99 protein-coding genes, 1 other RNA gene and 2 pseudogenes (1 of these 102 only partly in view) are annotated in these 110,986 nt (G+C 55.9%); 49 read left to right on the forward strand and 53 right to left on the reverse strand.

The features are described 5' to 3' along the window. Positions 1–1,345, forward strand: partial view of an acyl-CoA dehydrogenase gene (locus WD071_RS09090; protein WP_368048045.1) — the 3' portion only. The gene continues 866 nt to the left of window position 1, outside the view; only the last 1,345 of its 2,211 coding nucleotides appear in the window; its start codon lies off the left edge, out of view; its stop codon occupies positions 1,343–1,345. Positions 1,346–1,500: 155 nt separating this feature from the next. Then, positions 1,501–2,547 (forward strand): hypothetical protein, encoded by a 1,047-nt coding sequence (locus WD071_RS09095; protein ID WP_368048046.1) that lies wholly within the window; start codon positions 1,501–1,503, stop codon positions 2,545–2,547. Between the two features lie 40 nt (positions 2,548–2,587). Here WD071_RS09095 and WD071_RS09100 read toward each other — a convergent pair whose 3' ends face one another. Both WD071_RS09100 and WD071_RS09105 read right to left on the reverse strand, forming a co-directional pair. Then, a complete protein-coding gene (locus WD071_RS09100; RefSeq protein ID WP_368048047.1) occupies positions 2,588–3,730 on the reverse strand; it encodes an SO2930 family diheme c-type cytochrome in 1,143 nt (380 codons plus the stop codon). 22 nt (positions 3,731–3,752) lie between these two features. Then, positions 3,753–5,066 carry a parallel beta-helix domain-containing protein gene (locus WD071_RS09105; RefSeq protein ID WP_368048048.1) on the reverse strand — a complete coding sequence of 438 codons (1,314 nt, stop codon included), beginning with the start codon at positions 5,064–5,066 and terminating at the stop codon, positions 3,753–3,755. 149 nt (positions 5,067–5,215) lie between these two features. Here WD071_RS09105 and WD071_RS09110 point away from each other — a divergent pair, with 149 nt between their 5' ends. Then, on the forward strand, positions 5,216–6,571 hold the full coding sequence (locus tag WD071_RS09110; RefSeq protein ID WP_368048049.1) for an MFS transporter: 1,356 nt from the start codon (positions 5,216–5,218) through the stop codon (positions 6,569–6,571). On the opposite strand, the gene WD071_RS09115 is transcribed toward WD071_RS09110, so the two are convergent. Continuing rightward, complete coding sequence (locus WD071_RS09115; protein WP_368048050.1) at positions 6,563–7,084, reverse strand: CYTH domain-containing protein; 522 nt, start codon at positions 7,082–7,084, stop codon at positions 6,563–6,565. The genes WD071_RS09110 and WD071_RS09115 overlap by 9 nt on opposite strands. A gap of 42 nt (positions 7,085–7,126) precedes the next feature. Next, positions 7,127–7,555 carry a hypothetical protein gene (locus tag WD071_RS09120; protein WP_368048051.1) on the reverse strand — a complete coding sequence of 143 codons (429 nt, stop codon included), beginning with the start codon at positions 7,553–7,555 and terminating at the stop codon, positions 7,127–7,129. 180 nt (positions 7,556–7,735) lie between these two features. On the opposite strand from WD071_RS09120, the gene WD071_RS09125 reads away from it, so the two are divergent. Beyond that, the gene (locus WD071_RS09125; protein WP_368048052.1) at positions 7,736–9,670 is read left to right on the forward strand and encodes a hypothetical protein; all 1,935 of its coding nucleotides are present in this window, start codon (positions 7,736–7,738) and stop codon (positions 9,668–9,670) included. A gap of 17 nt (positions 9,671–9,687) precedes the next feature. On the opposite strand, the gene WD071_RS09130 is transcribed toward WD071_RS09125, so the two are convergent. Genes WD071_RS09130 through WD071_RS09145 form a run of 4 tightly spaced genes read right to left on the reverse strand, consistent with a single transcriptional unit; the run spans position 9,688 to position 15,513 of the window. Next, entirely contained in the window at positions 9,688–10,305 is a 618-nt protein-coding gene (locus WD071_RS09130; RefSeq protein WP_368048053.1) for a glutathione S-transferase family protein, read from the reverse strand. 55 nt (positions 10,306–10,360) lie between these two features. Further along, a complete protein-coding gene (locus WD071_RS09135) occupies positions 10,361–11,038 on the reverse strand; it encodes a DUF3047 domain-containing protein (protein ID WP_368048054.1) in 678 nt (225 codons plus the stop codon). Next, positions 11,039–13,192 (reverse strand): EAL domain-containing protein, encoded by a 2,154-nt coding sequence (locus WD071_RS09140; protein WP_368048055.1) that lies wholly within the window; start codon positions 13,190–13,192, stop codon positions 11,039–11,041. It lies immediately after the preceding gene. Continuing rightward, positions 13,189–15,513, reverse strand: coding sequence for a PAS domain-containing protein (locus WD071_RS09145; protein ID WP_368048056.1), 2,325 nt, complete (start codon positions 15,511–15,513; stop codon positions 13,189–13,191). The genes WD071_RS09140 and WD071_RS09145 overlap by 4 nt, the downstream gene beginning before the upstream one ends. Positions 15,514–15,761: 248 nt before the next feature. Between WD071_RS09145 and WD071_RS09150 the strand changes: the two genes are divergently transcribed. After that, complete coding sequence (locus WD071_RS09150; RefSeq protein ID WP_368048057.1) at positions 15,762–17,033, forward strand: Glu/Leu/Phe/Val dehydrogenase; 1,272 nt, start codon at positions 15,762–15,764, stop codon at positions 17,031–17,033. A 13-nt stretch (positions 17,034–17,046) separates the two neighbouring features. On the opposite strand, the gene WD071_RS09155 is transcribed toward WD071_RS09150, so the two are convergent. After that, on the reverse strand, positions 17,047–18,972 hold the full coding sequence (locus WD071_RS09155; protein ID WP_368048058.1) for an ATP-binding protein: 1,926 nt from the start codon (positions 18,970–18,972) through the stop codon (positions 17,047–17,049). Positions 18,973–19,097: 125 nt separating this feature from the next. Here WD071_RS09155 and WD071_RS09160 point away from each other — a divergent pair, with 125 nt between their 5' ends. After that, positions 19,098–19,751 carry a response regulator gene (locus tag WD071_RS09160; protein ID WP_368048060.1) on the forward strand — a complete coding sequence of 218 codons (654 nt, stop codon included), beginning with the start codon at positions 19,098–19,100 and terminating at the stop codon, positions 19,749–19,751. A 16-nt stretch (positions 19,752–19,767) separates the two neighbouring features. Here WD071_RS09160 and WD071_RS09165 read toward each other — a convergent pair whose 3' ends face one another. Further along, entirely contained in the window at positions 19,768–21,267 is a 1,500-nt protein-coding gene (locus WD071_RS09165; protein WP_368048061.1) for a DEAD/DEAH box helicase, read from the reverse strand. 412 nt (positions 21,268–21,679) lie between these two features. Between WD071_RS09165 and WD071_RS09170 the strand changes: the two genes are divergently transcribed. Continuing rightward, positions 21,680–23,866 carry a TonB-dependent receptor gene (locus tag WD071_RS09170; protein ID WP_368048062.1) on the forward strand — a complete coding sequence of 729 codons (2,187 nt, stop codon included), beginning with the start codon at positions 21,680–21,682 and terminating at the stop codon, positions 23,864–23,866. 72 nt (positions 23,867–23,938) lie between these two features. On the opposite strand, the gene WD071_RS09175 is transcribed toward WD071_RS09170, so the two are convergent. From WD071_RS09175 to WD071_RS09225, 11 genes are all read right to left on the reverse strand, one after another. Next, positions 23,939–25,858: a 4Fe-4S binding protein gene (locus WD071_RS09175; RefSeq protein WP_368048063.1), complete on the reverse strand. Its 1,920-nt coding sequence runs from the start codon at positions 25,856–25,858 to the stop codon at positions 23,939–23,941. Positions 25,859–25,920: 62 nt separating this feature from the next. Next, positions 25,921–26,907: a calcium/sodium antiporter gene (locus WD071_RS09180; protein WP_368048064.1), complete on the reverse strand. Its 987-nt coding sequence runs from the start codon at positions 26,905–26,907 to the stop codon at positions 25,921–25,923. A 54-nt stretch (positions 26,908–26,961) separates the two neighbouring features. Continuing rightward, entirely contained in the window at positions 26,962–27,348 is a 387-nt protein-coding gene (locus WD071_RS09185; protein WP_368048065.1) for a GtrA family protein, read from the reverse strand. A gap of 18 nt (positions 27,349–27,366) precedes the next feature. After that, positions 27,367–28,707, reverse strand: coding sequence for an NAD(P)/FAD-dependent oxidoreductase (locus WD071_RS09190; protein WP_368048066.1), 1,341 nt, complete (start codon positions 28,705–28,707; stop codon positions 27,367–27,369). A gap of 3 nt (positions 28,708–28,710) precedes the next feature. After that, entirely contained in the window at positions 28,711–29,664 is a 954-nt protein-coding gene (locus tag WD071_RS09195; protein WP_368048067.1) for an NAD-dependent epimerase/dehydratase family protein, read from the reverse strand. Then, on the reverse strand, positions 29,661–31,373 hold the full coding sequence (locus WD071_RS09200; protein WP_368048068.1) for a hypothetical protein: 1,713 nt from the start codon (positions 31,371–31,373) through the stop codon (positions 29,661–29,663). The genes WD071_RS09195 and WD071_RS09200 overlap by 4 nt, the downstream gene beginning before the upstream one ends. Before the next feature lie 12 nt (positions 31,374–31,385). Beyond that, on the reverse strand, positions 31,386–32,171 hold the full coding sequence (locus WD071_RS09205; RefSeq protein WP_368048069.1) for an SDR family NAD(P)-dependent oxidoreductase: 786 nt from the start codon (positions 32,169–32,171) through the stop codon (positions 31,386–31,388). Positions 32,172–32,197: 26 nt separating this feature from the next. Next, on the reverse strand, positions 32,198–33,526 hold the full coding sequence (locus WD071_RS09210; RefSeq protein ID WP_368048070.1) for an FAD-binding protein: 1,329 nt from the start codon (positions 33,524–33,526) through the stop codon (positions 32,198–32,200). 22 nt (positions 33,527–33,548) lie between these two features. Then, complete coding sequence (locus WD071_RS09215) at positions 33,549–34,970, reverse strand: UbiA family prenyltransferase (protein ID WP_368048071.1); 1,422 nt, start codon at positions 34,968–34,970, stop codon at positions 33,549–33,551. A 95-nt stretch (positions 34,971–35,065) separates the two neighbouring features. Beyond that, the gene (locus WD071_RS09220; RefSeq protein WP_368048072.1) at positions 35,066–37,354 is read right to left on the reverse strand and encodes a PAS domain-containing protein; all 2,289 of its coding nucleotides are present in this window, start codon (positions 37,352–37,354) and stop codon (positions 35,066–35,068) included. Next, entirely contained in the window at positions 37,354–38,565 is a 1,212-nt protein-coding gene (locus WD071_RS09225) for an EAL domain-containing protein (protein ID WP_368048073.1), read from the reverse strand. Before WD071_RS09225 ends, WD071_RS09220 begins: the two co-directional genes overlap by 1 nt. A gap of 127 nt (positions 38,566–38,692) precedes the next feature. Between WD071_RS09225 and WD071_RS09230 the strand changes: the two genes are divergently transcribed. The 4 genes from WD071_RS09230 (at position 38,693) to WD071_RS09245 (ending at position 44,008) form a co-directional block, all read left to right on the forward strand. Then, a complete protein-coding gene (locus WD071_RS09230) occupies positions 38,693–41,047 on the forward strand; it encodes a TonB-dependent receptor (RefSeq protein ID WP_368048074.1) in 2,355 nt (784 codons plus the stop codon). 97 nt (positions 41,048–41,144) lie between these two features. Next, positions 41,145–42,263 carry a hypothetical protein gene (locus WD071_RS09235; RefSeq protein WP_368048075.1) on the forward strand — a complete coding sequence of 373 codons (1,119 nt, stop codon included), beginning with the start codon at positions 41,145–41,147 and terminating at the stop codon, positions 42,261–42,263. Continuing rightward, positions 42,260–43,327: an alkaline phosphatase D family protein gene (locus tag WD071_RS09240; protein WP_368048076.1), complete on the forward strand. Its 1,068-nt coding sequence runs from the start codon at positions 42,260–42,262 to the stop codon at positions 43,325–43,327. Before WD071_RS09235 ends, WD071_RS09240 begins: the two co-directional genes overlap by 4 nt. 93 nt (positions 43,328–43,420) lie before the next feature. After that, positions 43,421–44,008: a YhgN family NAAT transporter gene (locus WD071_RS09245; RefSeq protein WP_368048077.1), complete on the forward strand. Its 588-nt coding sequence runs from the start codon at positions 43,421–43,423 to the stop codon at positions 44,006–44,008. Here WD071_RS09245 and WD071_RS09250 read toward each other — a convergent pair. The 7 genes from WD071_RS09250 to WD071_RS09280 all read right to left on the reverse strand — a co-directional run bounded on the left by WD071_RS09250 (position 43,996) and on the right by WD071_RS09280 (position 50,016). After that, positions 43,996–45,528 (reverse strand): alanine/glycine:cation symporter family protein, encoded by a 1,533-nt coding sequence (locus WD071_RS09250; protein WP_368048078.1) that lies wholly within the window; start codon positions 45,526–45,528, stop codon positions 43,996–43,998. The two genes, WD071_RS09245 and WD071_RS09250, sit on opposite strands and share 13 nt — an antisense overlap. 41 nt (positions 45,529–45,569) lie before the next feature. Next, positions 45,570–47,279, reverse strand: coding sequence for an alpha/beta hydrolase family protein (locus tag WD071_RS09255; protein ID WP_368048079.1), 1,710 nt, complete (start codon positions 47,277–47,279; stop codon positions 45,570–45,572). 126 nt (positions 47,280–47,405) lie between these two features. Then, a complete protein-coding gene (locus tag WD071_RS09260; RefSeq protein ID WP_368048080.1) occupies positions 47,406–47,990 on the reverse strand; it encodes a TVP38/TMEM64 family protein in 585 nt (194 codons plus the stop codon). Next, positions 47,983–48,570, reverse strand: coding sequence for a class I SAM-dependent methyltransferase (locus tag WD071_RS09265; protein WP_368048081.1), 588 nt, complete (start codon positions 48,568–48,570; stop codon positions 47,983–47,985). Before WD071_RS09265 ends, WD071_RS09260 begins: the two co-directional genes overlap by 8 nt. Before the next feature lie 101 nt (positions 48,571–48,671). After that, on the reverse strand, positions 48,672–49,037 hold the full coding sequence (locus tag WD071_RS09270; RefSeq protein ID WP_368048082.1) for a hypothetical protein: 366 nt from the start codon (positions 49,035–49,037) through the stop codon (positions 48,672–48,674). Next, on the reverse strand, positions 49,034–49,651 hold the full coding sequence (locus WD071_RS09275) for an RNA polymerase sigma factor (RefSeq protein WP_368048083.1): 618 nt from the start codon (positions 49,649–49,651) through the stop codon (positions 49,034–49,036). Before WD071_RS09275 ends, WD071_RS09270 begins: the two co-directional genes overlap by 4 nt. Further along, complete coding sequence (locus tag WD071_RS09280; protein ID WP_368048084.1) at positions 49,648–50,016, reverse strand: DUF6249 domain-containing protein; 369 nt, start codon at positions 50,014–50,016, stop codon at positions 49,648–49,650. Before WD071_RS09280 ends, WD071_RS09275 begins: the two co-directional genes overlap by 4 nt. 209 nt (positions 50,017–50,225) lie before the next feature. Between WD071_RS09280 and WD071_RS09285 the strand changes: the two genes are divergently transcribed. Together WD071_RS09285 and WD071_RS09290 are read left to right on the forward strand one after the other, a co-directional pair. After that, the gene (locus WD071_RS09285; protein ID WP_368048085.1) at positions 50,226–50,714 is read left to right on the forward strand and encodes an AtaL-like protein; all 489 of its coding nucleotides are present in this window, start codon (positions 50,226–50,228) and stop codon (positions 50,712–50,714) included. Positions 50,715–50,726: 12 nt separating this feature from the next. Then, a complete protein-coding gene (locus WD071_RS09290; protein WP_368048086.1) occupies positions 50,727–51,533 on the forward strand; it encodes an acyl-CoA thioesterase in 807 nt (268 codons plus the stop codon). Between the two features lie 27 nt (positions 51,534–51,560). On the opposite strand, the gene WD071_RS09295 is transcribed toward WD071_RS09290, so the two are convergent. Together WD071_RS09295 and WD071_RS09300 are read right to left on the reverse strand one after the other, a co-directional pair. Continuing rightward, positions 51,561–51,992, reverse strand: coding sequence for a hotdog fold thioesterase (locus WD071_RS09295; RefSeq protein WP_368048087.1), 432 nt, complete (start codon positions 51,990–51,992; stop codon positions 51,561–51,563). Between the two features lie 38 nt (positions 51,993–52,030). Next, a complete protein-coding gene (locus tag WD071_RS09300; RefSeq protein WP_368048088.1) occupies positions 52,031–53,050 on the reverse strand; it encodes an aldo/keto reductase in 1,020 nt (339 codons plus the stop codon). Between the two features lie 186 nt (positions 53,051–53,236). Between WD071_RS09300 and WD071_RS09305 the strand changes: the two genes are divergently transcribed. Both WD071_RS09305 and WD071_RS09310 read left to right on the forward strand, forming a co-directional pair. Further along, positions 53,237–53,731, forward strand: a complete 495-nt coding sequence (locus tag WD071_RS09305) for a DUF6265 family protein (RefSeq protein ID WP_368048089.1) — start codon at positions 53,237–53,239, stop codon at positions 53,729–53,731. 66 nt (positions 53,732–53,797) lie between these two features. Beyond that, entirely contained in the window at positions 53,798–55,174 is a 1,377-nt protein-coding gene (locus WD071_RS09310; protein WP_368048090.1) for a PAS domain-containing sensor histidine kinase, read from the forward strand. Here the strand turns inward: WD071_RS09310 and WD071_RS09315 are convergent. The 3 genes from WD071_RS09315 to WD071_RS09325 form a co-directional block, all read right to left on the reverse strand. Next, positions 55,163–55,777 carry a methyltransferase domain-containing protein gene (locus WD071_RS09315; RefSeq protein WP_368048091.1) on the reverse strand — a complete coding sequence of 205 codons (615 nt, stop codon included), beginning with the start codon at positions 55,775–55,777 and terminating at the stop codon, positions 55,163–55,165. The two genes, WD071_RS09310 and WD071_RS09315, sit on opposite strands and share 12 nt — an antisense overlap. Before the next feature lie 45 nt (positions 55,778–55,822). Then, positions 55,823–56,467, reverse strand: coding sequence for a urate hydroxylase PuuD (locus WD071_RS09320; RefSeq protein WP_368048092.1), 645 nt, complete (start codon positions 56,465–56,467; stop codon positions 55,823–55,825). 143 nt (positions 56,468–56,610) lie between these two features. Then, entirely contained in the window at positions 56,611–59,103 is a 2,493-nt protein-coding gene (locus WD071_RS09325; RefSeq protein WP_368048093.1) for an amidase family protein, read from the reverse strand. Between the two features lie 408 nt (positions 59,104–59,511). Here WD071_RS09325 and WD071_RS09330 point away from each other — a divergent pair, with 408 nt between their 5' ends. Next, complete coding sequence (locus WD071_RS09330; protein ID WP_368048094.1) at positions 59,512–59,808, forward strand: hypothetical protein; 297 nt, start codon at positions 59,512–59,514, stop codon at positions 59,806–59,808. A 40-nt stretch (positions 59,809–59,848) separates the two neighbouring features. Here the strand turns inward: WD071_RS09330 and WD071_RS09335 are convergent, their stop codons facing one another. After that, entirely contained in the window at positions 59,849–60,166 is a 318-nt protein-coding gene (locus tag WD071_RS09335) for a BON domain-containing protein (RefSeq protein WP_368048095.1), read from the reverse strand. A 586-nt stretch (positions 60,167–60,752) separates the two neighbouring features. Here WD071_RS09335 and WD071_RS09340 point away from each other — a divergent pair. Next, positions 60,753–61,937, forward strand: coding sequence for a tetratricopeptide repeat protein (locus WD071_RS09340; RefSeq protein WP_368048096.1), 1,185 nt, complete (start codon positions 60,753–60,755; stop codon positions 61,935–61,937). 65 nt (positions 61,938–62,002) lie between these two features. Next, positions 62,003–63,715 carry an isovaleryl-CoA dehydrogenase gene (locus WD071_RS09345; RefSeq protein WP_368048097.1) on the forward strand — a complete coding sequence of 571 codons (1,713 nt, stop codon included), beginning with the start codon at positions 62,003–62,005 and terminating at the stop codon, positions 63,713–63,715. Here WD071_RS09345 and WD071_RS09350 read toward each other — a convergent pair whose 3' ends face one another. The 3 genes from WD071_RS09350 to WD071_RS09360 all read right to left on the reverse strand — a co-directional run bounded on the left by WD071_RS09350 (position 63,716) and on the right by WD071_RS09360 (position 65,537). Next, positions 63,716–64,384 carry a DUF2459 domain-containing protein gene (locus tag WD071_RS09350; protein ID WP_368048098.1) on the reverse strand — a complete coding sequence of 223 codons (669 nt, stop codon included), beginning with the start codon at positions 64,382–64,384 and terminating at the stop codon, positions 63,716–63,718. 24 nt (positions 64,385–64,408) lie between these two features. After that, a complete protein-coding gene (locus WD071_RS09355) occupies positions 64,409–64,906 on the reverse strand; it encodes a 2TM domain-containing protein (protein WP_368048099.1) in 498 nt (165 codons plus the stop codon). A gap of 100 nt (positions 64,907–65,006) precedes the next feature. Then, the gene (locus WD071_RS09360) at positions 65,007–65,537 is read right to left on the reverse strand and encodes a dihydrofolate reductase family protein (RefSeq protein ID WP_368048100.1); all 531 of its coding nucleotides are present in this window, start codon (positions 65,535–65,537) and stop codon (positions 65,007–65,009) included. Between the two features lie 107 nt (positions 65,538–65,644). Between WD071_RS09360 and WD071_RS09365 the strand changes: the two genes are divergently transcribed. From WD071_RS09365 to WD071_RS09390, 6 genes are all read left to right on the forward strand, one after another. Continuing rightward, positions 65,645–66,253: a TetR/AcrR family transcriptional regulator gene (locus tag WD071_RS09365; RefSeq protein WP_368048101.1), complete on the forward strand. Its 609-nt coding sequence runs from the start codon at positions 65,645–65,647 to the stop codon at positions 66,251–66,253. Between the two features lie 77 nt (positions 66,254–66,330). After that, on the forward strand, positions 66,331–67,473 hold the full coding sequence (locus WD071_RS09370) for a helix-turn-helix domain-containing protein (protein WP_368048102.1): 1,143 nt from the start codon (positions 66,331–66,333) through the stop codon (positions 67,471–67,473). Positions 67,474–67,834: 361 nt separating this feature from the next. Next, positions 67,835–68,659 (forward strand): efflux RND transporter periplasmic adaptor subunit, encoded by an 825-nt coding sequence (locus tag WD071_RS09375; protein ID WP_368048103.1) that lies wholly within the window; start codon positions 67,835–67,837, stop codon positions 68,657–68,659. 27 nt (positions 68,660–68,686) lie between these two features. Further along, positions 68,687–69,403, forward strand: a complete 717-nt coding sequence (locus tag WD071_RS09380) for an ABC transporter ATP-binding protein (RefSeq protein WP_368048104.1) — start codon at positions 68,687–68,689, stop codon at positions 69,401–69,403. After that, positions 69,400–70,557, forward strand: a complete 1,158-nt coding sequence (locus WD071_RS09385; RefSeq protein ID WP_368048105.1) for an ABC transporter permease — start codon at positions 69,400–69,402, stop codon at positions 70,555–70,557. The genes WD071_RS09380 and WD071_RS09385 overlap by 4 nt, the downstream gene beginning before the upstream one ends. Before the next feature lie 9 nt (positions 70,558–70,566). After that, a complete protein-coding gene (locus WD071_RS09390; protein ID WP_368048106.1) occupies positions 70,567–71,751 on the forward strand; it encodes an ABC transporter permease in 1,185 nt (394 codons plus the stop codon). 256 nt (positions 71,752–72,007) lie between these two features. Here WD071_RS09390 and WD071_RS09395 read toward each other — a convergent pair whose 3' ends face one another. Next, complete coding sequence (locus WD071_RS09395) at positions 72,008–72,289, reverse strand: hypothetical protein (RefSeq protein ID WP_368048107.1); 282 nt, start codon at positions 72,287–72,289, stop codon at positions 72,008–72,010. Positions 72,290–72,441: 152 nt separating this feature from the next. Between WD071_RS09395 and WD071_RS09400 the strand changes: the two genes are divergently transcribed. From WD071_RS09400 to WD071_RS09440, 9 genes are all read left to right on the forward strand, one after another. Then, entirely contained in the window at positions 72,442–72,972 is a 531-nt protein-coding gene (locus WD071_RS09400; RefSeq protein WP_368048108.1) for an RNA polymerase sigma factor, read from the forward strand. Continuing rightward, positions 72,969–73,529, forward strand: coding sequence for a hypothetical protein (locus WD071_RS09405; RefSeq protein ID WP_368048109.1), 561 nt, complete (start codon positions 72,969–72,971; stop codon positions 73,527–73,529). The genes WD071_RS09400 and WD071_RS09405 overlap by 4 nt, the downstream gene beginning before the upstream one ends. 71 nt (positions 73,530–73,600) lie before the next feature. Continuing rightward, positions 73,601–74,992, forward strand: coding sequence for an amidohydrolase family protein (locus tag WD071_RS09410; protein ID WP_368048110.1), 1,392 nt, complete (start codon positions 73,601–73,603; stop codon positions 74,990–74,992). A gap of 30 nt (positions 74,993–75,022) precedes the next feature. Next, positions 75,023–75,412, forward strand: coding sequence for a hypothetical protein (locus tag WD071_RS09415; RefSeq protein ID WP_368048111.1), 390 nt, complete (start codon positions 75,023–75,025; stop codon positions 75,410–75,412). A gap of 154 nt (positions 75,413–75,566) precedes the next feature. Then, entirely contained in the window at positions 75,567–77,624 is a 2,058-nt protein-coding gene (locus WD071_RS09420) for a 3'-5' exonuclease (RefSeq protein WP_368048112.1), read from the forward strand. A gap of 48 nt (positions 77,625–77,672) precedes the next feature. Beyond that, entirely contained in the window at positions 77,673–78,713 is a 1,041-nt protein-coding gene (locus tag WD071_RS09425; protein WP_368048113.1) for a nucleoside monophosphate kinase, read from the forward strand. An 88-nt stretch (positions 78,714–78,801) separates the two neighbouring features. After that, the gene (locus tag WD071_RS09430) at positions 78,802–80,064 is read left to right on the forward strand and encodes an O-antigen ligase family protein (protein WP_368048114.1); all 1,263 of its coding nucleotides are present in this window, start codon (positions 78,802–78,804) and stop codon (positions 80,062–80,064) included. Further along, positions 80,064–81,035 carry a DUF6492 family protein gene (locus tag WD071_RS09435; protein WP_368048115.1) on the forward strand — a complete coding sequence of 324 codons (972 nt, stop codon included), beginning with the start codon at positions 80,064–80,066 and terminating at the stop codon, positions 81,033–81,035. The genes WD071_RS09430 and WD071_RS09435 overlap by 1 nt, the downstream gene beginning before the upstream one ends. Positions 81,036–81,069: 34 nt before the next feature. Beyond that, positions 81,070–81,966, forward strand: coding sequence for a glycosyltransferase family 2 protein (locus WD071_RS09440; protein WP_368048116.1), 897 nt, complete (start codon positions 81,070–81,072; stop codon positions 81,964–81,966). On the opposite strand, the gene WD071_RS09445 is transcribed toward WD071_RS09440, so the two are convergent. Further along, positions 81,926–82,798 (reverse strand): glycosyltransferase family 2 protein, encoded by an 873-nt coding sequence (locus tag WD071_RS09445; protein ID WP_368048117.1) that lies wholly within the window; start codon positions 82,796–82,798, stop codon positions 81,926–81,928. The genes WD071_RS09440 and WD071_RS09445 overlap by 41 nt on opposite strands. Before the next feature lie 180 nt (positions 82,799–82,978). Here WD071_RS09445 and WD071_RS09450 point away from each other — a divergent pair, with 180 nt between their 5' ends. Further along, positions 82,979–83,506 carry an NUDIX hydrolase gene (locus WD071_RS09450; protein ID WP_368048118.1) on the forward strand — a complete coding sequence of 176 codons (528 nt, stop codon included), beginning with the start codon at positions 82,979–82,981 and terminating at the stop codon, positions 83,504–83,506. Positions 83,507–83,566: 60 nt separating this feature from the next. Here the strand turns inward: WD071_RS09450 and ssrA are convergent. The 3 genes from ssrA to smpB form a co-directional block, all read right to left on the reverse strand. Continuing rightward, positions 83,567–83,933: a transfer-messenger RNA gene (ssrA, locus tag WD071_RS09455) on the reverse strand. Positions 83,934–84,003: 70 nt separating this feature from the next. After that, on the reverse strand, positions 84,004–84,651 hold the full coding sequence (locus WD071_RS09460) for an HAD family hydrolase (RefSeq protein ID WP_368048119.1): 648 nt from the start codon (positions 84,649–84,651) through the stop codon (positions 84,004–84,006). Positions 84,652–84,658: 7 nt separating this feature from the next. Further along, positions 84,659–85,141 (reverse strand): SsrA-binding protein SmpB, encoded by a 483-nt coding sequence (smpB, locus tag WD071_RS09465; RefSeq protein ID WP_368048120.1) that lies wholly within the window; start codon positions 85,139–85,141, stop codon positions 84,659–84,661. A 287-nt stretch (positions 85,142–85,428) separates the two neighbouring features. Here smpB and WD071_RS09470 point away from each other — a divergent pair, with 287 nt between their 5' ends. The 6 genes and pseudogenes from WD071_RS09470 (at position 85,429) to WD071_RS09495 (ending at position 89,604) form a co-directional block, all read left to right on the forward strand. Continuing rightward, positions 85,429–86,859, forward strand: coding sequence for a sodium-dependent transporter (locus tag WD071_RS09470; protein WP_368048121.1), 1,431 nt, complete (start codon positions 85,429–85,431; stop codon positions 86,857–86,859). 8 nt (positions 86,860–86,867) lie between these two features. Continuing rightward, positions 86,868–87,311: a type II toxin-antitoxin system RatA family toxin gene (locus WD071_RS09475; protein WP_368048122.1), complete on the forward strand. Its 444-nt coding sequence runs from the start codon at positions 86,868–86,870 to the stop codon at positions 87,309–87,311. After that, positions 87,308–87,619: pseudogene (locus WD071_RS09480) on the forward strand (RnfH family protein); the annotation flags it as partial. The gene WD071_RS09475 and the pseudogene WD071_RS09480, both read left to right, overlap by 4 nt. A gap of 89 nt (positions 87,620–87,708) precedes the next feature. After that, entirely contained in the window at positions 87,709–87,990 is a 282-nt protein-coding gene (locus tag WD071_RS09485; RefSeq protein ID WP_368048123.1) for a cory-CC-star protein, read from the forward strand. Then, the gene (locus WD071_RS09490; RefSeq protein ID WP_368048124.1) at positions 87,981–88,961 is read left to right on the forward strand and encodes an ArsA family ATPase; all 981 of its coding nucleotides are present in this window, start codon (positions 87,981–87,983) and stop codon (positions 88,959–88,961) included. The genes WD071_RS09485 and WD071_RS09490 overlap by 10 nt, the downstream gene beginning before the upstream one ends. Before the next feature lie 121 nt (positions 88,962–89,082). Then, positions 89,083–89,604, forward strand: coding sequence for a hypothetical protein (locus WD071_RS09495; RefSeq protein WP_368048125.1), 522 nt, complete (start codon positions 89,083–89,085; stop codon positions 89,602–89,604). 20 nt (positions 89,605–89,624) lie between these two features. Here the strand turns inward: WD071_RS09495 and WD071_RS09500 are convergent, their stop codons facing one another. Together WD071_RS09500 and WD071_RS09505 are read right to left on the reverse strand one after the other, a co-directional pair. Further along, a complete protein-coding gene (locus WD071_RS09500) occupies positions 89,625–90,119 on the reverse strand; it encodes a Fur family transcriptional regulator (RefSeq protein WP_368048126.1) in 495 nt (164 codons plus the stop codon). Between the two features lie 91 nt (positions 90,120–90,210). After that, positions 90,211–90,543, reverse strand: a pseudogene (locus WD071_RS09505) (outer membrane protein assembly factor BamE); the annotation flags it as partial. A 114-nt stretch (positions 90,544–90,657) separates the two neighbouring features. Here WD071_RS09505 and fur point away from each other — a divergent pair. Continuing rightward, the gene (fur, locus tag WD071_RS09510; protein ID WP_368048127.1) at positions 90,658–91,077 is read left to right on the forward strand and encodes a ferric iron uptake transcriptional regulator; all 420 of its coding nucleotides are present in this window, start codon (positions 90,658–90,660) and stop codon (positions 91,075–91,077) included. A 43-nt stretch (positions 91,078–91,120) separates the two neighbouring features. Here the strand turns inward: fur and recN are convergent, their stop codons facing one another. Then, a complete protein-coding gene (gene recN, locus WD071_RS09515) occupies positions 91,121–92,806 on the reverse strand; it encodes a DNA repair protein RecN (RefSeq protein ID WP_368048128.1) in 1,686 nt (561 codons plus the stop codon). A gap of 218 nt (positions 92,807–93,024) precedes the next feature. On the opposite strand from recN, the gene grpE reads away from it, so the two are divergent. The 3 genes from grpE to dnaJ all read left to right on the forward strand — a co-directional run bounded on the left by grpE (position 93,025) and on the right by dnaJ (position 96,905). Further along, positions 93,025–93,660, forward strand: coding sequence for a nucleotide exchange factor GrpE (gene grpE / locus WD071_RS09520; RefSeq protein ID WP_368048129.1), 636 nt, complete (start codon positions 93,025–93,027; stop codon positions 93,658–93,660). Between the two features lie 180 nt (positions 93,661–93,840). Continuing rightward, positions 93,841–95,766 carry a molecular chaperone DnaK gene (dnaK, locus tag WD071_RS09525; protein ID WP_368048130.1) on the forward strand — a complete coding sequence of 642 codons (1,926 nt, stop codon included), beginning with the start codon at positions 93,841–93,843 and terminating at the stop codon, positions 95,764–95,766. Positions 95,767–95,789: 23 nt separating this feature from the next. Beyond that, a complete protein-coding gene (gene dnaJ, locus WD071_RS09530) occupies positions 95,790–96,905 on the forward strand; it encodes a molecular chaperone DnaJ (protein WP_368048131.1) in 1,116 nt (371 codons plus the stop codon). A 36-nt stretch (positions 96,906–96,941) separates the two neighbouring features. On the opposite strand, the gene WD071_RS09535 is transcribed toward dnaJ, so the two are convergent. The 5 genes from WD071_RS09535 to hemJ all read right to left on the reverse strand — a co-directional run bounded on the left by WD071_RS09535 (position 96,942) and on the right by hemJ (position 101,320). Beyond that, the gene (locus tag WD071_RS09535) at positions 96,942–97,943 is read right to left on the reverse strand and encodes an adenosine kinase (protein ID WP_368048132.1); all 1,002 of its coding nucleotides are present in this window, start codon (positions 97,941–97,943) and stop codon (positions 96,942–96,944) included. Positions 97,944–97,987: 44 nt separating this feature from the next. Then, a complete protein-coding gene (hemL, locus tag WD071_RS09540) occupies positions 97,988–99,301 on the reverse strand; it encodes a glutamate-1-semialdehyde 2,1-aminomutase (protein WP_368048133.1) in 1,314 nt (437 codons plus the stop codon). A gap of 27 nt (positions 99,302–99,328) precedes the next feature. Then, the gene (gene thiE, locus WD071_RS09545; RefSeq protein WP_368048134.1) at positions 99,329–99,955 is read right to left on the reverse strand and encodes a thiamine phosphate synthase; all 627 of its coding nucleotides are present in this window, start codon (positions 99,953–99,955) and stop codon (positions 99,329–99,331) included. 139 nt (positions 99,956–100,094) lie between these two features. Then, a complete protein-coding gene (locus WD071_RS09550; protein ID WP_368048135.1) occupies positions 100,095–100,895 on the reverse strand; it encodes a hydroxymethylpyrimidine/phosphomethylpyrimidine kinase in 801 nt (266 codons plus the stop codon). After that, a complete protein-coding gene (hemJ, locus tag WD071_RS09555; RefSeq protein WP_368048150.1) occupies positions 100,892–101,320 on the reverse strand; it encodes a protoporphyrinogen oxidase HemJ in 429 nt (142 codons plus the stop codon). Before hemJ ends, WD071_RS09550 begins: the two co-directional genes overlap by 4 nt. Before the next feature lie 214 nt (positions 101,321–101,534). On the opposite strand from hemJ, the gene argC reads away from it, so the two are divergent. Genes argC through WD071_RS09570 form a run of 3 tightly spaced genes read left to right on the forward strand, consistent with a single transcriptional unit; the run spans position 101,535 to position 103,801 of the window. Continuing rightward, the gene (gene argC, locus WD071_RS09560) at positions 101,535–102,572 is read left to right on the forward strand and encodes an N-acetyl-gamma-glutamyl-phosphate reductase (protein ID WP_368048136.1); all 1,038 of its coding nucleotides are present in this window, start codon (positions 101,535–101,537) and stop codon (positions 102,570–102,572) included. Positions 102,573–102,617: 45 nt separating this feature from the next. Further along, on the forward strand, positions 102,618–103,331 hold the full coding sequence (locus WD071_RS09565; protein WP_368048137.1) for a DUF6776 family protein: 714 nt from the start codon (positions 102,618–102,620) through the stop codon (positions 103,329–103,331). Next, positions 103,331–103,801, forward strand: coding sequence for a polymer-forming cytoskeletal protein (locus tag WD071_RS09570; RefSeq protein ID WP_368048138.1), 471 nt, complete (start codon positions 103,331–103,333; stop codon positions 103,799–103,801). The genes WD071_RS09565 and WD071_RS09570 overlap by 1 nt, the downstream gene beginning before the upstream one ends. On the opposite strand, the gene WD071_RS09575 is transcribed toward WD071_RS09570, so the two are convergent. Then, positions 103,798–106,179 carry a TonB-dependent receptor gene (locus tag WD071_RS09575; protein WP_368048139.1) on the reverse strand — a complete coding sequence of 794 codons (2,382 nt, stop codon included), beginning with the start codon at positions 106,177–106,179 and terminating at the stop codon, positions 103,798–103,800. The genes WD071_RS09570 and WD071_RS09575 overlap by 4 nt on opposite strands. Before the next feature lie 181 nt (positions 106,180–106,360). Between WD071_RS09575 and erpA the strand changes: the two genes are divergently transcribed. Then, entirely contained in the window at positions 106,361–106,714 is a 354-nt protein-coding gene (gene erpA / locus WD071_RS09580; RefSeq protein WP_368048140.1) for an iron-sulfur cluster insertion protein ErpA, read from the forward strand. A 41-nt stretch (positions 106,715–106,755) separates the two neighbouring features. Here the strand turns inward: erpA and WD071_RS09585 are convergent, their stop codons facing one another. Both WD071_RS09585 and WD071_RS09590 read right to left on the reverse strand, forming a co-directional pair. Beyond that, positions 106,756–107,868, reverse strand: coding sequence for an anhydro-N-acetylmuramic acid kinase (locus WD071_RS09585; RefSeq protein ID WP_368048141.1), 1,113 nt, complete (start codon positions 107,866–107,868; stop codon positions 106,756–106,758). Positions 107,869–107,874: 6 nt separating this feature from the next. After that, the gene (locus WD071_RS09590; protein ID WP_368048142.1) at positions 107,875–109,290 is read right to left on the reverse strand and encodes a peptidoglycan DD-metalloendopeptidase family protein; all 1,416 of its coding nucleotides are present in this window, start codon (positions 109,288–109,290) and stop codon (positions 107,875–107,877) included. A gap of 183 nt (positions 109,291–109,473) precedes the next feature. On the opposite strand from WD071_RS09590, the gene tyrS reads away from it, so the two are divergent. Beyond that, positions 109,474–110,757: a tyrosine--tRNA ligase gene (tyrS, locus tag WD071_RS09595; RefSeq protein ID WP_368048143.1), complete on the forward strand. Its 1,284-nt coding sequence runs from the start codon at positions 109,474–109,476 to the stop codon at positions 110,755–110,757. Positions 110,758–110,986 lie beyond the last annotated feature (229 nt).

Raw genomic sequence — 110,986 nt, forward strand, 5'->3', positions numbered from 1 at the left:
TGCCGGTCAGGGCTGGCGCATGCTGATGGAGCAACTGGCTGGCGGGCGCGCAGTATCGCTGCCAGCGGGCGCCATCGGTGGCATGAAGCTGGTGGCCGCCGCAACAGGTGCCTATTCCATGATTCGTCATCAATTTGGCATCCAGATCGGTTTGATGGAAGGTGTGCAGGAAAAAGTGGCTCGTATAGCCGCCTTTGCCTACATCTTCGAAGGCGCGCGGGTGTACTCCTGTTCGGCGCTGGACAATGGCCAGCAGCCACCAGTGATCTCCGCGTTGCTGAAATCCAGCAGCACGGATTATGGTCAGCGTTCGTTGATCGACGGCATGGATGTGTTCTCAGGCGCCGGCGTGATGCAGGGGCCAGGCAATATACTGGGTGGCGGCTACAGCAGCGCGCCGGTCAGCATCACGGTGGAAGGGGCCAACATCATGACCCGGACCCTGATAACCTTTGGTCAGGGTGCAACGCGCTGTCACCCGTACGCGCTGCCCCTGGTCAAGGCCGTCGAGGACAATGATGCCACAGCATTCCGGCAGCGATTGCTGGGCTGGCTGTGGCACACCGTCAGCAATTTCTTCCGCAGCAAGGTGCGGGGCCTGACCCGTGGTTTCAGCGCCGGCAGTCCGGAGCCCGGTGAGGTAGCAACTTATTACCGGCGTCTGGCCTGGGCTTCGTCTCGGTTCGCGCTGTTGGCTGACCTGGCGCTCTACCTGATTGGCAGTAAACTTAAAGCCAAGGGCAGTCTGGGTGGCCGTTTTGCCGACGCGCTGACCTGGCAGGTGCTGGCAATTTCCGCGCTGCGCCGCTTCAAGGCGGAAGGCAACAAGCCGGAAGATCTGCCCATCCTGAAATACAGCTGCGAGTTCGCGCTGGCACAGGTTCAGGATGCCTTTGAAGGCATTCATGCCAATTTTGACGCGCCGGTGGTGGGTTGGTGGCTGCGCGGGCCGTCGTCCTGGTTCCTGCGCCTCAATCCGCTGTCGCGCGGTCCTTCAGATGACCTTATACCGGAGACTGCGGGCGCGATTCAGGAATTGAATGATCAATACAGACGTCTTACCGATGGCATCGCTCCGTTCGATGAAAACAAGCCTGGTATGGGGCGCCTGATGAAAGCTTTCCGTCTGCATTCGGAAGCTTTGCCGGTGATGGCGAAGATCCAGCAGGCGCAAAAAGCACGCAAACTACCCAGGGGGCTGTCGTTTGAGGTAGTGGACGAGGCCCTCGCGGCCAATGTTATCAGTGCTGAAGAGGCGACGAAGATGCGTGCAACCAATGCGGCGGCAATGGCGGCAATCGAAGTCGACGTGTTCTCGGCGGAGGATTACTTTCAGGACGCATGACATCGTCTCCCGATGTCATTCCGGCGAAAACTGAATGAATTCATTTGACCTGTTCCGGTGCCCGTGTTACTTAAAAACGTGACGACTTAAACGTTACGCTTGGCAGCAACCCGGGTGCCAGACACCATCAACAATTCAAATAAAGATGTGGTCCTATGAAACGAATCGCCTGCAAGTCAATGCAACACATACCGTTGTCCGTCAGGACAATCACTCTCTCCATGCCGGTCATGATCGCTGTTCTGCTCAGTGGTGGCGCCAACGCTGCCGATGAGCAGGCTGGTGCCGGACAGGCAGCCATGACGCCGTGGGGCGTACCGGATCTGCAAGGTATCTGGGATTATTCGTCAAGAACTGCCGTTGAACGACATCCCCGCTTTGAAGGTAAGTTGACCATCAGTCAGGAAGAGGCAGAGCGGCTGGTGCCAACGTTGCAGCAATATACTGACGCTCTGGAGGCCACCGGGGCTGAGGCACCAGGCCCGGATAATGTGGGTGGGTACAATGCTTTCTGGATCAACCCTGGTGACTGGCTGGCAGTAATTGATGGTGAACTGCGCACTTCACTGATTATTGAGCCGGAAGATGGGCGTATTCCGTGGACAGAGAATGGACAGCAGATTCGGGCCGCGCAGCGCGCGGCAATGGCCTACCCGGACATGGACGAAAATGACGGTCCGGAAGGGCGATCACTGGCAGAGCGTTGCCTGCTCAGCTTTGCCTCCATCGTGCCGTTTACGCCGTCTCTGTATAACAACACCACGCAGATCGTGCAGAGTCCGACCCATGTGATGATCCTCGCCGAGATGGCGCATGATGCCCGCATCGTGAAAATCGATGGGGAGCATGATCCACACGCAGTGCCCCGCTGGCATGGTGATTCCATTGGTTATTATGAAGGCGATACCTTGGTCGTCGAGACCATCAACTTTCATCCGGAACAGGTGGCGCGTGGCAGTGGCTACACCTCAGCCAACGCCAAAGTTACGGAACGTTTCTCGCGTGTCAACGAACGGGAATTGCGCTACCAGTTCACTATCGAAGATCCGGAACTGTACGAAACCCCATGGACCGGCGAGCTACCAATGTTTGCGGCGCCGGACCTTTATGAATATGCCTGCCATGAGGGTAATCACTCCATGCCGGGTATTCTGATGGGCGCGCGGGTGCTGGAGCAAATAAGCGAAGACGGCAGCGACTAAGCGGGAATGAGCGGTGCACCGGCCGGCGCCTGGCATCACATCAGTTGCAGGCACCGGTCTGGTCAGCAATCCAGCTGTTGACCAGTGCCAGACCTTCCTCATGCACCAGGCTGCGCCCCAGTTCGGGCATCAACACACCGGTTTCACTGCTTTGTATCCGATAACTCAATATCGATTGCTCCGGATGCCCCGGCAGAATAGAGAAACGGTGACCACCGGCGCCTCGTCCTGCGGCAACCGGCGGTTTGCAAACCCCCAGGCGCATGGCCGACGTTTCCGCTGCATGCAGAAACAGGCCGGACGTGTCGCCGCTGCCGCCGGGCTGGTGGCAGTGGCCACAATTGATATCGAGGTAGGCACGGGCGCGTTGTTCCGTTGTGTTACCTGTATTATCCCAGCTCGAATTGACCGGGATTCGTTCTGTCGTCGGCAGGCCTGACAGCCAGCCGCGCTGTTGCCACACATCCAGCTGTGGAACCTGTTCGCCATCAGTGTGCGTGACCAATCTGTTGAGGTGTCTCGCAGCTGGGCCAATAGGTGACAGGTCACCTTTATTTTGATCCGTAACATGACAGCTCGCGCACTCATTGCGATTCGGGACCACATAGGCGAACGTCGAGTCTTCAAGTTGCAGGCGTTGAATATCACCGGTTATCTGCAGGGTGGCGTCTGTCTGGGTTTCGTTCCAGACATAGGGCAGTGCTTCCCAGCCGCCGGGCTGGTGGACCAGTAGTCGGGTTTCGATCAGTCGGGCAGCATCCAGTGCCAACGAGCCACTATTCATTAGCGAGGTGTTGGCGCTGGCCTTGAGCAGACGAGGTTCATCTGTCGTGGTGGTATCCATCGGATAATAAAAAGTTTTGCTGATAACGGTGCCAACGGGAAAATCAAAGGGTTCGTTGTCCCGGTAGCGGGCAGAGCCGCCATCTGGTAGCCAGACAGTTCTCAGCTTGAGCGCATAGTCACTGAACAGGGGCGTTGCCAGTTCATAAGGCAACACGGCATCACTGAGCTCAAGCTGACCGCTGCGTACCTGCAGCAGTTGCCATTCTGACAACTGCTCAGGGTAGTTGCTGCTGTCGAAAAAGCGCGGCCCCGAATCCTGACAGGAGCTCAGGATGCCCGATAAAACCAGTGTTGCGCCTGCCGTTAATCGTGCTGCTATTGCTGACCACCGGGGCATGACCTGGCCTCTTCTGCAAATGTTACTCAGTAATCAACCCTGCCGGCAGCTCGACAGCGGCCAGCCTGGGGTGTTCACAGTTGTGCATGCTCATATCGACACGAGGGGATGCGTTGTTGTTGGCGGCATCAATGTTGAGGACTTCAGCATCGCTGTTGTCAACACAAATGGCATAAGTCATGTCGGTGCGTTCGGGGTGGGTGACGCCGTCCCAGATGATGTCCGGAAAACTGCCGTCTTCACCAAACAGAGCCTGACGCAGCATGTCCAGTTCTGGCCGCCCCGGCGCATTGCCCCCATCGGTGAAGGTGTTGTCATAAATGAAAATGGTCTCCGGATACGGGTCAAACGCCTCGGCCATTTCCCGTTCCGAATATCCCGCGCTGAAGTAACTTGAGATCAGGATGTTGGCAGTCTGATTGTGGCCCAGGTCGTTATTAAAAATCTCCACCTTGTCATTGGAGTTGATGATAATGCCGGAGCCGGCCGGGACACTGGCGACCGCGGTGCCGGGAGGGGCGAAGTTTTCCGTGTTGTTCTGATGTACCCGGTTGTTATAGACGCGGGTGGTGTGGCCTTCGACCGGCAGGTTGGGCATATTGAAAATCAAGATGCCCCCGGTATTGTTGACCGCTACGTTGTCATAAACATCGGCGCCAATGGTGTTTTCAATCTCGATGCCTGCCACGTTGTATTCAGCGCGGTTGCCACGCACGATCACGTTCTGCGATTGCCCGACGTAGATACCGGCATCGGAGGCGGCAATCGCAACCGAGTCCTCAATCAGTGTGTGTTGTGTCTGCACCGGGTAAATACCGTAGGCGCCGTTGCTGGTATCCGGGCCATTGGTCCATTCTGTGCGGACCCGACGAATGACGATGTGATCACCACGGGCTATTTTGAGGGCATCACCGCGGGAATCCTCAATAGCAAGATCCTCAATGGTGAAATTGCTGGCGTTGACCAACAGACCTTCACCACCGGTAATCTGATCCTTGAATGACAGCACGGTTTTGTCCATGCCCGCACCGCGCAGGGTAATGTTATCGACATTCAGGGTCAGGCTGCGTTCAAAAGTAAAAACACCGGCGGGCAGGGTGATGACATCGCCCGGCGTGGCCTCCAGAAACCGCAGTTGCAGTTCCGCTGACGGATCATTGACCATGTCCGCGCTGGTGTCTGTGGTAGTGGGTGCTGTGGTCTCGGGTGAGCAGGCGGCAAGCGCCGTGCCCAGCACAACCGATAACATGAAAACATGACTTCGTGAAAGGTGCTGATAATGACGCGTGAACATTCGCATGAACTTACGCATGAAATCCCGCATGAACTTTCGCATGAACGTCGCCTCTTGCAGATGCCGATTGCGGACAACCGGGCATGATGAACAATCGTTATTGTTGTCGTCCTGCTGCTGCTCAGAAACTACCGCTTATTTCCTGTTTTTGCAACTTGTACACCATCAGGCCGCGCTGCTAAGCTTCTGTCATGACGCAGAACACACCGGCAAGCACCGCTGACCCACTCCCGCCTGACGCCCCGGACGACTGGAAGACCCTGCTTTATGAACGTCTCGCCGAAGATGATGAAGGCCGGGTGTGCAAGGATATAAGTGATGCCGCCTGCCGGGAAACGCCGGGCAACTTCATTGCAACCCTGGTCGCCAATGCCGCGAGCAATGTGGCTGATCGCCTGGCCAGTGCCAAGACCACGCTGCCATGGCTGTTGATGCAGGTGGGCGCCCCGTCATGGATCATGAGTCTGCTGGTGCCGATTCGCGAATCCGGCTCAATGTTGCCTCAGATGTTCATCGGTGCCTGGGTGCGGGGCCAGGCCATTCGCAAATGGGTCTGGGTGGGTGGTGGTGCGGTGCAGAGCCTGATGTTGTTGTTGATGGTCTGGTGCGCTTTTACATTGACGGGTATCAGCGCCGGGCTGGCAATTGTTGGCCTGCTGACGGTATTCAGTCTGGCGCGTGGCGCCTGCTCGGTGGCCTACAAAGATGTGCTGGGCAAGACCATCCCCAAGACCCGGCGTGGCCGATTGTCTGGCTGGATCAGCGCTATCGCCGGGTTGCTCGCATTTGCCGCCGGGGTCTGGCTAAGCATGGCAGGTGATGGGGCGTCGACAGATTTCTATGCGGTATTGCTGGCTGCCGGTGCCGGGTTGTGGTTGCTGGCGATCGTATCCTATGCGCGCATCAGGGAGTTCCCGGGCGCCACTGACGGCGGTGCCAACGGTTTTGCGGAGGCGTTTGCGCGCCTGTCGCTGCTGCGCGATGACAGGGCTTTTCGTCAGTTTGTCATCGCCCGTGCCCTGGCGATGGGGTCAGGGCTGGTTGCGCCTTTTTATATTGCGCTGGCGCGGGATGACCTGGGCAACGCAGCATCCTTGCTGGGTATTTTCATCGCCGCCGAAGGTCTTGCCGGATTGCTGAGTTCACCCCTCTGGGGGCGGTGGGCCGACCGTTCCAGTCGCCGGGTCTTTGCCATCGCCTGTGCGCTGGCGTCAGTCACGTCCTTGATGGTTGCGGCCTGGTCGGTGCTCAATGTTTCCGCGACGGCGTCGCAATGGTTCTATCCGTTTGCATTTTTTGTGCTGGGTGTGTCGCATGCCGGTGTGCGCCTGGGACGCAAGACCTATCTGGTCGATATGGCCGGTGGCAATAAGCGCACGGACTATGTGGCGGTGAGCAATACCGTGATCGGTCTGTTGTTGCTCGTGTCGGGGGTGCTGGGTGCACTGGCGGCCCTGGTGTCAGTGCCATTGGTGATTGTATTGCTGGGGCTGGCAGGTTTGCTTGGGGCAGGTTTGAGTCTGCGCTGGCATGAAGTGTCAGGTTGACGGTATCGGGTCGGGTTGCGGTGTGCGGGCCAGCGCCGAATTGAAGTAGCGCGGATCACCGGACACCTCACGGCCCAGCCATGGGGGCAGATCGAAGCGGGTGTCTTCACTTGGCAGCTCAATCTCGGCGAGGATCAGACCGCTGTTGGCACCCTGAAAGACATCCACCTCCCAGATGTGCCTGGCGTACCCGATCCGGTACCGGATTTTTTCAATCAACGGTTGCTGACATAAACTGCTCAGCATTTCCTCGGCGTCCTGCAGCGGCACGGGGTATTCGTACTCGGCTCGGGAATATCCATGGGTGGGGCCTTTGATGGTGACAAAAGCCTGCTCACCGGCGATTCTGACGCGCACGGTAATGCCGGTGCCGGGGCACAGATAACCCTGCCGGTAACGGACACCTTCAACCCCTGGTTGTTCTCTGGCGTTGTCCCACAAAGCCCTCTCCGACAGAGCCCTCTCCCACAGAACATGGTCAACCAGGAATTTTCGCTCTATTTCTATCGCCATAAACTCACCGTTCAGCCCTGGGCGTCCGGCCCACCCAGGCAATCATAATGTGTTTTGGTTCTGTTCGATAAAACGGCGCAGATCATCTGCACTGTCCGGACGGCCCATGGAGGCGAGCGCATCGCCATTGCCATCGAACAGCACCAGCGAGCCATCACTCAGGTTGTGGGTTTCGGCAAGCGCGATGCCGTCAGGGTGGCCAGTGTGGACCAGCAGAAATACGGTCTGCTCTTCAAAGTCGGGATAAATGGCCTCCATGTATGCCAGCGTGCGTTCGCCGCCCATGACATGAACCTCCCGCAACATCACCAGCGCGGGCCTGCCCTGACCGACCTGGCTCAGATCGCTGGAAAAAGACGCCCGGGGCAGCAGTTGCCAGAGCACCAGGCCAACAACACCCAGACAGGTGAGTACGACCAGGAATTTTACGATGCCGGAAGAGGCCGATCTGGACACAGTGCTGCTGCTCATGAAAATACATTCTCCTGTCAGGTGCCGGACGGCGCCGCCGATAATGCGTATTGAAGCGGGGGCATCGTCAATGATGGCCAAGAATATCACGGCTGGTGCCCGGTTCACGACTATTGGCGCCCAGTGTAGGGTACGGCCCGCGGTCTGCGTTATACTGCCGTCCACACCAGAAGGGGATTTATGTTTAGTTTGCCAGACTGGCTCAGGCAGCGCTCGCAGAAGAAAAATGGCATATCGCTGGACCGCGAGGACAGTGAGCGCCTGGATCAATTTACGCGCAGCGTGCGGCGGGTACGAATGTCACGCAGTCTGCTGGGTCTGGCCTGGACGGCAGGGCCGGTTACTGCGATCGGCCTCTATGGTGGTTATTACATCGGCTTCGGTCAGGCGCCATCAAATCAGCAGCTTGTCTATTTTGTCAGTTTTACTGTGCTGAGCGGACTGATCGCGCTGGGTGCCAAGATCGTCTACGACAGCACGCTGGGTTATGCCACCGAGCGAGCGCAGCTATACGTTGTCGAAGTGACCGATAAACTGGGCGACCTTGTGCTTTCGGTGCGGAATCTGATGATAAGTAGCCTGGAAGGGGATGTGAGACAGCGAGAAGCGGCGATTCAGCTTCTGCAACGGGTGGATCTCTCACCCGGTGGCGTGGCAATGGCCTGCGAGCAGCTTACCGGCAATGACCGGTTGGGTCGTTTGCTGGCCGGTATAGACAGTTTCAGACGCGCCGGTCTGTATTCGCGCGTTGCAGACATGCACGAAGAACATGGCGCGGCCTTTGAGCAGACCATAGCCGAGTTGTATCAGGTATCGCCACAGGCGGCTGATGTGCTCAGGCAACGTTATCTGGGTGAGATCGCCAGCCTGCGCCATGGCACACCGCGCACAGAGCATTTCATTTCCCGGGTGCTGGCTGCCATTGAGCAGGACAACCTGCTGCTGATTACCATGCAGGATGTGGAGTCCATGCTGGTGCTGTGTTTTGAATTGATCAACGGCCGTGAAATCCCGATGCTGACATTCGATTACCGCGGTCGCTGGCGACTTGCTGCTGCACTTGATCGAATGGAACGTCGCCGCAGCCGTTATCGTATCGCGCAGGCCGCCGGCAGCAACCGAATCAGGGGGCTGGCGTCGTGGCTGGTCGAGGTGGATATTATGGGATATGACGAGGTGCCTGAAGGCATCTCGTCAGCACTTCTGATCGAGCGCGTGGGCGAAGCGTTGGACAAGCTGGCGCTGCGGATGCGCAAAGATGTCGATGCGATCAGGAAAGGCAACGTCAGTTTGCGCCCGGAGCTGCGTCGTCACGCGGAGATCATGACCAGTGCACTGCGCCTGTATCGAATCGCCCATGAGTCATTCAGGCGCGTTGGCGAACTGCACGCGGAGTTCCTGGTCACCGCTGAAAGCTGGAACCGTGTCATGGATGCGGCACATCTGGATGCGGAAGAACTGCAGATCGGCCCGCGTGGCCGTGGTGTAAGAATTCGGGAAAGAGTTGTCCGCCTGGACGATGAGGAGCGTAAAGAAGTCTGTCGGATTCTCGCGCATTATCTGCGCGAACAGCATCTGGAAGCACATGAAACCAAAGGTCTGTTTGAGCGGCGAAGTGACAAGGACAACCCCCTGACTTTTGATAGTGCCCGGCAGCTGGCGATAGAGGTGGCACTGGCACTGGAACCGCATATTCATCTGTCGTATCCGGAAATTCAACGCGGCATCGGTGCGACACTGGCAACCTATCTGGGAGACCTGGAACCTGGCATGAGTGCCAATGAGAAAAAGGTGCTTGCCGAATCAATGGCGCAGGATGTTGTGGAAGACATGAGTCACGCGGCCGAGCATCTTGCCGTGGCGCTGGTGCGTCACTACCGGGTCAATCTGACTGACGAGGCCAGCCAGTTTCTCCATGAAACCTACGGTGCCCGCAAGTCGGTACTGGACATCCTGAGTCAATACCAGACCGGTGAGGGCGTGTCACAAAGCCTGCTGGCTGGCAGGCCTGCTGTGGTGCCCCCGGCCCAGCGCCGCTGGTATCGGGCGCTGGTGCATGCGAAGCGGCTGGTTGGCAGCGAACGCTTTACGCCGCCCTGGGCAGAGCGTCAATAGACGTAAAAGGTACTGGGTCAGGCTTTGGCTGACGGGCGTTGCGACACTCTGTCGTACCAGGCTTGCAAATGGGTCTGCTCCGGTTGAATGCGTTGGTGGATGACCCGATTGAAGTCTACTGTACACAGGGCATTGATATCGGCGGCGCTGAACTGGTCTCCGCAAATGAACTCGCGTTCTGCCAGTTGCTTATTGAGGAAATGCAGGAATTTTGAAGCCTGGATTTTACACTCCTCGCCCCATTCGGGATAAGGTTTCATGCGGTCTTTAAAATATCCGGTGGTGTGCTGGAATGCCATGCCGGTGGGGGTCATGAAATAGAAATCGATCCAGCGCAGCCACTGCTCAATCTGGGCTTTTTCCAGTGGCGTACGCCCCATTAGCGGAGTGGTGTCAGGGAAGGCTTCTTCAAAGTAGCGGCAGATGGCCATGGTCTCTGCGATACAGACGCCATTTTCCAGTTCCAGAACAGGTACTTTTTTCATGGGGTTGCGGGCGACAAATTCAGGGGTCAGATTTTCTCCTTTCTGCAAGTCCAGTTGAATGATCTCAACATCATCCAGTAATCCTTTCTCTGCCAGGAATACGCGAACACGACGTGGATTGGGGGCAGTGCGGGTTTCAAACAATTTCATGCGTTACTCTCTCTGCTGTGGATTGTTGTTTGTTATAGTATCAGTCAGTGATGTGTCAGTTGCCAGCGAGATGGCATGAACCATCGCTTGCTCTGGCGCTAAAATGCAGGTCTGAATAAGCGGCGCTGAGTCTGCTGTTGCTGTCATCGCCATCAGTCATGATAGCGATGCCGTCAAGGTGATCAATGTCTTCACTAAAAGCCTGCTGCCAATCCTGTTGTATATCCCGGCTGTGGCTGACCCATTCACCTGCGTTGGTATTGCCGCTGTTGAGCGCCCACATCCGGGCATTGTCGCCGGCGTAGGCATTGGGCCAGCGTTCGCCGATTGCCTGTGACGCTGACCATACGTAGTTGATGGTTTTGGTACGCCAGAATGCCAGGCCGCCACGTTTTACCACGTAAACTCTGGCGGCATAGTCATCGCCCGCTTTGCTGCGTTCATCGAGGCTATCTGGTGCACTGCCGTTGACACGCCATCGCCAGCTCAGACAAGGCGTGGCATCAAGATCAATGCGTGCCTGGCGATAAAATGCGCTGGCGTTGCCCCGGGCCTCAGCCTTCAGCACCGGCGCTGCATCGTCATCAGTGGTGATGGTATATTCAGTGTTGCCACTGAAACTGCGTTCCTGCCAGTTTTCGAAATCAGTGACATTGACTTCATCGACCGCACTGACGGTGCTGCAGAGCAGGGCAGCAGCAAGCGATGTCGCAATCGTTCCCGCACCTGTCATTCAGCGATCCTCACTATGCATGTGGTCGCTGGCACGCAGGACCAATTGCTGAATACTGTCATCGGGGTGCTCAAGCAGCGACCAGCCTGCGTTGTAACTGATGGGTTGTTCCTGATCGATAGCCTGGGCCACCGTCCGCAGGCGTTTCAGTGCAGTCTCCGGACCCAGGGGATTTATGTCGACCATCAGAATGACGAAATCATCATCGCCATAGCGTGCAATGAGATCCGAGCCGCGGAAAGTTTCGCGCAACATTTGGCTGAACTCTATCAGCGCCCGGTCTCCTGCCGCCGGCCCATGATGCTCGTTGAAGGCTTTAAAATGCACCAGATCAAACAGGTATAGACAGGCCTGAAGGTCGACATCGTGGCACATCGCAATCGCTTCCTGCGCCCGCGAATCAAAACCGCGCCGGTTGAGCATACCTGTAAGTGGGTCAACGTGGGCCAGAAAATCCGCTGTCAGTTCATTTTCAATCATCTGTGCGGCGTGACGCAAAACCGTCTCATCGTACTCAGAGAACTCGCGCGGCTCCGGGTCTATCAGGCATAGTGTGCCCAACCGGCTGCCGGTGTCAGCATGGACCGGACAGCCAGCGTAGAAACGGATATAGGGGTCCTGCATAACCAGCGGGTTATTGCTGAACACCGGGTTCAGTTTAGCGTCGGGTATGATCATGACGCCTTCCTGCTCAATGGCATGTGAGCAGAAAGAGACATCGCGAGAGGTCTCTTTGATATCGATACCGATGGATGACTTGAACCATTGTCGGTTGGCATCTACCAGGGTAAATAATGCGACCGGGACCCGGAACAGGCGTGCGGCCAGGCGCGTGATCCGGTCAAAACGTTCATCGGGAAGTGTGTCCAGTATGTTCAGTGAGTGCAGCACTCGTAGGCGCTTTGACTCATCTGTCAGTCGTCCGTCGCGCAGCCAGTCAAGGACGGACGCGGGTGTCATCGGCCGGGCAATGGCGTAGCCCTGCGCCAGGTCGCACCCTATGGTGCGCAGATACTCCAGTGTCTCCTCGCTTTCGATACCCTCGGCTGATGTGTACAGCCCCAGGCCATGGCCGAGATCGATAATGGTCTTGATGACGGTACGAGACTCTTTGGATTCGGCGGCGGTCATGACAAAGGACTTATCGATCTTTATTTCGGAAAACGGCAGTCGCGCCAACTGCAGCATGGAAGAGTAACCGGTGCCAAAGTCATCAATGGATAGATGAAAGCCTTTCATACGCAACCGGGTGAGTATATCAAGCGAACTGATCGGATCTTCCATGGCACAGGATTCGGTAAGTTCGAAAATAATGCGGTCCGGCCGGATGCCCATGCTCTGGCAGTACTCGTCCATGCGCTCGAACAGATCAACATCGTTCAATGAGCTGGCAGATATATTGATGGACAGTGTGATTTCACGCAGACGTCGGCGCAGATAGTCGAACTCAGGGGACTCATCCAGTTGCCTGGGCAGGTGCGACAGCCAGCGCAGGCTTTGCACCATCACTGAATCCGTCAACTGGTCGATCAGACCATAACGTTCTGCCAGCGGAATAAACCGGTCAGGCCCGACCGGGCCCAGGCCGGGATGGGTCCAGCGAGCCAATGCCTCAAACCCTGCCAGCAATCCGGTACGACAGTTTATTTTGGGCTGGTAGACCAGTGTGATCTCTTGGTTGTCCAGGGCATTCAACAGATCCTCCCGGCTGATGCTGTCAGGTTCAGTGGAGAGCATGGTATTGCCACTCGCAACCGGTGCAGGGGGCGGGTCCACACTGGCGTTGTGACTAAGCAGCGCTCGCAGCCGCGCGGGCGAAAATGGCTTGGCCAGAACGCCCGCGATGTTCAGTCCGTGCTCGGCGGCTGAGCGCGCGGCAGCATCGAGTACACGGCCACCGACACCGCTGGAAATGATGATCTCGGCGGTGCAATCCAGTCGGGCCAGTTCGACCATCACCTGCACGCCGTCCATTCCGGGCATAACCAGATCAAGGGCGATAAAATCCGGCTGCCAGTCTGACACCAGCCGGAAAAATTCCTGTGGCTCGTCGACATGCCGGGCGTCCACGCCGGCCATGATGGCAATATTGGCTATGGTCTGACCGGTCAGGGTGTCATCGTCAAGAATCAGCAAGCGAGTGATGGCTGTCATCTGTCTAGTCTCCCGGATCTGGGCTGGTCGATGCATTGCATCGCCATCAATTTTGCCCGCAGGTCTTCGCGGCGCCAGGGCTTGCCGAGCAAGTCCGTGTCTGCGTCCAGGCGTCCCTGGCGGAACATGGCGTTCGCGGTATAACCGGAGGTAAAAAGAACCTTGAGGTCTGGTTGCATTTTTCGGGCTGCGTCGGCAAGTTCCGGGCCGTCCATACCATCGCCCATCATGACGTCAGTGAACAGCAGGTCGATGTCGCCTGAGTCTCTCAGAATGTCCAGAGCCTCTTTGCCGCCACCGGCGCTGATGACCTCAAAGCCCAGCGCCTGGAACTGTTTCTCGGCATATTGCCTGACCAGCTGTTCATCTTCAACCAGCAGAACGACCCCGGGCGTCAGTGCCAGGTCGGTCGCTGCGAGATGCTTGCTGTTTCCCTGGTCCGGATCATGACTTGCAGGGTCAAGGCTGACAGGCAGGTACATGCGCACAGTGGTGCCGTGACCGGGCTCTGAGTAGATAGAAATGTGCCCCCCCGACTGTTTGATAAAACCATAAACCATACTCAGGCCCAGACCCGAACCCTGCCCGCTGGACTTGGTGGTAAAGAACGGGTCAAACGCCCGCGCCTTGGTGTCCTGACTCATTCCCGAGCCGGTATCGCTGACTGATACCAAAACGTAGCGCCCAGGTTCCACTTCCGGGTGCTGGCGGGTGTAGTCGGCATCCAGCTCACTGCTGCCAACTTCCAGTAACAGCGTGCCACGGTCCGGCATTGCATCGCGAGCATTCAGGCAGAGGTTGAGCACGGCGCTCTCCAGTTGCGGCGGATCAATGACGACGAGCGGCAGATCAGCTTCCGTTATCAGTTGTAGACTGATACGTTCAGGGACGGCCTGCCGGACCAGTGCCTGAATGTTGATGACGAGCGCGGAGATGTCGGTTGCCCGTGGCGACAGGGGTTGTTTGCGGGCAAATGCCAGCAGGCGCTGCACCAGGTCGGCGGCGCGCTGACTGGCATCGCTGATCATGCTGACCAGTGGTTTCTGCTGTGTGGTCAGGGTTGCATCTTCGGTCAGTAACTCGGCATTGCCCTGGATGACCGTCAGCAGGTTGTTGAAATCGTGAGCCACGCCACCAGTCAACTCGCCGACTGTTTGCAAACGCTGCGCATGGCTGAGTTGTTCCTCCAGTTGACGCTCCTGCGTGATGTCAGTCATGCCGCCAATCAGCCTGATGGCAATGCCATCCTTGTCACGAATGACAAATCCATGTTCTTCCACCACAGCGATGGAGTTGTCTTTGCGCATAAACCGGTACTCGCAGTGCAGGCGTTCGCGATCCGAGTTCAATGTGTCATAGATAGTGGCCAGCGCCTCTTCCTTGTCGTCGGGGTGCAGGCGCTCGGTCCAGCTGCCCGGTTTGGCCATCATCTCTGCGCGCGTGTACCCAAACAGATTCGTCACTCCGTGGTTCCACCAGATCTGATTGGTCTGGATATCCCAGTCGGAGACCGCATCCACAGTGGCTCTGGCAACATGTTCAAAACGTTCGGTATAAACGCGGATATCGTGGATGTCAACGGCCGAACCGCACCACTTGATCACGCTGCCATCGTCATCTCTGACCGGTGCGCCCTGCAGCAGGTGCCAACGCCAGCTGCCATCATGTCGGCGGAGCCTGCATTCCAGCTCGTAGGTAATTTTGTTTTCTACCGCCTGCGCCCAGTTTATCCGGAGTTGAATCAGGTCGTCCGGATGGATCACGCTGGGCCACTGCTTGCCTGTTGCGAGTACATCCCTGGGTTTGCCAGTGTAGCGACTCAATGCCAGATTGAAATAATCGATATTGCCGTCCGGGTCAGCGGTCCAGATAATCTGCGGAATTGCGTCCGCGAACAGCTGGAACTGTTGTGGATACTGGAACGGCGCCAGGGGGTTGTCAGGGGACGGAGTCAATTGCTGCAGAGCCTGATGTTCAGACTCAAGGTGTCTGGATTCACGTTGCAGGTGTTGGAACCGCTGCATGATGTAGTCACACAGGCCGGCAATGATGATGATCCCGGCGATGGAAATCGCCCGATTGCTGCCCCAGTATCGGAACTCAAGTCCCGGGGGCGAAATGACGGTACCAAGCACCGTCAGTAAAACGCTGGTCAGCGTGATGCCAATAAGAAAGCGACGACTCCCGGAAAGCGCGGCCAGAATAACACTCAGCAGGTACAGATCGCCGTGAGCGAAACCCAGCGGGGTCGTGGAGTCCAGGATCAGGATCAGCAGCGCGCTGAGGACGCTGCCGGTCTGTAACAGAAGTCTGTGCTGCATGGGGAGTGACTCGTTAACCCGGTGGCCAGCCTGTTATGCGAGGTGCTTTGTGCAATTTGTCCTGTGCCAGGAGTCCTGTGCAAGGCAGCTGCGCGTTGGCGTTATATTGTAACAATCTAACACAGCAAGGTCTGTTCTGTATCGGCAAAGATGCATACGCCCACCATGCGCGTTATGATAAATCGCAGTGACGACCCAACTCCTGTCTCTGCTGATCTGGCCGGGCGGGATCAACAACGGAGAGTTTTATGTCGGATATCCTGACTGGCGCGCTAGGTCAACTGAAGAAAGCCGCCCGCTACACTGATGTACCTGATGAAGTTCTGGAAGCCCTCAGTTTTCCGAAAGAAGTATTGACCGCGCGCATCAGTGTCCGCATGGACAATGGCGTGCGACGATCGTTTGAGGCCTGGCGTTGTCGCTATGACGATACCCGGGGGCCAACCAAGGGAGGCATTCGTTTTCACCCGGATGCCAATCTGGAAGAAGTGGTGACGCTGGCGTTCTGGATGACGTTCAAATGTGCTGTGGTTAACCTGCCCTATGGCGGCGGCAAAGGCGCCGTGCGCGTCGACCCGAGGGAATTGTCCCGGCGCGAACTGGAGCGTCTGTCGCGAGCCTATGTGCATGCGTTCGCCGCCATGATTGGGCCGGACCGGGACATACCTGCGCCCGACGTTTATACCAACGCCAGGATTATGGGCTGGATGGCAGATGAATATTCCAGCCTGGTCGGGTATCCGTGTCCGGCTGTGATTACCGGCAAGCCCATACCCCTGGGTGGTTCACTGGGGCGCGATGATGCGACCGCGAGAGGTGGTTTTTATGTTCTGAATAATCTGTTGGCAGAAATCGGCCTGGAAAACAGTGAGCGACGCGCTGTAGTCCAGGGTTTCGGTAATGCCGGAGCCGCCATCGCTACCATGTTGCACCAGGATGGCTGGAAGATCATTGCCGTGTCCGATACCGGCGGCTGCGTTCACGATGACAGCGGGCTGGATCCGCACAAGCTGGAAGAGGCCAAGAAGGCACACGGTTCGGTGATTGGCTATGCCAGCGACGCGCCCGGAAACCAGGTCAGAACCATGAAGCGTGACGAGATGTTTGCACTGAGCTGTGATTTGCTGGTGCCTGCGGCCATGGAGGACCAGATCACCCGTGACAATGCTGGCAACATCAAGGCCTCAGTGGTCATGGAGTTGGCCAACGGACCGGTGACCTCGGACGCTGACAGGATTCTGGAGAAAAACGACGTCACGGTGATCCCCGATATTCTGGCCAATGCCGGTGGTGTAACGGTGTCATATTTTGAATGGGTGCAGAACCGGCAGGGTTTCTACTGGACGGAAGAGGAGGTGCAACACAAACTGCGGCCTATTATGGAGCGCGAAAGCAGTGCTGTCTGGCGCCTGGCGCAGAAGAAAGGCATTACGTTGCGCACGGCAGCGTATGTGCTTGGCCTGGAGCGGATAGCAGAAGCCATTCAGGCGCATGGCACGCAGAACTACTTTTGTCCATGATTCGGATTTACTGCTAAAGACTCGCGAGCTTGCCAAGTGACAGGGTAAGGTGGGTTTCGGTTCCCTGGTGGTGGCTTTTCCACTGCACATGGGCAGAAATTTCAGCGGCCCGGCTTTTGATGTTCTTCAGGCCATTGCCGCCGACGTCATCACTGACAACGGTGTCGAAACCGACACCGTTGTCAGTGATGCGAATTGTTAATGTATCGTTATCAAGGGCGACATTGATTTCAATGTGACTGGCATCTGCATGACGGATTATATTGCTGACCAGTTCTTTCATAATCCGGTTGACATTGAATGCTGCCGCTGACGGGACCAATAAATCCGGCAGTTTGCCGTGCTGCTGCCAGTCGACGCTGTGGCCTGACCCCTGCAATCTGAGCTCGGTCTCCTCGCGAATATCATTAAGCAAAACGCTCAGCTTCTGATCAGGTGTATTTGCTTTGGATACCGACTGGCGTAGACTTTCCAGTGCCGATCGCGCCATATCACCCATTTTGTGATCTGGCTCGGCGTGTATAATCGACAGCAATCTGGAACCAACGTCGTCATGCAGATCACGGTATATCTTGAGTCGTTCGTGTTCTGCCGCCTGCTGTCGCTCCAGCACACGTCTTTCTTCGAAGCTGCGCGCAATAACCTGGCGGCTGAGTTCCACCTTTTGTTCGAGCTCCTGATTCAGGGTTTCAGCAACTGACAGCGCATCGGTGAAGCGTTTGAGCAGCACTGCGGAGAATACCAGCAGCAAGACAGGTATGCCGAAGTGCGCATAGGACAGGGCGCTATCCCAGCGCTCCGCGTTATCGAATAACATCTGGAATGCACTGTAAGCAAACAGGATCATCTGCGCCAACACAGCCAGGGTGACCACAATCGCCTCAGTCTGGCGCTGGCGAGCGGCGATAAGCGCGACCCGGAAAACGATGCTGCTCAGTATCACCAGACCTGTCAGATGCATGCCGTAGGCGCTGTACCAGAACCAGGGTGGTGGCACCAGAAAATGTGACACGCAGGCAAAAATGGTCCAGGCCAGGAACAGGCGTTCGCGCCCTGCTTTGCGTGCCCGGGTCACACGGCCGATAAAGCCGTAAAGAAAAAACGTGCAACTATCAATGGCGGTGTGCACCAGCGGCAGCCAGATGTTGTAAGGCACAGGGTTGTGGTAGATAACCGTGTGCAAGGTACCCAGTGTCCAGGCAAGACCGGCAGCACTGAACCACAGGTAGGCAGTATCCTGACGCCGGAGCAGCCAGAGTGCGAGCGTGAAGGCGCTGATGATGACGGAAAACGATAACAGTATCCGGTTGATATCAACCTGCCGGAACAGACGCGCATCGTGGATTCCTTGCAGGGCAGCTTCGGGGCCAAACAGCGGCGGCGCCAGATTGCCACCCCACGCGGTCGTGTGCAATCGTATCAATACCTCATTGTCTCCCGGCTGCCACTGACTATTCAGAATATTGGCCAGCAAGGGCCGGTTCCACGCCATCGTCAGTCGGCCCTCACGATCGCTGTTGGCGGCGATTTCATGACCATTAAAATACACTGCCGCTGACAGATTATAGCGCCAGAGCAGCAGGCTATAGTCCGTGTCGTCTGGCGGCGCCTGCAGATAGAAGCGAAACCAGACGTCATGGTCTTGCTGTAACGGACTGTGCTGCGGTGGCAGGTCCGCTGTCATGAATGGCAAGACTATTGGTTGCCAGCCAGGCGGGTTCAATTCAGGGGGTTGCCCGCCAGGCGTTGTTGTCGGGGGAGGGTAGCTGTCATAAACGGCATACTCGACCTCGACAATTTCGACCGGTGTGCCGGGGGGTACCGAAACGGGGTCATGTGCCAGGCTTTGCGGACCGCTGACAATCAGCAGGCAGACCAGAAGGATGCCCGTTACCACGAGGGCAGCGGGAAATCGTTGATCTGCCGTTTTTGGGGTCATGCGAAGTTCCTTTCGCAAATCTGTCGGCGCAGTGCGCGCGAGCCCCCCTTTTTGTGGGGGTGTACAAATATACTGTCATTGTCTACAGTCAGGCCGGAAAAGCAATCCCCTGGAAATGGCATACTATGTGGTCTTCTGAGCAAGGGCTGGCGCTGGTGGTCGAGGATAATCGGGAAACCCGGAGCTGGCTGGTTTCCTGCCTTTGCACGGCGTTTCCGCTGATGCAGGTGCATGAGGCAGCAGATCTTGCAACAGCGCGCGACTTGCTGCAGCGCCATGACTTTGATCTGGCACTGGTAGATCTGGGGTTGCCGGACGGCAGTGGCATGGAGGTGATACGGGGTTTGCAGGGGGGGGAGCATCCCTGTTATGTCGTGGTGGCGACAATCTATGATGATGACCGGAATCTGTTCGCCGCCCTCAAGCTCGGCGCCAAAGGGTATATCCTTAAAGACCAGGACAGGGAACGGATAGTCAGTTATCTGCAGGGTATTAAGAAGAATCAGCCGCCGATATCGGCAGCAGCGTCACAACGCCTGATAGACCATTTTAATCATAAAGGAGAGGCCAGGCAGGCGTCGCTGCTGACTCCGCGAGAAACCGATGTGCTGTGCCTGGTGGGCAAGGGTTACAGCGTGGAAGATGCAGCCGCAATGCTGGGCCTGTCCCCGGACACCGTCAAAGGCTACGTTAAAAGCATATATGCCAAACTGGGCGTGTCGAATCGCTCCGAGGTTACCCTGGAAGCGATTCGACTGGGTATCATTGACCCTGACTAGCCAGCCTGTGGGTTATTTACCAGGTTGACACCAGTTTGGTGCCTTCATTTCGGCGTGGTCTGGCGCTCTGGCTGTTGCCATTGCCTCGTGCCGGGCGTGGGTTTCTGGGCTTGGCAGCAACGGGCCGGTCACCATCATTCATGGTGTTGCCGTTACGCTGCTTGCGTTCTTCTTCACGGTAGGCGCTGGTGGCGCCCTGGTGAGCAGGTGCCTGCTGTGGTCGGCTGTTGGCAGCGCGAGCAGTATTGCCACGCGAGCTTGCAGGTGATCCTGACCCTGCTGAGCGACCGGCGCCCTGACGCCCAGCGCCCTGGCGAGGCGCACCCTGACCGCGACGTTGCTGTGGGCGCCGGGTTTCGGTGTCCTTGACATCTTCCAGGCGTTCTTTCAGCTCAAAGCCGGGCACGATTTCGCGTTTCATGGTGGTTTTTAATACGCGTTCAATCTGCTTGAGCTGTTTAAGCTGGTCACCGCTGAGCAGGGAAATGGCTGCGCCTTCGGCGCCGGCACGGGCGGTGCGACCGATACGGTGAACGTAGTCTTCGGGTACATCCGGCAGATCAAAATTGATGACGTGCGGCAATTGGTCAATATCAATTCCGCGCGCCGCGATGTCGGTTGCGACCAATACCTGAAGCTCGCCGTTTTTGAACTGATGCAAAACTTTTGTGCGTTGTGGCTGGCTCTTGTTGCCATGAATCGCGCCGGCATTGATGCCGTCGCGCTCCAGCATCTGCACCAGCTTGTTGGCCCCATGTTTGGTGCGACTGAAGACCAGTACCTGGTACCAGCTGTTGGTGCGGATCAGGTGGCTGAGCAATTCTGTCTTGCGTGACTTGTCGACCGGGTGCAGGGTCTGGGTGACGCGATCGGCCGTTGTGTTCAGCGGCGCAACATTGATCTGTACCGGGTTCTGCAACAGGCTTTTGGCCAGCTCACGAATTTCACCTGAAAACGTTGCCGAGAACATCAGGTTCTGACGTTTGGGTGGCAACAGCGCCAGGATTTTCTTGATGTCGCGGATAAAACCCATGTCCAGCATGCGGTCGGCTTCGTCCAGCACCAGTACTTCAAGCTTGTCAAAGCGCACAGCATTTTGCTGGTACAGGTCCATCAGGCGGCCGGGGGTGGCAACCAGTACATCAAGGCCACCGCGCAGAATCATCATCTGCGGGTTGATTTTTACGCCGCCGAAGATCACGGCGGAGCGAACTTTCTGGTACTTGCCATAGGTCTTCAGGCTTTCGTGAACCTGAGCTGCCAGTTCGCGGGTCGGTGTCAGGATCAGGGCGCGGATCTGTCCGCCGCCGGTACGTTCGCCGCCATCCAGCTTTTGCAGCAAAGGCAGGGTAAAGCCTGCGGTCTTGCCAGTGCCGGTCTGGGCGGACGCCATGACATCCGAGCCATTCAGTATGGCGGGAATGGCCTGGGCTTGAATGGGGGTAGGGGTGGTATATTGCTGGTCAGCCAAAGCTTTCAGCAGGCCATCTGACAGGCCTAAATTATCAAAACTCATTGAATTCCTATTAGTCTCTAATAAGGGTGGTGTTTGTTTCGCCAGCCCTTGGTACACCTGTAATGTGAACACTTGAAAAGCTATTGTGAACACGTTCCGGACCGTGCTTGAAACGTCAGTTTCAAGGGGGCCTGAGGTGAGCACGCCAGTGTGGATTGTTGTCCGGGGGCACCATCATGGCGTGCGGACCAGCCCACATAAGTGACAGGTACCCGACAGGGCGGGTACGTGTAATGCAGTATTGCAGGATCCGGATGATACCGTATTACTACGCAAATAGATACTTTGTCACAATTAGCGGCAATAAAGTCGTTGCCTGCCCCGCCCTTTTTGCTTACCGTACCGTCCCTTGGGAGTTTCTAAATAGCATCCGTCTGTACCAGAACCTAAAAAAAGAAAGAGCATTAGTCTAATGAAATCAAAAATATATATTGATCCGAAGCGCGTAGATCGGCTTTCTGCCAGTGTCCGCCGCACCCTGTCGGTGTCTGCCATCGGTATCGGCTTTGGCATGTTCATCTCCATGAGCCATGCGCAGGTCGAAGGTAGCGCCGACGATTCAACAGTCACATATCCGTCTGCCTATTTTGAACAATGGGCGCCTGTCACTGCGCAGGACATGATCAATCGTATTCCTGGCGTTGGCTCCGCCACTGGCAGCAACTTCGGTGGGTCCAATGATGGTCGCGGTCTGGGTGGCGGTGGCGGCAATCAGATTCTGATTGATGGCAAACGAGTGGCCGGCAAGAGCAATGAAGCCAGCAGTCAGCTTGCGCGTATACCGGCCGATAAAGTGCAGCATATAGAGCTTATTCGCGGCACCTCGGCGGATCTGGACGTGCGCGCTGACCAGATTGTCAATATTGTATTGACTGAAGCCCTTTCCAGCCGTTCCTTCTCCTACGAGATCAATACTGACCGATACATGGACTCGCATGTACAGCCAGGCGGCAAAATGTCACTGAATGGCCAGCAGGGTGATTTTAACTATGTGCTCAGCGCCGAAGCTGAGCCGCGTCACGACTACCGCCCCAGTGCTGAGAGCAGTGTGTTGGGTGACTTTTCTCCCAATGACACAATCGCCGAGGAGCGCACGCGCGACCAGTACACCTATAGCTACGCTGCCAATCTGGCCTACGATATCAATGCAGACAGCAGCGCGCGCCTGAACATGCTGTACTCGGACTACGATAATACGGTTGAGGTTGATCGTCGTATTACTGATCTCACTGCCAGTCCGGCACAAAGCGTTTTTGAACGGGAAGATATTCCCGGCGTCAACAACAACTGGGAGATTGGCGGGGACTACGAAATACGGTTCAGTAACAATCACCGCTTCAAGATATTGTTCATTGCCAATGAAGAGAATGAAGAGACTACCCGCGAACGCTTTGTCCGTGAAGGCAATGGTGGTGAAAGCAAGGATTTGTACCTGAACTCTGATGCCAAAACCGAGGAGCGTATCGTACGTACATCATATTCTCTGGGGCTGGCTGACGGTCAGGATCTGGAGCTGGGTGTGGAACGCGCTCAGACCACACTCGATTCCAGACTGCGCCTGGGTTTGCCCGGCACTGGTCCCGGCAGTGACAATCACGGCGGACTGACCCCGGTTGCAGTGAGCAATGCCAACTCGACTGTGGAAGAAATCCGCTATGAACCTTTCGTTGTGCACAACTGGCAGATCAACCCGCGCATGACACTGGAAAGTTCGTTGATTTACGAAGCGTCCGAGATTACCCAGACCGGTGATGTGTTCAACCAGCGTGACTTCGACTTTTTCAAACCCAAGCTCGATCTGCGTTATGACCTTGGCAATGGCAAGCAACTGCGCGCCACGGCCACCAAGTCTGTACGTCAATTGAGCTTCTCCGACTTTGTCGCCTCCAGTGATACGCGTGATGACGATGCCGAAACCATGGCGGGGAACACCAATTTACGCCAGGAACAGGTATGGAACTTTGATGTTGGCGGCGAGTATCGGCTGCCCAATGACCTGGGTGTTATCGACGGCAGTATCTTCTACATGCAGCATATAGATGTCATTGAGCGTATTGACGTGTCCGTGACGCCCGATAATCCGGTCTCGGCCAATGGCAATATCGGTGACGGCGACATGTACGGGTTGCGGCTTAGCGGCAGTGTGCGCATGAACGCGATCAATATGCCTGATTTGATGATAATTTCCACGTTTGAAGTGAAAGACTCCGAGATCAGGGACCCGTTTCTGGGAATTGATCGCAGGTTCGAGGATTTCGAGCGAGGTCGTTTTCAACTGGGCTTTCGTCATGACCTGCCGTCGCTCAGAATCAACTATGGCATGAACTGGAATAACCGGTTTGATGGCAACATCAAGCGTTATGACATTGATAATATCGAACGTACCTACGGCGATCCTAACGTTACCGCATTTCTGGAATACGTGACGCCCAGCAATATCCGGATCCGTTTTGATGCGCGTAATGCCACCAACAATATTCAGTGCCGGGAGCGTACGCGCTTTGATGGTGTCATCAGTGGCGGTGTGATATCGGAAATCGAGGATTACTGCTTTGACGCAGCGCGGGTGGTGTCTATCAAGATCAATGGCACTTTCTGATAGTACCGTGTTGATAGCACTGCACTGATAGCACCGCATTGATATGCGGCACAGACAATACTGGCGTGCCGGTCAGCCAAGCTGACTGACCGGCAACAGTTGTACACCTCGCGATGTCAATGATTCAACACTGTGCCGACACACGCCCGCCTGAGTGATAAGTTTGCTTTCGCAAATATCACAACGTACACATTCCTTGAAATCAATCTGCTCATTGCGAATAGCACCGGTGGGGCAGGCATGTTCACAGACTTTGCACACGCTGCACTGAGGCACGCGCTTTATCCGGCGCAGACTGATAAGGGACATTACCCCCAGCGCCGCGCCCAGCGGACACACATAACGGCAATAAAAGCGTTTGACAACAGCCGATGCCAACAGAATTAATACAAGAATTGTCCATAACACCATCGAGGTGCTGTAGAAAAACAGAGTCCCGAAGGGTTCAAAATACTGGAAGATGCTGATGTCGCTCCGGACCAGCGCCATGACAATTATTAACGCAAGGAGGGCGTACTTCAGGTAGAGGGCTTTATCATGAATATAAGCTGGCACCGTTTTTTGCCAGCGCCTGGGTACGATGCGGGTGATGATGTCCTGCAGCGCCCCGAACGGACACAGCGAAGAACAGAATACCCGACCCCAGATCAGGGTAGTGATCAGCGTGAAGACAACAATCATCCACAGCGGCAGGTCACTGAAAAGCATTGATGGGCCCAGGTTGATGGTGTTGGTAATATGCGATACCGACAGGAAACCGCCGTTGATGAACCCCAGGTAAACCAGTGTTAGGCCAAGCGTGATCCAGCGCAGACGGGCATCCTTGCGCAGGAAGGCGGCCATGACCAGTGTGAATATGATCAGCAGCGGCAACACCCGCGTCCAGTTGATGTCGGTGAGCAGACCGCCGACAGAAGACTGCATCATCTCGTCCAGGGCAGGGTCACCCGGTGCACGAATCTCACGGCCCAGCGCCAGGTCCAACGGAATGCCCTGTATCTGTATATCGACCGAATAAGGTGGCTGACTGTTTTGCGGGTCATACAACACGGTAAAGGGCTGGCTCAGGTCCAGCGTCGGGTCCAGGATCATGGCCACCGCAAAATTGGCCTGACCCGCGATTTTGCCTTGATCGGCGCTGCCGGCATATACCGTCCGACGCCGCGGCATGGGATAGACAGCATCCCCTTGTTGTATCGAAAAACGTTCCTGTCGGAACGGGTCAGAGGCATTGCCGCCAATCCCCACCAGCATCAATTTGCCCTCATCAAAGCGGCTGCTGGCATCACGTTCGGCGCGGGAATAATAGTCATTGCCGACCAGTAGTTCACCCAGTACTTCATTGCCCATATAGGCAAAAGACAGGGTTAAAGCCGTATCGTCGGGCAACCTGGCCGTCATCACCTGTACCAGCCCCTGCGCTGTCATGTCCTCCCAGCTCAAAGGGGCCAGGTGTGCGCGGGCATTGCCGGCAGCATCGGCGGCGGCGGAAAAGCCGCTGCCTGTGAGATAGGCCTGTGCCACGCGTCGGGCGGCATTGTAGACACCCCGGCTGGTTGCCCAGCTGGTGATGGTGGCGCGTGACACGCCATCGATATCGCGGCCGACCCGGAACGGATCGCTCAGGGGTTTGCGGCGAAACTGTTCCTGGAACGGTGGTATCGACAAAAAATCGCCACGACTGGAGAGAAAAGATTCGTTGTAGTCCAGCACCTTGATGGCGGTGACGGTGGCATCCACGGTCAGACCCACCAGTACGTCAATGGTTGAACTGAAACCCGTCTCTTCCGGAGGCAGATCGGAGGTCTGAAAGACATAGCCGATAATGACGTCGCTGCCGGACGCCGGGTCTGTCGCATAGGCGGTAAACACCGGTGGCGTGCCGGCTTTTGGGCTGAAGCGTTCTGCGGCAGGCATGACCTGTTTTAGCTGGCTTTCGTTAACCACGCGGCTGAATGGGGTGTCAGCGATCGCGACGGGGTTGCCCGCCAAGAGGCCCAGCAGCAGTCCCCAAAGCAGGCCCGAAAACACGAGACGGGCATGGCTTCGGCGCCTCATGCGGCAAGAAATACGCTACGGATCAACCAGCCGGTGTAGGCAACATAAGCCAGCACCAGCAACAGGCCTTCGGGGCGATTGATGCGGCCCTGACCCCGGAAGCCATAACCGATGACGAACAGTGACAGGGTAAGACCAACCATCATCGCCATATCGCGGGTCAGCACTTCGTGCCCGACGCCCATGGGGTGGATGACACCGGCGATGCCCACCACGGCAAGGGTATTGAACATATTGGAGCCCAGAATGTTGCCCAATGCCATGTCATGTTCGCCTTTGCGCGCAGCGATGACCGAGGACGCAAGTTCGGGCAGTGAGGTGCCGACAGCGATGACAGTCAGGCCAATGACCAGGTCACTGACACCCAGGCCCTGGGCAATGGTGACAGCGCCCCAGACCAGTATCCGGGAGCTGACGATCAACAGCAGCAGGCCGACCACTGTCCACATCACCGCTTTGCGCAAGGGCAAAGTCCTGGTGTCAAGTTCAGCGATGATCTCCTCGCCCAGGGAATCATGGCTGGCAGCCTGCTGGTCACGTTTGCCCTGGATCACTGTCCAGGTCATGATGCCGGCGAATACGCCAAGCAATACCAGTGCATCAATACGGCTGATGGTATCGTCCAGCAATTGCCAGGCTGCCAGCAGGGTGGCCGCGGTGAGTATGGGCAGGGTCCGGCGCAGCACCTGTGAGTCAACCAGTATCGGGCTGATCAATGCCGTGATGCCCAGAATCAGGGCAATATTGGTGATATTGGAGCCGTAGGCGTTGCCCAGCGCGATACCGGGATTGCCTTGCCATGATGCCAATGCAGACACCACCATTTCCGGTGCCGAGGTGCCAAAACCAATGATCACCATGCCGATGATCAGGGGCGGTATATTAAAATGCCGTGCCGTAACGGCAGCGCCTTCGACAAACCGGTCGGCGCTCCACACCAGAATGACAAGTCCTATCGCAATTGCCAGTAACGCAAACAGCATGTGATTTTCCAGAAACAAGGTGGTTGATGATGCAGCCGCCTAGTGTAGCGATTGTCAGCGGAAAGACCAGTACTTGTGACCTAAAAAACTGGTGAACACCGGGACTACAATACCAACCGCGTGGGCAATTTCAAGACTGAAGCGGGTCACGCCCAGAGCGGGCAGGACGGAGTATGCCATCAGCAGGCTCACTGCCCAGGTCTGAAAAATGGCCAACAGATTGACCAGCGCAAACAGGATCATCGAGCGCTGCAAGGTCTGTGTGCTGCCCTTGAAAACAAAAATGCGGGCCAGTATGTAAGCGGTCACCATCCCGGTTAAGTACGCCAAAACAACCGATGTCGAGAATCCCAGCCAATTGTTGTAGAAAATACGGGTAAAAAAGTTGACCAGGGCTGCGATGCCGCCGGTCACTAAAAAAGCCACAAATTGTCGGGACATAAAGGGCTTGATCATGCACTACTCGCTGGGTGGACAGGCACGTTGCGCCAATCGGCGACCAAATTCGATACTCTCCGATATGCCGCGGTCACTGGGATAATAGTGGGATGTGTCTGCCACCCACAAGCCCTGCACCGGCAGTTCAGCCGCCGGCAGCCGATCGGCAAAACCCGGCTCGCAGATTGGTTGTGCGTAGCGATAGCGACTGGCGTGGATATCAATAAAGTCATCGTCATGCAGGCGCGGGTTGATTTTTTTCAGGTAGCTGCGCACCTTGTTGATGAACGTTGCATCGCTGTCGCCAAACTTGGCGTGTTCTGCTGGCAGATAAAACGGTACATAAACCAGGTGATTTTCCATGGGGTACAGGTTGCTGTATTCGACCAGGCCGGGGATATCCATTTCCGGATCATTGATGTTAAGCCAGAACTTGTCCGACACCGGCTGGCGCAGTTTGACAATCACGCAGACCACAGCGATGTTGCGCAGGCTGGCGTAGGCGGCGCGTGTTGCGTCCGGCAGCCCCGGCATCAATTTGGGTACGTAAGGCAGGGGGATGGTGCTGATCACCCGGCCGAAATGCTGCAGTTCGGGAACAGTAGCCAGGCGCACACCCTGAAGTTGCTGGTCGTTGATGACCACTTCGGTCACCGGCGTGCTCAGGTGGATTTCACCGCCACCGGCTTTGATGGCTGCAGCCAGCGCTTGCAGCAGGGTTTCAGAACCGCCCTCCAGGTACCCCAGGCATTCCCGCATCAGACTGCTGCGGGATCGGCCCACGCGGTGTATCCGGCTCCATATCCAGGCGGCTGACAGGTTGTCCGAGTAGTGGTAAAACTTGTAGTCGAACAAGGTGCGCCACACCGCCTGCCAGGCCTCGTCGCCTACCCAGCGACGTATCCAGCGGCGGGCATCCTCCTTGTCAAGATCCTGCCAGCCGGTGCGTTTGGTAGATACAAATGCGTGCAGACCGTAGCGGATCTTGGCGCTCAGGCTCAGGCCTTTAAAGCGCAATAAGGCCAGGGGGTTGCCCCAGTCCTGTAGCTGGTTGCGATACCAGTAACCCATGCGGGTTTCCGTCCAGCGCATGCGGTCGGCAATGCCCAGATCATCCAGCGCCTGCAGCAGGCCGCGATCAGAGAGACAATGGAAATGGTAATAACGTTCGATTTGCAACCCGTTGAAGTCGAAACTGGCAGTCATGCCGCCGAGCCGGTCATCTGCCTCGAATACGATGGGTTTGTAACCTTGTTGCACTAATTGCCAGGCCACCGCCAGTCCCATGGGGCCGGCGCCCAGCACGGCAACGCGTTTATCTGATGATGTTGATTGTGACTGCGCTGGTTGCGACTGTTCCATGTCCTAAAACTCCAATGCAATATCGCTGTAGCGCGAATCGTTAAAGGTTTCGTGAATCGCTGTTTTGAAGGGCGTATAAGGCACAGCAAAAATGCCCGGCCAGTCAATCACCTCAAATTCGTCTTTGGCGGTCAGGGCGGCCAGTTGCTGCGTGGTGAAGGGTGGGTTTTTGTCGAACCGCGCCCAGGTCCATAACAACATATGAAACAGCGAATACGGAATGCGCAGTATCAGTGTGCGAGCGCCAACGGCCTGTTTGATATCGCGGATCATGTCGATGTAGTCTATTTTTTCGTGGCCCGAAATATTGTAGATGCCGTGCCCGCGACGTGACTCGATGCAGCTGATGATGATGTCGCAGAAATCGCCCGCATACAGCGGCTGGCGCATGTAACGTCCGTGTCCGGGTATGGGGAACACCGGGACTTTTTTCATGAAACGCGACAACCAGCCCAGGTGTTTGCGATCAAACCAGCCGAACATCAGGGTGGGGCGCAGTATCGGGCAGTCGATGCCGCTGGCCAGCACCATGGCTTCCTGTTCGCGTTTGCTGCGGGTGTAAAAATCATCGGCCACGGATTCCACCACCGAGGAACTGATGTGAACCAGGTAAGGCGGTGTCGGGCAGGACTTGATGGTATCCAGGATCAGGCGGGTTGCGTCGACGTTATTGTGCTGAAAATCGGCGTAGTCGATGCCGCCAATCTGTGCCTGCAGCATGACCACAACATCGGCGTCGCGAATGTGGCTCTGCCAGTCGCCGGCCTGAGCCAGGTTGCAGTATTCGCAGGTGATATCCGGTTGTACCTGTTGCAGGACACGAAGATTGGCGTGATGTTTGTCGAGCACAACGATATTGTGATAGCCACGGTCGCGCAGCCGGGCCACCAGATTCTGACCCACCAGGCCGGCGCCGCCGGGTAGCAGGATTCTTGCGTCTTTATTCAGTTCGTTCATGGTAATTCCGTGGTCAATTCACAAGGCGCCGTGTCTCCCACAAATATGGCAGTGTCACCGGTCATGTTGGCGCTGACATATCCCCTGAAACCGGCCAGTCCGGCATGTGACCCGACGGCATCAGCAACGTCAGGCCTGGGCACCCCGGTCAGTGCATAACCTGCGATTGTGCCGCTGGCGTCAGTGATGGTGATCAACCCGGGAATTACGCGATCTTCGTTGTTCAGTAACCAGCCTTCGACACGGATATAGCCCGGATCAGTTTCGATGTCTGTCACGGTATCCAGGTAGCCTATGCAGGCAGGCAAACTGGCGGGACGGGCTTGCCGACCCAGTGTCTGCTTCAGATCGCGCCATGGATAGATGCCAAAAATTGTCAGATTCTCTTGTGATGCGACTTCGACCGTGCGCAGAAGGCCATCCGTCATTTCATGTACATTGAGAATCTGGGTCTCGTCGTTTATACCAAGTTCCAGGGCCAGTCCGGCGATGTTTCTGTTGGCGACCAGTGCATGCTGAGCGCGGGCGGCTGCAAACTGTTGCACTGACATCAGGGCCAACAACAACAAAGCAACGCCGGTTCCGGAGCGCGGGAAGCGGCGAAGGGTTTGCCACAGCACGGGCAGCATCAGCATCAGGATGCAGGCCCAGGCCATCAATGCCGGGGTGGTGTAACGATAACTGATAGCCTGGTATACACCAAACATCAGGCGCCCGCCGGCGGTGCCAACGGCGGTGCCAACCAGATATATCACACAAAATACCAGTGCCAGCTTTAATGTATTTTCGCGCGGATTTCTCAGACTCTGGAACAAACAAAGGAATGCGATGATAGCCATCACGGCTGTAGCGATACCGGCGGCAATATCTCCACTGATTCCCTGGCCGAACAGATAAAAAAATGGGGTGCCGAGGTAAAGCGCTACGTAGTGCGCCAGTTGCAGAGGCTGCTGCAGAAGCGCGTCGGTGATGGAGCCGTGGTATTCCGGCGAATTGTAGTCGTGCAAATACAGACCCAGCGTGACCGCTGTGAACACCGCCAGGATCAGCGTCTGCCACAGTCGCATACGGGTAGCAAGAGCGTAAACTGTCATCAACGGCAGCGCCAGAATACCATTGGCCATGGTGCCCGCCGAGGCGGCACCTAGCAGGCAGGCTGCCGCAAACGTCAGGTGCGCCTTGTCATTCGATGCTGATTTATGCAAGACATAAAAAGCGCACAAGGGCAGCAGTTGTGCCAGGAAGAACTGGCTCTGAAAAGCCCAGGCCAGGTTCTCGTGCTGTATCCATTGATACAGCCAGGCTGTTATAAAACAGGTGGTAAAAAATACAATATGTCGGCGCGCCGGTTCATTTGCCATGCGCGCATGACCGATACGGTAGAACAGCAGAACACCCAGCGCCACGATGACATAGTTCATCACCAGCAAAAAGACACTCAGGCCACCAAAGACTTCGTAGTCCAGCCAGAACAGCAAGCGGGAGAGCACAATACGATGTTCATTGTGTTGTGCCCACCACAGCCAGCTGGCGCCATCATTAATGGCAATATAGAAACCGAGTGTGGCGCCCCACATGTCCCAGAACGGCACCGGTGTGTACATGCGCGCGGTGCCGACAACGGCGAGTACAACAAAAGCAGTGGCAAACAGGGAAGCGAGTGCTGCGGCCACCCGCGTCCGTCCGTGTGTCAATAGAAAATCTTTCATCCTTGTCAAACCTTATATGTCCATTTTGTTGAATACGAATCTGGGCAGGTGGCGAATGATCATCATGATCAACCACCATTTGCCCGGGGCATAAATGACCGCGCGGCCCTTTTGCACGCCGTCCACGATGTTGGCGGCAACCGCCTCGACACTGGCCAGTTTGGCCCCGTCCTGCTTCAGATGCGCCGTCATTGGGGTGTCGGTCGGACCGGGTTTGACCAGAACCACACGCACGCCGCTGCCTGCCAGCCGGTGCTGTAACCCCTGGGCATAACGGGTGACCAGACCCTTGGCGGCACCATACACGTAGTTGGACTTGCGGCCACGGTCACCCGCCACCGAACCGATAAGCACCAGCGTACCGGTGTTGGCGGCCTGCATGGCGCCGGCAAAGGCCTCGGCAAACAATACCGGGGACAGACCATTGATGTGCATCGCCTCAGCGGCCATGCCAATGTTCTGCTGGCAGGCCTGTTGATCGGGCAGGGTCCCGTGAGCGATGAGCACAATATCAGGCGTGCCGCCTGCCACAATTGACGCCACTGTTTCCCGGATGGCGTCGGCCGAGGTGAAGTCTGACTGCATGGTTTCGCAATGAGCAGCCGGATTGCGTACGGTGAGATCGGCGGCAATGGCGTCCAGCCTGTCCTGGTTTCTGCCCAACAGCACAAACTGCTGCGGGTGCCCTTGTGCCTGTTGATCCGATTGTCCGGGCCATTGTTCAGCCCATTGTCGGGCGCAGTGCTCAGCGATGGCTGAAGTGGCGCCAACAATCACAATACGTTCAGGTTGAGTCATATCACATACCTTTTGTTGGTCAGGTGTCAGGAACCCAGCAAGCGCCGCGACATGGCCGAACTGATGCCCGGGTCGCGGAATGCAGAAAACTGTGTCAGCGCCGGGTAGCCTGCGGCAAACATTGACGCCGACATGCGTGCGTCCTTGGCGGCGTACAGCCGTCCGCCGGCCTGTGACACCACTGCGTCCAGTCGGGCAAACAGGCGTTCAGTTGCTGCCCCTTTGTTGGGAAAGTCCAGCGCCAGCGTTGCCCCCGCCATGGGGAAGCTCAACAGCCCGGCAGCAGGCCTGTCAGCGAATGTCTTGAGCACAGCCAGGAAAGAGCCTTCCCCAGCCGCTGCGATTACCGCCAGCATATCCGCGATCACAGATTGTGCTGTCGCGCGCGGCACGACACACTGATACTGGTAAAAGCCACGGCGTCCATACATGCGATTCCAGTTCTGGATTTTGTCCAGCGGGTAGAAAAATTTTTCGTAGTGAGCAACACCAGCACCGGCCTTGCCTGCGTTCATCGCGTAATAGGTCGCATTGAAGGGGCGCAAACTGAGTCTGTTGACCAGTGATACCGGCGGTGTCAGCGGCATGTTGATGCCCGGGCGTCGGCGCACTTTATTGCTGTCTGGCAGGTAGTACGGCAGCGCGTCGATGTCCTGTTCGCTGGCGTGGTTGGCCCGCAGGAATATCCCCCGCGTTTGTGGTCCGGTCAGGCAGTCTATCCATGACACGGTGTGTTCCCAGTCTGTTTCCGAGGCATCAGCCAGTGCAAAAAAATCATCCAGGCTACTGAATGGCACTGTATCTGTCAGCAACCAGGGGCTGTTGACGCGGCGCAGTTGCAGTTGCACGCGGCTGATAACACCGGTCAGGCCAAGACCGCCAATGGTGGCACGGAACATGTCTGCGTTCTGTTCGCGGCTGCAATCCAGCGCTGTGCCATCGGTGCGCTCCAATGTGAATCCGGCGAGGTGTTCGCCAAATGTGCCCATGACGTGGTGATTCTTGCCGTGAATGTCATTGGCAATGGCGCCGCCCACGGTTATCAGTTGGGTGCCGGGTGTCACAGGCAGCATCCAGCCACGGGGCACAAAGCAATTCTGGATCTCCTTCAGCATGACACCGGCTTCGCAGGACAGCAGACCCGTGTGCTGATCGAAACTGATAAACCGGTTCATGTTTCGGGTCTGCCACAGCGGGCCGCCCGGGTTCAGGCACACGTCACCGTAGCTGCGACCCATGCCGTAGCTGATGCCAGGTGTATTGTGCTGAATTTGTGCTGACAGTGTGCGGTGATCGGTGAGCGCAATGGCTTGATGCTGTTCATGGCTGAGCCGGCCCCAGGACGTGATTTTCATGACGATGTGCTACCTCGCATAATCAGGCCACCGATCCGATCACGAGGACCATGGCAAATCCGAGCCCGGCCAGCAGGCTGGCTTTGTCCTTGACGGCAAACACCAGGGGATCGTCATGCATGTTGCCCCGGCTGGCCTGCATCCACATCCAGCTGATCCAGAACAGCATGAATGGAATGGCGGCCCATACCAGCGTCGGGTTGCGATATAGTTCCAGTACTTCGTTGCTGTTCAGATAAAGCGCCAGCACCACGACCGCGACATAACCTGAGGTGACTCCCAGGGTCTGGATGAGGGGGGCATCGCTGATGTAATAACCCCGGCCGTGAGCCTTGTCGGCGCCGCTTTGTGATTGCAGCGCCAATTCAGCGTAGCGTTTGACAAAGGCCAGGGACAGGAACAGGAACACCGATTCCGCCAGCAGCCAGAAAGACAGGTCGAGACTGGCAGCAGCAGTGCCCGCGATGATGCGCAGCGTGTAGAGCATGGCCAGCGTCAGACAGTCCACCAGCATCAGGCGCTTAAGACCAAATGAATAAGCGCAGGTCAGTGCCAGGTAAAGCAGCAACCACTGTACAAAGGCGACACTGACCAAAAATGCCATCGCCAGCCCGGCGGCTAACAGCACCGGCATCAGCAGCACGCCCTGCCAGGCCGGAAGCAGGCCCGATGCAAAGGGACGGAAGCGTTTGCGCGGATGCAGGCGGTCACTTTCCAGGTCCAGCAGGTCATTGGTAATGTAAACGGCAGAGGCGCACAGGCTGAAAGCAACAAATGCCAGGGTCAGCGACAGCCAGGTGTTCAGGTCGCTGACCTGATGGGCGGCGATCATCGGAATGAACAGCAGGAGGTTCTTCAGCCACTGATGGGCGCGGATAACGCGCAACCAGGTCAACGGGCCTCTGGGGCGCAGCGGAAACTCATGTTCTATGTCACACAGGGCACGCGTTTTGTCGCTGAGCCCATTGGCACCATTGACCACCACCGCACTGTGCGCCACCCGCCACACGGGCAGGTCCTTGTCGCAATTGCCGACATACACGAACCCGGTGTCGGCATAACGGGCCGTCAGCGCTTCGGCTTTATTAGAGCCAGACAGGTTGGTTATGCCATCGCTGGCCATGACGTCATCAAACAGTTGCAAATGATCTGCGATGGCCTGCGCAATTGACTGGTCGGAGGCGGTGCAAAGCACGAGCCTGCGTCCGGTCTCTTTCTGTTGTCGCAGCCAGACCAGCAACTCTTCGTTGTAGGGCAGGCTGCCCGGGTCGAATCGCGACTGGTCAGCCAGGCGCTGTTTGAGAACCGCTTTGCCCCGTGCCAGCCAGACGGGAATGCACAGCGTCGCCCACGGTCGCTCCCGCAGCACTTTCAGTGCTGACTCGTGAAGCATGTCCGTGTGGATCAGCGTGCCGTCCAGGTCGACTATAAGCGGTTGAGTCAAGAATTGGCCTCCCGTGAAAGACGTCAGGGTATCAGGTTTGACGCTCTGTGGGAATTTTTTACAGCTCCGGCCCCGTTAATTCCTGTGTCTGTGCTTCATTTGTTGTTGTCGACCTCGTCAAGCACTCTGCGCACCTTGGCTGCCAGCTCCTGGCGACGATAGGGTTTGTTCAACAAATGAACCCCACGATCCAGACGACCATGATGCACAATGGCGTTTTCGGTGTAACCCGATGTGAACAAAACCTTGATGCCGGGCCGCAACTGCTGCGCCAGATCCGCGAGCTGGCGACCATTCATGGTGCCGGGCATAACAATGTCGGTAAACAGCAGGTCGATATTGCTGAGCTGTTTCAGGATGTCGTGGGCCTCATCGGCGTTGCTGGTCTTGTGAACCCGATAGCCAAGTCCCTTGAGTTGTTCGCTGACGTGCTCGCGGACCAGTGGGTCATCCTCAACCACGAGAATGTTTTCCTTGCCGCCCTCGATCTGAGGCGCCAGGTGGCCGTCATAAATCCCACTGTCGTCCGACATCGCGCGCGGCAGATACAGTTTAACCGTGGTGCCTTCGCCGATTTCGGAATAGATTTTGACATGGCCAAGACTCTGTTTGGCAAAACCGAACACCATGCTTAAACCCAGACCGCTGCCCTTGCCAATCTGCTTGGTGGTGAAGAAAGGTTCAAAGGCCTTTTGAACGACTTCCGGCGCCATGCCCGAACCCGTATCGGACACGGAAATCATCACATACTGCCCTGCCTGAACCTCGTCGTGGTTGTCGGCGTAGTCCTGATCCAGCAACGTATTGCGGGTTTCGATAGTGAGTTTGCCCCCTGTCGGCATGGCATCGCGAGCGTTGATGGCAAGATTCAGCAGTGCGCCTTCCAACTGGCCCGGGTCGACTTCTGACAACCAGAGTCCGCCGGCATAAACGGTTTCGATATCGATGCTTTCCTGCAGGGTGCGGCGCAGCAGGCTATCCATGTTCCGGATCAATTTGTTGACATCAACGTTCCTGGGTTCCAGCGGCTGCCTGCGGGCGAATGCCAGCAGGCGATTGGTCAGCTCGGCGCCACGTTCTGCTGCTGTGGCCGTCATCTCGGCGAGAATACGCAGTTGTTGCTGATCGGTAAGTTGTTCGCTGAGCAGCTCGGCGTTGCCCAGAATGACCGTTAGAAGATTATTGAAATCGTGGGCGACACCGCCCGTGAGCTGGCCGACCGCCTCCAGCTTCTGCGCCTGCTGCAGACGTTCATTCATTTCCACGCTGTCAGAGATATCGGTCATGCTGCCAACCATGCGTATGGCCTGGCCGTGGGCATCGCGGATGACAAAACCCCGGTCGCTGACGGTGCGCGCCGCGCCACTGGCATGCATGAAGCGGTACTGATCCTGCCAGCTGGTGCCGGTCCCGTTGATGACCGCGCGTATGCCCTTGAGCACGCGCGCGCGGTCATCGACGTGAATGCGATGAGTCCAGGATTCGGACCCGGGTTCCACCTTGTCCGGATCATACCCAAAAACCGTCAGCAGGTTTTCATTCCACCAGATCGTGTTGTTGTTGAATTCCCAATCCCAGATAACGTCATTGGTGGCTTTGGCGATGAGGCTGAAACGTTCATTGCTGATGCGCAGCGATTCTTCCCGGGCAACCCGCTCGGTGACATCACGAAAGTAGACGGCCAGCCCGTCGTCCGTTGGGTAGGCGCTGACATCAAACCATGCATTCAAAGGCTCAGGATAATACTCGGTAAAGCGCACCGTGCGTTGCTCGCTGACAGCCAGTTCGTAATTTCGGCGGAAATCAGAGTCGCGTGCTGCGGGGAACTCGTCCCAGATATGTTTGCCCTGCAGATCGTCTCTGCGCCGTTGCAGGAGGATCTCGGCCTGTGTGTTCATGTAACCAAAACACCAGTTCTTATCGATCAGAAAAAATGCATCGCTGATACTTTCCAGGGTCTGCTGCAACTGGCGGGACAGTGCCTCTGATTTTTCACGTGCCGCGATCAGATCGGAAATATCCTGGAATGCGCCATTGATGGCGATAATGGTACCCTCTTCATCCCTGACCGCTTCGCCAATGGCACGGGCCCATAAGCGCCGACCTTTGCCGGTGATGAATTGCAGCACCTCGTCAAACGGTGCGCCCTGGGTGGCACATTTGTTGAAAACTGTCTGGATCTGCTCCCGATATTCGGGCGCGTAAAAATCCATGGCCTCGTCCAGCGTCGGCTGGTAGTCAGGGGCAACTTCGTGTATCGCCCGGGTTTGTGAGGACCAGTAGATCTGGCCCTTGATCAGGTCTACGCGCCAGCCGCCCAGCTTGGCGGCTGCCCCGCCAATCCTTAGCAGTTCACTCATGTCGTGAATATCAGTGTGGCTCATCAGGATGCCTTCAGTCCTTCTCTGTCGCGCAACCACACTAACGCAGATTCCGGTGGCATCGGACGCGCAATAAAGTAGCCCTGAGCATGCGTGCAGCCCAGGTCGCGCAGAAATTCCAGAGTCCATGCGTCTTCCACGCCCTCTGCGGTGACATTCAGGTTGAGCGCGTCGGCCAGCCCGATCACGGCGGCTGCGATCTTTTGGGATTCGATGGATGTTGCTGCCGACATGACAAACATTTTGTCGATCTTCATTTCCGAAAACGGCAATCGGGCCAGTTGTACCAGTGAAGAGTAACCCACACCAAAATCATCGATGGACAGGTTGAATCCCTTGATGCGGAACTGGGTCAGGTATTCGAGCATGGCAACCGGGTTTTCCATACTGCTGGTTTCGGTAATTTCCAGCGTGATCTGGGACGGCGCCACACCGTAACGGGTACAGGCCTGCTGGATCCATGCCGGGAACTGAGCGTCTGCCAGCACAATAGGCGACATGTTGATGGCAAGCTTCAGGTCCGAACTCAGGAAATTGGCCGCAAACCAGGCCAGGCTGATATCAAACACCTGTCTCGTCAATTCGGCAATATGTCCATGGCGCTCCGCCAGGGAAATGAACTGGTCCGGGAATATCATGCCGCGCTCCGGATGCTGCCAGCGGACCAGGCTTTCGAAACCCACAACTTTTTCGGTCGCGCAGGTAATCTTCGGCTGGTAGTGCACGCACAGTTGTTTCTGCGCCAGCGCTGCAGCCAGCATCTCGGCACTGACCGGCGCCGGTTCGTCGCTTCCTCCTGGTTTGCGTTTGCTGTTTTCCGGCTCATGATGCAGCAGGCTGCGAAGCCGGGCGGGCGTGAACGGTTTGGGCAGGACACCGGAGACCCGCAAACCGTTCTCTGCGGCGGCCCGGCTGGCGGCCTCCAACACACGACCACCCAGGCCGCTGGTCACAATGACGATACCCTGGTGGCCGGATAGCGCGAGACGATGCAGGGTCTCAACGCCATCAACATCCGGCATCACCAGGTCAACAATCAGATGGGACGGTTGCCAGTCGGCGACCAGTTGGAAAAACTCTTCTGCCCGGGTGGTTGATCTGGTTTCGAAGCCTGCCCTGTCGGCAATGGCGCAAATGGTTGCGCTAACACCGACGTCATCGTCCAGCACCAACAGCCGGCCAGGGAGGTTTGCACTGTATTCTGGCGACTCCATTGACTCTCCTTGTTGTCGCAGAGCGTTGCAGCATTTTTGTCACAAAAATGCCATCGAACTGTCGCTCGTTTGTTATATGCAGGTCTTAGAGTACCCGTTTCGACAACACTATCTGGGGTTTTACCTAATGACAACTAAAAAATTGTATCGTGGCGTGTGTCTCGCACTCGGCACGCTGGCGGCCGCGCCGTTGGCGCTGGCGCAGGGCACACCAGCCGTTGAGGAAATGGTGGTCACTTCGCAAATGCGCACCTTTGCCAGCAGTTCGGTCAGTGAAGAAATGTTGAACCAGGTGTCCGGTGCGTCCAGCGTATTGGGTGCCATTGACTATATCCCTGGCGTACTGGTGAACGAGGGTGATGCCTTCGGCGGTGATGACTGGTCCACAACCATCAGCATCCGCGGCTTCCAGGTCAGTCTGGACGAACAGCAACTGGGCATGACCATCGACGGCATTCCCAACGGCAATTCCAACTACGGCGGCGGCTCCAAGGCCAATCGTTTCCTGGACACCGAAAACCTGTTCGCTGTCGATGTTGTGCAGGGCACCTCCGATATCGCCTCCTGGTCCCACGAAGCCCTGGGCGGCAGCATGAACTTCCGCAGCGTAGATCCGACGCAGGAAGCTGGCCTGACGGCGTCGACCACCTTCGGTGACAACAACGCGCGAAAGGTGTTTGTGCGTTACAACACCGGCGAAATTATGGACAACACCTATGCCTGGATCAGCATGTCCGGGTCAGATATCGATTCATGGATTGATGGCTCTGGTGAGTCCAACCGGGATCATATCGCCGCCAAACTCAAAGGGTATTATGACCATGTCGAGTTGACGGGTTATATCTCTTATGATGATGCCCACGAAGACAACTACCAGCGTGTTACACCACAGGAATTCATGGAGGATCCGACCTGGGACCGCCTGACCGGCAACTGGACCGGCATACCTCACGTGGATCAGTTATATCGGCGCGCCTGGTCGACCTTGCGGGAAAACCTGCTGGCTTATGCCAAAGCGGATTTTGAGGTTTCAGGTGTAGACTTCAGCACCTCCGTTTATTACCACGACAACACTGGCCGTGGCGACTGGATACCGCCCTATATCGTTGATGTGCGCAATGATGGCGCGGGCAATCCGCATACCGAACTGAATACTGGCGCGCCGGTACTCGGTGGCGGACCGCTGGGCACCATTACTTTTGTTGATGCTGATGGTCGCGCGCTGCAGCCTACGCCGGGCTGTGAAAGCTCGCTGGTATTCCCTTACGGCGGGGCCGGCCCGGCTTACGATCCGGCCTGTTTCCCGGCGGGCGCAGTGCCGGTCAGTTCCTATCGGCACACAGTTTATGAGAAGCAGCGCACCGGCTTTGTTGCCGATTTTTCCTGGCAGCAGGATCTGAGTGGTTTCAGTAACGAACTGCGTGGTGGCTTCTGGTACGAAGACAACAAGCGCAATGAGTCGCGTGACTGGTTAAAAGTGATAGATTCCAGAACAAGCTATAACTTCAACCATGTGCCGTACTGGACACAATACGACCGGACCTTCCCGCAGGAAACCATGACCTGGTACCTGGAAGATACAGTGATCATGGGCCCCTTGACCGCGCGCCTGGGTGCCAAACAGTATCTGGTCGATATCGATCGCGAGGACGAGCACCAGGGTGGTCTGAGAACCGCGTCGGTCAACTCTGACTCTGATGTACTGCTGAGCGGCGGCCTTGTGTACGCGATGCCTGTCGATGGTCTGGAAGCATTTGTCGGCTACGCGGAAAGCTTTTCCTCCATCAAGGATGGTGTACTGGAAGCCAACCAGACGGCGCTGGACTCAGTGGAGCCGGAAACGGCCGACAGCATGGATATTGGTCTGCGCTACACAACGGGCATGTTCAACGCCAGCCTGACTTATTATGATATCGAGTTCGCCAACCGTATTACCTATATCCCGGAAGGTTCGACCGATGGTATTGACTACCTGGGTGAAAGCGATGGTGCCTACGTCAACGTCGGTGGTATCGAGTCCTCTGGCGTGGAAGCCGCGATTCAGGCCAGTGTGACGGAAACTCTGAGCCTGTATTTCTCGTACACCAAAAACGACTCCACATACATCGGTACACCAGACCCGGCGGCCAATACCCTGTTGGGCGTGTTCCCGGGTAACACCGTGTTCGGTTCGGCGGAAGACATGTTTGTCATCTCTGCTGACTGGCGTCGCGACAATTTCTCTGCCGGCCTGACCTACAAGGATGTCGGCGAGCGATGGCTGGATGCAGGCAATACCACGCGCCTTGACGGTTACGGGGTAGCTGACCTGTACGTGGGTGTGGACCTGGATCAATACCTGGAAGGCCTGAAAGGCGCCAGTCTGCAGGTCAACGTCACCAATCTGACCGACAAATCCTACCTGGGTGGTGTGGCAGGTGGCTGGGGTGGCTGGATCGCACCGCCGCGCACTGCTACAGCAACCCTGACTGTGGATTTCTGAACGCCGTCTGATGCTTGAAGCAAAGGCTCGCAGTGTTCACTGCGGGCCTTTTTTTTCGGCAGGTCTGCCTGACCTGTCATGATTGCTGGAGACAAATATGAGAGTGCATTTGTTTGTGTTGATAATTCTGCCATTGTTGAATGGCCCTGTCCGGGCCGCAGAAAATGTGGTGTTGATAACGATAGATGGTGTTCGTTGGCAGGAACTGTTTCGTGGTCTGGACCGGCCGCTGGCTGAACACACAGATTTTTCTGCGCGTGGTGAAGAACTGATGACTGAGTTCTGGCGCGAGTCTGCCGCTGAGCGCAGGGGATTGATCATGCCGTTTGTGTACACGGAATTAACCCGGCAGGGTGTCATGGTCGGTGATCGCGACCAGGGTTCGTGTGCGCGTATGAGCAACGACTGGAATTTCTCGTTCCCGGGCTACAATGAAATACTCAGTGGTGTGATCAATGACAGCCTCAATTCCAATGCAAAAGTGGCCAATCCGGAAAAAACCTTTCTTGAACTGTTGCAGGCTAATCCGGCGTGCGAGGGCAGGGCTGCGGCGTTTGGTTCCTGGGACGTTTTTCCCTATATTTATAACGTTGAGCGCAGCGGCCTGCCCGTCAACACGGGTATCGCCAGCGCGCCCGCCAATGACTTTGAACGCTTTCTGAATACCCTGCAGCAGGATATATCACCGCACTGGCCAACTGTGCGGCATGATGCCTTTACCCATCACTACGCGCTGTCATACCTGCGAGAGCAACAGCCACGGGTGCTGCACATTGCCTATGGCGAACCTGACGACTTTGCTCACGATGGCAAGTATGATGAGTATGTCTTTGCATCGCGCCGGGTAGACGGTTTTATCGAAGAAGTCTGGCAAACCTTGCAGTCTCTGGCTCAGTATCGTGACAACACGGTTCTGTTTATCACCGTTGATCATGGTCGCGGTGAAGAGCCGATTGAATCCTGGCAGCACCACGCCAGTCAGCGCGCTGTAGAGCAGTACATGACCGGCCTGGCGATGTATGACAAGGGCATTGAAGGTTCGGATGCCATCTGGATGGCCGCCATGGGGCCGGGGGTGCCGGCACGCGGCGCAGTTGTGCCTGACAGCTGTCTGAGCGCCGATCGTATCGCGGCAACCCTGATGCAGTGGCTGGGCGAAGACTACCAGACCTATAACCGTGCCATGGGCGCGCCAATGAAGGAGTTTATGCAATGAAGGTTATCGTGTTGATGCTTGGTTGTCTGACGATGGCAGTGTTCTCTTCACAGGCATTGACGCAGACAGGGGGGCAGACACTGGCAGATGCGCAGGACCAAATGACCATCGCATTCGGCTCTTGTGTGCATCAGGATCGACCGCAGCCGATCTGGACTGCCGTACTGGCTGATGAGCCGGACGTTTTTGTGTTCCTGGGTGACAACATCTATGGCGACAGTGAGGACCCGGCGGTCCTGCAATCGAAGTACGAACAACTGGGCGCAGTTGCCGGCTTCCAGCGCTTGCGTGAACAGGCAGACACGGTTGCGATCTGGGATGATCACGACTATGGCGTCAACGATGGCGGTGTGGAGTACCCCAGTAAGGAAGCATCCCGGCAAGTGATGCTGGATTTCTGGAACGAGCCCGAAGATTCCGAGCGGCGTACACGCCCGGATGGTATCTATACCGCCTACGAATATGGTGAAGCGGGCCAGAAAGTCCAGCTTATTTTGCTGGATTTGCGCTGGAACCGGACGCCGCTGGTTGAGATAACAGATACCGCCAAACGCGAAGCACGCCTGGCGCAGGACATGGGACCCTACGATGCTGATCTGTCAGCAGGGGCGACCATGCTGGGTGAAACGCAGTGGCAGTGGCTGCAACAACAACTGGCGGTGGAAGCCGATTTGCGCATCATCGGTTCCAGTATCCAGCTGTTGGCTGATTTTACCGGCTGGGAAAGCTGGGCCAACTTCCCGGCTGACCGGCAACGCTTTTTTGAGTTGTTGCAGGCTACACCAGTTGTACCCACGGTGATTATTTCCGGTGATACGCATTGGTCGGAGTTCAGCCGTATTGATGAGGCCGGGCTGCCGTTTGCGCTGGTGGAAATGACATCGTCCGGTCTCACCGAAGAATGGCATGCCATCAGCCCCAACCGTCATCGGGTGGGGGAGGCGCACGCGGTGGCCAATTATGGCCTGATGGAGGTGGACTGGTCGGGTGGTCAGCCCGTGCTGGACATGTCCATTCGGAATGAACAGGGGGAGACGCTGATCCAGCAAACCGTCAGCTTCTGACGATTTCTGCCAGCATGGCTGGGGTGAGATTGGCGCGCAAAGGGCGTATGATGCCCAGCAACAAGTTATCTGAAACGTTTGGGCCTGATAGTTATGGAAACCTTTGCCGCCGCTGTCACTTTGTTCCTGATTATGGACCCGCTGGGCAATATTCCGATATTCCTTAGCGTGCTGTCGGGTGTTGTGCCCGAGCGTCGCCGCCGCATTCTGATCCGGGAGTTGTTGATCGCACTTGGCATCATGTTGCTGTTTCTGTTCACCGGGCCGACGATTCTGACCGCCCTGGGACTGTCGCGCGAGGCAATATCCATTGGCGGTGGTCTGGTGTTGATGATCATCGCGATTCGTATGATTTTCCCCTCGCGCGGCGGGGTCATGGGGGATGATGGCAGCGAAGGTGAGCCCTTGATTGTGCCATTGGCGATGCCGCTGATTGCCGGACCATCGGTGTTGGCAACCCTGGTGCTGCTGGCAGAAACCGGACCGGACCGCAGCGGTGACTGGCTGATCGCGCTGATGGGGGCCTGGACCTTATCTGCGGCGATCCTGCTGCTATCCCAGAAGCTTTACAAACTGCTGGGCGCTCGTGGCCTGAAAGCCATCGAGCGCCTGATGGGCATGATTCTGGTGACCATTTCTGTGCAGATGCTGCTTGATGGATTTAAAAGTTATCTGGCCTGATCAGCGTCCTCGCCCTGGTTTTGACTATCACCTTGCGCTTTGTCGTGGCGCGCTTCCCAGAACGTCGCATTCTTGATGCCCAGTTTGCGTGGATCAAAGGTGATTGGTTTGCCGCTTTCTAATTGCGCCTCGTAATCTTTCAGACAGGTAATGGCCGGGCCGGCGACAAAATAGATTGCCAGTATGCCCACGATATTGATCCAGGCCATGAGACCCACTCCGATATCGCCGATGGTCCAGATAAAGCCCGCATTGTTGACCATGCCATAGGCAACCATGAACATGATGAGGAACTTGACGACCGCCAGTGGAATTCTGGCTTTGAAATAACGATTCAGATACGCGGTGTTGGTTTCGGCGATGTAGTAATAGGCCAGGATGGTGGTGAAGGCAAAAAAGAACAATGAAATACCGACAAATATCGGGCCGAAGTTACCAAAAACGCTGCCCAGGGCCAGCTGGGTGAAGGCGGCCGAATTGATTTCGGTAGCGGCATCAACGTTCTGCACGATAAATTGGCCTGTTTCCAGCGCGCCTTGCACATTGTACTGCTGAGTAATCAGGATCATGAAAGCGGTTGCGGAACAGACAAACAGGGTGTCAACGTAGACCGAGAATGCCTGCACCAGACCCTGCTGAGCCGGGTGATCGACTTCTGCCGCAGATGCCGCATGCGGACCGGTACCCTGACCGGCCTCGTTGGAATAGATGCCACGTCGCACACCCCAGCCAATGGCGGCACCGAAGCCGGCCTGAGCCGTGAAGGCATCGCTGAAAATCAGACTGATAACCCCGGGCAATTGACTCAGGTTCAGGAAAATGATGATCAGCGCCATAATGATGTAACCAATGGCCATGAACGGCACAACGATCTGGGTGAAGTGGGCGATACGCTTGATACCACCAAAAATGATGAAGGCCAGGATCATCAGAATGATGGCCAGTGCCACCAGTTTGTTGGAGCCGACTTCGCCGAACTGGGTGACGACCATGTTGCCTTCGCCGAACACCTGCGCAACGGCATTGCCCACGGCGTTGGCCTGCACGCCTGGCAGGAACATACCGCAGGCGACGATGGCAGCCAGCGCAAACATGACTGCCAGCCAGCGTTGCCCCAGACAGCGTTCAAAGTAGTAGGCCGGGCCACCCCGGTACTGTCCGTCTTCCTCGACCTTGTACAGCTGGCCCAGTGTCGACTCGGCGTAGGCGGTGCTGGCGCCCAGAAATGCGACTACCCACATCCAGAACACGGCGCCGGGCCCGCCAAAACCAATGGCGGCGGCGACCCCGGCAATATTGCCGACACCGACACGCCCCGACAGCGATACTGCCAGTGCCTGAAACGAAGAAATACCCTGTTCTGACTCGTTGCCTCTGAACAGTAGCCGGCACATTTCACGGAAATGACGCAACTGTGCAAACCGGGTGAGCACGGAGTAGAACAGGCCCGCACCCAGACATAACACAACCAGCGCGGTGCTCCAGATTATATTGTTAAGCGAGGTAACCAGACCTTCCATTTTTATATCCTTGGGTTGTCCGTGGGTTTCCCCCGGGTGGCTCAGCCAGCGTACTGGGTAGCTTGCCCGGCGACGATATACCAGCTGACAAACAGCGCATTAATAAACGCGCCGGGCAGATAACTGGCGGTACGGCGATACGTGTATGTGCTGACAATGGCAACAATCAGCAACATAGGCACAAACTGTATCATAACAATGGTATTCAGTGGTTCACCCGGCGTAATCAGAACGCCGCGGATGAACAGACTGCTGTACTGCGCGATCAGGAACACAAGGAAACCGCCCATCAGCGCCAGCGCATTACTGCTGTACTGAGCCAGCGGTCGATCACTGGCAACAGATAACCCGCTGTGCAGCGCCCGCAGTGCCAATACAAAAAATACGGCAAAAGGTACCAGGTAGACCAGCATTATCTGCAGTTGATCCAGGCTCATGGCCTTGACGCCGACAAACCAGAAACGGAAATCGACCTTGAACAGATAGTCTGCCACCAGCACTGACAAGTAGGCCAGGCCGACCGTCGCCAGGGCAATGCTAATGGATGGCAGCAATTGATGGGAATACGTCAATTTGCCCGTGCGCATGATGAAACCGAGTGCAGTGAAGATCACCCCGTTCACAATGGCCCACACGGCAATCTGGCTGGTGATGGTCTGGGGAAACCAGGCAGAGGCTGGCAGCAGCGCGGTGCCCCAGCCCATGGCCGGATAGAATGTGGCGACCGGGATAATGGCGCTGATCGCAGCAGCGACCCACCACTTGCCGGTACGTCGCACGTAGGCGGACGGGCTGTCGGGTGAGCTCAGTCTGCTGAAATACGGCGTCAACAGAAGCATGTTAAAACTGCCCAGGATCAGCATCACGAATCCGATCAGCGCGATCAGGGTGCCGATTTCCTTGTAGAACCAGATCTGGTCAGAGACCGCATCGGGATTGCCGCCCTCCAGTGTTTGCGAGAACCAGTCGATGGCATGACCAATGGACGCATGAGAAATATGATTTCCGGGATGAGTTACTGGCGGAGACTGCCAGATCCGTGCGCTTCCATCCGCGATATTGCCGTAGACTTGCCCGGCGACAACCGGGCCGGTGGTGCCGAACAGGGTCTGCAGCTTGGTGCTGCTGCCGGCGTCGGCGCCTTCGGCGACTTCCCACATCAGCGGCGCGAACTCATCATATTGCGCGAACACCACGGATACATTGCGTGGCCAGTCCGGTGTCCCCGGCAGTGCCATGCCGCTGCCGGTGCTCGATCCCTGCAGCACCATGGATCTGTAGTCATCGGGCGCAGCGGCTGCCGCGGCAAGAACTGTCCAGCCCCCCATGGAATGACCTTCCAGCCCGATATTATTGGTATCCACGATATCGAGGCTACGCAGATAACGCAGTGCAGCGGGGCCGCCAAAACCGTTGGCGAAGGCTGGTGCATCAGAATAGCCGTGACCGGCCTGATCAAGCGCCAACACCACATACCCGCGTCGGGCAAATTCGATGGCAAACCCGGACTGTACTTCGCGCGAATTGATGTAACCATGAACCGCCAGAATGCCGGGTGCGGGGGTGTCGGCAGTGGCATTGGCAGGGATATAAAGCAAGGCACTCAGGGTGTTGCCGTTGGCGCCGGTGAAGCGCACATCCTTGATTTCAATATCACCGACGGTCTGCACCTGGTTGGCGAGCAGTGAGCCCGCCAGAATGATAAGGCAGGCGACAATAAAGGTACGCCAGCTGGGTGGGTTAGGCATCATTGTTATTCTCTCTGTACGGGTCTGCTGACGTTAATTATTATTCAACAGCAAGAGTAACCGTTGCGAAAGCATTGCACAATCGTCAGTCAGGTCCCGGTCGTTGCAGAAGCAGTGCTCAAGGCAGTCTCAAAAATAGTCCAGCAGCACGCTCAGCCCGGCGGCACCGCCAAAGATGTAGATGGCGCAGATAATGCCTTCGCCGATGGAAGCGCCAAGCAGTGTCTTCCATAACTTGATGCGCAATACACTGCACACATAGACAATCATGTCGGTAGGCACAACAGGTATGAAGCCCCAGGCGCTGATTACCAGTAATTCGCGCTGCTTCAGCAGGGCCGTCAAACGCTCGACCTGATTCGGGTAGTGTTCGTGGAAGTAGTGGTCAAAGCGAAACTGGCGGGCCATGAAGTAAACAATGGCCGATGAGGTATAGACTGCCACCTGGTTCACCAGAAACAGGGGCCAGGGCGGGAAGACCAGTACTCCGGCCAGCACGATAGGGGTTGACGGGATCAGGGTAAAACCGCGCAGGGTGGAAATGACAAAGTAACCGAGTAAACCCCATGCCAGGTTGTCGGAGAAGAACTGCCGGATGCTCTCTGGCGCAAACAGTTGCGGGTAGAAAAAGTACAGGGACAGCGACGTGATAACGACGGCAAGCCAGGTGTAGAGTCCGAAAAAGTTGACGGTTTCGAGTTTTTCTTTATGCACGTTGACTACTGACGTCCTTGGTCATGCTGTACACAAAAGCTGGCAGTATGTTCAGGGGCACAAAATCAACGTCATCCATGGGCTTGCCGAATATGGATTCGATGTCTGCCTTGTTGCTTTTGAAATACTGGTATTGCAGGTAGATGCCGCCTTCCTTGAGCCCGTGCTTCAGGGCCTGGATAACGCGGTACAGAAAGGCATTGTTGTCTTTCATGCCTTCAAAATTCTTTAATGGCAGCGAGGACAGGATGACATCGTAGGTGTCTGCCTGCGTCAGTAGCTGGGTGACGCAGCAGTTGTGCAGCTGTGCCTGTTTGTCCGGGTGATTGGTCATGATCTGTTCGATCCACGGATTGTAGTCGGCCTTGATCTCGCACACATCCAACTGTGATTGCTGGCACATGCGCTGAATGATCTCCCGGGTGAACGCGCCGCGACCGCTGCCAATTTCCAGGATCCGCAGGGGCCGGGAAAAGTCTATTTTGCCGACCATGGATTTCACCAGGAAGCCGGAACTGCTGACTATCAGGCCATCTTCGGTGATATTGCGTCTGATGTTTCTGTAGATATTGACGAGCATTGTTCTCCCGGGCGTCAGCCCGCGTATCAGGCGTAGGGCCGTAAATTCGCTGGGAGAGATCATACCCTTAAAGAACGCGTTGTTGTAGTTAATTCAAAGGCCTAGTCCCAGGCTGACGCAAACACAGTGGTCAGTAACAGAGCGATCAGTCCGCTTATCAGCATTTCGCTGGTGGGTTGCCACAATGGTTGCAGCCAAAAAAGCAATGACACGTCGGACAATGCTTGCCCGGACTGGGCTGTCCACATGGTCGTCAGAGGTTGTAGTTGCGACATCCAGGTCTCGAACTGCACGGAGATAACGGCCAGAGCCGTGACGGTCGCCAGTGTCCATACGGAGAACAGCACTTGCTGTCGTCGCCGCTGATGCGCCGCTATGCGTCTCAGGACGGCCAGACTGAAACCGTTGTCGGCAATGGGCGGCCGCTGCCGTAGTTGCTTCTCCAGTGGCTCGGCGTCAAGGGTCATGCTGATTTCTCCTGGCTGGGATTCCGTGAACCCTGCTCTGGCGTGGCAGACAACTGGCACTTCAGTTTCTCCAGTCCGCGTTTGATATGTGATTTGACCGTACCCAAGGGCATTTGCATCATGGTGGCGACCTCCTGGTGAGAGTAGCCCAGAGTCATGTTCAAAGTAATCGCGGCAGACTCCGCTGGTGGCAGATTGAGCATCGCACGCTCAAGGTCGATCTGCCCGGGCCTGTCATCCGGTGACCCGGTCGCCAGCGTCAGCGTTTGCCATGCCCCGTACTGCGCATGAATGTCCCGCTCACGGGTCCGCTGGCGATAGGTCTGCAAGTACTTGTGATAGGCAATACTGCACAGCCATGCGCCAAACTTGCCACGACCCTGATAGTCAGGCAGCTTTTGCCAGGCGACAACAAACACATCCTGCGCCAGGTCGTCTGCCATTTGACTGTTGCCACAAAGGCGGCGCAACAGCGCCCGGACCCGACCTTGATGCATGACTACCAGGCGCCCGAAGGCCCGGTTATCGGCGCCGCTCAGTGCCCGCAGGATCAGGCGCGTCTCCAGCGCCTTGCAGTCTGTCAAATCGGCACCTGTCAATTTGCTATCAGTCAATCCAGTTCCTGCCGGCCACCCGCGTTGTTATTACCGTATTTCATTACCACCAGATATGCGAGTCCGGCGCATAGCAGTACACCGCCAACAAAAATCGTGGCTGTCCAGTTACCCTGCACAGCAAAACCCAGTATCACCGGCAGACTCACCGCTGACAGAATCAGCCCTTTACGCATGTCATTGATCGGTGAATTGTTGTCGCCCAGCAGTTGCAACATCTGCTCGGTGACCTCGCCGTCTCGCTCTGCCAGCTTCAACACGGTGTCCATCCTGCGTATCTGGCTGACATGGCGCAGGTACATAAACACGATGGCGCAAGCGGCAATGCTCAAAAACATGACAATAGCTATCCATTCTTCACTCATGATCTTTCTCCTTGCGATAATATAATAATAGCGTGTCATTGTTAGATGCACCTCCGACACGGTTTGGATGCAACTGGCATAAAAACCTGGCAGGCACCTGTGAAGATGGTTGAGTGTTGCCGGGTCCGCCGCAACATTTGGGTGTACAGCGGCAGTGTCCGGCAGCTAGACTTGCAGACTGCCAGACGTTGCTGTCAGGAGGGTGAAGGTTGTCCACATTGCTGGAGTTTGAACATATTATCGAGGTCAATAATCTGCGTAATGCCGGGTTGTTGGTGCTAAGCCGTGAAGTCCTTTGGCAGGGCCTGGTGTATCGCGCCCGGTACCCTGATCACTTCAATCCTGTGCTCAATTGTCGGCTGGGACCTGGCACTGACGAGCAGTTTGTGCGTTACATTGAGCTTGGTGGCCTGCAGTTGCGTGATGATGTTTTGTTGGTGCCGATGCAGGAAATTTCCACTTTGATAGACGGCCGGACACAAGCGATGCATGCCGAGAGTATCACCACGATTGAAGAACCAGCGCCGGGTCAGTTATTCGTCCGCTTCCGTTATCGGCGTGATGCCATTGCCGTGGAGGGAGGGTTCAATGCCAACGACTATCTCAAGGAAGCGTACCGGCAGCAGGATCGCGATGCCATTATTGCCATTCGTGAGATGGCGTCCAACAACCAGTTGACCGTCAACAGCGGACACTAAAAGGAGATTTGCATGCATCCGCTGGATACCGCGATTGCCCTGAAACCTTTGGCAAAGGGCAGCTACCTGGCACATACCAGTGCTGCCTATGCCAACATGATCGGCCCGTTTGGTGGCACCACCTCGGCGTTGCTGCTTAACGCGGTGATGCGCCATGAGGACAGGCTGGGTGAGCCGATTGCGCTGACCGTCAACTACGCTGCCCCCATTGCAGACGGTGAGATCCTGGTCGAGGCACAGGCCGTGCGCACCAACCGCTCCACCCAGCACTGGCTGATGCAGGCAACGCAGAATGACGAACTGGTGGCCTTTGCCACAGCGGTGACCGCGCTACGACGGGAAACCTGGTCAGCGCTGGAAGCAACGCCGCCGCAGAACGTGAAGGAGCCCCTGTCACTGTCACGCATGGATACCACCAATAAACCTGTGTGGACGCAGTGTTACGACATGCGCTACATGGACGGGGAAATGCCGGGCGAGGCGGGTGGCGCCGAACAGGACGACTCCTACTCCTGTTTGTGGGTGCGTGATGAACCGCCAAGAGCGCTGGATTTTCCGTCGCTGTCAGCCATCTGCGACAGCTATTTTCCGCGTATTTTCATCCGCCGTCAGCGGCGGCTGCCCATCGGCACGGTCAGCCTGACCACCTATTTTCATGCCGACAGTGCCATGCTGGCGGCGCAGGGTGAGCAGTTTTTGCTGGCCACCGCCAAGGCGCTGAACTTTCGCAACGGTTATTTCGATCAGACCGCTGAAGTATGGTCGGCTGACCGGCAGTTGCTGGCCAGCACGCATCAGATGGTCTATTTCAGGGATTGAACGGCTGCAGTGCCCGGGCTGTGCTGTTCAACTGGCCGGCCGGGCAATCACTGCCATGGTCAGGCGCGAGACACACACCGTTTTGCCTTCTTCCGTCTCGATTTTTATTTCCCACACCTGCGTGGTGCCGCCAATATGTACGGCTCGTGCAGTGCCGATCACCCAGCCGGCCGATACCGGGCGGATGTGGTTGGCATTGATATCCAGCCCCACAGCCACCTGGTCATCACGCCGCAGGCAACGGTTGGCGGCGACACTGCCCAGAGTTTCGGCAAACAGCACCGATGCGCCGCCATGCAGAATGCCAAAGGGTTGCACTGTGCGGTTATCCACCGGCATGCGTCCGCGCAGGAAGTCGTCGCCAACCTCAGTGAACTCAATACCCAGTGCAGTGACTGCGGAGTTTTTTGCGTGCTCGGTCATCTGCTGTAAGGTGGTGTCGCGGGTCCAGATAGCCATGGTCAGAATTCTCGTGTGGGTGGTCGGCAGGTATCAGTTCAGCCCATGGGGTAAGGGATGTCTTTGTGCACGGCATCACATTGTTTCATGATGTCGTCACTCAGGGTCACATCCAGTGCTGCCAGCGACTCGTCCAGTTGATCGGCCGTGCGTGCGCCGATGATGGTGGATGCAACAAAATCAAAGTTCATGCTCCAGGCGGTGGCCAGCGTGGTCGGTGACATGCCGGCCTCGCGCGCGATTTCCAGATAGCGCGCGGTTGACGCAAGCGTGCCCGGGTTTAAAAAGCGATCGGCCATGGCGCGCTGCCGCGGGTTGTCCATTTGCAGGTACTCACCAAAACGACTGTTGGGCGGCACTGCCTGCTCATTGTATTTACCGCTGAGCATGCCACCGCCAATAGGTGAGTAAGGCAGCAAGGACACTTTTTCGCGACGACAAACATTGGCCAGCTCGTCGAGGAAGCGGCGGTTGAGCAGCGAGAAGTTGTTCTGGATAGACTGGAAGCGCGCGTAACCCTCGTATTCGGCGACGGTATTGGCCTTGGTCAGGCCATAGGCGTTTTCGTTGGAAGTGCCCAGGTAGCGCACTTTGCCGGATTCCACCAGCCGGTCCAGCGCGTCCATGGATTCATCAATGGGCACCACGTTGTCGGGCCAGTGCACCTGGTACAGATCGATATAATCAATGCCCAGACGCTGCAGACTGCCTTCCACGGCGCGCTCGATATGGTGGCGGTCGATAGCCGTCAGGCCCTGGCGAATGGGCGGTACAAACCAGCCGGACGCGGCCCCGGCGACTTTGGTGGCGATGATCAGCGCGTCACGGTCGCGGGTTTTGATCCACTTGCCAAAAATGCTTTCGGTGATGCCCACGGTTTCCTTGCGTGGCGGCACCGGGTAGACCTCGGCAGTGTCGTAAAAATTGATGCCGCGCTCATAGGCTTTGTCCAGAATGCGGAAGGATTCCTTTTCGTCGCTCCAGCTGCCGAAGCTCATGGTGCCCATGCAGATGGGGCTGACACGCAGGCCGCTGGTGCCGATATATCGATAATTCATAAAGAGACTCTCTTTTGGCTGTCCGCTGATTGCTCGTTTAATCCCCGATTATGGCATTACTAGCTTGTGGGCTGTCAAACCACGTTAAGGTGGTGCTAAGCTTCGACCACGGATAATTGCCGGGCACGTGTCCGGATACACACTTGTTTCAACAACTGCATGACCAACCGCAATCAGGGAGTCAACATGAATAGAACCATAAAAACCATCTGCATCGCCGGGCTGCTCGGCCTGGGTTCCAGCTTCAGCTTTGCTCAGGGGCCCGCTGCCACGATTGATCAGTTGGCCTGGATGACCGGCAATTATGCTGGCGCTCTGGGCCCGAATACGCTGGAAGAGAACTGGATTGCCCCCGAAGGTGGCTCTATCGCTGCAATGGTGCGCATGACCGGCAACGGTGGTACCAGCATGTTTGAAATGATCACCATCGAAGAAGTCGACGGCTCCCTGGTATTGAACGTGCAGCAGTTTGATGCCGGTTTTGTGCCGCGCACGCCGGAACCCATCACCATGGAACTGGCCATGATCATGGACAATCACGTGCATTTCAACGCGGTGACCGAAGGCGGTATGCGCTCCCTGGGTTACACCCTGGACGGCGAAACCTTCACCATTCATGTTGAGCAGGCCAGTGGCCAGACCATGAATATCGAGCTGCAAAAGCGCAGCCTCTGGGACTGAACCGGCTGACAGGCCCGACTTCATGCTACAATTCTGGCCTGATTTGTATTCCAAGGGATTGATGCCATGAAACACCTTTTCGCCCTGAGCATCCTGATGGGCGTCAGCATGAATGCTTACGCAGATATGTTTGCGGTATTCCGCGACGAAGATGGCACCACCAACTGGCAATATATCGCCAATACCAGCGCCAGTCTGCTCATTCTGATTCTGCTGGTGGTGCTGTTTTTCCTGATCCGCGCTAACCTGCGCGCCGGGCGCTCCAACCGGGCGCTGAAAGAGATCAAGGCCACGCTGGAAGACAGGGTCGCGCGACGCACCCGGGTACTGGAAGAAACTGCCGAGCAGTTGCGCAATCGAGAGGCCTATATCACCAGCATTGTGAACTCCATGCCGGTGATGCTGATAGGCATCAATGACCAGTTGCAGGTCACCCAGTGGAATAAAACTGCGGAAGAGATCACCGGTCGGCCCTTCGCCGATGTCACCGGGAAAAATCTGTGGGCGGCGTATCCTGCCATCACCCTGACCGACGAGCATGTGGAAAGTGTCTTGACCACCGGACAGACTCTGCGTCTGAAACACACCCAGCGCGGGCAATACAGTTTTGATATCACCCTGTACCGGTTACGGGACTCGGATGATACCGGCATTGTGATTCTGATTTCCGATATCACCAAACAGGTGAATGCGGAGAGTAAAGTGGCGGAGCGCGACAAGTTGTCAGCGCTGGGGGAACTGGCCTCTGCCATGGCCTACGACATCAGTCTGCCCATCAATACCATTTTTCAGCATGTGTCCGATGCCCGGGAAAAGATCGAGGCAGCCGATGTTGGCCCGATGCAGCAGTTGTTGCTGCAAGAGGTGGAAACGGTGCGGCAGAGTGCGCAGCAGGCGACAGCAATTTCACAGAACCTACTCGAGCTTGCCCGCAGCCATAGCAACGCCAAGCAGGTTGCCGAAATCCCCGCCATCATGGACCAGAGCATTGCGCAGGCCACTGACCTGTTCACCGATGCCGATGGTCTGGCATTCAGGGATATTAAAATCCGGCGCAGTTACGCAGAGGAACTGCCGTCAATGTCGTGTTATCCCGCCGAGCTGGAGCAGGCCTTTACCCGCGTTTTGCGCAGCGCCTTCTACGCGCTCAAGGCCAGGGAGTGGAGTGAGGAAAATCCGGCGTTGATTCATATAGAGATTGGCCAGTTCTTTGATTCGCTATGGATAAAGGTGGCTCACAAAGGCCAGCCATTAACCGCCAGCGAACAACTGGATATTTTTGAGCCGTTTTTTGTGTCCACATCTGACAACGGTGCGTACCCGGTTGAACACCGACTGTCGTATCCATACTTCATCATCACCGAGCACCATCGCGGGCACATGTCGGTGACTTCCGATGAGCAATTTGGCACCTGTTTTAATATTCAGCTGTCACTGGTCTGATTCAAAACACACCATCTGGGTAGAGCTGCCCAGCGTCGGATGCAACTGGCCAATATCTGCGTAACGGGCGCGGTAGTGGTGGCGCCCGGCAACCCCCTCGCACCACGATCTGAACTGTGCCCGGGTCCATTCAAAATAATGACCCGGGTGACGGATTTCATGATCGGCCATGCCGTGGATGGGGTTGTATTCCTTGTTGGGTGTGGTGATGACAATCAAAGCCGGTTTCAGCACGCCAAAAAGAGTTTCCTCAACGCGTGACAAGCGACCCGGTTCTATGTGCTCGATGGTCTCCAGCATGATGGCAGCGTCGATTTCTCCGTCCACGCCTTTGGCATACCAGTCCGTATTTTCAAACGAGCCACGACACACTTTGAGCTGCGCCGGCGGATTGAGCAGGTCAATATTGAGCGCGTGACGGGCTTCGGTCAGCGCGGTGGCATCAATATCAATACCAATCAGCCGGGTGATCTGTTTCAGTTCGCGCAGCCACACCAGTAACTCGCCGTTGCCGCAGCCCAGATCAACGACGCGCCGGGCGCCACTTTGCCGGATTTCGTGCAGCACGGCGTCTATTCGTTGTTGGTGCAGGTCAGTTGGCATGGGCGCATTATACAGCCTTCCGCCTGCAACCGTGAGCTCAGGTTGTCACAGCGTCTGCAGGATGGCTGCCAGTACGACGGTCAACACGAGGCTTGAAATGATGACACCCTTTACGGTGGTCATCGGCCCCTGTTTGCCGAACAGGGCATTGGCCTCCAGCGCCAGCACGATCACCAGTGCCACGATCAGGCCAACGCCGAAGCCTTGAGATGCCAGCGGTGCCGCGCCGCTGCCAGCGCCGTGGAATGAGCCGAACATGCCCATCAGCATGGGCGCGGAAAACAGCGTATTTGTGCGCGAGGCCAGCAGTGCTTTGGCGCCTGCTGCTGCAGCGTCACCGCCGTTCGGATTGAGGCCCAAGGCGATTTTCTGGTTCGGCCAGATCACCAGCCACACGTTCAGAAACATCAATGTCCCCATTGTAGCGCCGAGCACGATGAATCCGTTGGTGCGGCTTCCCACCACGCCGAGCAGGATGACACCGGTGAGGAAGGTGAACATTGCGCCCCAGCGGAACCACCATAAAGCGCTGGGCGCCAGCTTGGTTTTGGCATCCGCCAGTGCTTCGGGCGAGGCCTGTTTGAAGTAGCCGCCCTGGATGAAGTTGAAGTAATACAGCAGCCCTATCCAAGTGATGCCGAACAGGGTATGAGCCCAGCGGGCGAGGAAATCCAGTGTTAAAAGTTCCATAATCGTTCTCCGCATGTTTTGGGGCGTTGCGCCCTTTTATTGTTCGATACTGCAGAAACGAACAGTCCACTACTGTCACAAGTATAATGGAGTGGGGGCGAAGGAGGAAGGGGGGCGAGCAGCGGCAAGACTGCCGCTGTGTGTTACGGAGTCGAGGCTGGCGCCTGGCGCTGCGGCCACGTCTGTTCGATGGCGTAGCCGATGGCCAGTAGCATAGTGTCACTCAGGTGGCGGCCCAGCAGCTCGATGCCCATGGGCAGGCCGGCCTCACTGACACCGATTGGCAGCGACAGGGCAGGGAAACCGGAATTGCCACTGAGGCTGCAATTGTTGCCGGGCTGGTTTTCGCCAACCAGCACGGGCAGTGCAGAAATGGGTGGATAGGCGATCAGATCCAGTTGCTGTGTATCCATGATGGCATTGATGGCCTGTTGCAGATCGCCTCGCGCCGCCATGGCAGCCTGATAACGGGCCGCATCCTGCTCGCCTGCTGCGCTGCGACTGAGCAGCATGTCAACTGCCTCGTGATGCAGGCCGCTGGCAACAATGTCTTCCAGGTTGCGGTACTCGTCGCTGCCAAAGGTTTGCAGGTAAGCATCCAGGTCAGCTTCAAATTCATGACCAATCAGTGCTGAATTGCCAATCAGCTGTGCCATATCGGGGATGGTGATATCAACTATTTCTGCGCCCAGCGTTTGCAACTGTGCAAATGCCTGCTGCATCAGTGCCTGCACCGCCGGTTCCGCATTTGTCAGGTAGGCATCCAGTCTGCCGATACGCAGGCCCTGCAGTGACGCGCTGCCCAGCGCGGCGGCAAACAGCACATCATCATGTTCGCGCATCAGTGCGGTATCAGGGTCCAGCGGGTCGTAACCCACGGTGAGGTCCAGCACGATGGCGAGGTCTTCCACGCTTCTGGCCAGCGGGCCAGCGACATCCTGGGTATGGGCCAGGGGCATGACACCGTAGATACTGCTCAGACCTTTGGTCGGGCGCAGGCCCACCAGATTGTTGAATGCGGCCGGGATACGAATGGAACCGCAGGTATCCGACCCCATGCCAACGGCGGCCATGCTGGCGGCAACGGCCGCAGCGGTGCCACCGCTGGAACCGCCGGGCACCCGGGTCGGATCATAGGGGTTACGGGTCTGGCCGCCCAGCGAGCTGATACTGGTGATGCCGTAGGCAAACTCGTGCAGATTAGTTTTGGCGAGGATTACCGCGCCGGCTTCGCGCAGCAGCCGCACCTGAGTGGCCTCGGCAGTGGGTATAAAATCGGCCAGTGCCCGCGAGGCACCGGTGGTCGGCATGTCGGTGGTGTTGTAGTTGTCCTTGATCACCACCGGGATGCCATGCAACAGACTGCGCGGGCCGCTGCGTTGGCGCTCCGCATCCAATGCCTGAGCCTGCGCGCGGGCATTCTCGTTGAAGCGCAGAATGGCATTGAGTTGCGGGCCCTGCTGATCGTAAGCCTCAATACGGGCCAGGTAACGCTCAAGCAACTGCTCGGCGCTCAGGGTGCCGTCGGCCATTTGTTGCTGCAAGGCAAGAATGCCGGTTTCTTTGACATTGCCTGGGTCAGTGACACGTGGCGCTTCCTTTTCTTGCGGTACGAGCATGCCCTGTGTCTGCATGACCTCGCGCAGGCGATCCGGGTAGTCGGTGATAATGCCGTCAACGCCGATGTCGATAAGATGCGCCATGGTGGCGGCATCGTTGATGGTCCAGGGAATCACCTGCATGCCCAGTGCATGAGCCTGCGTGACCATTTCAGTGGTGGTGAAGGGCTGGTAGTCAGCATCGCTGATCACCCCATTCTGTGGCAGACCGTGTACCGGCGAAATGGCATCGGCGTCGAACGAGGCCACAGCCGCCGGCAGATTGCAGTCAAAGTCGTCCATGTCGATGCCGCCGGTCCACGGCGATGCACCGGGCTCCCCGCACTGAAGAAAGGACTGGGCATTGGACAGAGCGACGATAGGCAAGTCCGGCGCGAGTTCCCTGACCCGCATAAGGGCTCCCCAGTCAAAACTCTGGATGCTCACCTGTTTGTGCATGCGGTGCTGATGAATCTGTTCAATGACAGCTGTTACAAATTCTTCTCTCGGTGCGGTTTCATGCGGGGCGCCGGCCTCCACCTTGGTCTCGATGTTCAGCATTACATCGTAGGCCCGGTAGCGCTTGACCAGGTCAAACACCTCACTGAGCAACACCATGCGCGCGCCGGGCACAGTCAGCTGGCCAGTATGGGGTTCGGCGCGCTGAGAACCGCAGTCCAGGGTGCGGATCTGATCCCAGTGCAGTTCCTTGATGTACTTGCCGACATAGGGAAATTCGGGATCACCGGCGGTGGCTGGCCCGGTATCCAGGCAACGATGGCCCAGTACCTGCCGATCGTGAGTGACCACCACGTAACCGTCCTCACTGACCTGTGTGTCCAGCTCCAGCGTGCTGACGCCCAGTTCCAGCGCATTGGCAAAGGCCTGCAGGGTGCTTTCGGTGACAAGGCCGATGCCGCCGCGGTGGGCCTGCAGGTCGAAGGATTGGGCGTGTTCCTGGGTCTGGGCCTGGGCCTGGCTGGGCAAGGCTGAACTGAGAAAGAACAGGGCCACCAGCTTGTTGTTGAGAGAGCGCATCGTTCGGGTCTTTTTTGATTATAGCCTTGGAGCCGACTATAAAGGGTTTTTGCGCATCGATGCCAGTCACTCTTAAAATTTTTGGGTGAAACCGTGCCCGTTGGTCTACAACAACTATGCAGGAAGCGCTATTGCAATAAGGAGCTGATTACTATGAGAGAACTGAATGCCAGTGAAATAGGAATGGTGGGTGGGGGTAACGACAGTCCGCCGCCGACCATGGGGATTGGGTGTTTTTCGTCGTTGGTATTGGTCGGTATTTCACCATTTTTCGGACCAGTGGCAGTGCTTACGTCTAGCGTGGGTGCCATAAGCGCTTGCGAGGGTGTTGATTTTACATCGTAATGAACAACCTGGTCGCGTTTTCGCAGTGGAGGTGCGACCAGGTTTTCCAGAGTAGAGGGCTGTATGGGCAATATCATGCGTCGGATCATGGGTGCTGAATTTAGGTCGGCGGCGACGAAGCACTACAAGTTGGATCTTTGGCTGACTTTCATTTTTGCCGTCATTTTCACCATATTCTCGTTTACGGCATACGACGCTGGTTGGGCTGGATTATTTTTTGCGGTAATTTTTTTCTGGCATCGCTATGTCGTCCTGAATATTTCCCGAAATTGCCCTGATGTTATGAGAGCAATTTCAGGTCAAATGATTAATTTAAAGCAGGTAGATGAGCTTGCTTCGGAGCGTTCAGAGGAATCCTGAAATTTCTTCACCCAACCCCCCGCAGGCCAATGCCAAAAAATCACGGTCGAAGTGCTATTTCGTTCCTGACTTCGGTGACACCGTTGACTCCGCGTGCGATGGACTCGGCAGTTGCTTTCTCGGTGCTGCTGGTGGCGAAACCAGAAAGTATCACTGTGCCGTTAAGCGTTTCGACGCTGATGCTGGTGCCAGAGACGTCCGAGTCATTGAGCATTCGAGCCTTGACCTGCGTTGTAATGGTGGCATCGTCTATATATTCGCCGACAGTCTGCTGGTCGCGTGCGACAGAACAACTGACGGTGCTTGAGAGGATAATCAGGCCCGTGATAATGGCGGCCAGTGTGGTGTGCAATCTCATAATGGGGTTCCTGTCATTCTGAAAGAATTTGGTTAGTCTCAAGTGCACAATAGTGATACGGCGAAAAAGTGTCTGTGCGTTACAGCACGCTTTGAATCGCATGGTGCATCGTCTCAAGATAGGCCGTGCTGAATGTAAGGCCGATCAAGTGCATAAGACGAATCAGTGGGCCAGAAAATGGTTGCTGAAACCTTGTCTCAAGGAAAACACCAACAGGCTGCGTTAAGGAGATCGATATTTCGCAAAGTAGCCTGCGTCGGTTTCAGCATTTCCCAGCCATTCAACGGAATCAGCAGGCGGATCGACTCTTTACGCTGGCATGACGAACCGAATCGGACAAGGCATCTCCCTCTCTTCTATATCTTGAACACAAAGTGAAAAATTGTTATAGATACGATTCCGCAGGAGTAATGTAGCGGAATGCGATAGGCCAGATTGGCGAGACAGCGGCGCTGTTTTTTCCGTTGTGGTTTATAGCCATTGGCGCGTTTCTGGTGTGGTTATCCCGGCATGTCCGGGTGCAGGGCTGGCAAGGAAACTGATAAGCGCAGCTGCGTAAACACAGGCTAAAGCGAAGGGAGACTTCATGAAGACGCTGCGAAACCACGTCCGCCATTACCCCTGTAGCTGCCTGCTGCTGTTGGTAGCGCTCTTGCCCGCTTGCCATACTCTTGAGTCTTCCCAGCCATCAGCAAGCCCTGAGCCTTTCATCAGCCAGATGGAAGGTTTGTATGGCCCGCGACCAGAAATCGTGACAAGCGAGCAGCTGCATCGGCTGACACCCGAGCAGGAGCGTGAATTTCTGGCCTACTTCAATGCTCCTATTCGCTCTTCCCAACCGCCGCAATGGCGGCTGATTCGTTATCTGGAAGCGCGGCTGTCCAGTTTCAGCTACCGGGGTGAGACGCTTACTGCAGAGCAATCGATCGCCAGCGGCGGCGGCAACTGCCTGTCACTGGCCATCATGACGACAGCCTTTGCGCAACTTGTGGGCGTCGATACCGCGTTTCAACTGATGGATGAAAGGCCGGTCTATGAGATACGCGAAGGGGTGGTGGAAAAGGGTGTACACATCCGTTCACTGCTGCTGGATCCGGGCTGGACACCAGCACAGGGTTTGCTGGGTCGAAGTCGCGGCATCACCGTCGATTATTTTCCCAGTGGCCGGGAACGTTTCGTACGTAACCTGCGCTATGCCGACTATCTGGCGATGTACTATCGCAATGTGGCCGTCGAAGCGCTCAACACGGGCGATCTGAACAAGGCGTTCTGGCTGAGCATGGAAGCCTTGCAGCACGCACCGGACAGCTCCGAAACGCTGAATTTGCTGGCGGTCGTCAATCGCAAGGCCGGGCATGTTGATCTGGCTGAACGCACATATTTGTATGCACTTGAGCATGCCAGCGAGAAACTGACGCTGCTGAAGAACTATCGCACGCTCCTGGCACTGGAGGGTCGTAATCGGGAAGCGACCCTCATCGATCAGCGGTTGCGGCGCATCGAAGATCCCAGTCCCCATAACTGGTACCTGCTGGCGCAATCCTCGTACGCCGAAGGCAACTATGCAGAGTCAGCACGCTACTACCAGCGGGCCATCGCAATTGCCCCCTACCTGGACGAGGCCCACCTGGGCCTGGCGCTGTCGCTCTATGGTATGGGAAAGAGGGAGACTGCTGTGGACGCTTTGCAGCTGGCCATCGATAACGCAGGCAGAAGTCGTGAGCGCCGACTGTACAAGGCCAAGCTGGAATCGCTGCAGCACACGCTTTGAGCCTTCGCTTTGGCGGGGCAGCCGCTCCAAATGAAGTGATCAGCACAATGAAATGAGTGACAAATATGAACAATAACACTCCCAGCGGCCCCGGCGGCAGCCAGACATTTTCACCCGACAGTCATCTGGCGCAGACCCACGACGTGTTCAACCAGCCACCGCCGCTGGAAAACTACAATCTGTATCTGCAGGACATCGCGCTGCAGGATGCCGTCAAGCGCGAGGGAGCTGCCTATGCCACGGACGCGCTGACCGAACTGGGCGCCCTGGCTGGTCGGCGCGACACCATCGCACTGGGCTTCCAGGCCAACGAAAACAAGCCGGTATTCCACAGCCACGATCGTTTCGGTCACCGCATCGACGAGGTGAGCTTCCACCCGGCTTATCATGAGTTGATGCGCATCGCTCATGAGCACGGTCTGCACAGCAGTCCCTGGGAGAACCCCGGTGTCGGTGCCCATGCCGCCCGGGCAGCCAAATATTATCTGCACTCGCAGGTGGAAGCCTCGCACGGTTGCCCCATCACCATGACGTTTGCGGCCATGCCTTCCATCATGAAGCAGGCGGATCTTGCCAAATACTGGGCTCCCAAGATTCTGTGTCGCGACTACGATCCGCGCAATGTGCCTGACAGCCAGAAAACATCCGTCACCATCGGCATGGCCATGACCGAGAAGCAGGGCGGCAGCGATGTCCGCGCCAACACCACAAAAGCCACGCCAACCGGCAGTGGTGGTCCGGGGCAGGGTTATGAACTGGTCGGCCACAAATGGTTTGTCTCCGCGCCCATGTGCGACGCATTTCTGGTGCTGGCGCAGGCGCCTGCAGGCCTGTCGTGTTTCCTTATGCCCCGCTGGCGACCCGATGGCACTCGCAATCCCTGGCAGATACAGCGCCTGAAAAACAAGATGGGCAATGTCGCCAATGCCTCCAGCGAAGCTGAATTGCGCGGCGCACTGGCCTGGATGATTGGCGAGGAAGGCCGCGGTGTGGCCACGATCATTGAGATGGTCGCGATGACCCGCTTTGATTGCATGATTGGCAGCGCTGCCGGCATGCGGCAGGCCACCGCGCAGGCGCTGCATCACTGTCATCACCGCAGTGCTTTTGGCGCACGGCTCAATGAGCAGCCGCTGATGCAGAACGTACTGGCCGACCTGGCGCTGGAAAGCGAGGCAGCTCTGCTCTATACCCTGCGCATGGCCCGCGCCCTGGATGCCCCCGATAACGAACAGGAAAAGCTCCTGCTGCGGCTGGCCACGCCGGTCGGAAAATACTGGATATGCAAGCGCAGCCCCAATCACGCCTATGAAGCAATGGAATGTATTGGCGGCAGCGGCGTCATGGAAGACTGCATCATGCCGCGGTTGTTTCGAGAGTCGCCGGTGAACGCGATCTGGGAGGGATCCGGCAACGTGCAATGTCTTGATACCCTGCGCGCCCTGGAGAAATCACCTGACAGCCTGGACGCGTTTTTTGCGGAGGTAAACACCGCCAAAGGCAGCGACCGGCTCTTTGACGCATTCGTGGAAAAACTGGAACAGTCATTCGGCATAATCGGAACCGATCATCACCGTATTGCCTTTCAGGCGCGGGATCTGGTCGACCGGCTGGCGGTGTCACTGCAGGCATCGTTGCTGATCAGATACTCAACGCCAGCGGTCGCCGACGCGTTTTGTGCCTCCCGTCTTGCGAGCACCGGCACTCACAATATCGGAGCGCTGCCCATTAACGTGGATGCCGCTGCCATAATCAAGCGGGCAACGCCCCGTGTCTGATCAAGGTTCCGCTGAAGCCGCTTCCGCCTGCCACATGAGATTAGACTGCGTCACTGCATAAATCGGTGTAATCGGCAGGCCTGCTGAACGCAGCGCCCGGGCGCTCCACATGTTGGACGTGTGTGGCAGCAGGTAAATCCCTCTAGCGGCAAAAAATGCACTTTCCCCATAAAGGCCCGGCTGCTCGTATATCGCCTGACCGTCATCGTCCGCCTGCATGTGGGTCGCGAGAAACTCGGCCAACGCCTGCATACCTTCGCTGGAGAGTTGCAGGGGAACAGTTTCGCTGTAGGGGAAGCGCTGCTGCACTGGCTGATCGAAACCGACGATATGCATTACTGTTGATGTGGGCAGTAAGGCTGCCTTGAGCAGCAAGCCTGCGCCGGGATCGGGGTTGGGGTAGTAGTCGGCGTCGCCCCAGCCGAATTCCAGCCAGCGCCCGTTAGGGTAGTGCGATGAATCGGGTAATTGGGGCAGAACCCGCTCGGCCTCGACCACGATACCCACGTGCCACCCGTGAGCAGTCAGGTAGACCGGCACGGGGCGCAGCGCTGGATCCGCCGGGTACAGCCCGGCTGCCGGTCCAAGACAGGCAGTGAGCGTCAGCAACAGTATGGTGGTTGTCAGGCGGAGCCAGACTGTGCTTTGTGTGTGGCGGAACGTCAGCATCGTGTCAGCTTACCGCACTTTGGCTCAGAGTTTGCGTCCCAGCCGTTTTTCGACCTGACGTTTTTCCCAGGCTGCCGAGAACACGCTGAGCTCCACGAAGACATTGAGTCCATGGGAGAGCAGGCCAACGCCCCAGCCCAGAGCCGGCCCTATTACCCAAAGATACTCAGATCGGAAAACAAGGTTGATGACCAGCAGCACGGGCATGATCAGCAGGTACAAACCCAGGTGTATGTAGAAGCCCTTGATGTCGCGCACCTGGCTGAGGGCTTTCTTCTCCTCTGCGGTGAGAGTTGTGTCGTTCAAGCCGGATTCGGTATTTACAGATTTGGTGTTCACAGGTGCCTCCGGTTTCAGTTCGTTGAAATCGATCTCGAAGACAGCTGCCAGGGATTTCAGCGTTTCCAGCTCGGCACTCTGGCCGCGCTCGACCCGCTGAATGGTGCGCACACTCAGCCCGCTCATCTCGGCCAGTTGCTCCTGCGACCAACCGCGTTTCAGTCGAAGTTTGCGTACGATCATCGTTTCATTCCCTTGCTGCTGTCAGAGGCACAGTATTGCAATCTATTGCCCGATTGTGGACGACAGCGACGCGACTGTCACCTGACAGGAACCCAGAACTTTAAACGAATCGATATCGACTCTGGACTATTTCACCCAGCAATACGTCCGTGTGGATGTGACTGAGTTGGAGTTTGTTGCTCAGTTTTCCGAAAAGAGTAGCCCCGCCCCCAAGTAGGACCGGCAGAGTTGAGATAATCAGATCGTCGACTAAGCCTGCCTGTAGAAAGCTCTGTATGGTCTTTCCGCCATCAATATATAAGTCCTTGAAGCCGCGCTTGTTCAGCTTGTCGGTCACCTCAAGTGGGGACCCACTGATGAGTTCGACGTTTTCATCCAGATTGGTTGGTACGGTATCCAGGGTGGAGGTTAGGACAAAGGTCGGCTTCGGATACGGCCAGTCTCCCCCGAAACCGCAGACAGTCTCAAAAGTAACTCTGCCCATCACTATTGCATCAATTCCGTCAATGAACTCAACAAACCCCAGGTCACTATTCTGGGGGTTTGGAACCGAATACAGCCAATCCAGCCCTCCATTGCTGTCAGCTATGTATCCATCCAGACTGGTAGCAATATATACATGATTACCCATAACTTTCCCCTTGGGTTTGCAGCGGGCTTGATTCATCCAGCTGACAAGATTTGTTTGTGTTATTATTTCTACAGCGTAGAATAAATACCATGGTAAGGAGAAAATATATGAGCGTCAAGCCAAAAAAGCAGGGTCGACCACCACGGTCCTCGGCCACTCTATCCAGGGAGCTGATCGTAAAGTCATCGCGGGACTTGCTGCGACAGGACGGTGCAATTCCCAGTATTAGAAAGGTTGCCGGGCTATTGGGGGTCGATGCGATGGCCATTTATCATTACTTTCCCAGTAAAACTGCTCTTCTTGAGGCAATCGCGCTCTCGCTTGTGGGAGATATCTACCAGCCAACTGCCAGCAAAGACTGGGCACAGGAGTTAACCAGACTTTGTCGAAGTTACCTGGAGTTACTAAATAACCATTCGAGCTTGATGGAAAACATGCTAAGCCTCTCTGTAGAGGGGCCGGCACAGATATTTGCCGATAGGCTGGAGATAGCATTATCTCCTTTGAGTTTGTCGCAAGAAACATTCGAGCAGGCAGTTTGTCTATTGGCCGATTACCTCCATGGATTTGCCCTGGCCATGCGTTGCTGCAAGGATGATTCCCAGATAACCCTCGACATGACCAACGGACCATTGCGATTGTTCATGAATGCGCTGATTGCCATATCCGGCGAAGCATCCGGGAGAGATGACAGACTGGTCACTACAGAAAGGTAGATTTAATTTTTTAGAATGGTTAAGTTGTCGCTGCCACAAAAACCTATTTCACGTTTGCACAGCTTCTAAATACTGACATGCTTACTGCACTATCCTATTTTGCTGCCCAGATGGTCGCGATTACAGCGCTGGCACTAATGGGCCTGACTTTTCTGATTTCTCACCCCAAAAATATCAACGCCCGACTCTTTGCCATCATTTGCCTGAGCTCTATCGCCTACATGGTGGCGACGATGCAGTATCATTCGAACCCCGAGTTCCGGATCAATTTAAGTGCCTATTGGCTGCCCTTGCAGATACTCATGAATATGGGGGCGGGCTGCATAATGATTCTGTGTTACTCGTTGTTCCAGGATATGAAACGGTTTCCGCGCTGGATTCTCGGCGTTTATGGCATTCAAGTTCTTCTGAGTGCGTTGAGGCCATTGTTTGTATCCAATAACCTTGCAGAAATTGATATCGAAAGCATAGGCGTCATCAATTACTTTATTTTTGGTACGCTGCCAATTCAGTTGCAGGCCCTGTTCGTCCTTGCTGCGGCTTTCTGGGTGGTGAAAGGCTGGAAGGCCGATGTGATTGAGTCCCGGCGTCTACTGCGGCGGGTATTTGTGATCGCTCTGATCCTGTTCAGTCTTGGCAGCCTTGTTTCAGAGCTGTATGTCATGAATGCGGATCCGTCTGATATGCTAGCCATCAGCGCCTATAAAACCTATGGTCGTGCCATGGTGATCTTCGTGACAGCGTTATATTGCCTGAAGTTCGAGCCCGTCCTGGAAAAAGTGGCTGAAGCGATGCATCCCGGACACGAATCGGACACTGAAGATGGGTATGAATTGGAGTTGGACAGATTTCACAGTGTGTTTCGTGATCAGAAAGCCTATCTAAAACCAGGGTTAAGTATTGCGGAGTTAGCGACTCAATTGGCAATGCCGCAATATAAGCTACGTCATTTAATCAACAAACAGCTGGGTTTTCGTAATTTCAATGCACTGCTTAACCTCTACCGGGTGAATGAGGCCTGCGAGTATCTCGCCGATCCCAAACAGAATCATTTACCGGTACTGACCATTGCACTGACCGTGGGTTATCAGTCGATTGCACCTTTTAACCAGGCTTTTCGTGAGCTCAAGGAAATGCCACCGACGGAGTTTCGTAAACAGTCTCAGCGTGAAAGCTATCTTGCCCAGCGCGCAACACCTTCCCCTCTTAATTCCTTCTAAAGTCTGCTTGAATCCTGTTAAAACGCCTGTCTTTTAACAATCAAGCAAACCTTGCAGTAATCAATCAGCATGTTTATGAAAGCGCCACTACACTTGCCTGAAATTCAGCAGGCATGCGGACATCTCAGTGGCACAACAGAATTCGGAAACAAGCAGCACACAATCAAACCTGCTCCAGGCGCTGTCCTTAGATGGCAGCGATCGCGAGCAGGCCTCCTCCCGTTCCCCTTTGAAGTGGACTATGGGTTTTCTTTGCGCTGCGATAGTCCTGATCGGGCTCTACTATAGAATCGCGGCAGAGCCAACGTCGGTCATGGTTCCAGAACTCCAATCAGCGTCGCAGCAGGACACACCTGCGCCTGTGTGGCCGCTCCCCGCCCAGTCCTCGCAAACCAGCAGCGTGCTTGATGCCACAGGCTATGTCACGGCGCGACGGCAAGCCACGGTGTCCTCGCAGATTACCGGCAGGGTGCTGGAGGTGTTTATCGAAGAGGGAGATGAGGTTGTTGAGGGACAGTTACTGGCGCTGTTGGACGATAGCTTGCTGCTGGCGCAATACCGGCTCGCTGAGTCACAACTTTCAGCCTCCCGGGCAGCGCTTCTGGACTTGCACGTGCAGCAGAAAGAGGCGCAGTTGGGGCTGCAACGTCTGCAAGCCTTAGCCGATCGCTCGTTGATCAGCCAGGCTGAACTGGATGAGGCCCTCCTGAAGCTGGAAAGTGTGGAAGCCCGCACGACGGTGGTAACTCGACAGATTGCGGTGGCGCAAAGCAGTGTTCACCTGCAATCACAACAGTTGGCGCAGACAGAGATCCGCGCCCCTTTTGCCGGCGTGGTCATCAGTAAGGCTGCACAGCCGGGCGAAATCATATCGCCCGTGTCTGCCGGTGGCTCCACGCGAACAGGAATCAGCGCCATCGTTGATATGACTTCGCTGGAAATTGAAGTCGATGTTAACGAATCGAACATCAACCGGGTGTCTTCCGGGCAACGCGTAATGGCCAGACTCAATTCATACCCGGACTGGGAGATACCCGCGGAAGTCATCACGGTTATTCCCGCCGCTGATCGCAGCCGGGCAACGGTAAGAGTACGTATCCGATTTTTGGAAAAAGACGCACGCGTTTTGCCTGATATGGGTGTGCGGGTGTCGTTTCTGGAAGATAAACCGAAAGTTGATGATTAAGACAATACTCAAAACGGGAGACAAACCATGGCCAATGCCACGATTAGAATAAGCGATGTCGGTAAACAGTATTACATGGGAAAGTTGCCCGTGCCGGTGCTACAGCATCTCAACCTCATCATTGAAGAAGGCGAATTTCTGGCCTTAATGGGCCCTTCGGGGTCTGGTAAAACAACGCTGCTGAATCTTGTTGGCGGGCTGGATGAACCGACATCAGGAAGTATCGAGGTCGGGGGGCAATGTATCAGTAAGATGTCCTCAGCGGAGCTGGCCAAATGGCGCTCGCAGCAAGTGGGTTTTATATTCCAGTTCTACAACTTGCTGCCTATCTTGACGGCACAGAAAAACGTCGAACTGCCGCTGCTATTAACCAATCTTTCCTCGTCCCAGCGAAAATTTCGCGCCAAAACCGCATTGGAGTTGGTCGGTCTAAGTGAGCGCGCGGGGCATCGCCCCAATGAGCTGTCCGGCGGTCAGCAGCAACGAGTAGCGATTGCACGGGCCATTGTCTCGGATCCCGCCATCCTTGTGTGTGACGAGCCCACCGGGGATCTTGATAGAGAGAGCGCTGATGAGATCCTCGAACTCTTGCAGTTACTCAACCGGGAGCACGGCAAGACCATCGTCATGGTGACGCATGACCCCAAGGCGGCGAAATACGCCAAACGCCGACTCTTCATGGACAAGGGCGTCCTGGTGCCGGAACGCGATACTGAGTCCAATTGTCAGGAGTCAGTGCTGTGAAATATTTTAAACTCATTACCGCCAGCCTGTGGCGGAAACCATTGCGAACCACGTTAACCGGCGCGTCTTTGCTGATTGCCTTCATGTTGTTCGGATTGCTGGAGCCGGTGGCGCAGTTGTTCAGTGGCGGCACACAGGCGTCTGGAGAAACCCGGTTGTGGGTCGCCCCACGCCACTCCATTAGTGACATGCTGCCGGTGCACTATCATCAGCAGGTTCAGCAAATAGAGGGAGTAGATACTGCTGCCCATCAAACCTGGTTTGGTGGCGTCTATATTGATGCGGTTGAATCCAGCACCTTTACTCGCTGGGCTATCACTCCGCGAGAGTTCATGCAGATAAATCCGCAGCTGACGCTACCGGAAGAGCAGCTGGAGGCGTTTATCAATACGCGCACCGGTGTCATTGTGGGGCGCAGCATCGCGCAACGCTACAACATGGAAATTGGTGACAGGATTCCCATAACCGCGGATATATGGCATAACCAGGACGGTTCGCAGTGGGAGTTCGATATTGTTGGTATCTACGACGCAGCCGAAGGCGAAACCGTTAATACCACCCGGCTATTCATCAACTACGACTTTTTTGATGAGTATCGAATAGTCGGTAAAGGCCTTGTCAGCAATATCTTGTTTACCGTTCACGATTCCCGGCAAACCGCTCCGATCGCCGCCAGTATAGATGCGCGATTCGCAAATTCTGAAATGGAAACCTACACCACCACCGAGCAGGAATACGTTCTCAATCAGATTTCACAGTTGGGTAATATCGGCCTGATCGTACGGGCCATAATGGGCGCGGTATTCTTTACCATGCTGCTGCTGACCGCCAACACGATGTCACAGGCAGTACGGGAGCGATCCGCCGAACTGGCGGTGCTAAAGACGCTGGGGTTTTCCGACAACAGTGTCCTGTTGATTGTTCTGGCCGAGGCACTTTTGCTGGCCCTGACCGCAGCAGCAACGGGTCTCGGGCTTGCCGCTTATCTGTTGCAGTTTGGCGAGTATGTCATTCCGCAGATAACCACATTAAACCTGAACACAGACACAATATTGCTTGGATTGTTGGTGGCGTTTGCGCTTGCGCTAGTCGTGGGCCTGCCCCCTGCAGTGAGAGCGATGCGTCTCAATATCGCCGATGCGCTGGTGCGCTAAAAGGACATTATGATGGGATTACTTTCACAACTTTTTGCCATTACTGTTATGAATCTGCGAAATATTCCGGCACGCCTCAGTTCCTCCATGGTCATCGTGGTTGGCATTGGTGGCGTGGTCGCTGTGCTGGTTGCGCTGCTTGCGATGGCGCAGGGTTTTAACACAACAATGCGTGGGGCGGGCCTCGATGATAGAGTGATTATTCTGCGTGCTGGTTCCAATTCGGAGATTAATGGATCCATTAGCTTCGAGCAGGCCAGTATAATCAGTAACAAGCCCGGCATTCTGAAAAATTCGGAAGAGCCATTGATCGCAGGCGAGACCTTTGTCAGCGTCAATATGGAAAAGCGCGACAGCGAAAGCTCCGCGAATGTTTCCTTTCGCGGGGTCAGTCAAAACTCGTTTCAGGTGCGCCCGGAAGTGACTATTGTTGATGGACGCAATATCGAGTTTGGCAAGTTTGAGATTATTGTGGGCGCCGGCGTTGCTACCCATTTCAAGGGTCTTGAGGTTGGCAGTACGGTCGACCTGAGAAATGCTCAGTGGACGGTCGTTGGCGTTTTTGACGCCGGAGGCAGTATCCAAGACTCGGAGATCTGGACGGATGCCCAAATGCTGAATTCCGTGTTTGGCCGTGGCAGTACCTATTCGTCGATGACCGCCCGATTGCCTTCAAGCGCAGATTTCGATCAACTCAGGCGCGCACTGGAAAGCGATCCGCGCCTGACAGTGAAGATTCAGCGAGAGACAGAATTTTACGCGGCACAATCTGCAACCACCCAGCAGATCATTGCCGGAGTAGGAGTGACGGTTATCAGTATTATGGCAATCGGTGCTATTTTTGCTGTACTGAATACGATGTATTCGGCCGTTTCGGTACGCTCTGTTGAAATTGCAACGCTCCGTTCGCTGGGCTTTGGTCGTTTCCCTATTGTCGTCTCGGTGATAGCGGAATCAATGCTTCTGGCCTTGCTGGGCGGAGTGGTGGCTGGGCTGTTGACGTACCTCTGCTTTAACGGGTTTGCCGCGTCTACGATGGGGGCCAATACTCAAGTGTCATTCGAAATCATGGTGACACCACAGTTGATTGCCACTGGCATAGCGCTTGCCTGCACGCTTGGGCTCGTGGGGGCCTTGTTCCCGTCTGTCAGAGCGTCGAGGCAATCATTGACTGGCGTTTTGCGAGGGGGTTAGTGGCTGGACCCGGTACGCGCCACACCTTTTGCAGGGTGTTCACATTGTCTCGATTGATTCGCGCCAGGGGACTGAAGCCATGACCGTCATAGGTGCGTCTCCAGTTCAGCCAATCACTTGCTGCGGGGTCTGCCAGCGGCAAGTTTTCTTGCCGCTGTCAGGGGCACAGTATTGCGATCTATTGTCCGATTTTGGACGACAGCGACGCGACTGTAACCTGACAGTCGGTGTGTCTGGTGGCTATAGGTCTACTGTCTCAGCTTGCGACCCGGCCTGCGACCCAGCCCTTTATCCTCTGCACAACTGCACGTCTAGCATCCACCATGGCGACGCCAAGCAAAATGGCTGTCAACCAGAATGCCGTTTCCGTCAGCACTGCGGTCACCACGACAACAGTCACGAACAGGTCCTGACGGACATCAATCAGCAGTGCACCCCCCATGACCAGCCAGCTGACAACGACGACAGACCAGATGATTGAGAGCGTGAATTTTTTGTTCAATTGCTTTAGACGGCTAAAAACTGACATGATATTCATCCTTTTGTGAAGTTTCCTGCCTCAAGAACAGGTTCACCTAATCAGTCGTCACTGGCATACAAAAGTTACAAAAATATTTTTGTAATGTTTTATCTCAACTTTCGACTAACTGCATGTATATAGAATGGCGTTAAAGTAATTAGGTGAGTCGATTGCAAGCTGATGGAGCCGAACTGTTGGTAAACGAATTCCACCCGGGTGAGCGTGACGATATTGTTCAGCGCTTCTGGCCAATGATCGTGCGTGCAAGCCGTGGCTACGAAAGCCGTCCTGCACTTCGGGAAGAGCTCGCGCAGGACATGGCGCTGGAGATTTGGCGCGCGCTGCCGCGTTTCAGGGGGCAATGCACATTAAAGACCTATATCTACCGAATCACCCATAATGTTGCGATCGACCATATCCGGCGTCATAGTCGTGTTAACGAATCCGATTTTGAAGAAGAAACGCTTGATGAGCGTTCCGATGTGGAGCATGCGCATTTGCAGGCCGAACAGCAGCAGCAATTGCGAGATGCCATTCAGCGTTTGCCGCTAAGTCTGCGTCAAGTGCTGCTTCTCAAGCTTGAAGACCTGAGCAATCTTGAAGTGGCCGAGGTGCTGGGCCTGAGTGAATCCAACGTTGCCGTCAGATTGAATCGGGCAAAGCAAAAACTTTCCGATCTATTGGCAGGAGTCGCTAAATGAAAGAGCCAGATGAGTGGTCTGCGCTGTCGAAACTGTGGCAGACCGGTGATGACAAACAAGCCCCGCCATTGGCGAACCTGCAGGCCAGACAGCGTCGCCAGTCACGGATAATGCTGGCGAATATTATTGTTGAATCCCTGATGATGATTGTGCTGGGGTTCTTTGCCGTGGGATTTTTATCAGAGAATGGTGATCTGTACGAGCAGTTATGGGTTGGATTTGTCTGTGGCTGGGCATCGGTATTGTTTTTCCTGATCAATCGCAGCCGCTGGAAAAGTTTGCGATTAATCAAAACCTGCGCGGTCAGCGAGTCGCTGTCTGAGCAGATTGACCTGGTGCGACACGAAATATTTCGCTGGCGGCTGAGCGCGGTTGCTACATTGATTTTTTTGCTTGTCATCAGTTTGCTGTTCATCGCCAGCCTGGTGTTTGGTGATCAGGCATTGAGCGCAACCGGACGAATGATACTGGCCTGGATAGTACTGGTATTGGCATTAGTGTATTTCAGCTGGCGCAAGCGGGCGGCCATGCGAATGTTAGAGAATATTTCGGCCTGACGTGTAAGGGATTCTTATGTGAAACGACTGTATAGGCGAATTCAAATTAAGCCGATACAGGAATTTTTACCATGCGCCTGCTTTTAACTTGTCTGCTGTTGTTGATGCCCGCTCTGGTTGTCGCTCAAAGTCAAACCCTCTACAAAAATGCCACACTAATCCTCGCTGAGCGCTCAGAGATACTCACCAATGGTTATCTGTTGGTAGCAGATGGCCGCTTTGTTGCCGTTGGGCAGGGGGAGCCCGATATTGAAATGCTACCCGACACCGACATCGTTGACCTGAATAATCGTTATGTCAGCGCTGGCTTTATTGACACCCATGCGCACATGAGCCTGGGTGCTGTCACCTTTGAAATTGATGGCGAAACCGTCAGTCTGCAGGCTGCAAACTCGCTTGATATTGGTCGCTGGAATGGAGAAAAGCTGCTTGCGTACGGCGTGACTACCGTGCGCAATCCGGGCGGCGTTACCGCAGCAAATATCGCCTATCGCGATGCTCAGCGGCGCGGCAGCATCGTGGGTCCGCAGGCCTTTGTTGCCGGCGGCATCATCAACGTCACGCCGTTTGAGGGACTTACCCAGGCCGTTGACAATGACGATGAAATAATCGCGGCCATCGACAGTCAAGCGGCAATGGGCGTTGACTACATCAAACTCTACACGGAACTGAGCGCGGCGCAGATTGCGGTGGCTGTTGCACGAGCCGACTACTACAAGCTGCCGGTGATCGCTCACCTTGAACAACTCAGCTGGCAAACAGGCGCCGAGCTGGGAATAGATCATCTAGTCCACGCTATGCCCATTTCGCCTGATCTGCTGACGGATACCGCACGCGAAGAGTTTTTGAATGTACAACAACCGGGTAATGCCAACTGGTATCAGTGGTACCAGTATATGGATCACGACAGCGCTCCGATGCAGGCACTCTATCGCCAACTGGTGGCGCATGAAACGGCAGTCGATCCGACGCTGATAGTCTTTTACAACACTTTTTTCGCCAATCAGGAGAGCGTCACGCAGAATTCGGCCCTGGAACTGGTGCACCCTGACCTGCTGGCGAACTGGCGGGAGTTCTTTAACTTCAATATCGGTTGGCAGGCTGATGATTATCAACAGGCTCAGCAGGTCTGGCCCAGGGTTCTCAAACTGGTGAAGGAGTTGCATGACCGCGGTGTCCTGCTCAGTGTTGGCACAGATTTGGGTAATCCCTGGGTGATTCCGGGTGTGAGCTTTCATCAGGAGATGGCGCTGCTGGTTGATGCCGGCCTGACGCCCATGCAGGTGCTGGCGCTGGCCACTGCAAACGGCGCAAAAGTGCTTGGCAAAGAGCAGCAAACCGGCAGGCTGACCAACGGGTTGCAGGCCGACTTTGTTGTATTCGCCAGCGACCCCACGCAGGATATTTCCCATGCTCAAGACATCGTTGCGGTTTATCAAGCGGGCGCCCAGGTGTCGCACTGAGTTTTACTGGATGATAAAGGAATCAAAAAAATGCTTATCTTCATTTATACAACATTAATTCTCATTCTTGGCCTGACAAACAAGGTTATGCAGAGTTTGTCCGGTGATTATGGTATCAGCCAGCTGACCACTGACCTGCCATTGATTTTGCTCACCTACTTCGGTCTCGTTGCTATTTGGGGCCGGGCGAAACAGCAGCGATTTTTTTCCGAATTCTGCTGGCGCGTTTACTTCGTGTTACTGATGGTTAGTTTGATCCTGGTTCCAGTTTTTGATCCAGGCATTCAGTCAATGATGCAGGAACTTGGTGGTCCAACAGCAATTGTTGCCTATTCTGTGACGATTGTTGTTCTGGCCCCATACTATTGGGGTCTATTCTCATACGCTTATGGCCAGAAACGTATCTGGGCACCCACCTGACAGCCAATGATTCTGAGGAAGGCAAGAACCGGGATGAACTGATGGGGTGAATGGGTTAGAATACCGGGCTTTACATTCTGACCTGCTGCATGACACTTGCGTGTGTGCGGACTGTCTTGATTGGAGTAGTTCGCCTTTCATGACCCTTGATGCCATGACCCCCGTTGAAACTGAAGAGGCAGCCCGCCTCAAGCATTGCAAGCAGAGCATGCTGCACACGCTCACAGATATTGATGAGCGTCTGGCCGAATACGCGCAGGAAATCCAGTCCCGCAAGGAGTATCTGTGGGAAGCGCGGCGCGATATGGATCATATCGAAAAGATCGCCGTGCGCTCTACTGTCGAGCAGGTACTGGATTCTGCCGAAGCGCTCAAGGTACAGCAGCAAAAATTGCTGAAACTGATTCGTTCACCGTATTTTGGTCGCTTTGATTTCCAAAGAGACAATGGAAATGCCAGCGAAGCCGTCTACGTGGGTGTGCATCATTACCATGACGAGATGGCAGGCCAGACGCTGGTTTATGACTGGCGTGCGCCCATTGCGTCCATCTTTTACGATTTTGAAACCGGTCCGGTAAGTTACCAGGCCCCCTCCGGTACAATAACGGGAGAGGTCACGCTAAAACGCCAGATGCGCATCCGCGACGGCAAACTGGAGTTCGTGCTGGAGTCCGGCGTCAATATTGTTGATGACGTGCTGCAGGATGAGCTCAGTCGTGCCAGCAATGATGAGGGCATGAAACAGATCGTTGCCACCATTCAGCGCGATCAAAATGCCATTATCCGCAATGACGACGCCCACACGCTGGTGATTCAGGGTGTGGCCGGTTCGGGCAAAACCTCCATCGCTCTGCATCGCATTGCCTTTCTGTTGTATCGATTCAAGGACACGTTGACTTCCAACGACATACTGATCATTTCGCCCAACCGCGTGTTTGCCGACTATATCGGCAACGTGCTGCCGGAACTGGGCGAGGAGCAGGTCGCCGAAATGGGCATGGAGGATCTGGCCAGTGAGTTGCTGGATCAGCAGTATCGCTTCCAGACCTTCTTTGAGCAGACGACCCGCTTGTTGGAAAGCGGCGATGAGGCGCTTCGCGAGCGCATCACCGTCAAAGCCGCACCAGAGTTCCTGCACGAGATTGGCCGCTATGTGGACATCGTTGAGAAGCGTTCCTTCGTTGCCGCCGAATGGCGCACCGGGCGCAAGATTGTACCGGACTGGTTTTTCGCCGAAACCTGGCAGAAGCACCGGGGGTTCGCAACGACCGAACGCATTGCACGTGTGCTCAAGGCCACCGAAAGTCAGATAGGTATTCATTACAATTACGATCTGCGGATTGATGAACGGCAGGATCTGCGCGAGGCGATCCGAGGCATGGTTCACAAGGTCACCTTGCGCCAGGCCTATCAGGGGCTTTATGACTGGCTTGGACGACCGGAATTGTTCAAACCGGCTGGCGGTCGACTGGAATACGCCGATGTGTTTCCGCTGATTTATCTCAAAATGCGCCTGGAAGGCGTGAAAAATCCCCGACCTGGTATCAAACATCTGCTGATTGACGAGATGCAGGACTATACCCCGGTTCAATATCTGGTGCTGGGGCGTCTGTTTTCCTGTCGCAAAACCGTACTGGGTGATGCCAGTCAGGCCGTGAACCCGTATGGCAGTTCGACAGCCGAACAGATTCAGGCCAGCCTGCCCTCGGCGTTCCAGGTAGAGCTGAACAAGAGCTACCGCTGCACCTGGGAGATCATGCAGTTTGCCCTGGGCATCGCACCCAATCCAAAACTGGAGGCGATGAAACGCCATGGCGACACGCCGCAGGTGATTGCTTGCAGCCGTCCGGCGCAGATGGTCGCGAAGATGGTTGATGACCTGAGAGCATTCAACGCTGGCGACCATCAAAGTCTGGCGATCATTGCCAAAACACAGAAGCAGGCGAACCGGTTGCATAAAGCGCTGACAGAAGCTGGTGCAAACGGGCGCCTGCTCGATGCAGGTAGTGCGGGTTTTTCTGCCGGCGTGATTATCTGCACCGCACACCTGGCCAAAGGCCTGGAGTTTGATCAGGTGATTGTCGCCGACGTCAGCGCCAAAAATTACCAGACCGAGATGGACCGCAACCTGCTGTATGTCGCCTGTACACGTGCCATGCACCGGTTGACGCTGTACAGTGTGGGGGATCCCTCACCGTTATTGCCCGGCTGAGCTTGTGCTCCCGCCTTGCTGAATATTTACCTGAAAATGAGATCTGATATGACTGACGCAGCTAACACCCCCAACACCTTGTTTATTGAAGTATCCGGCTCCGGCCTGCCGGAGGTGGATGGATTGTATGTGCCCTCCGAAGCTCCGCCCACCAAATCCGAATCGGGCGTGGTGTCGGCACCGGGCTACTGGAACGGCAAAATGGCCTGGGATCGGGCCGACGGCAAGTCAGCCAGAAGCCCGGCGATATCCTATTCCAACAGCTACAAATCCTGGCGCATCTGCCGTCTTGATGGTCATCTGGCCTATGAGCTGACCTGTGATGACGCACTGCCACCAACTGACCGTGAGTGGAACGTTTACAAAATGGGCCAGGCGCCCGCGCCGAAAGTCGAAATCTTTTACGTTGATCCAAGGCAGGCCTGTCCCGAACCTAACATTGTGTTTGTGCTGGGTGGCCCTGGTGCAGGCAAAGGGACGATGTGTGAACTGGCGGAGATTCAGCTGGGCTGGACGCACTTGTCTACCGGTGACCTGCTGCGCGCCGAACAGCAGGCCGGTGGTCCGACCATGGAAATCATTAAAGAGTACATTGCGGCGGGCAAATTGGTGCCCAATGAAATTGTTGTGCGCCTGCTCAAGGACGCCATGGAGCGCACCACCCGCACCACGGGCAAGCGCAACTTTCTGATCGACGGTTTCCCCCGCTCATTGTCGAACCTGGAGGCCTGGTACGAGGTGTTTGGCCGTGACGTCAAACTGCCCACCATGCTGTACTTTGAATGTCCGTTTGAGGTACTGGAGCAGCGCATCATGGGCCGGGCAAAATTCTCCGGTCGGGCGGATGATAACGTCGAAGCCATGAAACTGCGTTTCAATACCTTCAAGGAAGAAACCCTGCCCACGGTTGAACTGTTCAAAAGCAAGGACAAATGTGTGGAGCTGGACACCAGCCAGGATCGCGAAGCGGTGTACGCTCTGTTGCGCGAGCAGCTGGCTGCCTACACACCGGCAGAGTTGATGGCCCAGCCGCTGAGTGAAAAAGCGGAAATTCTGCTGGGTCTGCGCCCGTATCCGAAAAACAGCTGACAGTCAGGTACTGGTCAGCGTCATCCGGGTTCGCCTATGATGTCGCTGACCGTGGCTCAAGATTGCCTGACCCATCATGGACTCCGTTGTGTACAAACGCGTTTTAGATTTTTATACCGAGAAAGACGTCAGGACCAGCTGGCTGCAAAAAATCCCTTCCATCTTTCTGATCTGGATAGGATTGTCAGTAATCGCGCCGCACCCGGATCTGTTCAAGGGCTGGTTTCACCTGGCCGTGGCGTTGCCGCTGCTGCTGATGCTGTTTCGTCGGGAAATCAGTCTGGACACCAAAGACAGCTTTTTCCGCCTTGCCATGGTGCTGTTGCTGTACACCACGCTCAACTCGCTGATCATCAGCAATGCTGACTGGGCACTGCATGGCCAGGCGCTGCGCTGGAGCCTGGAGACCTGGCTACTGGTTATTTTCCTGTTTCTTGCCATCCCGCCGCTGCTTGCCCGGCCATACAGGCTGGGGCGCCTACTGTTGACGTGCGCGCTGCTCGGCAGTCTGGCGTCACTGGTTGTTTTTGTCTTGACGGGTGGTGTGTCGGGGCGCCTGTATGGACTGGGGGCGCTGTCCAATCCCGTGCAGGCATCTTCCGTGCTGCTGGTTTATCTGGCCATGGGTGTATTCCTGTTGTGGCGGGAACGGGCTCGGTTGACTTATGGTGATCATGCGCTGATTTTTGCCGCGCTGGCGTTAACGGTGGTAGCGCTGTTGATGTCACAGAGCCGGGGGCCGCTGCTGGCGCTGGTGACAGGCGGCGGCTATTGTCTGCTGGTCAATGCAGTCACTCAGCGCGCCTGGAAGTTGTTGATCTTTGCTGCCGTGAGTCTGCTGTTGTCAGCAGCCGTTGTATTGCTTTTTTTTGGCATGTCTGAATTTACCCAGGCCATGCTGGAGCGGGGTTCATCCTTTCGGCTGGATTTTTGGTCCGCCTTGCTGCAGAACCCGCCGGGTAGCGTGTTGCTGGGTCACGGTGCGGCCACGGATCTGGCGCAAACCGCCGCCGGAGTTGAGATCCTGCGCACAACCGGTTACGAAGAATTTCATGCCCACAATCTGTTTGTCGGCACCTTTGCTGACAGCGGCCTGGTGGGTGTGGGCATCCTGCTGGCAGTGCTGGGCACAGTGCTCCATGGTATTTACAGAATGCCGGCGACGTGGACGGAGAGGCTGTACCTGCTGGGTGTGTGGGGGCTGGTTGTCATGCTTTGCCTGACGGACACCCACACCCTGGTGATCTCGGCTAAAGCTGTCTGGTTGTTCACCTGGTTACCGCTGATTTTTTTGTGGTTCTGGACGCGGCGGGCGGATCCGTCACTGGCGTCTGAGCGCGAGAGTATTTGATGGCACCAACACCCTCTGTCAGTCTGATGACCCCTACCTGGGCCGGAGATCTGGAGCAGTACCGGATTCTCATGCGCTCCCTGAGTCGCAGCCCGCTGGCCGATCTGGAGCACATAACGGTTGTGCAAACCGAAGACGAGCCGGCCTTGCGCGCGAGGGTGTCGTCGCACTCGCATATCATGACGACTGCCCAACTGTTGCCAGACGTTGTTGAATCTCGGCGTCGCCATGCGATGGCCTGGCAAGCGCTGGGCGGACGCCATATGACTCGCATCAGTGGCAGTGTCAGCCGGGCCGTCGGCTGGCCCCGATGGCCCCGGTATACCGGCTGGCATACCCAGCAGCTGTGCAAACTGGCAATCGCGGCCCGTGCTGCTACGGACTATGTACTGATCGTCGACTCGGACGTCATCGTGACGCCCCAGGCGCAGTTGGCACCGTGGATCAACAGGCCCGCCATAGCCTGCATCAGCGACCGACATCAGCAGGCTGCTTTCCGTGGTAAAACCCTGAACTGGGTACAACAGGCCGACCGTCTGCTGCAGGCGCCGACAGTTGATGGCGTTTTCGACGCCTATTTTGATACCCCGTTTTTATTGCACGTGGACAGTGTGCGGGCATTGCTGGCCTGGCTGGAGGAACATTATCAATGTCCCTGGTGGCTGGCGCTGGTACAACAGCCGCCGCGCCGATGGTCGGAGTTTGCCACCTACAAACGATTCCTGATGTGCCGGGCACAGATTCGAGGAGAGTCTGGGGAAGAGCCCGGGACGGGGGTGGACGTCGATTGGATCAAACCCGAAGGGTTGCACTATATCTTTGATACCAGCGACTCAAAACGTCTTCTCGACGAGATTGAACTGCAACTGCGCAGGCCTGAGACCCGTTTCATCACCGTGCACTCGCAAAGTAGCGGTCGTCAACGCTGGGATGCCCGGCGTTTTACCGATGACCTGTATCAATTGTTGTGAGTCATCACTTTTTTGACTGCCGTTGGGGCGTATCATGATTGTCTGCATTTTTTCATTTAATCGAGGGCGTTTTCTGCAGCATTGTGTGTCCTCGGTTGAGCGCTGTGCGCCGGACTGGAAGATCTGTGTGATCGATGATGGCAGTCAGGACGCGGAAACAGTCAGCACACTGGAGACTATTGCGCGCCGACATCAGGTCCTTCATGCCCAGAGTTCAGCTGGCCGCAAACACGGAGGCCTGTATGCCAATATGCAGTTGGCACTGGAGAAGTTTGTTGATGAACCCCTGATGTTGACGCTGCAGGATGACATGCAGATGGTACGACCGCTGGAGGCGGACGATGTGCCTGCCATGCAGGATTATTTTCGTGATAACCCACAGTCGGCGTTTCTGCAGCCCTGTTTCCTGAAGGGCGCTACGCGACAGCGGGATGTGGACACGCTGCGCTTCGATTCGCAGTCACAGGTGTACCTGAGGGCACCGGCAGGGCAAAGCGCCGGCGTGCATTACTCCGATATTCTGGTGACACAACCAGCGCGATTGCAGGCGGCAGGCTGGCAGTTTGCGCACAGTGAACCGGCCAACGACCGTCAGGCGGCGCAACTGTTTGGCCCGATGGGGCATCTGTTTTCCCCCTTTGTCATGTGGCTGCCGGAAGTGCCGGCCTATCGGGGAAAACGTAAAACGCTGGCCCTGAAGATTGCTGAGGCGCGCAGGAAATGCGGCTTGTACCCGTTTGCGACACTGAATGCTGAGCAAATCCGCATGCTGAAACAGCGGCGACCCGAGCAACTGCCATTTGCCGAGGATTACCTGGCCAACACCGAGCCGGATCTGAGCCAGCCCTGGGCATATTATCCGCTGCAGGACAGCCGCTGGTTAAAAAAACTCAACAGTCTGGAGTTGACACTGCGGCGGCTGTTGCCTTGAGCTGGCTCGCATTTTCATTCTGGTGCTGGCTGATGCCGTGATCCGTCCAGGTGACCCGGTTTTTCTCGTTGGCTTCACGCAGAACTCTGTTTTGCCTGACAATGCTTTCGTCCCGATAACTTCGGGCGTGATCCAGGTGAATGACAATCGCGTTGTAGCGCACATGCCTTGGTTTGATACCTGCATTGATCAGGCGTACGCCGAATTCCCGGTCCTCGCCGCCCCAGGGCATGCGTTCATCAAAACCATTAACAGCGAGTATATCGTTTAACCAGGCCGATCCATTGGATCCCTTAAAGCGACAGCGCGTCGGGGTAGCCAGGTTGAAAAGACGGGCCCTGCGCGGACCGGCAGTCAGTTTGCTGTTCCGGTAACTGGCAGGCAGGCCTTGATCCCTAAGCCAGCGCAAATCAAAGCAACGGCCACTGAGAATATCCTCCCTGCTGATTGCCCGGCTCACGTCCATGGGCAGCTTGTGGTAGCCGCCTGATAAAAAATACCCCGGCGTTGCTTCGGCGGCATGCACAGCCAGAAAGTCCCGCCGCGGAATGCAATCACCGTCGGTGTAAACAACGTAGTCGGCTTCCGCCTGCAGGGTGGCAAGGTTCAGAATGCGGCATTTCCGGAATCCCTCGTCGGGTTGCCAGACGTGCTTGATTGTCATGCCGGTTTCTTCGCGGAGTTGATCTATGCACTCGCGTGTGGCTGCCGCCGAGCCATCATCGGCAATGATAAGCTCGAAGTCCGCGTGGGTTTGCCGGGAATAGCCCCACAGGACTTTTGTCAGCCATTCAGGAGAATTGTAGGTGGATATGACAACGGACAGTTTCACCGCAGGACCTCTCAGCGACAGTTTCGCCGCGCGGATTGTAACATTGCAGGACGACGGATGGGCTGATTTGCCTGTGAAAATCGTCTTCGGTGGTCATCGGATGAGGTCTGCGGAGGGTGAAATGTTTCTGATACATCGGTAGAATCGCGATTTTTTGTAGCCGCCGCCCGGACTTTCGCCATGAAACTTCTGAAAGAACTCATTCACCCTGAACTCCTCACGCGGGAAGGCCGGATATTCCGTCGGCATGCCGCCCGGGGTATCGTGCTGCGCGAGGATAACATCCTGCTGCTGTTCACCGAACGTTACAATGATTTCAGTCTGCCGGGTGGCGGCGTTGATGAGTCAGAAGATATTACCGTGGCGCTGAAGCGGGAGCTGGAAGAAGAAACCGGTGCCCGCGATGTTCAGGTTAAGCAGCACTATGGCTTCATTGAGGAATACCGGCCGCACTGGAAACCCGAGTACGACCTGATGCATATGACCTCGCACTTTTTTGTCTGTGATGTGGCCCCGGAGCTGGCGGAAGTGCGCATGGAAAGTTACGAGGTTGCCAATGGCATGAGACCGGTCTGGGTGTCGGTGAGCGAGGCGGTCAAGCATAATCGCCAGGTGATGAGTCGGCAGGAAAAGTCCATGGGGCAGTCGATTCAACGGGAGACTTTTATGCTGGAGAAAATTGCAAGTGAGTTGGTTGTGGTTGCTTAGCGTGGCGGGGTTCAAAAAAGAAGGGCCATCACCTTGCGGCGATGGCCCTTCTTTTTTGATTGGTGGAGGCGGGGGGATTTGAACCCCCGTCCGCCAGCTCTCTGTCCTTGGATCTACATGTTTAGCGTCGTCTATTAAGTTAACCCGTACCGGCCCGACGAGCAGGGTGGCTTGGGCGAGCTCGATACTTTTAACCGCTTCACGTCGAGCGCGATCCACTGGCGATCCTGTTCTATATGACAGTCGCAATACACCGGTTTACAGGCATCCCGGGGCGACCGCTAACCTAACTTAGTTCTTAAGCGGCTAGTGCGTAGCTTTCGTCGTTGGCAACTATAAGAAGTTGCAGTAATTGATTTACGAGAGTTACTACCCTCTCGACATGCACCTTGGAGTTTGATACCGGCGTCGAATCCTGATCGCCCCCAATGTGTTTTACACGTGTAGCATAGCACACTATAAGACATGCGGCCGGGCCTATTTATTTCAAGGGCGACTCAGGCGCCTAACAAATCCCGCAATTCGGCAACACTATTCACAACCTTGATGGGCTTGCAGCGTGCCAGCACATCGCGAGAGTGGGCCCCCCAGGGCACGCCAATGGAGGGCATGCCGATGTTGGCAGCCATTTCCAGGTCGTAACTGGTATCACCGATCATGACGGCTTCAGATGGTTCCAGTTTCAGGTGCGCCAGAATCTCGGCCAGCATGCTGGGATCGGGCTTGGAGCGGGTTTCGTCGGCGCAGCGGGTGACGTGAAACCAGTGCCCCAGCTGACTGTGCTCCAGGGCACGGTCCAGGCCGCGGCGGCTTTTGCCAGTGGCCACTGCGCAGTGGCGGCCGCTGCTGTGCAGGTCCTGCAGAATGTCGGTGATGCCGGGAAAGACCTTTTGGGCTGTGGCCGACGTTGCCATGAATTGCGTGCTGTAGGCATCGCGCATGGCAACCATGTCGTCACTGGTGATGGTGGGGTAAAGCGTTCTGAGTGCTTCAACCAGGCCCAGGCCGATGATATTGCTGTAGGCGGAGCGCTCCAGCGCCGGGTACCCGATGCTGGTGGCCGCATGGTGCAGACAGCTTGAAATATGTTCGATGGAGTCGACGACGGTGCCATCCCAGTCAAAGATGGCGGCTTTAATGCGCATAAACGGATTACCGGTTTTTTTGGCGGACGATACGTTGTTTCTCGATCTGCCATTCGCGATCCTTTTCGGTCTCGCGCTTGTCATGGTCTTTTTTACCTTTGGCCAGTGACACCTGACATTTGATCAGATGGCCTTTCCAGTAAAGCTTGGTGGCGACACAGGTGTGGCCCTTCTGTTGCACGCTGGAGAACAGCTTTGCCAGTTCCCTTTTGTTCAGCAGCAGCTTTTTGGTGCGGTCGGGGTCTGCAATCACATGCGTACTGGCACTGTTCAGCGGGTTGATATGACAACCCAGCAGAAACGCTTCGCCGTCTTTGAGCACGACGTAGCTGTCTACCAATTGCGCTTTTTTCTCACGCAGACTTTTCACTTCCCAGCCTTCCAGCGCCATGCCTGCTTCAAAAGATTCTTCCACGAAAAAATCGTGCAGCGCTTTTTTGTTGCGGATAATGGTTGTATCGGGGGCTTTGGATTTCTTTGCTTTGCTCATGGGGGCGGATTATACCTTGAATCAGCTACGGTCGCTCAAATTGACCGGCTAAATTTGCGGTTGCTACAATTCGGGCGTTAAAAAGCCAGTCGCCACGCACGCTGGCAGTGGACAGGATGACCGTCGGCAAGGCATTCTAGGCGCTTTATGGCGATGACCTGCCATTATCGTGAGTGGTGGCAGGCTGGTACGGCATGCTAATACAGTATGTCATGGCTGCCTGATTCCGGGATCTGACGGGCAGATCCAATAGCTGGCAGACCCAACAATAATACAGTGAGGATAGTATGTCGGCAGAGCGCGGTCAGTTTAGTTCACGTCTGGGATTTATCCTGGCCGCAGCGGGTTCCGCTGTGGGTCTGGGCAACCTGGTCGCATTTCCGGTAATGGCGTCCAAAAACGGTGGCGCGGTCTTTCTGATTGTCTACGTGATGTTCGTGGCACTGATCTGCTTTCCGGTGCTGCTGGCAGAGATAGCCATGGGGCGTCATTCCCAGCGTAATCCGGTTGGCGCATTTTCCGCACTGTCTGGCGGACATCGGGGCTGGCGCTGGGCGGGCAAACTGGCAATTTTGACCCCATTCATGATCGCGGTATTTTATACCGTGGTGACGGTATGGATTCTGATATATCTGTTTCGCGCGGCCACCGGCGACCTGAGCGAACTTGCCGAGCCGGCCGCCTTTGGTGAAATGATCGGATCGCCGTCGATTTTTCCCTGGTTTGTGCTGCTGCAAGTGGCGGTATTCGGTGTGCTGCTGGGCGGCGTCAAGGGCGGTATCGAGCGGATGGCGCGGGTCCTGATGCCGACGCTGGCAGTGATGCTGGTGGGCTTGATCATCTTTGTCATGACCCTGGATGATGCCATGCTGGGTGTGCGCTACTACCTGGTGCCGGACTTCAGCCGGCTTGATGGCGCGGTGATCAGTGCTGCTCTGAACCAGGCCTTCTTCTCGCTGTCGCTGGGGATGGGGATCATGATTACCTATGGTTCGTACTTCAGTCGTGAGGACAGAATCATAAATTCCGGCCGTATGGTGGCAGTCGCGGATACCAGTGTGGCGTTCCTGGCGGGTCTGTTGATCCTGCCGGCAATCTTTGCATTCAACCCGGCAACCAATCCGGATGATCTGTCCAGCAGCAGTATCGGCCTGATTTTCAGCTACCTGCCACAAATATTCCTGTCCATGCAGGAAGTCGTCGGCTACTGGGGAGCCAGCACTGCGGCTGCGGTGTTTTTTGCCCTGGTGTTTTTTGCTGCCATGACCTCTCTGGTGTCGATACTGGAGATTCCGATCTCGTACATGATCGATGAGCTGTGTTATTCGCGCCGCAAAGCCGTTCTGGTGCAGGCGGCGCTGGTGACATCTTTTGCCGTGCTGGCGGCGCTGTCCTTTGGCATGTCGGGCTTCCTGACCGATTTCATTCCTTACGGTGGCGGGCAGAAGTCCTTCTTTGATCTGATCGCCGACACCTTCTCAGAGGTCATATTACCCCTGGTCGGTTTCTTCGCCTGTGTGATTTGTGCCTGGCGCTGGCGCGATGGTTTCATGGCAGAACTTGCCACGGGTGATGCCGGTTTTCGTAACTCTGCCTTGTCGCGATATCTGGGCTTTTCGCTGCGGACCTTTGTGCCGGTGGTGCTGTTGTTTGTATTTATCAATTCGGTTGCGCAAAAGTATTTTGCTGTAGACCTGCTGCGCTTTTTCGCGTCCTGAGCTGAGTTATGGTAACGATAGAGCGCAGTGCGCTGGTGAACTATTCGGCAGCGCAAATGTATGCCCTGGTAGACGATATTGAGCAGTATCCGGCCTTCATGCATGGCTGTCAGTCTGCCGAAGTGCTGAGCCGCACCGACAACGAAGTAGTGGGCAAACTGACCCTGGGCAAGGCGGGTATGCGCTATACATTTACCACGCGCAATGATCTTGTGCCGGGCGAATCGATGGATATGAGCCTGCTTGAAGGCCCTTTCAGAAAATTCGGTGCCACATGGCGCTTTGATGCACTGGCAGATGATGCCTGTAAAGTCAGTTTGCGCATGGAGTTTGAGTGGGCCGGTGGCTTGCTTGGCATGGCCATGGAAAAACTGTTTCAGCATTCGGCCAATACCCTGGTGGACGCGTTGGTAAATCGCGCTCATGCCCTGTACGGGAGACCGGCAGGATGATTTGTGTTGAGGTGGCATATGCCCTGCCAGACAGACAGATCCTGATACCATTGCAGCTGGAGGAGGGCGCCACTGCGATGCAGGCGGTGCAAATGTCGGGCATTGCTGACCAGGTGGATGGCCTGGATCTGTCGACAGTGTCCATGGGCATTTTTTCGCGCCTGCTGGACGGACGTGCAGCCCCGTTGCCGACAGACTATGTGCTGCGTGATCATGACCGGGTCGAGATCTACCGACCTTTGCAGCTGGATCCCAAACAGGCGCGCTTGCTGCGTGCGGCACGGTTCAAGGCGCGTGAGCAACGCAAGGCCACACAGCAGGGGCAACAGCACAAAGCGCCCGGCAACAAGAAGATGCAGGCGAACAACAAAGCAGAACCATCGACACAGGTTGAGAGATGACAGTTAAAAAGTCAGGCAGTACCAAAACTTTTTTTACCCGGCTGGAAAAGGGTTTGCGTGAATTCTATGTCGCGCCGTACCGGCAATCGTTCGCACGCGCCCAGCGTGATGAGGATGACCTGTTCATGTTGATGGTTTTCTCCGAGTCGCTGGGGGTGCCCAATCCGGCCGCGTTTTATACACTTGAGCTGTTGCCGGTGGCTTATGACCGGTTTCACGACTGGCATCGCCGCATGGGTATGGAGCGCTCGCCACTGGATCATATTTCATGTTGTTAGAACTAATCGCAAATCGTCGTATCCTTTTTTTTGGTGGTAAAGGTGGTGTTGGCAAAACCACCGTGTCGGCTGCGCTGGCAGTTGCCGCAGCTGATACAGGTAAGAAGGTATTGCTGGTATCAACCGATCCGGCCCATAACCTGGGGCATCTGTTCAACCGGACGGTCGGATCGGCGCCGGTGAAACTGGCACCAGGGCTCGACGGCCTGGAACTGGACCCCGAACAGACGGTCAGGCAGCACCTGGATGAAGTCACACGAGCATTGCGCAAATTGATGCCGGCGCACCTGAGTGGTGAAGTAGACAAACATATGGAATTGTCTCGCGACGCGCCGGGCATGCAGGAAGCAGCGATGCTGGAGCGTATAGCCGAAGTGGTTGAGCGGGCAGCTGACTACGATCTGATTGTGTTTGATACCGCGCCATCGGGACATACGGCACGCCTGATGGCGTTGCCCGAAATGATGTCGGCGTGGACAGATGGTCTGATCAAGCGCCGGGACAAAGCGGACCGGTTTAGCGCCGTGCTCAACAGCCTGAACCGGGACAGCACTGTCGGCGACAAAATGCTGGGTGATGAATCCGACGATGGCGAGCAAGATCGGGAAAGCCGCATTCGGCGTTTGCTGAATCGCCGCAAGCAACGGTTTGCCGGCTTGCGTGACGCCTTGTCAGACCAGCAACAGACCGGGTTTGTCATTGTGTTGGCAGCAGAGCGCTTGCCGGTGCTTGAAACCATCGAGTTGTATGCTCAGTTGCAGCGTGCCAGCGTTGATGTTGCCGGTCTGGTCGTTAATAAACGGTTGCCCGAGGGCATGCAGGGTTTTCTGGCGGATCGCCGCGAACAGGAAGACATTCATCTGGCAACGCTGAAACAGAAGCTGGCGCATCTTCCGCGTCAGGATTTGCAGCTGGCTGCGCATGATGTGTTGGGCGTGGATGCGCTGCGGGCGTTTGCGGCGAGCTTCTGATCAGCTATCAGCGATCAGCGATTCACGGAGACGTCACGCATTTGTGATTGTCTGGGACTGGCGATGGGCGTAGCATAACAATCTGAAATTAAAGTAATAACAACGATACAGGGGTGATGCGATGCAGAGCGGTACAAAAATGGGCAACAAAGTGGGCAAAGGTTTGGTAGTGGCATTGGCGCTGGCAGCGCTGGCCGCCTGCAGCGAAAACGGGCCAGGCTCTCAGGCTGCCAATCAGGGACCTTCTCTGCCGGTCAGTCTGAATGATGTGATGGTGGCGATGGTCAACAAGGCCACCGACCCGTCCTGGACTGTGAGGTGGAATGACCCGCAAAACGAAAATGACTGGCGTGAACTGGAACACCTGGCGTTTCAGGTGCAGGTTGGCGGCGGGTTGATGCAGGCAGCGGGTACCGGGCCGATGGATGCAGAATGGGTGGCTGATCCGGAATGGCAAAGGCTTGCTGCCCAGTTGGAGCAGGACGGTATTCGCGCAGTCAATGCGGTACGCAGCCGGAATGTTGCGCTGATGCAGCGGGCGGGCGGTCAGTTGATTGAAACCTGTGAATCATGTCACCGCGAATTCGCGTCAGATCTGCCCATGTTGGATCAGATGACCGAATCACCCAGGGTATCCCTGTAGGGTACCCAAAACCGGCAAGTTCAGCTCCTTGAGTTGTCCTGCTGACAGCTGTTGCAAATGCCGTGAAATTCGATTTGCTGCCGGGCCAGCGTAAAGCCGGTGTCTTCGATATTGGCGCTCAGCTCGTTCAGGATCTCCTTTCGGATACCCACCTCATTCACGCCATGACAGTTGTCGCAGATCAGGAACTGCGGCACTTCATGGTCGTGTTTGCAGGTAATGTGCGAGCACGGCAGATACTGGTTGGTGGTTTCCAGTCTATGGACGAGTTCGTTGTCTTTGAGAAAGTTCAGCATCCGGTACACCGACATCACTGACAGGGTCTGGCCGTGCTGATCCCGATACTGGTCAGCTATCTGATAGGCAGACAGGGGTTCGGACGATTCCAGCACCACTTGCAGCACCCGCCGTCTTTTTTCTGTCAGCCGTGCGCCTTGCTCGGCACAGATAGTTTGAGCCTGATCCAGGACGCTGGTGACATTCTGGTTTGTTGTGGGGTGGGCTTCGGTACGCATCAGATTCCCGGTGAGGTTTAGCGTTGTTGTCTCAGGAGTTACTCTCGCTGCCGCCAGCGCTGGTTTCACGGTTTGACCAGGCCGCATCTTCGCCAGGTTCGAAATCACCTTCAAAGCGGCTCAGCAGATCATTGTCAAAAAACAGGGTCATGCGCTCCTGGCCGCGCACACCGCCGCCTGGCTGATAATTGAAGACATAGTCCCAGCGATCCTGATTGTAGGGGTCGCGGACCAGCGGAGTGCCCATGACAAAGACAACCTGCCGGCGTGTCATGCCGGGTTCGAGTTGATCGATCATTTCCTGGGTGATGATATTGCCCTGAGCAATATCTATTTTATAGACACCGGGAAACTGCGGTACGCGGATGGTTGAACAGGCTGCGATGGTCAGGGTCGCAACAAGCAATACTAGGGATCTGAGCATTTAATGCACCTGATGTTGTGTAGGGCTGAACTTTCATCTGCCAACATTAGTGTGCATAATACCCTAGCAATTGCTTAGGGTAAAACAGCCCGTATCACATTCAAGAGAAACAATATGTCTGCTGAAAATCAGGAATTACGCAAAGCGGGACTCAAGGTAACCTTGCCCCGTGTGAAAATCCTGCAGTTACTGGAGCACTCTGAGACCCGTCATCTCAGCGCAGAAGATGTGTACAAGGCGCTGATTGATGCGGGCGAAGAAGTGGGGCTGGCGACAGTCTATCGGGTGCTGACCCAGTTCGAGTCGGCCGGTCTGGTCATGCGACACCGCTTTGAGGGTGGTCATTCCGTGTTTGAGCTGACCACGGTGGAGCACCACGATCACCTGGTTTGCAGCAAATGCGGCCTGGTGGAAGAATTTTTCGACGAAGTGATAGAAAATCGGCAGGACAAGATTGCTGCCAATTTCGGCTTCGAAATTACCGACCATAGCCTTTATCTTTACGGCATCTGCGCCGAATGTCAGAAAGCCTGATAATATCCGGTTTGCCGGATGCCTGACGAGGTTTCAGGCCCTGTCAGGCGCTGGCGGTTAATTCCCGGGCATGAGCAAGCGCTTCGCTGCTGATGGTCGGGCCATCGGAATCCCCTCCCAGCATGCGGGCGATCTCCTGCAAGCGTTCCTCCTCATTCAGTTGATAGATCCGGCTCCTGGTGGATTTTGCGCTGGCTTCCTTGCTCACCAACAGATGCTGATTGGCCAGACTTGCCACCAGGGGCTGGTGGGTTACGCACAATACCTGGCTGCGCGTGCCCAGTTGCTTTAACAGCTTGCCCACCACGCGCGCAACCCCGCCACCTATGCCCACATCTACTTCGTCAAATACCAGGCTGGGCGTGTCTGACGTCATCGCCGTGATGACCTGAATAGCCAGACTGATGCGCGACAGCTCGCCACCCGAGGCAATTCTGGCCAGTGCCTTAGCAGGCTGGCCCGGGTTGGTGCTGATCAGAAATTCCACCTGTTCAAGGCCGTGGGCCTGGGGTTTGTTGCTGTCAGTGCTTTGCAATTCGATGCTGAGTCTGGCATCTGCCATGCCCAGCGCACCCAGTTGTTCATTGACGGCTTTGGTCAGCTTGCGGGCAGCCTGCTGGCGCTGGCTGCTGAGCTCGCGAGCAAGTTTCAGCCAGTCTTGCTGCAGGGCCTGGGTTTGCTGTTGCAATGCGTCGATGGTCTCTGTGTTTTGGGAGGCGGCGGCCAGTTGATCTTCGAGTTGCTGCTGCAAGGCCGCCAGTTCCTCCGGACGGACTTTGTGTTTGCGCGCCAATTGATGAATGCTGGCCAGCCTGGCGTTGAGTTCTTCCAGGCGAGCCGGGTTGATTTCTATCTGGTCCAGCTGCCGGTTCAGTTCACTGGCGGCTTCATCAATCTGGATCACGGCCGTGTTCAGCATCTCCTCCACGTTTGCCAGCGTTTTGCCGGCGCCGCTCTGCCGCAACAGGCTCAGGGCCTGATGCAGGCTCTGGCTGATGTTGCTGTCATCATCTTCGCGACACAGTTGCAGCAGTGCTCGCATACCGACGATACGGGATTCGGCATTGCTGAGACTGTCCAGTTCCTGTTCCAGCGCCGCCAGCTCGGTTTCGCCCAGCGCCAGCTCCTCCAGCTCGGAGAGCTGATAGCGTGCCAGTTCGTTTTGCGCGGCCTGCTCATTGAGCGCAGTTTGTAACGCTTCCAGTTGTTTATTGTACTGTTTCCATTGCTCGCTGATGTGTCTGAGCTGCTGAACGCGTGGCTGTTGGCCACCAAAGTCGTCGAGCAGCATTTGCTGGGTTGGTTTTTGCAGCAGTGAGTGATGCTCGTGCTGGCTGTGAATATCCATCAGCACGCTGCCCAGCGCAGTCATGGCCTGTAGCGTGACCTGGGTGTTGTTGATCCAGGCGCGCGAACGACCATCGGCGCCAACGCTGCGTCTCAACAGGCACAGGCTGGTATCGTCGTCGGCTGTCAGTTCATGCTCGCTTAACCATTGGCGGGCCAGCGGCAGCCTGCCGACATCGAATTCGGCGCTGATGTCGGCGCGTTCGCTGCCACTGCGCACCACGTCCCGATCAGCCCTGTCGCCAAGCGCCAGACCCAGTGCACCCAGAATAATGGACTTGCCGGCCCCGGTTTCCCCGGTAATGGCTGTCATGCCAGCCCTGAACTCGATGTCGAGCTGTTCAGCGATGGCGTAATTGCGAATGGAGAGATGTGTCAGCATAGTGTTCTTAATATAGTCCGGTCGCTGATGTTTGACACGATTAATTGAATCCGTGAAAGGACTTGAATCATATCATGCCGTCCCCATATTGAGCAGATATCAGCCGTTGTTGTGATCGGTGTGCGCCTGAGGGCTGGCATGGGCACCGGATAACATACACGAGCACCGAATAAGCAGTATGCAGATTTTTTGACACAACCGACAATCAGGGTGAGGACATGGCAGATCAGAACACCAGTGAGCAGGAACAAGAGCGAAAGGAGCAGGATGCCCAGGCAACTGAACAGCAGGGTACGCCGGAACAAAATGGCAAGGCCGGCAACGCTGAGACAGCTGAGGCATCTGAAGATCTGACGCTCGAGCAGGCTCTGGAGCGCCTGGATCAGGCGGAGGCCGCCGCAGCGGGTCATCAGGCGGATATCCTGCGCCTGCATGCCGACATGCAGAATGTGCGCCGCCGGGCTGAGCAGGACGTTGAAAAGGCACACAAATACGGCCAGGAGAAGCTGGTCTCGGACCTGTTGCCGGTACTGGACAATCTGGAACGAGCCCTGCAGGCGGTAGACGGTGATGAGCATGAGAAGCTCGGTGCTTTGCGCCAGGGAGTCGAGCTGACGCTGAAAAGTTTCCTCGACTGCCTGAAGAAATTCAATGTGGAGGTGCTGGATCCGGTGGGTGAGCCGTTCAACCCGCAATTTCACCAGGCCATGGGCATGCAGGAAAGCACGACAGCAGAGCCTGATACGGTGCTGGCAGTCATGCAAAAAGGCTACAGCCTGAATGGGCGCGTGTTGCGCCCGGCCATGGTTATGGTCTCCAGGGCGCCGACTGAAGGCGTTGATGTGAAGGCCTGACCGGCGGACTGAGCGGGAATACCTGATGAATTTGACGCCTGAGCTCTTGAATTTTGCGTAAAAGTACCAATATAGAGCTTCAACGTTGTATTAAACAGAATGAAATAAACACAATTTTTGTATGCATCAGCCCGGGTCTCGAATCAGACAAGACGGGTAGATTTAAGTGGAGATGAGATTATGGGCAAGATTATCGGTATAGACCTGGGAACGACAAACTCCTGTGTTGCTGTGATGGAAGGTGGCAAGGCCAAGGTGATCGAGAATGCCGAGGGTGATCGCACCACCCCGTCGGTGATTGCTTACACCAAAGATGGTGAAACCCTGGTGGGTCAGCCGGCCAAGCGCCAGTCTGTGACCAATCCCAAGAATACGCTGTTTGCCATCAAGCGTTTGATCGGTCGCCAGTTCCAGGACGATGTGGTTCAGAAAGACATCAAGATGGTGCCCTACGAAATTACCAAGGCTGACAACGGTGATGCCTGGGTGCGCGTCAACGACAAAAACATGTCGCCGCCGGAGATTTCAGCACAGATTCTGAAAAAGATGAAAAAGACCGCCGAAGACTACCTCGGTGAGCCGGTTACGGAAGCGGTTGTCACCGTTCCTGCCTACTTCAATGACTCTCAGCGTCAGGCGACCAAGGATGCTGGTAAAATCGCCGGTCTTGAGATCAAGCGTATCATCAATGAGCCAACCGCTGCGGCGCTGGCTTATGGCATGGACAAGAAGGGCGGTGACAGCACCATCGCGGTTTATGACCTGGGTGGCGGTACTTTCGATATCTCCATCATCGAAATTGCCGAGACCGACGGTGAACATACCTTCGAAGTGCTTTCTACCAACGGTGATACCTTTCTGGGCGGTGAGGATTTCGACCTGCGCCTGATCGACTATCTGGCAGACGAATTCAAGAAAGAAAGCGGCATGGACCTGCGCAGCGATCCGCTGGCCCTGCAGCGTCTGAAGGAAGCGGCCGAGAAAGCCAAGATCGAGCTGTCGTCTGCCCAGCAGACCGAGATCAACCTGCCCTATGTGACGGCCGACGCCTCAGGCCCGAAACACCTGGTGCAAAAGCTGACACGTGCCAAGTTCGAGTCGCTGGTTGAAGAGCTGGTTGACCGCACGATTGCACCGCTGAAGATGGCTCTGAAAGATGCCGGACTTGATGTCAAGAAAATCGATGATGTCATTCTGGTTGGTGGCCAGACCCGTATGCCGCTGGTGCAGAAAAAAGTGGCCGAGTTCTTTGGCAAGGATGCGCGCCGCGATGTAAACCCTGACGAAGCTGTCGCCATCGGCGCTTCCATTCAGGCTGCGGTGCTGGCCGGTGAGGTCAACGATGTCCTGTTGCTGGATGTGACGCCGCTGTCTCTGGGTATCGAAACCATGGGTGGGGTGACCAGCGTGCTGATCGACAAAAACACCACCATTCCGACTAAAAAGACGCAGGTGTTCTCGACTGCAGACGACAATCAGACGGCGGTTACGATTCACGTGGTTCAGGGTGAGCGCAAGCAGGCCAACCAGAACAAGTCACTGGGTCGTTTTGATCTGAGTGATATTCCGCCGGCCGCACGCGGCATGCCGCAGATTGAGGTCGCCTTTGATCTGGATGCCAACGGTATTCTGCATGTGTCGGCCAAAGACAAGGCGACGGGCAAGGAGCAGTCCATCGTGATCAAATCATCCAGTGGTCTGTCGGATGAAGAGATTGAGAAAATGGTCAAGGACGCGGAGGCGCATGCCGCCGATGACAAAAAATTCGAAGAATTGGTAACAGCGCGCAACACCGCTGATGGCCTGATTCACGCTACACGTAAAACACTGACGGATGCTGCCGACAAGGTAGAAGCCGACGAGAAAGAAAAGATCGAAGCAGCCATCACGGCGCTGGAAGAAGCCATGAAGTCCGGTGACATTGAGCAGATCAAGGCACGCACAAATGAGCTGACTGAAGCTTCATCCGGGCTGGCGCAGAAAATGTATGCCGAGCAGCAGGGTGCTGGTGGCCAGGCAGGTGAAGCAGGTGGTGACACCGGTAGTGAATCAACTTCAGACGACGCCGTCGATGCCGAGTTCGAAGAAGTTAAAGACGATAAATAAAAAAACAGCCTGGCTGATGGACTATGTCGAAAAGAGATTATTACGAAGTATTGGGTGTTGGTCGTGACGCGACGGAAGCTGAATTAAAAAAAGCTTACCGCCGCGTGGCCATGAAGCACCACCCCGACCGGAATCCGGATAACAAGGAATCCGAAGAAAAGTTCAAGGAAGCGAACGAAGCGTTTGAAGTGTTGTCTGATGCCGACAAAAAGGCGCGCTACGATCAGTACGGCCACGCTGGCGTCAACCCACAGGGTGGTGGTGCGGGTGATTTCGGGGATATCTTCAGTGATATTTTCGGCGACATTTTTGGTGGCAGTGGCGGCCGGGGTGGTCGCGGTGGCGTGCGCAAAGGCGCTGATCTGCGTTACAACCTGGAGCTGGATCTGGAGAACGCCGTCAAGGGCACCACTGTCAAGATCCGTATTCCGACGGCAGTCAACTGCTCCAGCTGCGATGGCACTGGTGCCAAAAAAGGTTCCTCGCCGGTCGATTGTACGACCTGTAATGGCATCGGGCAGGTGCGCATGCAGCAGGGTTTTTTCTCTGTGCAGCAGACCTGTCCGCGCTGTCAGGGTAGCGGCAAACAGATCAAGGATCCGTGTAACACCTGTCATGGCCGTGGTCAGGTCGAAGAGCAGAAGACGCTGTCTGTGAAAGTGCCTGCCGGTGTTGATGATGGCGACCGCATTCGCCTGACTGGTGAAGGCCAGGCCGGTGTCAATGGTGGACCATCCGGCGATCTGTATGTGCAAGTGCATATGCGCCCGCACAAGTTGTTTGCGCGTGATGGCCGTGACCTGCATTGCGAGATCCCGATCAGTTTTGTTGATGCAGCACTGGGCGGAGAGCTTGAGGTGCCGACACTGGATGGTCGCGTCAAGCTGAAGATACCGGCGGAAACACAAACCGGCAAACTGTTCCGTCTGCGCGGTAAGGGTGTTACGTCAGTGCGAGGTGGCCCGCCAGGTGATCTGCTGTGTCGCGTGATGGTAGAAACACCGGTAAAGCTGACGCGACGCCAGAAGGATATTCTGCAGGAATTTCAGAGTATCGGTGAAAGCGAAGGTCAGCAGTCACCCAAGAAAACCTCGTGGTTTGATGGCGTGAAAAAGTTTGTCGATGATCTGCGCGCCTGACTGCTGCACACCCTCTGAATTCAGAGGGTGTTGAATTCAGAGAGTGTTGAATTTCTGCAATACCGACGCATGTGCGCCCGGCGTCAGGCGTGGACCAAATTCGGAAACGACTGTCGCCGATGCCAGGCTGGCGAGTTCACCCGCTTGCCGGAAACTCATGCCTTGTGTGATGGCATACATGAAGGCCCCTGAAAACATGTCTCCGGCACCGTTGGTATCAACCGCCTTGACCGGGTGGGCAGCGATATCAACGTAAACGCTGCCGTCGAATAGGCGTGCGCCCCGCGCCCCCCGCGTAACCGCAAATTGTCCTGCGATGGTTTTCAGTTTGTTGCAGGCAGCCTCAAAGTCTTCCTCGCCAGACCAGATCCTGGCCTCTTGTTCATTACAGAACAGCAGGTCGACACCGTCACCGAGCACCTCGTTGACGCCGTCCCGGAAGTATTCCACCATCGCGGGATCGGAAAATGTCATGGCTGTTTTCACATTATTGTCCCGGGCGATCTGTTTCAATTTTCTGGCTGCTGCGCGTGCTGAGTCAGAGGTGACCAGGTAGCCTTCGATGTAGATATACTTGGCAAGTTTTACCGCATCTGCTTTTACTTCCTGCTCTGATACGTACTGGGAAATCCCAAGGTGAGTCAGCATCGTGCGCTCAGCGTCAGGTGTCACCATCACGACACAGCGACCGGTAGTGCCGGCTTCACGCTGTGGCAGCAGATTGGTTTCGATATTGTGGTTGCCCAACTCGGCCATGTAAAAATCGCCGGGCTCGTCACCTGCAACCTTGCACGAGTAAAAGGCTTTACCGCCAAACTGGCTCAGTGCGTACAGCGTGTTCGCGGCGGAGCCGCCACCGGCCTGTTTCTTCAGCGGATAACGACTGCTGAGCAGGTCGAGCAGCTGTTGTTGCCTGTCCTCCTCAATCAAAGTCATGAAACCTTTTTCTATACCCGCTTCGGCAAAAAAACTATCCTCAACTTCGAATTCTTTGTCGACCAGTGCGTTGCCAATGCCATATACATCATAGTGACTCATATTAACTGTCCTTGCCTGTTTTTTTATGTCGTGTGATTAGCGCTTCAGAGTGCGGCAAATGCCTTCCCGGCAGCTGCCAGCGTCGTATCGATTTCGCTCTCGCCATGAGCAGCGGACACGAATCCGGCCTCGAAAGCCGACGGTGCCAGGTACACATTGTTGTCCAGCATCAAGTGGAAATATTTGCGGAACTGCTCAACGTTGCAGGCCATGACCTGATCAAAGCGAGTGACCTTCTCTTCACTGGAAAAGAAGCAGCCAAACATGCCGCCCACCTGATTCGTGGTAAAGGGAATGCCGGCTGCTTTGGCGCGATCGCTCAGGCCGGCGAGCATGGCTTCGGTGGTTGCGCCGAGATCCTCGTAAAAGCCGGGTTTCTGGATTTCCCGCAGCATGGCCTGGCCTGCAGCCACTGCCAGCGGGCTGCCAGACAGGGTGCCTGCCTGGTAAACGCCGCCCTGGGGTGCGATGCAGTCCATGATGTCCTTGCGGCCGCCAAAGGCCCCTACTGGCAGACCACCGCCAATGACTTTGCCAAGAGCCGTCAGATCGGGCGTGATGCCGTAGACTGATTGCGCCCCGCCCAGTGCCACCCTGAAGCCGGTCATCACCTCATCAAATATCAACACGCTGCCGTGTTCGGTGCACAGCTCCCGCATCGTTTCCAGGAAGCCCGGCACGGGCGGTACCATATTCATGTTGCCGGCAATGGGTTCAACAATGATGCAGGCGATCTCATCGCCGTGCTCTCTGAACAATGCCTGCATGGCGGCAATATCGTTGTAAGGCAGAACATACGTCAGGTCAGTATATGCTTTGGGTACGCCCAGCGAGTCAGGTTCACCCAGTGTCAGAGCACCGGACCCGGCCTTGACCAGCAGACCATCAACGTGGCCGTGGTAGCACCCTTCGAATTTGACGACCTTATCGCGTCGTGTGTAACCGCGTGCCAGGCGGATCGCGCTCATGGTGGCTTCAGTACCTGAAGTGACCAGCCGTACCCGCTCTATCGATGGCACCAGTTTGCAGATTGTGCGCGCGATCTCGACCTCGGCAGCGGTGGAAGCCCCATAGCCCAGCCCGCGACTCAATTGCTCCTGCAGTGCACCAATGACCGCTGGATGACAATGCCCGAGGATCAATGGCCCCCAGGCGCCGACATAGTCGACGTAGCGGTTGTTGTCCTCATCAATCAGCCAGGCACCTTCGCCGTGATTGAAGAACAGAGGTGTGCCGCCGACGCCACGGAATGCCCTGACCGGTGAATTGACGCCTCCCGGGATGTATTGCTGGGCCTCATCAAAAAGTGCGGCGGAACGGACAGTCGGGTGGTGATTGTCAGATGTAACCTGGGACATAAGTACCTCTTGTATCAATAAAACTATTTAAAACAGATTGTTAAGTTCTCGAGCCCGCGCCTGAATATCCTGCGCGGCAAACAGATAATTGATGACGGCCAGCATGTCCGCGCCGGCGTCGATCAACGACCGGCCATTTTCTGCGGTGATGCCACCGATGGCGACTATAGGCAGCGTGGTTTGCTGGCGAATCACGCGCAAGTTTTCTATGCTGGCGGCCGGTGCATCCGGCTTGGTCTGTGACGGGAAAAAACGTCCCAGCGCGATATAACTGGCCCCATGACGCTCCGCCATAGCCACCAGTGCCGGTTCATCGTGACAACTGATGCCGATGATGGCCCCCGGCCCGAGCCGGTAGCGCGCATCCGCCAGGGCAGTATCAGACTGGCCCAAATGCACGCCATCTGCGTCTATCGCCTGGCAAAGGTCAATATCATCATTGATAATCAGACTTGCCTGGTAGCGTCGGCACAGCGCTTTCAGGGCAGCTGCCTGGGTTACCCGGTCGCGAAATTCGCCGGTTTTGCGACGGTACTGTAATACCCGCACACCGCCTGTCAGTGCCTGCTCAGCGGCCGTGAGTAACGTCGCATCCGTCAACAGGTGTTCGTCGGTAATGGCATATACGCCTGATGCTGCAAACTGGTCTGACAATCGGACTCCTGCTGTGGCGATGATTAAAACCTTGGTGGCCAAAATGTGTGATAACTGTTGCTGCGTTATTCTAACAGAGCAGCATGGGCCGCGGACAAACCTGGTGCAAATGGGCTTACTGACAGTTCACAGAACAAGCCTATCCGGATCGCCGATCAGGCAAGATCTGGCCTTGACCGGCGCTCCAGCCTCGCTGCAGCGCCTGCCAGGTAAATGTCTGAGCGCTTGCCGCCGCTTTTGGCATGGGATAACCCTTGGCCAGTCCTGCGGCCAGCGCCGCTGCCAGCGTGCAGCCGGAGCCGTGATAGCTGCCAGGCAGTCTTGGCCAGGACCAGCTCTCGGGCGGCGTGCTGCGGCCGAACAACGTGTTGGTGACATCTCTGGTGTCGGCATGGGTGCCGGTCAGCAGAACATGCTGGCAACCGGAGTCCATCAAGGCAGCAGCGGCGAGTTCGGGGCTGGCAAAACCCGGACTCAGTGTCTTTAATTCGTCGGTGTTTGGCGTGAGGACGGTAACTCCGGGTATGATGAGCCTGCGATAGGCCTCAACCAGCGCTTCGCCGCTGAAACTGAAACCGCCGCCCGCCTTCAGGACCGGATCCGCTACCACCGGGATGGATGGCTGGTCAGTAATCACTTCGGCAATCAGTGCCAGAACTTCGAGGCTATCGATTAATCCGATTTTGATGGCAAGTACCGGGATATCGGCCAGAATGGCGTCAATCTGCCTGCGCAGGGTATCAGCGGAAACCGCCTGCGTGCGGATGACGTTGCGGGTGTCCTGTACAGTCAGTGAGGTGACCACCGGCAGGCAGTGGCACCCGTTGGCGAACAGCGTTTCTATGTCAGCCTGAATGCCGGCACCACCGGTGGGGTCGAGACCGGACAGGCATAACACAGCAGGTTTGATGCCCACGGCATCTGACTGCGGATGGCTCAAAATGGTTTCACAACCACAAGAATGACGATGGCAATCAGGGCCAGTACCGGCGCTTCATTGAAGTAGCGGAAAAATACATGGCTGTGGGTGTTGCGATCCTCCCTAAAACGCACCATGAACCACCAGCAACTGATGTGGTACACAACGACCAGTGCGACCAGGGTCAATTTGGCATGCAACCAGCCCTGGGACAGATAGAAGCCGGGTGCTGACGCGACCAGCCAGGTTCCAAACACAACCGTGGCGATGGCGGCGGGTGTGCTGATGCCCCAGTACAGTTTTCGCTCCATGATGACAAACCTGTCTTTGCTGGTCTGGTCGTCGCTCATGGCATGATAGACAAACAGACGCGGCAGGTAAAAAATGCCTGCAAACCAGCTGATGACGGCAATAATATGGAATGCTTCGATCCAGGCCATGGGTATCCCGCTATGATTGGACATTAACAAACGCTGATTATGACGCCAGCATTCGATCACGTATAGCAAAAGGCCGCAAAAAGGCGGTCTGTGTTGATGCATCTCAGGTATCAGGCCCAAGAGTCTGACCCGGACGCTGGAATCAGGTGTTAGAATCAGGTTGCAGAATCAGGTGCTACAATACCTTACATAATTTGTCAGACATACGCAGGAGAATACCGTGATTAAAGCAGGAATAGTCGGAGCCACAGGATATACGGGCGTAGAATTGCTGCGCCTGCTGGCATTGCATGACGCCGTCAGTATTGAGGTGGTGACATCGCGGGAGCTGGATGGCACGGCTGTATCCTCCCTGTTTCCGAACTTGCGCGGCTACGTAGATCTGGCTTTTACTGCCCCGGATGAAGATGCGCTGGCTGCCTGTGACGTGGTGTTTTATGCGACCCCGCATACAGTCGCCATGAAAACTGCGGCCGCTCTGATGGCGCGTGGTGTGCGCGTTATCGACCTGTCGGCTGATTTCAGGTTGAAAGATCAGGCAGAGTGGGAGCAATGGTATAAAGAGGCGCATGAAAGCCCTGAATTAATCGCCAAAGCCGTTTATGGCCTGCCCGAAGTGAATCGGGACCGGATTCGCGATGCGCAATTGGTAGCGGTGCCGGGGTGTTATCCAACCGCGGTGCAACTGGGTTTTCTGCCATTGCTGGAAAATGCGCTGGTCGATCCTTCGCACCTGATTGCCGATGCCAAGTCCGGCGTCAGCGGTGCCGGTCGCAAGGCGGCTGTCGGCAGCCTGTTATGTGAATCGTCGGAGTCGATGAATGCGTATGGTGTGGCAGGACACAGGCATCTGCCGGAAATTTCACAGGGCCTGCGTGCGGCTGCCGGTCGGGATGTGGGCCTGACCTTCATACCTCACCTGACCCCTATGATACGGGGTATCCATGCCACCCTGTACTCGTCGCCGGTCACAGACGTCAGTGCGGCACAACTGCAGTCATTGTTCGAGGATCGCTACCGGGCGGAGCCATTTGTTGATGTCATGCCAATGGGTTCGCAGCCTGCTACGCGTAATGTCAAAGGTTCCAACCGATGCCAGCTTGCTGTGCATTATCTGGAACGTAGCAACAATATTGTTGTCTTATCAGTGATCGACAACCTTGTTAAAGGTGCTTCCGGGCAGGCGGTGCAGAACATGAATATCATGTTCGGCCTGAACGAGACGGCCGGCCTGAACACCATTTCGTTACTACTGTAAGTACCCATTATGCCAGGTGCGGTTAAAGGCAGCAGACAACACCGAATGACTGTGGTGCCACATCGCCCGTGGCAGCGTGCGGCCGTCTGGCTGTCGGGTCTGTTGCTGATCGTCATCCTGGTATTGATGGCGTATCGCACGGGGTTTGATCGCGGTGCCGGGACTCTTGCCGAACTTAACCTGGCACACTCTCAGGGATTGTCCGACGTCCAACGCTCCTCCAGGCAACTTGCGGAACTGCGTGCGGCGTTGTCGGTGGCGGAACGAAATCAGGAAGTTGATGAGCAGGCCAATGCCCAGGCTCAGGCCTCCATTGCCGCGTTACGTAACAAGGTGGCATCGCTTGAGCGGGATGTTGCGCTGTACAGGCAAGTTATGGCGCTTGACCTTGACGCAGCAGATGCAGCGCTGACGCTGCAGTCATGGCAATTGCTTGATACAGAGCTGCCTGATCACTACCGGTACCGGCTGGTTCTGGCCTACACTGGTGCCAATGGTGCTGAATTGACCGGAAAACTCAGTATCGCAGTTACCGGCGTATCAGAACTGGGTGATTTGCAGGGGCCTGAAGGTATGGTTGAGCAGACCGTGAGGCTTGTTGAGCCGGTGAGCATACGCTACCTTCAGGTGCTGGAAGGGGATGTGGTGATCCCATCCGGTTTTGTCGCCAAACATGTTAAGCTCGACTTCAACGCTGGCTCGTCGTCAACTGTAATGTTTAGCGAGCGTATGCCATGGCAGCCCGAGGGGGATAATTGATGTTCGGATCGCAAAACAAAGCGCGCAAGAACAGGGTGATGGCGCATACCTTGATATCAGCCGCTACCGAGCTTGATGGCGACCTGAAATTTGATGGCGAACTGATTGTCGAAGGTCGAGTCACCGGCAATATCAGTGCTGCAGAGGATTCCGACGCCGTACTTCGGGTCGCAGAGCAGGGTGTCATAGAGGGCGAAATCAACGTGCCCAATGTCGTTGTAAACGGCACGGTGACAGGTGATATACATGCCTGCAAACATATTGAGCTGGCCGCCAAGGCTCTCATTTCCGGAGATGTGCACTATCAACTGCTTGAAATGGTGATGGGCGCGCGGGTGAACGGCAGTTTGTTGTGTAATAGCGAGCAAAGCCAGCCCAGGAAAGCACTGACCTATCAACATGAGCCTGTCACTGGCAGCGAACCGGAGTCACCCCGTCAGGGACGAGGCGATCCGGCCGAGAGCCACTAGAAGTTGGCGTTAACACTTACCCAGAAGTTTCTTGCCTTGTCCTTGTTGTTGTAGTGATCGGTGAACGAGGGCGTGTAGGTGCCGTCTGTCTCCTGGAAGAAGGTGGTATCGAAAGCCGTAAAATCCTCGTCCAGCAGATTGTTGATGCGTGCACTCAGGGTAATGTTTTCATTAAAGTGATACTGCGCGCCCAGGTGTAATACTTCGTAGGGTTTGTAATATATGAAATCGCCGTTGGCGTCAGTTCCCCGGAAGCGATCTGATCGTGACTCCATGGTGAGCTGAACGCTCACTGCAGTAGTAGCCATCCAGTCGAGGGTGGCATTGGCCATGTTTTCTGCCGTGTTTGTCAGCGGCTGGCCAGCAGACGGACCGGTGAGCTGTTCGCTGTCCGTCCAGGTGTAGTTTGCGCGCAGTGACAGGCGGTCGAGTATCTGGTATCGCCCGACAACTTCCACACCCTGTATTTGTGCTTCGTCGATGTTGACCTTTTGCGAATAGCTGGTGTAGTTCAACGACTCGTAGGAGCCAAGATTGGCGCAGGGACGAACACCGCCTGTCTGCGCACAGCTCAAACTGGTTTCGCCGCGGTTAATCTTGTCTTCAAAATCATTAACAAAATAAGTGATGTTGAAGTTGTGGCGATTGGCCAGCGACGTCCAATACAGCGCGACCTCCTTGTTGACACTGGTTTCCGGCTCCAGATCCGGGTTGCCCACGAAGGGGGAGGTACCCTGACCGCCGAAACCGGTGATGCCGTCATACAGGTCGGTGGTTTTCGGTGTCTTGTAACCTGTGCTTATGCCGCCCTTGGTGGTCCAGCTGTCGCTGATGGTATACACGGCATATGCGCGCGGGCTCAGACGGTTACCAAAGACTTCATGGTCGTCGTGACGCAGACCCAGCGTAAAAGTCAGTGGTTCGATGGGAGTCCAGTTGTCTTCCACAAACAGGGAGAACATATTGTGTTCCTGAACAACGCCGGCCCCATCCTGCCCGCCTTCCATGCCAAAAACGCCGTCGTCCAGTTCGCCGTCAATCAACTGGCCACCAAACACAAAATGGTGCTGGCCAACAAAACCGGCGACAGGAACCTCCATCCTTGCATCCAGCGTATATTGTTTGCTGTCCAGGTTGCGTGCCGGTCGTGGCAGGAAGGTGGATTGTGCCAGACTGCGGCGTTCGTCCTCGCTAAGTCCCGCGAACTCGCCGGTAGCGTCCCACATGTCCTGGAGCTGCAGGCGTTCAGCCACTGTCAGGGGCAATGTGCGGCCTTCGTTTGTGGTATCGACATGAGCAAGAGAAATCAGGCTTCTGCCAAAACCCCAGTCTGCGTCATGGGTAATGGACCACTGGTCGCGATTGAATAACTGTTCCGCCGCGTAACCGGCGCGGGGATTGACCCGCCCGCCCCGTACTGCCCAGATTGACTCGATATTGTCTACTGTGCCCACCGGGTAGGAGAGCGTGCCCAGATTGTTCACAAATGGTGTGTTGTCGTACTCCTGCTCAGACACATCGTAGTCCAGCGCCACATGCTGTGTCGCGGTGGGGTTCCAGTTAAGCGTGAAACCGACAGAATTGTTGATGTTGTCCACAGTCTTGCCGCCGCCGCCGAAACCGAGAGAACGTTCGTGGGGGTTTTCGGCAGGGTCGTAAATAATTTCGTAATCCGGTTGTGACGCATCGCGTTCATAGCGGGAAGCTCGCAGCGCCAGACTGAGTTTGTCCTCATAGAGTGGGCCAAAAAGCGCCAGATCATAGGTTGTGTCGGTGCCAAAATTGTCGTTTTCCTGAAAACTTCTCCCCACTGTGACAGAGCCACTCCAGCGGTCAGCGGATTTCCGGGTGATAATATTGATGACCCCGCCCAGTGCATCAGCGCCGTACAGTGTTGATGCCGGTCCGCGAATGACTTCAATGCGTTCGATGGCTTCCAAAGGCGGGACGTGATTGAATTGATTACCGCCAAAGTTGTTCGGATAAATGTCACCATGATTGTTCTGGCGCTTGCCGTCGATCAGGAGAAGGGTGTAGTCCGATCCCATACCTCTCATGCTGATTGAGCGTTGACCGGTCTTGTCTGAGGTCTCGCCGACATCCACTCCCTCAAGTTCGCGAACGGCGTCAATGAGCGTCATGTAGGGGCGTTGTTGCAACTCTGCGTTTGTGATGACACTGATACTGGCGGGCGCGTCGACGGGTTTCTGGCTGAGCCCCGATGCTGTGACAACGATTTCCTCGGCATCATTCTGTACAGCAGGCTGCGCAGTTGCACAGGTCGCGTGAAGGCCCAGCAGAGTGCTCACGATGGCAGTGAAGAGTGTGTTTGTGGTGAAGCCAGAGTTGCTGGCGAGTGGATTGCCGTAGTCAGACATGGTGGATAGTCCCTGAAAGTGATTGTTAGCGAATAATAATCGTTATCATTCGCATTATCAATAAACAATCGCACCGTCTGTCGACAATAGTTGACTAATTTACTGGGTTAAGACCATAATTCCTCCTGTTATCCCGGTTTCCGATTCTCGGGCACCCAACCCGCTTTCAAATAGTATTTCTATGTCCACAGTACAATCACACGACCCAGTCATCATCGCGCTTACTGATAATGCCGCTGACAAGGTGAAAACCCTGGTTGCGGAAGAAGGCAAACCTGGCCTCAAATTACGTGTCTTTGTCACGGGCGGGGGGTGTTCAGGTTTCCAGTACGGCTTCAGTTTTGATGAGGATGTTGCTGAAGACGATACAGTTGTAGATCACAAAGGCGCGACCCTGCTGGTTGATCCGCTGAGCTATCAGTATCTGGTCGGTGCCCGGGTGGATTATGTCGAGAACCTGGATGGCTCGCGATTTGTCGTGAATAACCCTATGGCCAGCACTACCTGTGGTTGCGGGTCGTCGTTCTCTATCTGAAAACATTTCGCCGGGTCTGAAATCGTTTCGCCGGGTCTGAGTCAGGCGAAATAAATGCCGCCCATGATCACCGGATGTCTGGCACCGGTCAGGTCCCGGCTGTCTACAGGCTGTCTGCGCAAAGCGCGATGGGCCAGCCAGCCAAACGTTACTGCCTCTACCCAGTCGGCAGCTAATCCGCAATCGTCACTTCTCAGTACCCGGGTATCTGGCAGCAGACTCTGCAGTCGCCCCAGCAGCGCAGTATTGTGTGCGCCGCCGCCACAAACAATCAGCTCGGTCGTGGGCGAACGATCCAGTGACCGGGCGATGGTCAGGGCTGTCAGCTCAAGCAAAGTCCGTTGTATATCGGCGGCGGGTACAGAGTGCGAGACTTCGGCTATTTTGTTTTGCAGCCAGGTCATGTTAAAAAGCTCCCGGCCGGTACTTTTAGGTGGCGGCACGCTGAAATACGGTTCGTCCAGCAGTGCCTGCAACAAGGCCTGATCCAGTTGCCCTGATGCTGCCCAGCGGCCCGAGTCGTCAAAGCGCATGCCGCGTTCCCGCTGAATCCAGCTGTCCATCAATACATTGCCCGGACCAGTATCAAAACCACGAGGTGTTGCCTCGCGAGAAGCACTTAGCATGGTAATGTTGGACATGCCCCCTATGTTCACTACACAGCGATGGCCAGTTGCTTTATAAAAAAAATGCTGATGAAAAAGTGGCGCAAGTGGCGCTCCCTGGCCACCCGCAGCCATGTCACGACGTCGAAAGTCACTGATCGTTGTGATGCCAGTGAGCTCGGCGATAATATTGGGATCACCTATCTGCATGCTGAAACGATAGTCGCCCAGCGGCTGATGGAAAATGGTTTGCCCGTGGCTGCCAATGGCTTCTATCTGACTGGCAGGCACACTGGCTTGTTTCAGCAGGTCATTGACTGTGTCCGCGAATGCGCGGCCAATGCGGTTGTCGACTGTTCCCAGTGCTTCCAGGCCGACGTTGGGTTTGTCACACAATGCCAATACGTCAGCGCGCAGGTCATCAGGGTATTTGCCGGAGCAGGTTGCCAGCAGTGTTGTTTTGCCGGGGGCGCACTCAATCAATGCGCAATCTATTGCGTCAACGCTGGTACCTGAGATAACGCCTATAAAATAGCCGGTATCAGACATGATGCATCACTCTGAGCCGGGAGCCTGGCTCGGTGTGTTGGTGTAGGTCAGCAGTCGCCCGTCGGGCTTTGTTTCGTTGAAACGTTTAAGAATGCGATTGGCGTGTTCCTGAAATCGCGGCATCTCTTTCGGGTCGAGGCTGATTGCCTGCGGTAATTCGTCGACAATGGTGCGCGGATCTTTATGTACGCCGCCGACCAGAAATTCGTAGTGCAGATGAGGGCCGGTTGCGCCGCCGGTGGAGCCTACATAACCGATGATCTGGCCTTGCTGTACACGGCTGCCCTTCCTGATGCCGCCGGCGTAGTCGTTAAGGTGTGCGTATTTGGTTTCGAAGCTGCCGTTATGCTGGATGACAACCAGCTTGCCGAAGGAGCCGTTGCGGGCTGCCCAGGTTACCGTGCCATCAGCGGTGGCGCGAATCGGCGTTCCGGTCGGTGCTGCGTAGTCAGTGCCCCGGTGGGCGCGGATGGTGTTCAGAATAGGGTGGCGGCGGTTGGGGTTAAAGTTAGAGCTGATACGAAACACATCCAGCGGGTTGCGCAAAAACGCTTTTTGCATGCTTTCCCCGTCTGGATTAAAGAAGCCAGCATCGCCCTGCGTATTCTCGTATCGCACGGCGGCATGCTCCCGGCCCTGATTGATAAACTGTGCCCCCAGTATCTCGCCGGTGCCGATAAACTCACCGTTCAGATATTTTTCTTCGTAGACAATACTGAACTGATCTCCAGATCGAGGGTCCATCAGAAAGTCGATTACGCCGCCGAAAATGTCAGCCATGCCCATGATGACGTTGGCCGGGATATCTGCCTGCTTTCCGGCCAGAAACAGACTGTCAGCAATGGATCCTTGCTTGACGACTTCCACGACATCCGGCGTCAGCTGAATAGGTTCGACCTGATAGAGCGCGTCCTGGCGGGTAAAAACAAAACCTTCAAGGGGTGACATGAACACCTGTAGCTGTTCCAGTTTGCCCGGTTCCGGAATATGAAAGCTGAGCTCGTATCCGGGGAACAGTCGATTCAGAATACCGGCTTCGTCCGAGCTGTTGATGATGCGATAAAGCTCCTGGGCAGGCAGGCCTACCTTGCCGAATATGGATGACAGGTTGTCACCGGGCTGGACTGTCAGAGAATGCCAGTTGGCCCTGCTGTCTGTCTGCTCGACAGTGACAGCAGGCCCGTTTGCTGGCAACGGGCCGACAACCGAATCGGGTTGCACCGCGCCGACCAGTGAATTTAGATCATCCGGGTTGTTGCTGGTGAGTGAGTCGTTTTGCCGAAGACGGTCTCCATGAACGGAGCCGTCAGGAACCATAACGGAGACGATGACCAATGCCAGCCCAAGGGCGCCGGCAAGCAAAAGATGGTTGCGTGGGTAGTATTTTCGAATGATATGTTGTGCTTTGGCTATCGAATCCATGGAGGCTATTTTTGTCTCTCTACGCGCATTACTGCTGATGCATCACGGGCGCTGATAAACGGCGCCGGTGAACGCACAAACGCCAATTCTTAAGGCTTTTGCGCCTCAGGTCAAGTCTTATTCCGGCTGATGGTGTAGAATCTGCGCTGAGTTTCAAGCGCGGATTACTAACGGATATATGTCATGGTGCAAAAAACAATAGATATATTGGCGGACCTCGAGGCAAGAGGTCTGGTCTCTCAAATGACTTCGGAGGATGAATTCCGGCCCCATTTGCTGGGAGGAAGCCGGACTATATATAGTGGCTTCGATCCGACTGCCGACAGTTTGCATATTGGCCACCTGGTGCCTTTGCTGGCATTGCGCCGATTTCAGCTTGCCGGGCACAAGCCCCTGGCGCTGGTCGGAGGCGCCACCGGCATGATCGGTGATCCCAGTTTCAAAGCGGCGGAGCGTCAGTTGAATTCTACTGATGTGATCGGTGGCTGGGTGGGCTCTCTTAAAGCACAGCTGAGTCGATTTCTGGATTTCGATTGCGGTGCAGCGTCTGCCGTCGTAGTAAATAATCTCGACTGGACGCGTGAGCTGAATGTGCTGAGTTTTCTTCGCGACGTCGGCAAGCATTTTTCCGTTAATGCGATGATTCAAAAGGAATCCGTCAAGCAGCGAATTGAGCGGGAGGGTTCGGGTATATCTTTTACCGAGTTCAGTTACATGATTTTGCAGTCATATGATTTTGCCGAGCTCTATCGGCGTCATGATTGCACAATTCAGATCGGTGGCAGTGATCAGTGGGGCAATATCACCGGCGGCATTGATCTTGCGCGGCGCATGCATCAAGGCCAGGTTTATGGGTTGACGCTGCCGTTGGTGACCAAGGCCGACGGTCAGAAGTTTGGTAAAACCGAAACCGGTACAGTGTGGCTGGATCCGGCCAAAACGTCACCGTATGCTTTTTTTCAGTTCTGGCTTAACGCGGCAGATGCTGATGTGTACAAGTTTCTGCGTTATTTCACCTTCCTGTCGCTCGCCGACATTGCAGAGATTGAGGCCGCTGATGCCGCCGCAACCGGCAAGCCATCGGCGCAGGGAGTGCTGGCGCGAGAGGTCACCGGGCTGGTTCATGGTGAAGAAGGTTTGCGTGCGGCTGAGCGCATCAGTGCAGCGCTGTTCTCCGGTGCGCTCGGCGATCTGACGGAATCGGACTTCGAGCAGTTGCGGCTGGACGGCCTGCCGGCCACTGAGGCTGCCGGCGACCATGTATCCATAATAGAGGCGTTGGTCAGCACGGGCCTGGCCGCATCAAATCGCGTGGCGCGGGAGTTTGTGTCCGCCGGCGCAGTGTCAGCCAATGGTGCAAAAGTAGTGGATGCTGACGCGATGCTGACAAAAGGCGAAGCCCTGTTCGGCAAATATATTGTGCTAAAGCGGGGTAAAAAGTTGTTTCACCTCTTGCGTTTTGCCTGATCCGCGTAAATGCCCAAAATTTATGACGACATGATGAAATTCTGCTTGCAGGTGAAATTTACTGTGGCATAATGCGCGCCCCTGACGAGATAACGCTCTGGTCAGGGGTCGGCAAAGTCGGTTTTTGCAGGGTTGTTTGTCAGACACAGTCTGCCAAAACATTTGCAAAAAAAGGCTTGCCAGATTGCTCGAAACGCGTATAATACGCGGCCTCTTAGCCACGAAGGCT

The sequence above is a fragment of the Pseudohongiella sp. genome (assembly GCF_040877505.1).
In the GTDB taxonomy this organism is placed as follows: Bacteria; Pseudomonadota; Gammaproteobacteria; order Pseudomonadales; family Pseudohongiellaceae; genus Pseudohongiella.

Coding starts and splice junctions, on each gene's coding strand:
- WD071_RS09095 (WP_368048046.1), top strand. CDS start 1,501: ATGAAACGAATCGCCTGCAAGTCAATGCAACACATACCGTTGTCCGTC.
- WD071_RS09100 (WP_368048047.1), bottom strand. CDS start 3,730: ATGCCCCGGTGGTCAGCAATAGCAGCACGATTAACGGCAGGCGCAACA.
- WD071_RS09105 (WP_368048048.1), bottom strand. CDS start 5,066: ATGCGAAAGTTCATGCGGGATTTCATGCGTAAGTTCATGCGAATGTTC.
- WD071_RS09110 (WP_368048049.1), top strand. CDS start 5,216: ATGACGCAGAACACACCGGCAAGCACCGCTGACCCACTCCCGCCTGAC.
- WD071_RS09115 (WP_368048050.1), bottom strand. CDS start 7,084: ATGGCGATAGAAATAGAGCGAAAATTCCTGGTTGACCATGTTCTGTGG.
- WD071_RS09120 (WP_368048051.1), bottom strand. CDS start 7,555: ATGAGCAGCAGCACTGTGTCCAGATCGGCCTCTTCCGGCATCGTAAAA.
- WD071_RS09125 (WP_368048052.1), top strand. CDS start 7,736: ATGTTTAGTTTGCCAGACTGGCTCAGGCAGCGCTCGCAGAAGAAAAAT.
- WD071_RS09130 (WP_368048053.1), bottom strand. CDS start 10,305: ATGAAATTGTTTGAAACCCGCACTGCCCCCAATCCACGTCGTGTTCGC.
- WD071_RS09135 (WP_368048054.1), bottom strand. CDS start 11,038: ATGACAGGTGCGGGAACGATTGCGACATCGCTTGCTGCTGCCCTGCTC.
- WD071_RS09140 (WP_368048055.1), bottom strand. CDS start 13,192: ATGACAGCCATCACTCGCTTGCTGATTCTTGACGATGACACCCTGACC.
- WD071_RS09145 (WP_368048056.1), bottom strand. CDS start 15,513: ATGCAGCACAGACTTCTGTTACAGACCGGCAGCGTCCTCAGCGCGCTG.
- WD071_RS09150 (WP_368048057.1), top strand. CDS start 15,762: ATGTCGGATATCCTGACTGGCGCGCTAGGTCAACTGAAGAAAGCCGCC.
- WD071_RS09155 (WP_368048058.1), bottom strand. CDS start 18,972: ATGACCCCAAAAACGGCAGATCAACGATTTCCCGCTGCCCTCGTGGTA.
- WD071_RS09160 (WP_368048060.1), top strand. CDS start 19,098: ATGTGGTCTTCTGAGCAAGGGCTGGCGCTGGTGGTCGAGGATAATCGG.
- WD071_RS09165 (WP_368048061.1), bottom strand. CDS start 21,267: ATGAGTTTTGATAATTTAGGCCTGTCAGATGGCCTGCTGAAAGCTTTG.
- WD071_RS09170 (WP_368048062.1), top strand. CDS start 21,680: ATGAAATCAAAAATATATATTGATCCGAAGCGCGTAGATCGGCTTTCT.
- WD071_RS09180 (WP_368048064.1), bottom strand. CDS start 26,907: ATGCTGTTTGCGTTACTGGCAATTGCGATAGGACTTGTCATTCTGGTG.
- WD071_RS09185 (WP_368048065.1), bottom strand. CDS start 27,348: ATGTCCCGACAATTTGTGGCTTTTTTAGTGACCGGCGGCATCGCAGCC.
- WD071_RS09190 (WP_368048066.1), bottom strand. CDS start 28,707: ATGGAACAGTCGCAACCAGCGCAGTCACAATCAACATCATCAGATAAA.
- WD071_RS09195 (WP_368048067.1), bottom strand. CDS start 29,664: ATGAACGAACTGAATAAAGACGCAAGAATCCTGCTACCCGGCGGCGCC.
- WD071_RS09200 (WP_368048068.1), bottom strand. CDS start 31,373: ATGAAAGATTTTCTATTGACACACGGACGGACGCGGGTGGCCGCAGCA.
- WD071_RS09205 (WP_368048069.1), bottom strand. CDS start 32,171: ATGACTCAACCTGAACGTATTGTGATTGTTGGCGCCACTTCAGCCATC.
- WD071_RS09210 (WP_368048070.1), bottom strand. CDS start 33,526: ATGAAAATCACGTCCTGGGGCCGGCTCAGCCATGAACAGCATCAAGCC.
- WD071_RS09220 (WP_368048072.1), bottom strand. CDS start 37,354: ATGAGCCACACTGATATTCACGACATGAGTGAACTGCTAAGGATTGGC.
- WD071_RS09225 (WP_368048073.1), bottom strand. CDS start 38,565: ATGGAGTCGCCAGAATACAGTGCAAACCTCCCTGGCCGGCTGTTGGTG.
- WD071_RS09230 (WP_368048074.1), top strand. CDS start 38,693: ATGACAACTAAAAAATTGTATCGTGGCGTGTGTCTCGCACTCGGCACG.
- WD071_RS09235 (WP_368048075.1), top strand. CDS start 41,145: ATGAGAGTGCATTTGTTTGTGTTGATAATTCTGCCATTGTTGAATGGC.
- WD071_RS09240 (WP_368048076.1), top strand. CDS start 42,260: ATGAAGGTTATCGTGTTGATGCTTGGTTGTCTGACGATGGCAGTGTTC.
- WD071_RS09245 (WP_368048077.1), top strand. CDS start 43,421: ATGGAAACCTTTGCCGCCGCTGTCACTTTGTTCCTGATTATGGACCCG.
- WD071_RS09250 (WP_368048078.1), bottom strand. CDS start 45,528: ATGGAAGGTCTGGTTACCTCGCTTAACAATATAATCTGGAGCACCGCG.
- WD071_RS09255 (WP_368048079.1), bottom strand. CDS start 47,279: ATGATGCCTAACCCACCCAGCTGGCGTACCTTTATTGTCGCCTGCCTT.
- WD071_RS09265 (WP_368048081.1), bottom strand. CDS start 48,570: ATGCTCGTCAATATCTACAGAAACATCAGACGCAATATCACCGAAGAT.
- WD071_RS09270 (WP_368048082.1), bottom strand. CDS start 49,037: ATGACCCTTGACGCCGAGCCACTGGAGAAGCAACTACGGCAGCGGCCG.
- WD071_RS09280 (WP_368048084.1), bottom strand. CDS start 50,016: ATGAGTGAAGAATGGATAGCTATTGTCATGTTTTTGAGCATTGCCGCT.
- WD071_RS09290 (WP_368048086.1), top strand. CDS start 50,727: ATGCATCCGCTGGATACCGCGATTGCCCTGAAACCTTTGGCAAAGGGC.
- WD071_RS09295 (WP_368048087.1), bottom strand. CDS start 51,992: ATGGCTATCTGGACCCGCGACACCACCTTACAGCAGATGACCGAGCAC.
- WD071_RS09300 (WP_368048088.1), bottom strand. CDS start 53,050: ATGAATTATCGATATATCGGCACCAGCGGCCTGCGTGTCAGCCCCATC.
- WD071_RS09305 (WP_368048089.1), top strand. CDS start 53,237: ATGAATAGAACCATAAAAACCATCTGCATCGCCGGGCTGCTCGGCCTG.
- WD071_RS09310 (WP_368048090.1), top strand. CDS start 53,798: ATGAAACACCTTTTCGCCCTGAGCATCCTGATGGGCGTCAGCATGAAT.
- WD071_RS09315 (WP_368048091.1), bottom strand. CDS start 55,777: ATGCCAACTGACCTGCACCAACAACGAATAGACGCCGTGCTGCACGAA.
- WD071_RS09320 (WP_368048092.1), bottom strand. CDS start 56,467: ATGGAACTTTTAACACTGGATTTCCTCGCCCGCTGGGCTCATACCCTG.
- WD071_RS09325 (WP_368048093.1), bottom strand. CDS start 59,103: ATGCGCTCTCTCAACAACAAGCTGGTGGCCCTGTTCTTTCTCAGTTCA.
- WD071_RS09330 (WP_368048094.1), top strand. CDS start 59,512: ATGGGCAATATCATGCGTCGGATCATGGGTGCTGAATTTAGGTCGGCG.
- WD071_RS09335 (WP_368048095.1), bottom strand. CDS start 60,166: ATGAGATTGCACACCACACTGGCCGCCATTATCACGGGCCTGATTATC.
- WD071_RS09340 (WP_368048096.1), top strand. CDS start 60,753: ATGAAGACGCTGCGAAACCACGTCCGCCATTACCCCTGTAGCTGCCTG.
- WD071_RS09345 (WP_368048097.1), top strand. CDS start 62,003: ATGAACAATAACACTCCCAGCGGCCCCGGCGGCAGCCAGACATTTTCA.
- WD071_RS09350 (WP_368048098.1), bottom strand. CDS start 64,384: ATGCTGACGTTCCGCCACACACAAAGCACAGTCTGGCTCCGCCTGACA.
- WD071_RS09355 (WP_368048099.1), bottom strand. CDS start 64,906: ATGATCGTACGCAAACTTCGACTGAAACGCGGTTGGTCGCAGGAGCAA.
- WD071_RS09360 (WP_368048100.1), bottom strand. CDS start 65,537: ATGGGTAATCATGTATATATTGCTACCAGTCTGGATGGATACATAGCT.
- WD071_RS09365 (WP_368048101.1), top strand. CDS start 65,645: ATGAGCGTCAAGCCAAAAAAGCAGGGTCGACCACCACGGTCCTCGGCC.
- WD071_RS09370 (WP_368048102.1), top strand. CDS start 66,331: ATGCTTACTGCACTATCCTATTTTGCTGCCCAGATGGTCGCGATTACA.
- WD071_RS09380 (WP_368048104.1), top strand. CDS start 68,687: ATGGCCAATGCCACGATTAGAATAAGCGATGTCGGTAAACAGTATTAC.
- WD071_RS09390 (WP_368048106.1), top strand. CDS start 70,567: ATGATGGGATTACTTTCACAACTTTTTGCCATTACTGTTATGAATCTG.
- WD071_RS09395 (WP_368048107.1), bottom strand. CDS start 72,289: ATGAATATCATGTCAGTTTTTAGCCGTCTAAAGCAATTGAACAAAAAA.
- WD071_RS09405 (WP_368048109.1), top strand. CDS start 72,969: ATGAAAGAGCCAGATGAGTGGTCTGCGCTGTCGAAACTGTGGCAGACC.
- WD071_RS09410 (WP_368048110.1), top strand. CDS start 73,601: ATGCGCCTGCTTTTAACTTGTCTGCTGTTGTTGATGCCCGCTCTGGTT.
- WD071_RS09415 (WP_368048111.1), top strand. CDS start 75,023: ATGCTTATCTTCATTTATACAACATTAATTCTCATTCTTGGCCTGACA.
- WD071_RS09420 (WP_368048112.1), top strand. CDS start 75,567: ATGACCCCCGTTGAAACTGAAGAGGCAGCCCGCCTCAAGCATTGCAAG.
- WD071_RS09425 (WP_368048113.1), top strand. CDS start 77,673: ATGACTGACGCAGCTAACACCCCCAACACCTTGTTTATTGAAGTATCC.
- WD071_RS09435 (WP_368048115.1), top strand. CDS start 80,064: ATGGCACCAACACCCTCTGTCAGTCTGATGACCCCTACCTGGGCCGGA.
- WD071_RS09440 (WP_368048116.1), top strand. CDS start 81,070: ATGATTGTCTGCATTTTTTCATTTAATCGAGGGCGTTTTCTGCAGCAT.
- WD071_RS09450 (WP_368048118.1), top strand. CDS start 82,979: ATGAAACTTCTGAAAGAACTCATTCACCCTGAACTCCTCACGCGGGAA.
- WD071_RS09460 (WP_368048119.1), bottom strand. CDS start 84,651: ATGCGCATTAAAGCCGCCATCTTTGACTGGGATGGCACCGTCGTCGAC.
- smpB (WP_368048120.1), bottom strand. CDS start 85,141: ATGAGCAAAGCAAAGAAATCCAAAGCCCCCGATACAACCATTATCCGC.
- WD071_RS09470 (WP_368048121.1), top strand. CDS start 85,429: ATGTCGGCAGAGCGCGGTCAGTTTAGTTCACGTCTGGGATTTATCCTG.
- WD071_RS09475 (WP_368048122.1), top strand. CDS start 86,868: ATGGTAACGATAGAGCGCAGTGCGCTGGTGAACTATTCGGCAGCGCAA.
- WD071_RS09485 (WP_368048123.1), top strand. CDS start 87,709: ATGACAGTTAAAAAGTCAGGCAGTACCAAAACTTTTTTTACCCGGCTG.
- WD071_RS09490 (WP_368048124.1), top strand. CDS start 87,981: ATGTTGTTAGAACTAATCGCAAATCGTCGTATCCTTTTTTTTGGTGGT.
- WD071_RS09495 (WP_368048125.1), top strand. CDS start 89,083: ATGCAGAGCGGTACAAAAATGGGCAACAAAGTGGGCAAAGGTTTGGTA.
- WD071_RS09500 (WP_368048126.1), bottom strand. CDS start 90,119: ATGCGTACCGAAGCCCACCCCACAACAAACCAGAATGTCACCAGCGTC.
- fur (WP_368048127.1), top strand. CDS start 90,658: ATGTCTGCTGAAAATCAGGAATTACGCAAAGCGGGACTCAAGGTAACC.
- recN (WP_368048128.1), bottom strand. CDS start 92,806: ATGCTGACACATCTCTCCATTCGCAATTACGCCATCGCTGAACAGCTC.
- grpE (WP_368048129.1), top strand. CDS start 93,025: ATGGCAGATCAGAACACCAGTGAGCAGGAACAAGAGCGAAAGGAGCAG.
- dnaK (WP_368048130.1), top strand. CDS start 93,841: ATGGGCAAGATTATCGGTATAGACCTGGGAACGACAAACTCCTGTGTT.
- dnaJ (WP_368048131.1), top strand. CDS start 95,790: ATGTCGAAAAGAGATTATTACGAAGTATTGGGTGTTGGTCGTGACGCG.
- WD071_RS09535 (WP_368048132.1), bottom strand. CDS start 97,943: ATGAGTCACTATGATGTATATGGCATTGGCAACGCACTGGTCGACAAA.
- hemL (WP_368048133.1), bottom strand. CDS start 99,301: ATGTCCCAGGTTACATCTGACAATCACCACCCGACTGTCCGTTCCGCC.
- WD071_RS09565 (WP_368048137.1), top strand. CDS start 102,618: ATGACTGTGGTGCCACATCGCCCGTGGCAGCGTGCGGCCGTCTGGCTG.
- WD071_RS09570 (WP_368048138.1), top strand. CDS start 103,331: ATGTTCGGATCGCAAAACAAAGCGCGCAAGAACAGGGTGATGGCGCAT.
- WD071_RS09575 (WP_368048139.1), bottom strand. CDS start 106,179: ATGTCTGACTACGGCAATCCACTCGCCAGCAACTCTGGCTTCACCACA.
- erpA (WP_368048140.1), top strand. CDS start 106,361: ATGTCCACAGTACAATCACACGACCCAGTCATCATCGCGCTTACTGAT.
- WD071_RS09585 (WP_368048141.1), bottom strand. CDS start 107,868: ATGTCTGATACCGGCTATTTTATAGGCGTTATCTCAGGTACCAGCGTT.
- WD071_RS09590 (WP_368048142.1), bottom strand. CDS start 109,290: ATGGATTCGATAGCCAAAGCACAACATATCATTCGAAAATACTACCCA.
- tyrS (WP_368048143.1), top strand. CDS start 109,474: ATGGTGCAAAAAACAATAGATATATTGGCGGACCTCGAGGCAAGAGGT.